Origin of the sequence: Oenococcus oeni (genome assembly GCF_020510245.1) — a bacterium.
Classification (GTDB): Bacteria; Bacillota; Bacilli; order Lactobacillales; family Lactobacillaceae; genus Oenococcus; species Oenococcus oeni.
Map to the genome: position 1 here is coordinate 288,357 of NZ_CP084701.1, position 115,343 is coordinate 403,699.

Consider the following 115,343-nt stretch of genomic DNA (forward strand, 5'->3'; position numbering starts at 1 on the left):
AAAAAATTCGTGTTAGATACGCCCCTAGTCCGACGGGGCATTTACATATTGGTAATGCTCGGACAGCAATCTTCAACTGGCTTTTTGCCCGTCATTATAATGGCCAGTTTATAATTCGAATCGAAGACACCGACTTGGCTCGGAATGTTAAAGACGGCGAAAAAAGTCAGCTTGATAATTTGCAGTGGCTCGGCATCGACTGGGATGAAGGACCGGATAAGGCCAATTCAAAATATGCTCCCTATCGACAAACCGAGCGGGCCGCTCAGGGGGTTTATCAAAAATATATCGACGAACTTCTAGCTTCGGGAAAAGCCTATAAATCATATAAAACCGAAGCAACTCTGAAAGAAGAACGGGAGGCTCAGGCTCAGGCTCATCAGGCTCCTCATTACGTTTATGAATATGCCGGAATGACGAAGGAACAAATTAAGGATGCTCAAGCAAAAGACGAAGCGGTTGGTCTAAAATCAGTGGTGCGTTTTCGCGTACCAGAAAATCATGATTATCAGTGGCAAGATCTGGTTAAAGGTGAAGTTAAGATTAATTCGAAAGAAATTGGCGGCGATTGGGTAATTCAAAAGGCCGATGGAATGCCAACTTATAATTTTGCCGTCGTAATTGATGATCATTTAATGGAAATAACTCACGTTTTGCGTGGGGACGATCATGTCAGCAATACGCCCAAACAGTTAATGGTTTACGAGGCCTTCGGATGGAAAGCACCTGCCTTTGGGCATATGGCATTGATCATTAAAGCCGAAACGGGTAAGAAACTTTCCAAGCGCGACGAAGATACTTTACAGTTTATTGAACAATATCGGGAGTTGGGCTATCTGCCGGAAGCAATGTTTAATTTTATCGGCTTGCTTGGTTGGTCTCCGGTTGGAGAAAATGAGATTTTTACTCGCGAACAATTCAAAGAGATGTTTGACGAGAATCGGTTTACGAAGGCCAATGCCAAATTTGATGCTAAAAAATTGGCTTGGGTCAATAACCAGTGGATGCGTTCGGAAAAAGAAAAGGTTATGCCTCAATTGATTCATGAATTGGTTAAAGCTGGTTTAATTAATGACCAACAGGCTAAAAACGATGCTGATCATTTAGCTAAAATTATCGAAATTGCCGGAGTTGACGGGATCAAGGCAACCAGTGAAATAGCTCCCTTAGCTGAATATCCTTTTTTTAAATTACACGATATTTCCAAGGAAGATCGTCAATCTTGGTTGGAAACCGATGACGGCCAAAAGCTTGCCGCGGCTTTCACTGAAAAAATTAAAGCTTTGGCTGAAGATGAGTTTAAGGCTGATCATATTTTGCAGATTATCCGTGACTTGCAACACGATTTGCAAATCAAAGGGCGTCCTCTATGGAATCCAATCCGTTTAATTACAACTCACGAGGTTCAAGGACCGAATTTACCGGAAATTTTGGCAGTCATGGGCAAAGATTGGACAATTAAAAATATCCAGTTGACAGTCGCTGTTTGATAATTGGATGAGAGTTTTTCATCTCTTGAAAAAATTTCGATCGCTTTTGACAGATTGTTTTAATTAATGAATTCCTTTGTTGAGTGCTTTATAACCTATAATATTTTGGAAGGAGGAATTTATGCCAAAATATTTTTACCGCACTATTAATGATTTAAACGATTTAATTAAAGAAAATTTGGCCCGTTTACAATCGTATAATTTCGATTTGATTGTTGGCCTGCCAAGGCGGGGCATGATTCCCGCCACTTTGATCGGTTTGTTTTTAAATAAACCGGTCGTCAGCTTTAATGAATTAAATGCTAATTTGGCAAGCGAAAAAATTGGTTACCGCCTACAGGAAGAATCGGCTAAGTTTCCGAAATCTTATAGCAACATTTTATTGGTTGATGATTCAACCGATGAAGGGACTGTTTTTGAACAGGCCTTTTCCAAACTGGACGAAGCTACGGCAAAAAAAGTCACTACTCTTTCTGTCTATGCAACTGAAAAAGGCGGCGATCGAGTTGATTTGCATTTGGAAACCCTTGAAGAACCCAAACTTTATGAATGGAATATTTTGCATAAGAAAGCAGCTTTGGCTGATGCAGCGATGAGATTTGAGGGAATTATTGCGACTAATGCTATCACAGGTGCTTGGATTCCGGTCACTTTACCAAGCTATCCGGTCAAGATAATTTATTCCGGTCTGCGTGAAAGGCATCGGGAACAATTAGAGTCTTTCCTGCGGCAACATGGCGTTCAATTTGAGCAATTAAAGATGGAAGTTGTTTCTTCAAGGCAGTTGAAACAAATTGTGGCAGAGGAAAAGGTTGCTCTTGTTTATGAGAACGATATGTTTATTACGCGTGATTTAGTTGATACGATTGCTGTATACAACGTTTCCGGCAATTTCCTCGTGAATGCAAATACTAACGAAGAATTGGACTATGACGATTAGTTCTTATAAATATTTTCGTTTTTAGCGGGAGGCAAAGTCTATGAGCAAAACCGAGTGGATAGAAGATTTCAAAAGAATTAATGGACGCGATCCAAAACCACGAGAGTTTCGTAAGGCTTTGAATAAGGGCGAATTTACATTGGAAGAGAGCCTGGAAACCGATCCAATACAAGCAACTCCGCCTGTAGACAATCTCTCTCGAAAAGAGCTGCGGCAATTAAAAAAAGAAAGAAAGTTTTCCAGTCCGAAGAATGGGATTAGCTCGCTTGTTTTGGCTTTTTTCAGCCTTTTATTTACTTTATCGCCAATTCTTTTCATTTTGAATCCGGATATTCTTCTAAACTTTCAAAGTAAAGCAAATATTGAAAATCTCGCTTCACTTTTGATTGTCATGTTCTTCTTTGGCGTTCTGTTGCTTTTTGTGGCGATCGTTTTCGCGTTAACTAGTTTGTTTAAGGCACCGAGAAGTTTGGCAATTATTGCTTTTTTCTTTTCAATGATTAATTTGTTTTATGTTTATACGATAATTAATTTTGCTCAATCAGCAAGCGGCTATTTCAGCAATGCAGTCGATATTTTAGAAGACATTTTTAAATAATTAAAAAAACAAATAAAAACCTTCGTAATTAAAACAATTATATTGTTAGATCACGGAGGTTTTTAAATTATCAATTAATTTACTATGCTATTAGTCGGCTTTTTCCGGATGGCGTTGTAAGTAAACTACATGAGTATTGACATATTCTTCTAGACCGTGTTTACCGTCGGCACCACCGAGTCCGGATTCTTTCCAGCCGGCGTGGAAGCCCTGCATCGCTTCAAAATTGAAGCGGTTGATGTAAGTTTCACCATCCTCCAATTCGTTAGCAGCGGTTGCAGCAGCATCCATATTTTCGGTAAAGATCGAACTGGTCAAACCTAGTTTACTGTCGTTTGCCATATCGATGGCTTGATCCAATTTTTTAAAGGTTAGAATCGGCAGTACCGGGCCAAATATTTCTTCTTGGACAAGTTCGTCGGACTGCTTGACGTTTGTAACGACTGTAGCTGGATAGAAGTAGCCTTTCCCTTCAGGACGCTTGCCGCCACATTCGACTTTTGCGCCGGCTTTAACGGCCCTTTGAACCATTGCATCGACTTTTTCGACGGCAGCTTTGTTGATCAATGGTCCCATGCCGATATTTTCATGCTCAATCGGATCACCGATTGTTGTCGCGGCCATTTTGGCAACTAATTTCTTCGTGAATTCCTCGGCGATATCTTCTTGCACATAAACACGTTCACAGTTGTTACAAAGTTCTCCGTTATTATCAATTCTCGAATTAATAATCGAGTCGACGGCCAAATCGATATCGGCATCTTTGCAAACAATCGCTGGAGCTTTTCCACCTAACTCCAAACTAACCTTAGCCACGTGATTAGAAGCATCGGCCATAACCCTTTTTCCGGAATCAACCGACCCGGTTAAGGAAATAATACCAATTTTTTCGTTTTTGGACAATTCGCTGCCGACAACCGAGCCTGGGCCGGTAACGAAATTCAAAACACCTTTTGGCAATCCGACCTGGTTGGCTAACTTAGCAAATTCCAAGGCGATGTTTGGGGTATCGGAACTTGGTTTAATTACAATCGTATTTCCGGTTACAAGCGCTGGGGCAAATTTTCTGGCAATTAGAAAGAAGGGGAAGTTCCACGGCAGAATTCCAGCTGCAACTCCGATGGGCTGTTTTAATAGGGCAATGTTTTCGTTGGCGTTATCGGATTGAATTACTTCTCCTTCGTAAGTTCTTCCCTGAGCAGCCATGTAATCGATATAATCGGCTGAGAAAGTAACTTCTGTCATCGCCAACGAGAGAATTTTCCCTTCTTCTTCACTCAAAGTGCGGGCCAAGTAGTCAGCGTTTTTGCGAATTAGAGCAGCAATTCTAACTAGGTAAGAACCTCGTGTTGCAGCGGGGACTCGTTTCCAGTCTTTTTGTGCTGCATAGGCATCGTCAATCGCCTCTTTAACTTGTTTTAATGAAGCTGAAGGCACCTGCGAAATTGCTTCTTCGTTTGATGGGTTATAAACGGTTATTTTTTCTCCATTATCAGAATCAACCCATTCACCATTTATATACATTTGATATTGTTTTAGAGCCATAATAATTGCTTCCTTTTATTTAACAAAAGATTTCAATTTTATTTATCTGTAAGTTGGATCAGTCGCCGGGCTGATAATCTTTATCGATGACCAAGACCGGCTTGATTGTTTTACCGTTAACAGAATCAGCATCTGCTTCGTTTATCTGTTCGAATGGGTAGAACTTCTCTGTTTTATCAAACGGGAATTTACCCATTTTGTAGTATTCGATTAATCTTGGAATGTCGACTTGAGGAATTGAATCACCCATGTTGACGCCAATAACTTTCTTGTCCATGACACAAAGATCATTCCATGAACTGATATTGATTAATTTTGGTGTTACGGCAATCAAGGCGCTCGTTCCACCGGCACCCAAGGCTTTAATCGAGTCGGTCATAACAGACTGGACGCCGGTTGTGTCAACCGCGTAATCGACACCGCGGCCATTGGTTATTTTTTTAATGGCATCGACCACGTTCTCGTTTTTGCTGTTGACAACATCGGTTGCCCCGACTTCTTTGGCCAAATCCAAGCGGGACGGAACAATATCGACTGCAATTACTTTCGTACAGCCAACAATGATTCCGGCCATCATTGCAGCCAATCCGACCGCTCCGGTTCCAAAAACAGCCATTGTTGAACCAGGTTCCGGTTTTAAAGTATTCAAAACAGTTCCCGAACCGGTTACGTAACCACAGCCGAGCGGTCCAAGTTTACGCAGGTCGAGACTCTTATCGACTTTGATTGCATTTCTTTCGTGAACAGTTGTATGAGTCGTGAATGATGATTGATCAAACATATCACTTACGTGGTGGCCGTTCTCTTTAAAATGATCACTTCCATCGGGTTTGGTTCCACTCAAATTATATTTGGCATAGTCCAGGCACTGAGTCGGTATGCCCTTTAAACAATTGACGCAGGTGCCGTCTGAATAAAATGACATAACGACGTGATCACCTGGTTTAAATTGTGAAACCCGAGGACCGACTTTTTCGACAATTCCGGCACCTTCATGCCCAAGAATTGTCGGAAAAGTCCATCCGGCATCTCCTTTTCTTAATGCTTCATCGGAATGACAAATTCCACTTGCAACAACCTTTACCTGGAGTTCGTCATCGTCCATATCAGCCAATTCGACATCGTCTTTGATTTCAAATTTATCACCAACTTTGGGAATAACAGCAGCTTTAATTTTCATAATTTAACATCTCCATTTGTGTTGTTTGCTTAACACGCCTCAAAGATAGTTCAATGTGAATAAATTTACAAGGTCTTTTTAGGCAAAAAATGCAAGTTGAAAACTGTTTTTGAAAATTAAAAAGCAGGAGTAAGAACTCCTGCAAATCAGTAACTGTTTTTTTGAATAAATTTAATTACGAGTCGATTGAATTCATCGGCTGACTCCAGATGTGGAATATGACCGCAGCCTTTGAAAGTATAGGCCCTTGCAAAAGGGCTCAAACTTGCAGCAGCCTTTGAATGCTCCGACGACCATAAAGGGGAAGCCGAGCCGGCCAAAAATAAATGGGGAACAGTTTCATTTTTGATTTCTTCGCGCCAATCCTGGACCAGAGAGTCAAGCAACAAAGGTTGATTGAAATGAAAATCGAAAGGTTGATAGCTCCTATAGGCCTCTCCCAAGATTCTTTTTATTTCGCTACTGATTGGTAATCTGGTCAATTTGGTCGTTTCGATTAAAGCTGCATTTTTATAAAAATTTTCCCAACTGCTGTTAAACAAGCCGAAAACCCAGTCGTTTTCACTAATTGCTTTGGGAGATTGATCTTCGGTAACAACTGCTTTAACGTTTTGGCAACCGAAGAAAGATAGGTAGGCAAAAATTGTCGATGCCCCCATTGAATGGCCGATCAGAACGGGTTTTTTCAGCTTGAGATGATTGATTAATTCTGCTAGATCAAAACCGTGACGAGCTATCTGCATTCCATAGGGAACACTTTGGCTTTTTCCGTGGTTTCTTCGATCGTAAGTAATTACTTTAAAACCGGCTTTCACAAAATCATTGATTTGTGCCGCCCAAGTTGCTTCATTTCCCGAGTAGCCCTCGATAAATATCAAAGCCTGCCCATCTTCTTTTCCTTGAATATGGTATTTGATCCTAACTTTATCATTTGTTTGAAAATTAGCCATACAGCCAGTATAAAATAACTATCATTTTCAAGGAGATTGTGAATTAATTTATAATCAGATATTTTTATAGAAAAATTAAATTTGTAATAATATCAAAACTTTTACTAAAAAGAAAAGCCCTTTAAACAGCCTTTTTGAACCAATGTTCAATTTGCAGACTTTTTTTCAGTGTTAAAACAGAGTCGTTAATTAAAAGCGCTTACAGAAATTGTGGGCAACATTTCACAAATTAGAGGTTAGAAATGCAATTTATCAAATACTTTGGGAACGACGCCTACACGAATATCGCGATGGATACTTGGCTTTTATATAATTTAAAGCCCCAAGAAGCGGTCTTTTCTTTATGGCAGAACAAAAATGCTGTCATTGTAGGACGAAATCAAAATACCTTTGCCGAGGTAAATCAAGATTATATTGACGAGCATGATATCCAGGTGGTTCGTCGGGTTTCCGGTGGCGGAGCTGTTTACCATGACTTGGGAAATATTTGTTTTACCTTTTTTGTTCCGGTAGCGAGCAGTGCGGAAGTCGATTTTCATAAGTTCGTCAAACGAATGTACGACGCATTGCGTGAAGTCGGTATCGATGCACAGATTACCGGCCGAAACGATTTGACTGTCGACGGTAAAAAAGTCAGCGGTAACGCCCAACGTTATGCCGGCGGTTATTTAATGCATCATGGAACTTTGCTTTGGAATTCAAATGTCGAAACAATGGTTAGTTCATTAAATGTTGCCGACGAAAAATTTATTTCCAAGGCAGCGACTTCGGTTCGTTCACGAGTCGGTAATATCAAGGATTATGCTCCGGCCGGATTAAGTCTAGAGAAATTCTGGGAAGCCCTGCAGTACTATTTATCCGACGAAGGCAAGGATCGAGAATACGTTCTCAGCAGCGCGCAAAAACAGTCAATTATTGATTTACGAAATAAGCAGTTTGCTAGCTGGGATTGGAATTATGGCCGAAGCCCGGAGTTTGATTTCAATAATCATCGAAAATTTGATGCCGGCGCGATCGATGTACACGCAAATGTTGATAAAGGTTTGATCAAAGACATTGTTTTTACCGGCGATTTCCTGGGTGTGCGCGATTGGCGGGAGATCAAAGATCGATTTATTAATCAGCCGTTCAATGCAAATGTAATTTACGATATCTTACAAAAAAATGTCGATGGCCAATATTTTGGCGCAATTGATAATCGTGAATTGGCAGATATGTTCAATGCTAAAACTGAACAAAAATTATAGGAGGAACAAGATGTCAAATATCTCAAAAACAAATGATCAGATTTTGGATTTTGATTACCAGCTAAAAGCTCAAGATGATGCTTTTCCAACGTTAAAGGTTTTGGACAACGATGGTAAAATCGTTGACGAAAAAGCTTTGGAACGTGCTGATTTAAGCGATGATGATCTGATTAACATTTTTCATAATATGCTGCTTAACCGGCAACTGGATATTCGTTCAACTAAATTAGCAAGGCAGGGCAGGTTTGGTTTCTTTGCTCCGACCGCTGGACAGGAAGCGTCGCAAATGGCTTCGGCCTATGCTTTTCACGATGAAGACTGGCTCTTTCCGGGATACCGTGATATTCCCGAAATAGTTGCTAAAGGATGGCCGATCTGGAAGGCGATTCTATGGAGCCGCGGTCACGTCGTTGGGAATGAATATACGACCGATGATGGTAAAGAAGTTAATTCTTGGTTTCCACAAATTATTATTGGCGCGCAGTATGTGGAGGCAGCCGGTGTCGCTTTGGGATTAAAGAAGCGAAACAAAAAAGCTGTTTCTTATGCTTATACCGGCGATGGTGGCACTTCGCAAGGCGACTTTTACGAAGGAATGAATTTTGCGGCGGCTTATCATGCAAATGAAGTCTTCTTTGTTCAAAATAACGGTTTTGCTATTTCGACTCCACGCAAACTTCAAACTGCTGCTCCACATTTGGCGGCCAAAGGCTGGGCAGTCGGCGTTCCAAGTCTGGTAGTCGACGGACAGGACGCAATTGCTGTTTATCTTGCAGCCAAAGAAGCACGGGCTTGGGCAGTTTCTGGCAAAGGGCCGGTTTTGATTGAGACTCTGACAGACCGTTTCGAAGCTCATTCTACTGCCGGAGACGACCCCCTTCGTTACCGTACCAAAGAGGATATTGCTGATTGGTGGAAAAAGGATCCTTTGATTCGCATGCGCAAATATATTACGGACAAAGGACTTTGGGATGAAGACAAAGAGAATGATTATATTGCCCAGATTGATGCCCGAATCGATGAAGATATTAAAAAAGCCGATAACATCGACAAGCAAAAAATCAGTGACTACTTGAAGAATACTTTGGAAGTTCCTGGTTATGCAATGAAAGAGCAAATTGAAAAATTCGAAAGTGAGGGCAAGTAAAAATGGCTGTTAAAAGTTACATTGATGCCGTTAAAGAAGCTCAGGATCTCGCCTTGGAACATGATAAAAATGTTTTGATTCTTGGCGAAGATGTCGGCAAAAACGGTGGTGTTTTCCGAGCTACCGACGGCTTGCAAGACAAGTACGGCGAGGACCGTGTTTTTAACACTCCATTGGCTGAATCCGGGATCGGTGGTCTGGCGATTGGTTTGACCACTCAGGGCTATCGTCCAATCATGGAAATTCAATTTTATGGCTTTATATACGAAGTACTTGATTCTTTGGCCGGCCAAATGGCCCGCAATCGTTTCCGCTTTAACGGAACCCGCCAAATGCCGATTGTTGTTCGTGCACCTTATGGTGGCGGAACAAAGACACCGGAAATGCATTCCGATAATTTAGAGGGCCTGGTTGCCCAGACTCCAGGATTGAGAGTTGTAATGCCTTCTAATCCATCAGATGCCAAAGGTTTGCTTTTAAGTGCGATCGAATCAAATGATCCAGTTATTTTCCTTGAAAACCTGCACCTGTATCGTTCGATCAAAGGCGAAGTTGCCGAAGGATATTACACGACCCCATTGGATAAAGCAGCTGTCGTTCGGAAAGGAAAGGATATTTCCATTATTACTTATGGTGGAATGACACCGGTTGCTTTGAATGCCGCCGAAGAGTTGTCCAAACAAGGGATTGATGCCGAGATTATTGATTTGCGAACTGTTTCACCCCTTGATATTGAGACGATCGGCGAATCGGTCAAGAAAACCGGACGCGTGGTTGTTGCCCAAGAAGCACAACGAATGGCCGGAATTGGAGCCAGTGTGATGGCGGAAATTTCCGAAAGATTCATTTTAAGTTTGAAAGCACCGGTTGGTCGGGTTGCCGCTCCTGATTCCATTTATCCTTTTGCCCAGGCAGAAAACGATTGGATGGTTAATGCTGACGATATCATCGACAAAGTTAAGGAGATTGTAAATTATGACTGAAATCTTTAAAATGCCTGATATTGGCGAAGGAATGGCTGAGGGAGAAATTTCCGATTGGCTGGTTAAAGTCGGCGATCAGGTCAAAACCGACGATTCGGTTGCTGAAGTTCAAAACGACAAGCTTCTGCAGGAGATCCTTTCACCTTATTCTGGAAAAGTCACGAAGTTATTTGTTGAACCGGGAACAACAGTGAAAGTTGGCGAACCTCTGATTGAGTTTGATGGCGACGGTAGTGGTTCGGCCGCTGACGATGGCCAAAGGGGAAAAACAGAGGCCAAGGAAATAGAAGAACCCGCGGAAAGCGAAAAAAAGACAGCGGTTTCCAGCCAAGCATCTCCAGCAGCTCCAACTTCTGATTCTTCAAATAGCAGCGGAGCGGCAACAGCTTCCAACGGCAATATTTTGGCAATGCCGTCGGTTCGCCACTATGCTCACGAACATGGAATCGATTTATCCAGGTTACGGCCAGTGGGCATCACGGCCATATTACGATGTCCGATGTTGAGAACTTTTCTACTTCTTCTGCTGCCCCTGAGAAGGAACCAGAAAATCAGCCAAGCGAGGCAGAAACAACGACAAAACAAACGGCTTCGGAATCTGCCCCGACTAAAAAAGCCGCAGCTCCCGACCCACTTAAAGAAGGCCGGGTTTCGATGACACCGGTTCGTAAGGCGATTGCCAAAGCCATGTCGCTGCAAAATTCTACTATTCCTACAGTTACTAATTTTGATCAGACTGAAGTTTCAAAACTGGTTGCCCATCGCAAGCAATTCAAGCCGATAGCCGCTGATCAAAATATTCATTTGACTTATTTGGCATATGCGGCCAAAGCTTTGGCAGCTACGGCTAAGAAGTTTCCGGAAATCAATGCATCGCTTGATATGGACAAACAAGAAATTGTATACCATGATGATATTAATTTGGGAATTGCCGTGAATGCACCAAGCGGATTGTATGTACCGGTGATTGCCCATGCTGATCAAAAATCGATTATGGCAATTGCTCAAGAAATTGAGGATTTGGCAGCTGCTGTTCGTGATGGTTCTATTAAGCCCGATCAAATGCGTGGCGGAACAATCACGATTTCCAACATCGGTTCTGCACGTGGAACTTGGTTTACACCGATTATCAATGCTAAAGAAGTTGCGATTCTTGGTTTAGGATCGATTGTTAAAGAACCGATTATTTCAGACGACGGTACAATCGTTGCCGGTCAAATGATGAAACTCAGTTTGAGTTATGACCATCGTTTGATCGACGGCATGCTTGGTCAAACTTCAATGAACTATTTGAAGAGCCTGTTAGCTGATCCGGCTTACATGCTGATGGAGGTGTAATTATGGCAACTGGTGGTGTTGTTGGAGCTCAAGCGACTGATATTGATACTGTAGTAATCGGATCAGGCCCCGGTGGCTATGTCGCCGCTATCAGAGCGGCAGAGCTGGGTCAAAAGGTTACGATTATCGAAAGTACTTTTATCGGCGGTGTCTGTTTGAATGTTGGATGTATTCCCTCTAAAGCTTTGATTAATGTCGGCCATCATTATCATGATGCCGTCTCTGAACAACCTTTTGGTTTAAAAAGCAGCGGAACCGAACTTGATTGGAAAACTACTCAGGAATGGAAACAGAAGAAAGTTGTCAACCAATTAACCGGCGGTGTTGAAATGCTCTTAAAGAAGCATCGTGTCGATATTATTCATGGAGTTGCTTCTTTTGTCGATAATAAACAAATTAATGTCGTAAAGGGCGATGATCATGAGCTTTTTCAGTTTAATAATTGTATTCTAGCAACTGGATCGCGACCGATTGAAATTCCCGGTTTTGCTTTTGGCAAACGAATTGTTGATTCGACTGCTGCTTTGTCTCTACCGGAAATTCCTAAACACCTGATCGTGATCGGCGGCGGTGTGATCGGCTTTGAGCTTGGCAGTGTTTACCAAAATCTTGGCAGTAAGGTCACTGTTATCGAAGGACTCGATCATGTTCTGTCGGGTTTTGATAAAGAAATGATTCAACCGGTCTTGGATGATTTCAAGGCCCAGGGAGGCGAAATTTTCACCAGTGCCAAGGCAAAGTCCGCGTCTCAAACTGAAAAAGACGTTACGGTTACATTCGAAGCTGATGGCAAAGAGCAAACGGTAGACGGCGATTATCTTTTGGTTTCCGTAGGCCGTAGGCCGAATACCGATAATATCGGTTTGAACAATACAAATGTTAAATTGACCGATCGTGGATTGGTTGAAATTGACGACACAATGAAAACGAACGTTTCCCATATTTACGCAATTGGCGATATTACTGTTGGGCCGGCTTTGGCTCACAAAGCCAGTTTTCAAGGTAAAATTGCTGCAGCAGCGATTTCCGGCGATCAAAATGCCCATGGCCTTCATTACTCGTTGCCGGCCGTTGCTTATACAAATTACGAATTGGCAACAACTGGCGAAACTCCGGAGAGCGTTAAAGAAAAGAAACTCGATGCAAAAGCTTATAAGTTTCCTTTTGCAGCCAATGGCCGAGCTTTATCAATCAACGAGGGGAAAGGCTTCATTCGCTTGATTTCCGACAATCAGACCAAAGCTCTGATCGGATCGCAGATCGTCGGTCCTGGGGCCTCTGATTTGATTTCCGAATTATCTTTGGCAATCGAAAATGGTTTAACAACCGAAGATATTAGTTTGACGATTCATCCTCATCCGACACTCGGCGAAGCGATCATGGATGCATCGGAATTAGCTGATGGTTTGCCGATCCATATTTAAAATGATTTGATAACCAGGTTTTTAACCTGGTTTTTCTTTAGTGAAATTAGTTAAGATTAATTTATGGATAAAAGACGCGTTTTACCAGTTATCGGTGGTTATAATTTCAGAGATATCGGCGGCTATACTTCGGCCGATGGACGAAAAATAAAATGGGGAAAACTTTTTCGAACGGCCAACATGGCTTATCTTTCACAAGCAGACCTGCTTTATTTGCAAGAACGAAATGTTGATACAATTGTCGATTTTCGGACACCTATCGAAGTTGAAAAGGAACCTGATCGGGTTCCAAAAAATGTTGTCGATCTGAATATTCCGGCAATGGATCTGGATAGAACCGATTCGACCGCTGATTATGCTCAATTAAGCAGGGAGTATAAAGAAAAAATTCCGGTTATTTGAAAATGATTAATAATTATGAGCATTTAGTCGCGGATGAATTTTCCAATGTTGCCTATCGCAAGTTTTTCGATTTATTGTTGAGAAAAAAACAGACACTGGCTTTTCACTGCACGGCTGGCAAGGATCGAACAGGAGTTGCTTCAATGCTTTTCATGGAGGCGCTTGGAATCAGCGAAAACCAAATTAAACATGATTATTTAATTACTGATCGTTTGTCGACTAAAATTGTCGACGGCAAAGTGGACTATATGAAAAAGAAAGGTGCTAGTGCCGAAGAGATTGCCAATATTCGTTCGCTATGGACAGTTAATATCGACTATTTGCAAAGAGCAATCGATACCGTTAAATCCTTATCCGGCGATCCAATTACTTATTTGCATGACTATATACACTTAGAAGATAAAGATATTGACGCTCTTCGTGACAAATACCTTTTTGAAGAGAAAAAATAAGGAAATTATTATTCGAAGATTGTGAAACTAAAAACTTTTTTGAAAAAGATCTGAAAATATATTGACAAACGATTGTTTTTCCGTTAATCTTAGCCTTAATTTCGATGACAGGAATACAGACACAAAGCAATAAAAACTATTACTGGTTTACGCGTATACCCGCGTAACCAGTTTTGGTCGCGGGTTTATCCCGAGACCGCTAGATAGTTTTAAAGGCACTCTTGGGATAAAAGCAAGAGTGCTTTTTTGTTTGGAAAATCTAAGGAGAAGAGGAAAGAAGATGCCAGAAGTTAAAAAGAATTTAGACAAGAAAACCAATTCATTTGTTCAGGGAGCAAAACCGAGTCAAATCCTTTCTTTGAATAAAGAATTCAAAAAAATCGACAATATCGTCCTGCTCACAGTTGGCGAACCGGATTTTAATACGCCCGAACATATTAAAAAAGCGGCCATTGCCGATATTCAAGCAAACGACTCACACTATGGTCCGTCAAGTGGAACACCTGAACTGTTGCAAAGTGTTGCTGATTTTTTAAAGAATCATTATCACTTGAATTATGATCCGGCAACGGAAATTGTGAACACACTTGGAGTTACCGAGGGAATTTGCGATACGATGAAAACAATTCTTAATCCGGGTGACGAATTAATTGTTCCTGAGCCGACTTTTCCGGTCTATGCAGCAGCAGCCTCGGCTTTTGGCGGAAAAATAGTTCCGGTTTCAACCGAAGAGAGTGGTTTTATTTTAACAGCCGAAAAATTAAAACAGGTATTGTTGGCGCATCCCCAAGCTAAAGCAATTGTTTTGACGACTCCAGGCAATCCGACCGGAGTTGCTTATAACGAAAAACAGATTCAGGCACTTGTCAACGTTTTAAAGAATCATGATATTTTTGTTATTTCCGACGAGATATATTCTGAATTGACTTATGATCGTCCTCACAGTTCTTTTGCAGCAGCTTTGCTGGGGCAAACGATTCTCTTTAATGGTGTTTCCAAATCGCATGCAATGACCGGTTATCGTCTTGGAATTATTGCCGGACCGCAAGCGATAATTTCTCAAATTGCTGTTATTCACCAGTTGATAACAACTGCACTCCCTGATGTTGTTATGGCTGCAGCAACAGAAGCTTTTTCTGCCGGTGAAAATGATGCCGCTACCATGCGAGTTGAATATAAGAAACGTCGGGATTATTTAATCGATGCTTTCACAAAACTAGACATTTCTTTTGCCTATCCGGACGGCGCCTTTTATTTCTTTTTTAAGATTCCCGATTATCTTGAACAGGATGGTTTTAAACTGGCAAGACAAATCGCTGAAGAAGCGAAAGTCGGTTTGACACCGGGAGTTGCTTTTGGCCAAGCCGGTTATCTTCGACTTTCCTATGCTGCTTCGCTTGATCAAATTAAAATTGCCGTGAATCGTTTATCAGAATTCTTTTCCAAACAAAAACAGGCACAGGCAAAGATATATGAGAAGTCGACTACAAAATAGTTACATTAAAATTTATGGGGTTCAATGAGGTTTTTAAATGGAAAAAAGGGAAACAAACTTTGTTTTGAAAATATTAAATAGCTTAAGCATCGGTGTAATTATTGCTTTGGTTCCCGGAGCCGTTTTGGGTTCTCTAATGAAGGCTTTTGGAAATAATCCGCTTGCAATGGCCGTTGGCCAGATGACAAGCCCGTCGCAGTGCCTACTTGCTGTGATTGCTGCGATGGCTGCCGGCCGCGCTTTTAAATTTACGATGATTAATAGTGGCTCGATGGCTTTAGCCGCTTTTATGGGTTCCGGAAGCGCGGCGGTCGATTCAAAAGGAGGATTTTTAGTTAACGGGCCAGGCGATATCATCAATATTGGTATCACGCTTGTAATTTCTGTTTTGTTGATCAAAATAATTCAAAATCGGCTTGGGACATTAAAAGTCGTTTTATCGCCAATTCTTGTCCTTGGAATTGCTGGTGGCTTGGGACGCCTGCTTTTCCCTTATGTTCATTCGATTACGACGGCGATTGGCAGTGCGATTAACGATTTAACAGATTTACAGCCTTTAATCATGGGCCCGTTGATGGGGATCATCTTTGCGGTTTTGATTTTATCTCCAATTTCTTCGGTTGGAATTGCCCTTGCAATTGGTTTGAGCGGAATTGGGTCCGGTTCTGCTAATTTAGGAATTACAACTGCCAGCTTCACCCTGGCAGTTATGGGTGCTTCGGTTAATAGTCTCGGTGGAACCTTGAGTCATTTTATCGGGACGCCGAAAATTCAAATGGCCAATATGTTAAAAACTCCCAAGCTGTTTGTCCCAATTGGAATCGTTTCTGCTCTTGCCGGTCTCGAGGGTGCAATTTTGAATGTCGGTGGGACGCCTGCTTCGGCCGGTTTTGGTATTTCCGGTCTGATTGGTCCATTGGCAGCTTTTTCAACCGGCACAAACAATATTTTGTTATTGTTGCTGGAGTTCATTGTTATCCCACTTGCTTTGGCCTATTTAGCTTATTTGCTTTTTGTGAAAAAGCTTCATTTTATTCAACCGCTCGATTTAAAACTCCCCGAGGCTGAATAGAAATTAAAATTTCCTTTTTCATTTGAGTTAAAATTGCACATATGACGTTTTTTCGTTTGTGGAAAAAATTCAAATGGCTGTTCCTTGCTGCAATTATAATTGTTTTAACAGTGGCAGCGCATTTTGATTATTTCATATATAAAACGCCAATTGCCGAGATAACTAATGTAAAACAGGTATCTTCGGAAGCAACGAAAGACTATTATGGGAATGTCGATCACGATATAACGCAAAAACTGACCTTAAAATTTTTAAATACGGAGCGTCGTGGTCAAGAAATAAAAATCAGCAATGAATATTTTAAGTCTCAGGTAATTACGCAAAAATACCGTGTTGGTCAGCAAATTTTGCTGAGTCACAAAAAATGGTGGAGTATTATTGGCCAAAAACGCGATGCAATTTTGGTTTTCACCTTGGCTCTAACGCTTTCGCTCATCATCTTTTTTGCGAATAAATTGAGTTTCCAAATTATTCTTAGCCTGGGACTTAATTTTATTTTCTTCTTATTGGCAATCTTGTTTGATATCAATTTTGTATCAGTCCAGCCGGTAGTGGTTTTTGGTGTATTGACGATTATTTTCGCTTTTATTACTTCCTTTATGGTTCTTGGGAAAACAAAACAGTTCTTGATTGTTCTTTTATCAACGCTTTTGTCAACGGCCGCCGGAGTTGCAATTGGTGCATTGACGATAAATCTAAATGGTTCCAGTGGAGTTCATTTTGAATATATGGACTACATTACTCAATTTCCGATTCCGGTTTTTTATTCCGAACTCCTGATTGGTGTGCTCGGTGCCTCGATGGACGAAGCTTCAGACATCAGTGCGATGCTGCTGGGGATGCAACGCGAACGATCTGAACGAGCTTTTAAAGAATATTTTGTATCCGGTATGAATGTTGGCCGTGATATTGTTGGTTCATTAACCAATGTGCTGTTTATGGTATTTATCGCCAATACTTTGCCGATGGTTTTCCTGTATTTAAGAAACGGAAATACCTGGTCTTATACAATCGATATGGCAATGCTGCTCGGTTTGCTTTCGACGATTATTTCGGCAATTGCAATTGTTTTGACTGTTCCGATCACATCCTGGTTGGCAGCGACAATATTGACGAGAGGAAAGAAGGTTAAGGCATGAGCACTTTTCTTTGGCTGATTTTTATTTTATTTTCTCTACTGATTTTGGTTGCCCGCAAGCAGGGTTTGAAAGCTTTCTTTGGGCTTTTCATCAATTTATGCGCGATTTTTCTGTTGATAGTCCTTATTAATTGGCAATTCAATGTTTACTTGGTCACGATTTTAATCAGTTTCGGAATTTTAGCTGTTTCGATTTATCTTTCAGCTGATAACCAAAAGGTCACGAATTATGCTTTTACTTCGAGCTTAATTGTTTTGGCGATCGTTATCATTTTGATTATCCCGATTAATTGCATTGCTAATGTTCAAGGGTTTGCAACCGAGTCTTCGGAAGAATTGGAAGGACTTTTGCTCTCGGTTGGACTTAATTTCAGCAATATTGCCTTTATTGTTACGGTAATTGCAAGTCTCGGCGCCATAGCCGAAGCTAGCATGGCTATTTCAGCTGATTTAAACGAACTGATCGAAAGTACTCCAGAAATTACAACTGCCAGTCTTTACAAGCAGGGAATAATTATTGGCTCGCAGATTATTGGAACTGCTTTAAATACACTCTTCTTTGGTGTTCTTGGTGACAATTTGACGTTGGCTATGTTTTATATGCGCTTGAATTATACTTTTGCCCAATTAATCAACGACAAACTAGTGGTTGCGGCAATTCTCGACCTTTTGATCGCGATGATTGGAGTTTTATTGACGATCCCGGTCACGATTCTGATTGTTTCTCGAGGACACATTAAAAACGGAAGCTTAAATAAAAAAAACTCGAATTAGTTTTCGGGTTTTTATTTATTTAAAAGAAATTTCTCAACTGCATATGCGACGCCGTCTTCATCGTTGCTCTTGGTGACGAACTGGGCGATTGATTTAAGATCATCGATTCCATTTCCCATTGCCACTCCGACACCGGCTGCTTCGATCATTGACAAATCATTGCCCTGATCGCCGATTGCCATCACTTGGGAAATATCAATTCCTAATTTTTCTGCCAAGGTCCTGACGGCATTTCCTTTTGAAACTTTTTTATCAATGAATTCGATATAAACCGGTGAACTGGGCACGACATTAAAGCGATCGTAAACCCATGCGGGAAGTTCTTTTTTTACTCTGCTGATAATCTCCGGCTCATCGATAAACATGATTTTTGCGATTACGTCGGATTTTTTTAAGTCTTGCATTCTGACGTGACGAATTTTCGCGTTGGTCAATTTTTGTTCGTATTTTGTATATTTCGGGGCTGATAAATATGGTGTATAAATGCAGTCGGCCGTCTCGGCTTGAATTTTTACGCCAATTTTATTGGCGAGACTATAAATATCTTTATAATCTTTGATCGTCAGTGTTGCTTCGGAAATCATTCTTCCTGAAGTTGTTCGAATTGTGGCGCCATTGTAATTGATCGCATATTGATCATCTTTTTTGTCTATGCCTAGTTTGGCGTAGTATGGTTCGGTTCCCGGTAAAGGACGTCCGGAGGTAATCACGATCTTTGTGCCCATGGCAATCGCTTCTTTTAATGTGTCGATTGTGTGTTTGGTTAATTCGTTTCTGCTGTTCAATAAAGTTGCGTCAACATCAATTGCTACTAATTTTATACTCATACAACCATTTTAACCAAGAAAAATTTACAATGATGATATGGTGAAAGAAAAAACAATCCAAGAAAAAATAAAAGACTGGGAAGTCGCGGATCTTCCGGAGGATTTGCGACTGGAATTTGCTAATTCCAGTCAATCTCAACTAGAAGATGCTTTTTATCAGGATCTTAATTTTGGTACGGCCGGAATGCGTGGCTTGTTGGGCGTCGGTACCAATCGGATGAATATTTATACAGTTGCCCAAACAACCGAAGCTTTGGCCCGGCATATGGAAAAACAGGGAGAAAGCGCAAAACAGCGTGGCGTGGTGATTTCCGGTGATTCGAGAATCAATTCGGAATTATTTAAAAAAATATCTGCCGAAGTGCTAAGAGCGCACGGGATTACGGTTTATCTATTCAATGGCCCGCATCCGACTCCGGAATTGAGTTTTGCTGTAATGCATCTGCATACCTATGCCGGAATTATGATTACAGCCAGTCACAATAGCAAAGAATATAACGGTTACAAGTTATATGGAGAAGATGGTGGCCAGCTGCCGCCAAAACCTGCCGATGAAATCGTTAGAGAACGTCAGGAAGTTACGGATATTTTTCATATCAAAAAAGTTTCCGGCGGTATTAAAAAGATTGGTTCTGAAATCGATAAAGAATACCTGAATCAGGTTAAAACAATTCCGATTAATCGTGATTTGATTAAAAAATGGGGAGACAAATTAACGATTAGCTTCACGCCGCTGCACGGTGCTGGCGGTGATCTTGGCTCAAAAGCGCTTAAAGAGGCCGGTTTTAACAAAATATTGACTGTTAAAGAACAATTCAAACCGGACGGCACTTTTCCGACGGTTAAGTATCCAAATCCGGAATTCCATGAAGTCTTCAAAATTTCTGAAAGTTATGGAGCAGATGTTGAATTAGCAGTCGATCCCGATTCTGATCGAATGGGAGTCGGTTATCGAACAAAGGACGGTTCCTATAATTACCTGACTGGAAATCAAATTGCTGCTCTGATGGTTAATTATATTTTAACGGCCCAGCAGAAGGCCGGAACTTTGCCAAAAAATGGTGCGATTGTCACTTCGATTGTCTCTTCGAATTTGCCGGAACTAATTGCCAAATCGTTTAAAGTTAAACAATTCACTGTTTTAACCGGTTTTAAATACATTGCCGATAAAATTGTTGAATTTGACAAGAAACAGAATTACAGCTTTGAATTCGGTTTTGAAGAATCCTACGGTTTTTTGATTAAACCCTTTGTTCACGATAAAGATGCCATTCAGGCAATCACGCTGATGTCCGAATTGGCTGCTTATTATAAAGACCGCGGCATGACGATCGGTGATGGTTTGGACGAAATTCATGCTAAGTTTGGTGCCTTTGCCGAGGAAACCAAAGCGACTGAATTTCCTGGCGAGAAGGGCCAAGAAGAAATGACTGCCGTCATGACCAAGTTTAGAAATCGTGGACCAAAAGAAATCGGTAATTTAAAGATTAATCTCGTTGAAGATAACGATCTGCGGATTGCAAAAGATTTGAATACCGGAGCAACCAAAAAAATCTCGCTTCCAAGGGCCAATGTTATCAAATATTGGCTTGAAGACGGTTCATGGGTTGCTCTTCGACCATCCGGTACCGAACCAAAATTAAAAGTGTATATTGGAGCGAAAGGCGAAAATATGAGTTCGGCTAATAAACGTTTGGATTATCTTCAGACCGAACTTGAGAAACTTTTGAAAAAATAAAAATAGATATTAACAGTAAAAAAAGTCTCATATAAACGAGACTTTTTATTTGGAATAAATTATAGGATATTTGCTTTTGAAGTTGTTTTTGCTTGAAGAAATAAATAATAAAGCAGGTCTAAAAATGATTTAATCAAATTTTTAAAGTAAAAAAAGCATTTGCCACAGATTTTATAATGACTATAATTAATGAAAATATTCGGATAGATAGAGGAGAATTAATGGCGAAAAACGAAGCATTATTAATTATTGATTACACAAATGACTTTGTTTCTGATAAAGGAGCACTGACTTGTGGTAGGGCCGGACAGTTCTTAGCCGATCCAATCGTGACTTTGGCTGATAAAATCCATAAAAGCAATGGCTGGGTCATTTTACCAACGGATCTTCACAAAAAGGATGATCCGTATCACCCGGAAACAAAACTATTTCCGGCGCATAATTTAAAAAACAGTTGGGGAAGGCAGCTTTACGGTAAAGTAGCGTCTTGGTATCAAGAAAATAAAGATGATCAGAAAGTTTATATGTACGACAAAACACGCTACAGTGCTTTTGCCGGTACTGATCTCGACATACGTTTACGCGAACGCAATATCGATACTTTGCATTTGGCCGGTGTTTGCACAGATATTTGCGTTTTACATACTGCTGTCGATGCCTATGATTTGAATTATAGGATTGTTATCCACGAACAAACCGTTGCGACTCTCACTCAATCCGGACAAAATTGGGCTTTAAATCATTTTGAAAATGTTCTCGGCGCCAAGGCAATCGACTGATTAATAAAATCAAACTTTTTGCAAAAAATAACTCGAAATTGTTTTTATTTTATTTAAAGTTTGAAAAACAGAATATGTTTGACATACATTCGAAAGAATTCTCTATTTTTGAAAAAGCAAACGAGGCGATTGGGTCAAGACAATAAAATATATTTTTTATTCAAACGATAAAAAGCTTTTTTATTGCCTTTAATGTTATAAAATAAGTAGTCGTGAAAACGTTTGCAAGAAATTGCGACGAAAGGTGAATCGTGAAAGGAGTTTTATGGCAATTGTAGTTTCCGCTCTAAAAGAAGCTGCTGGTGAGAATCGTGTCGCATTGACCCCCGATGTTGTCGCCAAGCTGGTTAAGAGCAATTTTGATGTTGTTATCGAAAAAGGAGCCGGAGAAAAAGCATTTTATTCCGATGATGTTTATAAGAGTGCCGGCGCCAAGTTGTCAACCAGAACAGATGCTTTAAAAGCAGATATCGTGACGGTCGTCAACGAACCGTCGACGGCAACTTTAAACAAATTGACGAAAGGTCAAACAATTATTGGGATGTTGAATCCTTTGGGGGACAAAAAAGCAGTTGAAAGTTTAGCGAAGGCCGGAGTTACTTCTTTAGCTTTCGAACTGCTTCCACGAACGGTTTCCCGCGCCCAAAATTTGGATGCAAATTCATCGCAAAAATCGATTGCAGGATACAAAGCAGCTTTGTTGGCTGCTGATACTTATCCGCAATATTTTCCGATGATGATGACGGCGGCCGGAACGGCTCGTCCGGCTAAAGTACTTGTTATTGGCGCAGCTGTCGCTGGTTTGCAGGCAATCGGAACTGCTCATCGTTTGGGGGCGGTAGTTTCCGGCTACGATATCCGTGAGGATGCTCGCGGCCAGGTTGAATCCTTAGGAGCAACGGCTTTGATTTCCGGCGTTCAGGTGAAAGATGAAAATGGCTATGCTCGTGCTTTGACAACAGATGAGAAGAAAGCGCAGCAGACTGAACTGGAAGGCTTTATTGCTGAAAATAATGTCATTATCACTACAGCTCAAGTACCTGGTGGAAAGCCTCCGGTCGTGGTTTCCAAAAAAGCTGTAGATAATGCTAAAGCCGGAACAGTCTTCATCGATCTTGGTTCGTCAGCTCTCGGCGGTAATGTTGAAGGTTCCAAGCCTGGAGAGACAGTAGTAACTAAAAGCGGTGCTTTGATTGTGGGCGCCGGTGATTTGGCAAGTCGTTTGCCAAAATCTTCCTCTGACATGTATGCGAAAAACGTTCAAAATACAATTAATTACATTATCAAGGATGGAAAAATTTTGCTCGATTTGGACGATGATGTTCTAACTGATCTCGTTGCTACTTACAAAGGAGAGATTTCTTCCAACTTCTTACGGAGTCGATTTGGTTTGGAAAAACGTGTTGCTCAGAAAAAGACGGAAGATAAAAAGGAGGCTGAATAATGAGTGAAGAATTATATGCCAATTTAGCGATCTTTGTTTTGAGTTTGCTGGTCGGTTTTGAAGTTATGTCGAAGATCCCTTCTACCTTGCAAACGCCGATGATGTCGGGAGCAAATGCGATTCATGGAGTTGTTGTCGTGGGTGCTTTTGCGATTGCCGCCAAAGCTAATAATTGGCTTCTCTATATTCTGGTCTTCTTTGCTGCCTTATTTGCCGCAATCAATGTTTCCGGAGGCTATACAGTCACGGATCGTATGTTGGGCATGTTTGATCGCAAACCATCCGACAAAAAGGAGGCAGATAAATGAGTACTTTAGAAACGATCGCCTCTTTGGTTTATCTTGTTTCGGCATTTTGTTATGTGATCGGTGTTCACTTAATGCGTAGTCCAAAGACTGCTAAAAATGGTAACCGTCTATCATTCGTCGGAATGATTTTAGCCGTTATTATGATTCTGTTTCAATTAATCAGTTCCGGAAGGGTTCAAGCGACTGCATGGATTGTGTTGCTGGCTGGCCTGCTGCTTGGAATAATTTATGGTGTTATGCGGGCCAGAAAAGTTCCAATGACTGATGTCCCGCAACTTGTTTCTTTGTTTAATGCCGTTGGTGGCGGTGCTGCTGCTGTTATTGGTGTTTTTGATTATGTAACTGCATCCGGTCATTTAAGCCTTATTTTATCAATTCCGGTTGTTTTGGATGTAATCATTGGTGGAATTACTTTCTCCGGTTCTTTGATTGCAACTGGTAAACTTTCCGGAAAAGTTTCCGGGAAACCAATTAATTTCCCTGGTGCAAAAGTGATCAATATTTTGGTTGTAATTGCAATTGTAATTGCTGCCTTTCTGATGATTTCTGGTACGGAAAATCCTTGGTATCTTTTGTTGGCTTTGTTTGCCAGCCTGATTTTCGGTCTGTTGATGACTCTGCCGATTGGTGGTGCTGACATGCCGGTGGTTGTTTCTTTACTGAATGCTTTTACTGGTTTAGCAGTGGCTTTTGCCGGCTTTGTAATTGATAATCAGGTTTTGATTATTGCTGGTGCTTTAGTTGGTGCCGCCGGTACAATCTTGACCCTGCAAATGGCCGATGCAATGAACCGTTCGGTGGCGAATATTTTGGCTGGTGGTTTTGGAACCGGCGATTCGGAGTCTTCTTCGGCCTCCGATGGAGCCCCGGTTAAAGTTACAGAAACTTCGGCTGATGATATTGGCCTTCAGCTGGCTTATGCTCACAATGTGATGATTGTTCCCGGTTATGGGCTTGCTGCCGCCCAGGCACAACATGAAGTGGCCGAATTGGCAAAACTGTTGACTGATAATGGCATTAATGTTGACTATGCGATTCACCCGGTTGCTGGTCGTATGCCGGGACACATGAATGTTTTACTGGCTGATGTCAATGTTCCTTATGACCAGCTGAAACAGCTTGATGGTGCAAATTCAATGTTTACCAATACGGACGTTTCTTTGGTAATTGGTGCAAACGATGTTACCAATCCGTTGGCTCGCGAGTCCGGTAATCCAATTTCTGGAATGCCAATCCTCGATGTTGACAAGTCAAAATCGGTTGTTGTTATTAAGCGTTCAATGAGCACTGGTTACGCCGGCGTTCAAAATCCGTTATTCTCCTTGGATAACACAAAAATGTTCTTCGCCGATGCCAAGAAAGGTCTTCAGGACATTATCGCTTCGACAAAAGAATATATTAATCAATAATTGATTAATATAAATATTATTAAAATCGTCTTTTACTGAAGACGATTTTTTTATTGTTTCTGTGAGATTATTTTCCTTTAAGCCAAATAATGGAAAATGAGATAATAGGGGTATGAAATTAGAGACGCGTTTGCCTGGAAAATTTAAATTGCACAGTAATTATCAGCCGACTGGTGACCAGCCAACTGCTATTAATCAATTGATTGAAGGAGTTAACAAGGGTACCAAAGAACAAGTTTTGCTTGGAGCGACCGGAACCGGAAAAACTTTTACGATTTCGAATGTTATCGCGTCTGTTAACAAACCAACTTTGATTCTTTCTCATAATAAGACTTTGGCAGGCCAACTTTACGGCGAAATGAAAGAGTTTTTCCCGGAAAATGCTGTTGAGTATTTTGTTTCTTATTATGACTATTATCAACCGGAAGCCTATGTTCCATCATCCGATACTTACATTGAAAAAGATGCCAGTATTAACGATGAAATTGATAAGTTGCGTAATAGTGCCACCAGTAGTTTGCTCTCGCGAAACGACACAATTGTTGTTGCTTCGGTTTCCTCGATTTTTGGTTTGGGCGATCCGCATCAATATAAAGATCACGTGATCAGTTTACGGACCGGAGATGAATATGGCCGTAACAATTTAATGCGCCATTTGATAGATATCCAATATGTACGCAACGATATCGACTTTGCCCGAGGGACCTTTAGAGTTCGCGGGGATGTTGTTGAAATATTCCCTGCTTCCGAAGATGAGAAGGCAATCCGTGTAGAATTTTTCGGCGACGAAATTGATCGCATTCGGGAAATTAATCCTTTGACCGGCGAAATTTTATTGGAAGATGATTTTATTTCAATTTTCCCAGCCAAACATTTTATGACCAATGACAATATTCTTAAAAGCGCGACCGATGGTATTCGCCAGGAAATGGAAGAATGCGTTAAAAAATTCGAGCAGCAAGGAAAATTGTTGGAAGCACAGCGTCTAAAACAGCGAACCGAGTATGATATCGAAATGCTGTTGGAAATGGGTTATACCAATGGGATTGAGAATTATTCCCGCTGGATGGATGGTCGCAAACAAGGCGAACCCCCGTTTACTTTGCTTGATTTCTTTCCGAAGGATTTCCTGCTGGTTGTTGATGAAAGTCATGTGACAATGCCACAGGTCCGGGGGATGTATAACGGCGATCAAGCCCGTAAAAAAACCCTGGTCGACTATGGTTTTCGTTTGCCGTCCGCTTTGGATAACCGACCGTTAAAGTTATCCGAATTCGAACAACATGTAAATCAAGTCATTTATATGTCTGCAACACCGGGCGATTATGAATTATCTAGAGTAACTCCCGATAATATTGCCGAACAGATAATTAGGCCGACTGGACTGCTTGATCCGGAAATAGAAGTTCGTCCGATCCGAGGACAGATCGATGATTTGCTTGGCGAGATTAATGCCCGGGCTGCTAAAAACGAACGTGTTTTTATTACGACTTTGACGAAACGAATGTCTGAGGATTTGACAACTTATCTAAAGGAAAGCGGAGTTAAGGTTCAATATTTGCATAGTGATATTAAAACGCTTGAAAGGACTGAAGTTATTAGAAACTTGCGCCTGGGCAAGTTTGATGCTTTGGTTGGAATTAATCTGCTGCGTGAGGGATTGGATGTTCCTGAAGTCAGTTTGGTTGCCATTTTGGATGCCGATAAAGACGGTTTTCTTCGCAACGAACGATCATTAATCCAGACAATTGGTCGTGCCGCCCGTAATTCCAATGGACACGTTATTATGTATGCCGATGTTGTAACGGAAAATATGCAAAAAGCGATCGATGAAACGGCCCGTCGTCGTCGGATCCAAATTAAATATAATGAAGAGCACAATATAACACCGACGACAATCAAAAAAGAGATTCGCGGTTCGATTGCAATTTCCCACGAAGTTCAATCGGCCGATGAGTCTAAGCTTGATCTGACCAAAGTTGCTTTCGCTGACATGCCGATCAAAGATCAAAAAGAGATGGTTGGGAACCTGACCAAACAGATGAAAAGTGCTGCCAAGCGAATGGATTTCGAAGAAGCAGCTCAATTGCGTGATTCGATTCTGGAATTAAAAACTGAGATGAAGAAAAAATAGTTTTAATCTTAAACGATCGATAAGCTGATAAAATTATATTAGTTAGTTAACTTATTCACAACTAACAGAAAAAGAGGTAAGCCGATGTTTGATCGTTTAAAAGGCAAAGTTGCAATTGTTACAGGCGGAAATAGTGGTATTGGCAAAGCAATAGCGGCTGATTTTATCGCTGAAGGCGCAAAGGTTGTGATTACTGGTCGGAATCAGGAAAAAGGCCGGCAGACAGCCCTTGAAATCGCCGGCGACATCTTGTTTATTCAGCAGGATGTTAGTCAAGAGGCGGATTGGCAAAAGGTGATTAGCAAAACAATTGAAAAATTTGGTAAATTTGATATTTTAGTCAACAATGCCGGAGTTGGTGGGGTTGGAAAGCCCCTGGCAGAGATGTCTTTATCCGAATTTAATTGGACGCAATCGATTAATTTGTCGGGGAACTTTCTTGGAATTCATTTCGCTTTGAATAAAATGACCGAGCCCGGATCGATTATCGATGTATCTTCGGCGGCTGGCTTACGCGGTTTTCCCGGAGCTGCCGACTATTCGGCTTCCAAGGGCGGTACGCGTTTATTAACGAGAGCAGCCGCTCTGGAAGCACTTCAAATGGGCAAAAAGATTCGCGTAAATTCAATTCATCCTGGCTGGATCGATAGGGATATTGTTCCCAAGGACATGCGCGAGCAGGTGATTGCTATGACACCGATGCACCATTTAGGACAACCAAAAGATATTGCTAAATTGGCCACTTATCTTGCTTCTGATGAAAGCGAGTATACTACCGGATCCGAATTAGCTGCCGATGGTGGTTTAATGGCTTGATTTTTTTAATTCTCATAGCGCATATAAAACAAGGTTTTTAAAAAGGGAACTAATGTTCGCCTTTTTTGTATGCAAATGCCTTAAAATGTAATTTATGGCGAATAAATATATTTCCATTCGTGGGGCCCGCTCTCACAATTTAAAAAATATCGATGTTGATATTCCACGAGACAGTTTGACTGTCTTGACAGGCTTATCAGGATCAGGCAAATCGAGTTTGGCTTTCGATACTTTATATGCTGAAGGTCAACGCCGCTACGTCCAGAGCCTTTCGGCATATGCCAGGCAGTTTTTGGGACAGATGGAAAAACCGGATGTCGACTCGATCGAAGGCCTTTCGCCGGCGATTTCAATCGACCAAAAAACGACTAACAATAATCCACGTTCGACAGTTGGTACTGTCACCGAAATTAATGATTATCTGCGTTTACTATTTGCCCGAATCGGTAGACCGGACGCACCAAAAGACGGCACGATTGTTCTTTACACAGTCGATCAAATGGTTGAACGAACTTTGAAACTTGGCCAAGGATCAAGACTGCAAATATTTGCTCCAATTATTGAAAAACTGGCAGGAACTCATGAACAGTCTTTGAAAAATGCAAAAAAACTCGGTTACATTCGAGCAAGAATCGATGGCAAAATTGTTGAACTGGATAATCTTGATGATTTAAAACTCGATCGTGAAACAAAACATACGATCGAAATTATGATCGATCGAATTATTTTAAAAGACGGTATTCGTTCCCGCTTGTTTGATGCAATGGAAGCAGCAACCAGAATTGCCGATGGTCAGGTTGTTGTCGAACAGGTCGATGGTCCGAAAATGAAGTTTTCCGATCATTACTCCGGCGCTTTGAAAGATTTCCGGGTTGGACGATTGGAACCAAGACTTTTTTCTTTCAATGCGCCGACTGGAGCTTGCGAAACTTGTCAAGGTCTTGGTGTTTTACGTGAAGTCGACACCGATCTGGTTATTCCAGATGACAGCCTTACAATTCGTCAAGGAGCAGTTGCTCCTTGGAATCCGATTTCTTCTAATTACTATCCGGAAATGCTTTCTCAATTTGCCGAACAGAACGGGATTGATCAGGATACTCCTTGGCATAAGCTTCCAAAAAGACAGCGTAATTTGATTCTTAATGGTGCCGGAAAAAAGGTCTTTCACTTCCATTATGAAAATGACTTTGGTGGTGTTCGCGATACTGATACTGAATTTGAAGGTGTTTTGAATAATATCAAACGTCGTTTTACCGATTCCAATTCTGAATTTACGCGTGGAGTTATGAGCCAATACATGGATGAGATGAAATGCCCAGATTGTGGCGGTTATCGTCTTAATCTGGCAGCTTTATCAGTTAAAATCGATCACAAAAATATTGGTCAGGTAGCTGAAATGGCTGTGACCGACGAGTTGGCTTTTTTTAAAGCTTTGAAACTTGGTCCAAATGATCAAGAAATTGCGGCTCCGATTGTTAAAGAAATTTCTGATCGTCTAGGTTTTTTGGTATCTGTTGGTCTTGGATATCTTACTTTGAGCCGTTCGGCTGGAACTCTTTCTGGTGGAGAAAGTCAACGAATTCGTTTGGCAACTCAAATTGGATCGAATTTATCCGGAGTTCTCTATGTTCTTGATGAACCGTCGATTGGTCTTCACCAGCGTGATAACGATCGTTTATTGAATTCTTTAAAACAGATGCGCGATTTAGGTAACACTTTAGTTGTTGTCGAACACGATGAGGACACAATGCGGGCAGCTGATTATCTAATCGATATTGGGCCTGGTGCCGGCGATCAAGGCGGAAAAGTAATGGCAGCTGGGACGCCGAAACAGGTCGAACGAACAAAAAAATCAATTACCGGCCAATATTTGTCTGGGAAAAAGTTTATTCCGGTTCCAAAAGAACGGCGCCAAGGCAATGGCAAATTTGTTGAAATTTTTGGAGCTGCCGAAAATAATTTGAAAAAAATCAACGTTAAGTTTCCGCTCGGCAAATTTATTGCTGTAACTGGGGTTTCTGGTTCGGGAAAATCTACCTTGGTTAATTCAATATTAAAACGCGCCCTAAAACAGAAATTAAATGGTAACTCTGAGAAAGCCGGTGCTTATAAATCGATTAGTGGCTACGAAGAAATTGAAAAAGTTATCGATATCGACCAATCGCCGATTGGCCGTACCCCACGGTCGAATCCGGCTACTTATACCGGAGTTTTCGATGATATCCGAGGATTGTTCGCTCAAACAAATGAAGCGAAGATGCGCGGCTATGCGAAGGGTCGTTTTTCATTCAATGTTAAAGGCGGTCGTTGTGAAAATTGTCAGGGTGATGGAATTATCAAGATTGAAATGAATTTTCTTCCGGATGTCTATGTTACCTGTGAAGTTTGTGGTGGCACCCGCTATAATTCCGAAACGCTCGAAGTTACCTATAAAGGGAAAAATATTGCTCAGGTTCTTGATATGACAGTTGATGAGGCTTTGCCTTTCTTTTCAGCAATTCCTAAAATAGCCCGTAAATTAAAAACCATCCAAGATGTTGGTCTTGGCTATATTCAATTGGGCCAATCGGCAACAACTCTTTCCGGCGGAGAAGCCCAAAGAATGAAATTAGCCAGTGAATTGCATCGGATTCAGTCCGGAAAAAATTTTTATATTTTAGATGAACCGACAACCGGACTTCATACCGATGATATCAAGCGTCTTTTGAGTGTACTTCATCGATTGGTTGATGCCGGCAATACTGTGCTTGTAATTGAACATAACCTGGATGTTATCAAAACATCCGATTGGGTTATTGATCTTGGTCCCGAAGGGGGCGAGGCCGGCGGCATGGTTATCGCCACCGGTACGCCGGAACATATTGTCAATGTAAAGAAATCATATACAGGACAGTATCTGGCTCCGATTATGAAACGGGACGAAGCGCGAGAAGCGGCTTTGACAAGCCCTTAACTTTTGAAGCGTAGAATAGTATTTAGAATAGTTTTATTTTATTGCTGTAAATTTTTGGGTGGCGATTAAACTATTCGTTTGGTTTTAATTAATTTGATTTTACATTTTTAATTAACAGGAAAACGAAGGTTTATAAAATGAAGATTGCTATCATTGGTACAACGGGAATGGCCGGTCGTGCAGTTTATAAAGAAGCGCTTATACGCGGACATCAGGTGACGGGGTTCGTTCGTAATCCTGAAAGGGCCGTCAAGCTTTTAGGAAAGGGCAATTTTATCAAGAAGAGTATCTACCAAATTGCATCGGTTAACCTTGCTGATTTTGATGTTGTGATCAATGCTTTTGCTAATCATGAAAACCCAATTGAAAATTTTGATGCTTTGGCCCATTTATTAAGAGTTGCCCGTGGTTTGAAAACCCGTTTTATTTTCTTGCTGGGTGCTGCTTCCTTGGAAAGACAGGATGGCAAGATGCTTCTGGACTCTCTTTCTGAGCTTCCTAACAATGAGGCATGGATTCGTGAGCCGAGATATGGCGTCGATGAACTATATGTTTTGTAACATGATAATGAAGGTGTCAATTGGACAGCGATTTCTCCGCAACAGGATTTTTTAAATGGTCCAAAGTCGGAATATATTACCGGACGTAATAATTTGATTTATGCTGCTGACGGAAAGTCTCATATAAGCACTGGAAATATGGCTACGGCAATTCTTAACGAGATCGAGGAGCCCCGTTTTATTAATCAACGATTTACAGTTGGTGATAAATAACGCTTGACAAGTCATGATTGTCCTGCTTTAATTAATCCCAGTGCGAAATTTTAGAAAACAATCATTCGGATTTTTTTGAACGCAATCATTGCCCATTCGTTGGGTAATGGTTGCGTTTTTTCTTAATTAGCACAATTTTTTGGGAGGAATAATAAATCATGGAAGAGAAACGATCAAATGGAGCGATTTATGATGTTTATGAACGCCCGCCGTTTCCGATGTTATTCGGTTTAAGTTTGCAGCATCTATTCAGTATGTTTGGTGCTACGGTTTTAGTGCCCCTTGTTGTTGGATTAAATCCTGGTGTTGCGATTTTCTCTTCCGGGGTCGGCACGCTTTTACATATGTTGATTACCCGAGGCAAAATACCAGCTTATATGGGTTCTAGTTTTGCTTTTGTTATTCCAATGACAAGCCTAATGAAGTCCTTTGGTTATCCAGCGGTTGCCCAGGGTGTCTTCTCAGTTGGAATTATTTATCTGATTGTTGCTTTGATTGTTGCTAAGGCAGGGTCAGCCTGGATTGATAAGATCTTTCCACCGGCTGTCGTTGGCCCAATCGTTATGGTGATTGGTCTTTCGTTAGCTGGTTCGGCAGCGACTAATGCAACGATTAATTCTGCCACGAATAAATATGAAATTAAAATTTTTATTGTCGCTTTATTAACTTTGGCGGCAACAATTTTCTATAACATGTACTTCAAGGGTTTTCTTGGCATGATCCCGGTTTTGCTTGGCATTATTACCGGATATATTTTTGCGATTATTTTCGGCCTGGTTGATTTTCAATCGGTTGCCCAGGCTCACTGGTTCGCTTTGCCGAACTTTAATTCTTTATTTGCAAGCAAAAAACTTTATCCTTCGGCAATCCTTGATATGGCCCCCTTGGCTTTGGTCACAATTTCCGAACACTTGGGGCATATTATGGTTTTGAATAAAATTACTGGTCGTAATTTTTTCAGGGATCCTGGTCTTAATAAAACTTTAGCCGGAGATGGAACTGCTTCGATTGCCGCATCTTTGGTTGGCGGGCCTTCGGTTACTTCTTATGGCGAAAATATTGGTGTTATGCAGATGAGTAAGGTCTACTCGGTTTGGGTAATTGGTGGTGCGGCCGTACTCGCTGTCCTCTTAAGTTTTGTCGGCAAACTGTCTGCTTTGATTCAAACAATTCCCGGTGCTGTAATCGGTGGAGTTGGCTTCATGCTCTATGGTGTAATCGCAGCAGCTGGTCTACAGATTATTGTTGATAACAAAGTCGATTATTCAAAGAAACGCAACTTGATGATTGCAGCCCCAATTTTGGTTATTGGGATTGGAAATTTTGATCTTCAGTTGGGCAATCTGGAATTCACCGGAGTTGCGATGGCGACAGTGATCGGTATTGTATTGAACCTGGTTCTGCCGAAAGTTGCTGCATCTGAGAAATAAAGACTTGAAAAAAAGAATCCATTTACTTGGGTTCTTTTTTTGATGATGATAAAAACTGTAATTTGGTCTTTTTAGGCAACTGATTATAGACACACTTATATGATCCTTTCAATAATCCCTGTAATTCGATTAAAGAAATTTTTCCTTGAGCTTTGTCCAAGACAATTGAATTCCAATGTTTTTTATTAACATGGAAACCAGGAATTATAAAGGGATAAATTTCACGCAACTCAAGGTTGGTCGAAGGAAGATTTTTAAAAGTCAAATATTTTTGGTTCATTAAAGCGAAAAAGTGGCCAGCCAGGTCAAAATATAAAAGCTGCCAATCGTTACGCCAATAAATCTTTGCATTCGGCAGGCTTTTTCCAAAATCGATTATTTCTTTTTTAAATTCAAAGTCCAAATTTGGTTTTTAAAAAATAGGTTGAAAAGATAAAAAGCTTCAACTTATTTACACTTTCTTTTTTATATTTGATTTGATGATTTTACGCTTGTATATAATTGTTTTAATTGAAGTAACTAGTTAAACTTTTTGTGACATCATTTGCAACTTTTTGTTGATAGGATGATTTTTGAATATAACTAAAGTCATAATCGCTGTCCATAAAGCCCATTTCTACAAGAATAGCCGGTCTTTTGTTATCTCTGAGGACTTCAAAATTTCCAAAGGAAACACCGCGGTTATACAAAGGCAAATTATTGAATTGTTTATCTATCGTTGAAGCAAAACTGTTGGCGTTGTGATGATATTTAAACACTTCATAACCTTCGGCTGCATTTTGTTCGCCGGCTGAATTAAAATGAAAGCTAATATAGATATTGGCTTTAACCCGATTCGATAAAGCTGGTCGAGAAGCTAGAGCAACGGTTTTATTCGTATGCCTTGTCATTATTACGTGAACGTTTTTTGCCTTCAGTAATTTGTAAACCTTTAAAGCAGTTCTTAAAGTATATGTTTTTTCCATCGCTCCATTGCTTGCCTGAGTTCCGGAATCAACTCCTCCATGCCCTGGATCGAGAACAATCGTTGCCTCGGCTAAACGTCCAGCATTTTTGGCGTTATAATTTTTCTTTTGAATCAGCCAGGAGGCAACCCAACCTTTTTGCGAACCGATCTCAACTTGCCACCAATCGGTATTGTTGTTTTTCTTCAATACTTTTATTTTTTGATCTTTTTTTAAACGTTCGATTATTTTTGATTTTGGCGAGGGCGAAGCATCTAGATTTATTGATTTAGCCTTAATTACAGGTTCGGAAAAATATTCATTCAGTTTATAGGCGAAAATGCCAATGATTCCCAACAATAGCAGGCCGATGATTCCAAAAAAAATTTGCTTTTGATTAAATTTAACGGATATTTTTTTCATCTTTTCTTTCCATGATATGAATGAAACAAATCATTGTTTCCAAGTAATTTTTATATCCCCAGAATTAACTCAATTCATTTTGACATCCCAAAACGATACATAAACATATTATTCCAATTGAAACTATTTTTCAGTTTTTTGAAAAAAGTTGTTTCTTTTTGGAAAATATATAGTTCAGTAAAATCTTTTTCCTGTACTTATGAAAATAAAAATGGACTTATTCATAGTGTCTTATTAATCGGAAAAGATTCGATGGTCTCCGCTGCGGAAGTATTTTTTATATTTTTTCCGAAATTTTTCATTATTTACGAGTACTTTCATTAAGTTTATTAAGTTGTCAATCTTTTCCTAGACCAATGTCAGCTTAATTGACATAAAAACTGAAACTCTTAAAAAAGAAGGACTAAAATTCATGCATGTATTAAGGAGAGAATCGGTTGAGTAATTTTATTCAATTGATAAGAAAGGGAGAAGAATGTCAATTGCAGCAGTTAGAATCGATGGCCGTTTATTGCATGGGCAAGTAGCTAATATGTGGACCGGAGTTATCAAACCTAGCAGAATTATGGTTGTCGACAACTCTACGGCGAATTCAGATATTGAAAAGGCCGCTATTAAATTGGCCCGGCCTGCCGGAGTTAATTTAAGTATTTTAAATGAGGATCGGGCAATCGATCATATTATAAATGGACGTTACGATAGTCAAAGAGTATTTGTTTTAGTTCGTAGACCCAAGGTTTTATTGGATATGATTGATGGCGGCGTCCAGATTAAGGAAGTTAATGTCGGTAATATGTCTCAAGCTGATGGGACCAAGCCTTTGACAAAATCAATTAATATTCTTCAGTCTGATGTCGACGCGTTTAATCTTTTACATAAAAAAGGAATCAAAATGACAGTTCAGATGGTACCAAGCGATCCGGCTGTTGATTTGATGCAGTTATTAAAGAAATTTGCTTCGGTTTGATTAAAAAGAGGGGATTAAATTATGAGCGGAAACATCTTGCTTTGGCAGGTTATTGTATTAACTTTTTATTCTATGTATCAGATTATTGATGATCTGACTTTTATTTCTTCATTGGCGCAGCCGGTTTGGGCCGGTTTAATCACGGGTGCCGTAATGGGCGATGTAACCAAGGGACTAATTATCGGAGGAAGTCTTCAACTAACGGTCCTCGGAGTTGGGACCTTTGGTGGAGCTTCTAAAATAGACGCGAATTCAGGGACGATTTTAGCAACGGCTTTTTCGATCAGTTCGGGCATGAATGCTCAAACTGCTGTTGCCGCAATTGGTGTTCCGGTTGCTTCTTTGATGATTGAAACGGATGTCTTGGGCAGATTTACGAACACTTACTTTCAGCATCGTATAGATCGGACAATTGAGGAAGAAAATTATCACGCTTTTGAACGGAACTATTTATATGGTGCAATTCCGTGGGCTCTATCACGTGGTATTCCTGTTTTTATTGCTTTGCAGTTTGGTGGCGGTCTTGTTACGGAAATTGTTAAGGTTCTCGATACGAAAATGGTTTGGTTGAGCAATGGTCTTGCCACAGCCGGAGCTTTGCTTCCGGCGGTCGGATTTGCAATTTTACTGCGCTATTTGCCGGTTAAAAAACATTTTGCATATTTGATTTTAGGCTTTACCTTAACTGCTCTCTTAACTACGGTCTTTACGAATGTTCAGACCTTGGGAACTTCAATGGCAAAAGTTTCGAACAGTTTTTCGAATAATTTTACTGCACTTCCAATGGTTGCCATTTCTCTGATTGGTTTTTCATTTGCCTTGAATGCTTATAAACGCGATGTCGGTAACTTACCGTCTTCCACAGATTCACAGCAGAATGGACCTTCACAACCAGAGCAGAGTGAGCAAAAAAATACTAAAGATGAGGATGGAGAAATCGATGGCGACGAAGACTAAATACGAATTAACGAAAAAAGATTTTCGACAAATGAATCGCCGCAATATTTTTTTGAATCAGTTGGGCTGGAATTATGAAAAAATGCAGGGTTCTGGATATCTGTTTATTGTCCTTCCCCAGCTCAGAAAAATTTATGGGGATCATACGCCTGAACTCAAACAGGCAATGAGAATGCAAAACCAGTTTTTTAATACGAATCCCTATTTGAACACTACTATTCAAGGTCTCGATGTCGCACTTGAAGAAAAACAGGGCATTTCTTCATTGGAAACAGTCTCGGGTTTGAAAAATGGTTTAATGGGTCCGGTTGCGGCAATTGGAGATACGATTTTTGCTTCTCTGATTCCTGCTATTATTGGTGCAATTGCCGCTAATATGGCTGTCCAGGGAAACCCTGCAGGAGCATTTTTGTGGTTGGCGGTGAATATCGCAATTATGTATTTTCGTTGGATTCAGTTGGAATTCGCTTATAAAGGTGGCGTAACTCTTGTTACCAAGCTTCAGGGCGAGATGAACGCTTTGACTAACGCGGCGACTTTGCTTGGCGTTTATGTTGTAGGTGCTTTGATTGCAAGTCTTGTAAATATTGATGTCCCATTTGTTGCCCATATTGGCAAAATGACGGTTAATCTTCAGAATGAATTCGACACGATTATGCCGAAAATGATTCCTGGATTGGCTGTTGGTCTTATTTATTGGATACTGGGACGCAAACGAATGACTTCAACGAAAGCGATTTTTATCGTGATTATTGTCGCAGTTGTTTTTTCCGCTCTAGGAGTTTTAGGCAAAGGTGCTTGATTTAATAGAATGAATATGGAGCGAAAATGAAGTTAATATTAGTAAGTCATGGACCTTTATCATCGGCAATTTTGGAAAGTGCCGAAATGATTGTCGGCAAGATTAAAGGAGCTGTTGCTTTGAGTTTGACGCCGAATATGAGCCCAAGTGAGCTGCAACAAAAAATCGAAGCGGAAATTAAGAAAATACCGGATAACGAACAGATTGTCGTTGCTCTTGATTTATTGGGAGGAACACCGGCGAACGTTACGACTAGGATATTGGCTGCCTATCCACGAATAAATGTTCTGACGGGGATGAATCTCCCAATGGCAATCGAATTTGCCAATCAACAGCTTTTGGGAGGCAAATTGAATTTCTCCCAATTGCTTTCGATGGGGCAAGGCGGTATTGTCGATATCAAACAGCAACTGCAGAGCTCCGATGAGGATGAGGATGAAGTTTAACAAAAAAAGCCGTTCGTTAAGACCAGCTTTTTTGTTATGTGATTTTATATTGATTCGGGGTGTCCATAGAACAAAGCAATTGCCATCAGTCTGTAACTGAGCCAGCGCCGGTTTTCCCGAGTCGGGTAAACACGATTTGTTAAGCAGACAAAAGCACTTTGATTAACCAAGTTCAAAGCAATCGAGGTTCCGGTAAAGCCCGTATGCCATAAGCTTTGACCGGCTGGAGTCATCCAACAACGCCAGCCAAGTGTTCGACCGCTTGTAACGGAATTTTCTAATATTGGAAAGACGGCTTCTGGGAGAATTTGTTGGTCGTTATAATAACCTTTATGTAAATACATTTGTGCAAAGCGGGTTAGATCGGTTAGAGTCGAAAACAACCCGGCATGTCCGCTGACGCCATCCAATAAGTGGGATTTTTCATCGTGGACCTCGCCCCGAATGATTCCACCTCTTTTGATCTGCTTTTCGGTTGGAACAAAGATTTTACGATCGGCTCTTGGATTATAGGAAGTATTTGTCATTCCGATAGGCTGGAAAATGTGTTCCTCCAAGCTTTTTGATAAATCTCCATCGATTTTCTGAATAACCCAACCCAATAAAATGAAATTCAGGTCTGAATAAATCGTTTTTGTATCGGCCGGGCAAAGTTGAGGCATTTCTTTGACTGCTTTGATTAAGGCCTCTCGACTAAAATCCCAGACATTCTTGATGTCGGCACGCAAACCGCTTCTATGCAACAAAAGCTGTTTGATCGTAATTTTGGGTTTGTCTACGCCATTTATGAATTTTCCGACCGGATCTTCTAAATCCAGTTTTCCTTCTGAAAGTAGTTGCAGAATTCTGGTTGTGGTTCCGACGACTTTTGTCAGCGATGCCAGGTCATACTGCATGTTAGCTTCTAAGGCGATTGCATCCTGATTTTTTCCTTGAAAACCAAGGTAATGATATTCGCTTTGATCAGCTGCTATCAATGAGTATGAGATACCGTAAACGGCTTTATTGTTAATTGCACCGCGCATTAATTCTGATATTGCCTGACTGTTTTCAATCATAATTTTTGCTTCCTTTGTTGATTACAACTGCTGTCCTGTCGAAGTTATTCAAGAGGGGCATTTCTTAAATTCGACTGGTTTCCATTGTTACAATCGATTGCTGCTATTAAGCCAATACAAATCATCATAGGATTTTTTGGTTTGGTTATCAATTCACTTACCCGATTAATCTCTTTTTCGCCTTTTTCGTTTCATAAATAATGGAGATGTTTTGCTGCTAATAAACAGCTTTGATTCAGCAACTTCTTTTTTTGCTATGATTAAAAAATGAGAAACAGCTTGAAACAGCAAATTTTTGATGTTGTTACCGGCAGTCTCATTAGTACTTTGGGTTCTGCTTTATTCGAGTTTGGCGTTGGGCTCTATTTATTAAAAAAGACTGGTTCCTCGGCTCAGTATGCCCTGGTTTTAATGATTGGTCCGATCGTGATGCTTGCATTACTGCCAATTTCCGGTAGTATTATCGATCGTTTCGATCACGCAAAAATAATTCGCTTTAGCCAAATAATCAACGTAATTTCTTTGCTCCTTTTTTCTATTTTCTATTTTCTTGCTGTCAAATTTTTCTTATTGGAAATTTTAATTTTGGTGATCATCTTGCGGGCAACCGGATTATTTATCAGTAATACTCTGAATTCTTCTTTGCGAGATTTAATTCCACTTGAAAGTCTGCATCGAGTTAATTCTTTAAATCAGACCGGAGCATCGATTGCCAACATTCTTAGTCCGGCATTAGGAGCAGTACTATTCAGCTTGCTGCCCTTTGAAATGTTTGCCTTAGTTCAGTTTGTGACCGAATTTTTGGCGATGCTCTTATTTCTTCGTTTAAATTTCAGTTTTGTAGAAAACAAAACAATTATCAAAGTGAAACATGATCAACATATCTGGAAAGATTTCACTGCCGGATTAAAATATGTTCGTCTTGAACACTTACCGCGTTTAGCAACTTTATCAAACGCGGTGACAAACTTTTTCATTGCCAGTATCAATGTCGGTATGGCTTTTACAGAAGTTACTTTTCTCCATATGACCAACGCACAATTTGGTTTCACTGAAATGTCTTTTGGTGTCGGTATGTTGTTGGCTGGACTTTTTTTATCTGCACGCTCGCAGTTCCGTTTTCCGGCTCGCGCTTCGATGTTAGCTGCGGTTATTTTAGGTTTAACTTTAATTCCTTTTGGTATTCCGGAATGGTTTCATACCAGTCGTCTAATTAATGTTGGTTTATTTGCTTTTTATAATTTTATTGCTGGCGTTCTGGTTGTTATCAAACAGACTCCGATTCTGTCATTGCTGCAAACTGAGGTTCCTACTACCATGCAAGGACGTGTATTTACTTTGCAAACAACTTTGGGAGCTCTTTTAAGTCCATTGGGAGCAGCTGCCTATGGAATTTTATTTGGAGTATTTACACCTGCACCAATCTATACAGTTACCGGTTTGTTAATGGCGGGATTATTGGTGTGGTTGATGTTCCGTTATCAGGATGTTATGAATATAACGACAAAATAAAAGCATCCGCATTGTTTTTGGACTATATTTAAAAAAGCAATTTGAGATTGAGGAATATATTTATACATGCAAAAAGTTTTGGAAAAATTATTGCAACAGAAAAAATCAGTTTCAACACTCAACAGATAGATTTTATGCTTCAAAATATTGGTAACACTAATAGCCATTTAAGAGATGATTTAATTTACAATCTATTCGCTCGTGGTTTCGATGAAGATACTTTTACCTTTGTACAAAAACAATTAACAACAAATGAATTAATAGAATCCGGGAACTTATTTAAAGCAATCAAGCTTGGTCAAAACGATTCCGTATTTTTAAGAAGTTTTACAGCGCTTGCTCTAGCTGAAATTATTAGCGCTGATGGCAAAAAAATTTCCTATCTGATAAAGATAGGAACAAGTTGTTTTCCATGTCGATTGTTTATTTATCTTCCGAGAAAGATTTTAGAGGATTTGTTTCAGGAAAAGGTTGGGCACATACCGTTGCTCACGGGAGCGATTTTTTGGCAGCTTCAATAAGAAATCCTCTTTTTCCTCTGGATATGGTTGATAAATCGTTTAAAGTATTTTTTTATATCTTAAATCAATTGGAAACTGCTTTTGTCGATAATGAGGAACAAAGAATTTCTTTTGCTTTGATATCTGCTCTGGAAAGTAATAAAATCATTGAAACAGAATTTGTCGATTATTTATTGAAACTGAATGAAAGCCGCTGGACATCTTTCTCATTCAGTAACCAAAGAAGTTGTTACCAAATGAATGTCTGGATTTGTATTTTACAGAACGTTTATTTCATGCTTAACCAAAAATTCTTTCTTACGAGAAAAACTATTAACAAACTTATTCAAAATTATTATAAGAAGGAAGGTTATGCTTTCTCGGACTAATTTGGATAATCAGGTGTTTCATAAAAGCAGAAAGCATTAAAAAAATGATCGAATAAATAGTGAAATTAAATTAGATCCCTTTGCAATTTCCTATTAGATTTTTGATTTACCAACCAATTTTTCCCGTGTCTTTTGGTACTTCGACTTTATTTTGTTCAACAGCTGTAAATGCATCATCAAGCACCTGCAGCGCCTTATCCAACTGTTTGTGGGATATGACCAAGGGCGGTTGAAACCTTAAAATATTTCCTGCAAGGGTAATAATGACGACACCATGTGCAAAGGCATAGTAGATAACTTTTGTTGCTGCGTCATTCTCTGCTTCTTTAGTTTTAGGATCTTTAACTAATTCAATTCCACCGTTTAGTCCCCACATGCGAACGTCGCCGATTATCGGGTGATGTCTTTGCATCTCAAGAAAACGTTGTTTTGCATATTCTCCGTCTTTAGCTGACTTTTCAACTAGATGATCGTCTCGAATAACATTCAAGGTGGCTAGTGATGCAGCAGCGCATACCGGATTGCCAGAAGTAGTAAAGATATGGGCCGGTGCGTCAAGGCTCTGCATGATATCTTTTTTACCGACAACAGCGCTAAGCGGCATTCCCGAAGCCAGTGATTTTCCGACCGACATTAAGTCCGGTTCAATATCTTTATATTGTTGAATTCCCCACATTTTGCCCGTTCGGCCAAGCCCTTGGTTAACCTCGTCAACAGCAAATAAAATGCCATTATCATGACAGAATTTATAAACCAGTTGCATATATTCTTCCGGAGCCTTAACAATTCCACCATCGCCTTGGATTGGTTCAACTAAGACACAGGCGGTTTCATCGGCAGGCAAAAATGATTCGAATGGTGCCTTGAAAGCATTGAAGTAACGTATAGCAACGTCGTGCTCAGTCTCACCTGCGTAACGACGATAAAGATCCGGATAGGGAACGTGGACAACGCCTGGAAGCATTGGACCGATTTTTCGAGTCATGTTCAAACTGGTTCCTGACAGGCTTTGCGAACCATAGGTTGAACCATGGTAGGATCCCATATAAGAAACAATATATTGGCGGCTGGTGTACGCACGAGAAAATTTTATAATTGCATCGTTGGCATCAGAACCGGAATTACCAAAACTGACCATTTTGGGTGAATTGCCAGGAGCGAGTTCGGCTAAACGTTTTGATAATTCAATTCCTGGTACGTGGTGAAAATAAGCCGGCGTATAATGAATCAACTTTTGTGCCTGCCTGCTTATTGCCTTGACAACCCGTTCGTTTGTATGCCCGACATTAATTGCTGAAGCGCTTGCCAAAAGATCGATATATTCGTTGCCATCGACATCGATCAGCGTTGCCCCATGAGCATGGTCGATCACCAGGTCATAGTAATTGATCCGTGCCGAACGTGCATAATAATTGTTTTCTTCGTCGATTAATCGAGATGCCTTCTCTAAATTATTCATGAAAATTCATTACCTCCTTGTTATATGTATGAAAAAACATTGGTGTTTCAAGCCTTTCTAATGTGATCTGTGAAAAGCTGCGAGGATACCAATGTTTTGCGAATTTATATTCTAAATGAGCGATAAAAAACTGTTTTTAACTTCAGATCATACCTCGTTAAAATTAATTTGATTTTTCTGTTTTTTTGCTACTGCCTGCGGTGGAATGTTTTATCCCGTAGCCGAAATAGACAATCATGCCAAAGATAAACCAACCAAGGGCATAAATCTTCGCTTGGATATCAAGACCCCAAAAAATAGCCAGAGCACCTAAAAATCCAAGTGCGGGTAATACTGGATAAAAAGGCATTTTGAAACTTGGTTCCGGAATATCTTTTCCTTCGCGGGGACGAAGCACATAAATTCCAATTGAAACGAACATAAAAGCGATTAATGTTCCAGCAGAAATTAATTGAGCCAAAAAAGTGAAAGGAAAGAATGCACCCAAGGCAATACCAATAACTGTCAGTATGATTAAAGCGTGGCTGGGCAGATTATTGCTCAATTTGCCCAATGTTTTCGGAAGCAAACCGTCACGACCAAATGAATAAAGAAGTCGAGAACCGGCAAGCATCATTCCGATAAGGGCTGTAAACATACCAATAACTGCGACGGCTTGAACAATGGTTGCGATGATTTCGTGGCCGCTTTGACGAAGAGCCCAGCCTACCGGTTCAGCATTGTTTGCATAATCCGAATAACGGAACATACCGACCAAAACCAGAGCAACGGAAATGAAAAGAAAAACAGCTATAAATAAAGATCCTAGAATTCCACGGGGCATCGTTTTTTGTGGATTCTTAGCTTCTGCGGAATTCGCGGCAATTGAGTCGAAACCAATGTATGCCAGGAAAATTTCTGAGACGCCGGCATAAATTCCTTGCCAACCACCGAATGCCGAGCCGTCTGTATTGGCATGATATTTTGGAATAAACGGTACATAATTCTGACCTTTAATTGCTGTCACACCGACAAAAATAAATACTAAAATAGCAATAACCTTCAAAATAACGAGCGTGTTTTCGACACGGGCGGTTTGCGATGCGCCGCGAGAAAGCAAAGTAGCTACCAATAGAATGATAATAATCGCAAATAAATCCATTAAGCCGCCGTTGGATCCTGTTGAAGCGATTGATAAAGTTGTAGGCAGTTTGAAGCCTAATGGCGAAATCAAGCCCTGAAAGTTTGCAGATAGTCCGGATGCAACGAATGCTACGGCAATGAAGTATTCGGCCAGCAATGCCCAACCGGCAATCCAGCCCCAGAACTCGCCAAAAACTACGTTAATCCATGAATAAGCCGAACCCGCAAAGGGCATTGCGGCGGCCATTTCAGCGTAGGCAAAAGCAACTATGCCGGCGACAATTGCTGCACATAAAAAGGAAAGGGAAACTGCCGGGCCGGCGTGTTGGGCTGCGACGACCCCCGGTAAAGTAAAAATTGATGTGGAGACAATTGTTCCAACGCCCAACGCTAGGAAGTCCTTCGTAGTAAGACTTCTAATTAGATGCGAATCTTTATCCTGATAGACAAGCGGATCCTCTTTACGGAACATTTTCTGAAAAATACTGCTCATTGGTAATCAACTCCTATAATTAGGCTAAACGTTTTTTTCAACGATTAACAATTTTGATTGCCTAAGGATAACAAATTATTTATTGAAAATAAAGGTCAAATTGAATTATTTCTAAAATGTATTATATGGAGCTACATCAGCTTCGTGTAAATCAAATTGAATGGCGCTACTCTTTAAGCAACTGATTAAATTTATAAATTGTAAAAACGAAAAATTTAATGTTTATCAGAGGAATGCAAATGATATTAACTTTCGATTGTTATGGCACATTGCTGGACACATCCAGCATTAATGAATGTATAAGTAATATTTGTTATGAAAATAATGTAAATTCTCAACTTGCTATAAATGCATTTTTTAGTTATGAAGACCGCTTAATGTATTCTGATGAAATTATTCCTTATGAAAAACTAATCAGGAAGAATTTACAATTTGTGGATATGGATTTGGATACCGATGATTTATTTTTGAGTAATTATAAGGCAATTCTTCAAGCTTACTATGACTTAAAAACCTTTTCCGGAAGTTACTTCCGTTCTAGAAGACTTGAAAAAAGCTGGGCATTCTTTATATTTAATGTCAAATTCGTCTAGTCAAATTATGCAATACAATCTTCAAACAATGAACAAGGATTTTGATGATGTTTTTACGGCTGATGATACTGGTTGCTATAAACCACAACTTGAATTTTTCAGTTTTGTTCAACGAAAGCTTAATTTGAATAATAACAATCATCTTCACATTGCAAAAGGCTTCTGGTGGGATATTGTTCCCTGCGCAAAAATTGGTTGGAAAAAGATTTGGATAAATAGAAATCGTATTAATGGCTTAAAGGAATATCAACCGTATAAAGAATTTAATGATTTAAGAGCTCTTCCCACATATCTAAAGACAATCCAGTCGATTGAGGACAAAAATATCCAAGATCATCATCAAAAACCGGAGTGAGATGTCTTGTGAATAATTATCGAATTTTTCTGTTCCTTGTCCATTATTAAGTTCCTTAAATTAAATAGAGTTTATATTTCTAATTTTTGTATCGGAACTAATCTAATAGACTACAATTAAAAATCAATAAATAAAATGTCAAAATTAAGTCTATTACAATATCTATTAGCTAACTTGTACGGAATAGTGATTATTGTTTTTTGGTGTTTTATTTACTACTTTTGCTCTTCGATTAAATGACGAGCGACAGCAAAAACACAGATATCTGAAAGTCGCTCTCTGCATGTTTGTTGGCCTATTGTTTACGGTTGTGGGGCTTATATTACTAGTCTCCTTGTTCTTTTTATATTTTCTTCATACCTCTATCGATCCGGTAGATTAAGTAATATGCCAAACCGATTAACAAATAGATCAAAGAATATACAAAGGTGCTCATCCAGTTATCCGAACTGCCACCACTAGTATCGATAAGGATAAAGGGAACTAAATCCAAAGTGGCATGAAGAACTATTGGAAAGTAGATTGAATGAGTGACTAAGTATAAAGTGCCCAGCGTAAAACCGATAAAACTAACTTGAATGACCTGATTAATTGTGTTGAATAAGCTTTGTTCAAATAAATGGACTAAATGCATCGTCCCAAACAGCAGCGACGTAACAATCAAAGGAACAATCGTTGTTTTGCTAATGGATAACAAACGGGCCAAAAATCAAACCACGAAACAAATATTCTGCGGAAATACCGGTTGTTATCGCTGTTAAAAAATAAATAATCAGATTGCTGGGCAGGACATAGTTTTCAAACACAGAGAAAACTCCATATAGAAGATATAAATAAGCTGGCAGTAATAAGAGAAGATTTCGATAAAGATTTTTAGTTGAATGAAAGATTGGCTGTTTAAAAACGAATCTATTGATTGCAATAAAAACAAATAAACAAAAGAGTTCTAATGCGATAGTTGAAAACGAATCGTATTGGTAGGGAACAATTCCTTTGTCCATTACAAAAATATAAACCAACAGAATTGCAAGTTCGATTAGTATTAAAGATAAAATTTGCCAAAAGTTTTGCTTAACCCTAGCCATATTACTCTCCACCAAATCATGATAAGACCATATTCCTAATGAATATTTCAGCTAAATATCTCAACAAAAATATATCTGAAACTTACCACTTATGCCTAGTCCTTATTCAAATTAACAATATATTCTCAAAACTACCTATAAAATTCCTAAAATGAGAAGATATTGTGAATTTATTATTTTTTAAAATGTCTTGTATAGAATTAAAGTATTTTAGATGGAAGGTAAGGAAAAGAACAAATTAATTTAATAGAAGACTTTAAAATATCGTCGAAGAAAACAATAAAGAAGTATCTTTTGAGATATCTGATTCACCTAATCAAGTTGATTGCGAAATTGGTTGGTATTTTATCCAACACCATTATCAAGTCCTGTTTCTTCTACCAGATTTTTTGGGGAACTTTTTAAGAGAATATTGTAAAGAGTATTTCAAGTTCCTTTTTGCGGCTTAGTTTAAGTCGACTAAATTTGTCGTTTATAAAACTTTCAAGATTACATACTATCTTCTAATGTTAATTCCAAAGATAATATTATTTAGAAATTTCAATAAACTTTCCGATTCTTTGAATGCAATAGATAAGTCAAAATCATTTTTGTTAAGTACTATTAAGGAGAAATATATGACGCTTAAGTATGTTGAATCTTGGAAGATATTTTTTTTACATAATGATAATCTTCATAACACTATCGCGGCATTGGAAAACGATATAGAAATTACAAGCGACCGTAGAGAATATGAACTTGCAAGAGAGCTGCTGGACCTTCTATCGGACTTTAATATTCCAAGCGATGAACTACTTTTGAGATTTAAGTTTTCTTTCTTTAAAAATCTCTTTTTTAAAAAACAAGCCGAAGCCGTTAAACTGAATAATCAATTGATTGAGACTTTAAGGTTAATGAATTCTAATCAATTGGCTTCGGCCTATGATGAATACATGTCGACTTTTTATCAGAATAAACTTTCTTAAATTATTTCATTTTAGCGAATTTTTGTTTGTGAATTTGTCATTTCTTACATGCCTTTTAAATCCACAATATCTTTGTGAAAAATGTAGAAAGATTGGAATAGCAACCTTTATCTGTTTAACAAATATACATAAAATGTTACGTTGAAGTTGGATCTTATAGAGGAAAAGAGGTTGTTTTCAATGGATGGAAAAGTTGCTGTATTAACTGGAACTAAGAAAATCGAAGTTAAAAAACTCCCTGTTCCAGAGATAAATGATGATGAAATGCTGGTCAAAGTAGAAGGTTGTGGCGTCTGTGGTACGGATGTTTTTGAGTACAAGAGCGATCCATTTAACTATATTCCGGTTAACCTTGGTCACGAAGGTACCGGCGAAATCGTCAAAATGGGAAAGAACGTCAAAAATGATTGGACTGGTAAGACCCTGAAAATCGGGGACAAGATTGTTTGTGGTCCTGCTGCTAATGGAGATATTTATGGTTTGATGGGTGGCGAAAAACATTATTTCAATGGTTGGCTTGCCAATTACATGGTTATTAATCCAAATAGCGTTGTCTTCAATGTCAGCGATATGCCGTTGGATTTACGGATTTTAATTGAACCGGCGGCCGTTTCTTGTCACGCTGTTGCAAAATCCAAGGAAATCTACACCTTTAAGCACAGTTCCTCGGTAGTTGTTCAAGGTGTTGGCCCAATTGGTTTGATGGTTATCGCACAAATGAAGACTTTGGGTGTTCGCCACATTATTGCTGTTGATGGTAATGCTAGTCGACTAGAATTGGCTAAAAAGATTGGTGCAACTGCGACGGTTAACATCGATGATGGAGATTCAGTTGCTGCTGTTAAGGAGCTAACCGATGGCAAAGGTGCCAATTTTGTTTTCCAATGTACTGGCTCTACGAAAGGTGCCAGCACGGCTTGGAAATTCTTGACCGATCACGGTGGTATTTGTGAAGTTGGCTTCTTTGTCGATAATGGCGAAGCTACTTATAACCCACACTTTGATGTTTGCATGCCAGAAACCAAGATCACTGGTTCATGGGCTTATGTTCCAGAAGACTGGGTGGAAGCAACAGAGTTCTTGCGCGAGACCAAGGATGAAGGTCTTGATATGACTCAATTGATCACGAATGTTTATCCGCTTGACCAAATGAATGAAGCCATGGCTAAGAATATGAGTGGCACCGGCGTTAAGATCGTTTACAAGAATAACCAATAAACAATATATTTAAATTATTTGATATTAATAAAACCGGTTTAGAAGTCATTTATTGACTGACTAAACTGGTTTTTCCATACTTAATAATGATTTCTGCTGGATATTTAAAAAAATAAAACGTCGGTTGCTCTCTTTATCGTCTTTTTATTAATTCTTATTTAGCTAGTGGCCAAAGAGATTAAAAAGCTGTAAGATTAATAGTTTTTGGTCTACTGTTTTAAAAAATGAATACTTATACAATTTTATTCATATATTTTAGTGATAAAAGTTGAGATTAAAAGTTGGGGATCGTCTAATCCTTTTTCCGGTTCAACATGTCCAGAATTAGTCAATTCAATCAGCCCGTGAATAAATGCAAGTACAGTAGCGGAATCAATCGTGTTTGGAATGAACTTGCGGAGTATTTCTAACGGCTGCGTCGCTATAGCATGTAAGTTCTGATATTCGGAAGTTGTCCATTTCTTTTGAAACATCAAATCGTATAAAGAAGGGTGCTTGGTGCCGAAATTATAATAGTAATTCAGTAAATTGATTAATTGTTCTTTTGAATTATCCCGGACTGTCTTAGACATATGCTCGGAGAGTTTAACAAATGATTGAATAGCAATGGTAACCAGTAAGTCGTCTTTGTTTTTGAAATGTCGGTATACTGCTCCTCGGGATAATCCAATTTGTGCCCCAAGGTCGCGCATGTTAACAAAATTGATACCTTTGTTTTCAATAATGCTTATTGTCGTTTCTATGATTTTATCACGGGTATTTTTTGCCATAATCTTCAACTCCAATCAGACCATATGAAAATGTTATCTAAAAAGGTTGACATTGTCAACTTAATAAGATAAGCTTCTCTTTGTTGACGGTGTCAACATTAATAAACTTGAGGAGCAAAAAAATGACGAAAATTGTGTTAATTACTGGAGCAAACAAAGGTATCGGCTTTGAAACCGCAAAACAAATTGGTAAGAACGGTTGGACGCTTTTGATTAGCACTCGAAACGAAGAGCGTGGTAAAAATGCTGTTCATCAATTGCAACAAGACGGAATCACTGCAGAGTGGCTACAAATTGATCTCAATGACATTGCTAGCATCCATAAAGCTGCAAGATATGTAGAGGAACGTTATCCAAAACTTGATGGGCTTATCAATAACGCCGGTATTTCCGGCGATATGCAAAAAAATCCTTTAGAACTTAAATCTTCTGAATTAGAGCAATTAGCGAAGGTTAATTTTCTTGGCAATTTCGAAATGATTAAGTCATTTACACCAATTTTATCCAGAAATCATGGCAGAATATTGAATGTAACAATTCCTGCCACGCCGATTGGCTCTTTTAATCCCTTAGGGTATTTGGCTAGTAAAGCTTCTCTAAACTCGATGATTAAATCATTTGCTATGTATTATAAAAAGCACGAAATTCCTGTTGAAATTTTTGGTGTTTTGCCCGGTGGAATATCTACTGACCTTAACCAACATCAGAGTGGTTTACTAATACGGACAGTTCAAGAGGGCGGAGAGTCAATTGCTAAGGTAATGATGGACAGGCATAATCATCAAGGAAAGCTCCTCATGCGTATGGGGCTTACCCAGTTGGCGCGTAATTTTGTTTTTAGAAGACACGATTAATTGAAAGCAATAAAAAAGACCATTATATAGGTCTCATTTATTTGGTAAATATTATAAATTGGATTTTCTTAATGCTTTAGAGAGTCTTTATCGACTAGTGCTGCTATGTTTTTTCTGTGCAAAATGGCGAATGTCTTTCCGTTTTTAATGATCAAAACCAGGTTGTTGATGAAGTCGCAAGATCTTTAGAAAAGTTTGGACGTTCCATCTCGGTAAACAAATCCAGAGTTTCTTTAGATAATTTTTTCTCCAAAGCCAGCTTTCTTAATTGTTGTTTTAAATCCTTAATAACCACTTGGTCGCGCTCTCCTAACAGCCAAATTCAAAATTTGTTTTTCATCTGCTTTATTTGGACGGATACTTTCTAATTTTCTTTGGAGATTTTGCTTTTTATCTGATGATTTCATTTACAGTAATCTTCTTTCGACTATTTATTTTATTGCTTTAACTATATCCGTTGTTGCATATAATATATCTCACAAAATAGCAATCGACAAATTAACTGTTGAGAATTTTAAATAAATCTTTTTTATAAAAGCAATCTGGTTAAGTTTTGTAAACGATATATTTTATCGTCCATGAAAAAAAGACAGCATTGGGTCATTCTGTTCTTTTAATCTAAAATGTATGCAGGTAATCGTTTTAACAAATGCAAAGATCATAATAAAAACCAGACCAAATGAAGACTTAAAACATAATGTTAAGGGCTGACAAATCAGAGTAAATATTTTTGCGAAGGATCTTATGAATCAAGAAACTGAATTTTTTTACGTAATGTTAATCATCATGAAATTATATGGCAGAAAATTAAACAGGAGCCAAATAGTATACACGTGTACCGCGCTCAAAATGGAAAATTGGAGGCGATTATGGCATATAGCAATAATCCTGTTCATCCACATGCTCAAGGCTTTTCGGCCTATGTTCCAAACTACAGTGTCCACATTTATCAATCTATTTTGAAAGACGTGGTCACAATTGCTCAAAGAAATAATTGCGATCGAATTGCTACCTTGCAGTATCTCCCCTTGACGGCTTTTGAGAGGTGGTTATTAAATAATCAATTTTCTTGTTGGCGAGAGACCGTAATGCCGTCTGTTTTATTAGATAAGATACAACTAGCAGAATTATCAATTAAACAAGGGCAGCATTTACTTACTCTTCGTCAAATAAAACAATCTGATTATTGGTGGAAAACCTTAATTAAAAAAAGTCATGAAGATTATGTTGCTAGTCATTTAGTGAACCCTATGATAAAAATGGCTGATTCTAATTGGGCAGCTAATACTAATGATGCGCTGATGGACATACCTGTTGCTTTAGTTACTGGAGATCAAATTCTTTCTTACACATATTCATTTGAGGATCTTCCCAATGTTTTGACATTTTCTTGGTTTGGTGGAACCTCTACAGCAAATTTATGGATTCTTCAGGCCGAACAAATCCAATGGGCAATAGAACATCATTTTAAAAAACTAAGCGGTGAGTTCGATAATAGCGATCCTTTGGCTTGGTCGACATATCGCCATTGGCCATTTGAACCAGCTCCTGTTTTGACTACACTTGGTCGTAAGTTCACAATTGAAAAGAATTAATTATCTAGTGCTGGAAGCTGATTCCTAAAGTCCGATGACTCGATATATATTTTTTTGTATTTAATTTAATCGATTCACTTTAAAGGCGAGTGACAAGCTCAAAATTTGATCGCCGAGATCTCACGAGTGATCTATCTGAGAGCGGATTTTTTTATTTGATCGATATTTGAACTCGGGCCATTAATGAGGTTATCCAATTCATACTCTAACAATATTTTTTGTGCTTTCTCTGTTTTTTCGATATTTAGGGCCTTGTGATTAATTAATCGTTTGTTTTTGACAACATAAATACGTTTGGAAACTTTATTTGTGAAAACCTGGTCGTGGGATATCAATAAAACCCTATTCGGATAATTAATTAAAAAGTCAGTTAATGCATGTATGGCTTGTAAGTCAAGATAATTAGTAGGCTCGTCCAGCATTAAGAAGTTATAATCGCCAAATAAAATTATTGGCTGGCAGAAATTAATCATGACTGACTATCAATATTGAAGCGCGGCTGTGTGTAATCTGATTTATTAACCAATTTTGATTTTCTTGATCCAAATTAGCCGTTGGTTCATCCAGCAAAAGAATATCAGGATGCTGGTCGAAGGCCTCGTTCAGTTCGCACTTAACTTTCTCGCCACCGCTTTCGCTTGTAAAACCTTCGCCTTGAGCAACATAAGCAATCGTTCTATGGATTTTTATTTGCGATGATTCAGTTTTAGAAATTAAAGCCTTCAAAAATGACGTTTTTCCAGTTTCATTAGGACCGATAATTGCCAGCTTTTCACCTGGTTTTACAACCAGATGGGAAATAACGAAAAGAGGGTCAGCTGCGTTTGGAAGCTTAAACTTTAAATTGTCGACTTGTATCCTAAACATTGCAATAAGCTTAGCAATTAATAATAAACCAACTTTTATGTGGCGAAGGATTGATAATTAAAAAATCGAGAGTTGCTTTATATCGGAAAAAAACGCCAGTGGCAAACATAGTAACCATTAGATCCAAAATTAGAAAAACGATCTGTATTAACGATAAAGACCAGCCGATTATTTTTGAAAGCCCATCTTTATTTTTCATAATTTTCTATATAATATCCTCAGATTTATAAATGTTAATCGTTTGTCATGATTTTATAATCATGCTATCATATTTACATTAAAAAAAGAAAGGGGAAAATTATGATTGATACGTTCGTATCAATTTTGATTGTTTTGAAGTAAATAGTCTTATTAATTCTAATATTGTTCTATAAAAAAATTAGGTAAAAACGTATAAAAGGATGTTGATAATGAAAAAATATTCTAATCGTCTTTTCTTAACTGGGCTGCTTTTGCTGGTGATAGGTGTGATTTTAGATCTAATAATGATTTTCGGAGGTAAAATGATACCTCATTCTCTTACCACCACGCTTGCAATTGGAGCTCAATTAATTAGTTTAATCTCTGTTTATATACTATTTAAGTTTTCATAGATAGTCATTTCTTTGTGATACTTTTTAGACCGACTAAAAAATGAACGGATAGGCCCTGGTATTTGTTGCGGAGGTCTTTTGCGATTACCTTGTTAATAAGGCAGCGCTCACAGAAACATGATTTTAAGTAATTTTAGTGTGCCTGTATTGATAGCGAAATACTGACAATATGACTGACTTATCTTGTGCATCCAACAAATAATGTTAAGTTTATTGCTATGCCAAGGATCAATGACTAGTTCAAGATGTGAAACTTTAGCCAGCAATTCATAGATTTGCTACAATCTGGACAAGAAAATAACTGCTTTAGCTTTGCCGAACTAGTGGTTATTTTTTTGATTATTTTTAACGATCGCAACAATCAACGCAATTAAGTTAATGACCAAAAGATTAACTCCGATCGTTAGTGGTAAAGCGTCTGAAACCGACAGTTAGGCTTCTTTTATAATATTTAAAGAACTTTCGCATCGGCGTTTCGAGAAAATCTATTTTACGGAATTTAAACCCAAGGTTATCGAGATAATCAAAAATTAATTCAGTCAAAAGATGGATCAATCAGCTATGAAGAAGAGGATAGTTAGTTTGTTTAAAAAGGATCATCCAGAATTGTATTGAACGTAATAAAAAAGCGTAAGATAAATCAAAAATAATAGTTCTGCACGTTTTTATTTTGAATTATTACTTTGTCACAAATTTGCCACACATATTAGATTAAAGCTTGATATGAAAGCATTAAAAATGCGCAAGGAGGGAATCGAACCCTCATCTCAGGAACCGGAATCCTACGTGATGATCCATTACACTACTCGCGCGAACATTACTATTATACTAGACTATTTGCTTGTTTGTAATTCTTATTTGTTTGGCTGTAATTAATTTGTTAAATTTTTGTCAAGCTGGAAAAAGCGCGTGAAACTATTCATTGGTCAAGCTTTGTCAGTAGCCCGTGGTATACTGATCTAGGACAATATCCAAATATTCATAAGAGGAGAAAATTTTCCATGACTGTAAAGATTGGTATTAATGGATTCGGACGAATCGGCCGTTTGGCTTTCCGCCGGATCATGGAATTGCAAGATAAAGCTTCAGATATTGAAGTCGTTGCTATCAATGATTTAACTACACCTTCAATGCTTGCTTACTTGCTTAAGTACGATACCACTCATGGCACTTTGAACGCCGATGTTTCAGCAAATGATGATACTTCTACTTTGACGGTTAACGGCAAAGACTATCATATCTATTCTGAAAAAGACGCTCGTAACCTTCCTTGGGTTAAGAACGATGGTGTTGAATATGTACTTGAGTGTACTGGATTCTATACTTCAAAAGAAAAGGCACAGGCTCATATCGATGCTGGTGCAAAGCGGGTATTAATTTCTGCACCTGCCGGCAAGATTCCTACAATTGTTTATGGTGTTAACCAAGATACTTTGACATCATCCGACACAATTGTTTCTGCTGGTTCTTGCACTACTCAATCATTGGCTCCAATGGCTCGTTTGTTACAAGACAAGTTTGGTATTGAAGTTGGAACAATGACTACTATCCACGCTTACACATCGACTCAAATGATTCTTGATGGACCTCGTAGCTCAAAGAAGCGGACTAACCGTACCGCTGCTTCAAACACAATCCCTCACAGCACTGGTGCTGCCAAGGCGATCGGCTTGGTTGTTCCAGAAGTTGATGGCAAGTTGAATGGTCATGCTCAGCGTGTTGCTGTTGTTGATGGTTCCGTAACTGAATTGACAACTATTTTGTCAAAGAAGGTTACTCCTGAAGAGGTTAATGATGCCTTTAAGGAATACACCAAGGGTAATGAAAGCTTTGGTTGGAACGAAGATGAAATTGTTTCATCTGATATTATTAACGATACTCATGGAGCTGTTTACGACCCAACTCAATTGGAAGTTATTACTGCTGGCGACAAACAATTAGTCAAGACTGTTTCTTGGTACGATAACGAATACGGATTCACTTCAAACATGGTTCGTACTTTGCTTCACTTTGCTAAGTTGGAGTAACTGCTTATTATATAAAATAAAGTCCTCTTGCGAGGGCTTTTTTATTTTGTTGGAATACCAGGATTTTTTATAGGCGGGCAATCTGATATACTGACATATGTAATGGAACATATTATTTTAACTGCATTAATCGTTTTGGGGATCATTATTGTAATAAGTATTATGATGCAGCCAAGTAAGCAACAGGATGCCTTAAGTGCTCTTTCGGGAGGCGCTAGCGATCTTTTCCAGGCGCAGAAATCTCGTGGTTTTGAGTCGGTGATGAAGAGAGCGACAGCAGTAATGGGCGTAATTTGGTTGCTATTAGGCCTCTTGCTTATGATTCTTCAAAATAGATGAAAATTAAAAAAGCAAGAAACAAAACCTATAGGACTGAGATGAAAGATTCGCTTCTATAGGTTTTTATTTACAAATTTATCGATCGGATTTTTTAATCTCGGAGGAGCTATGCTTCTCTTTTTTTCTAAAGACGATAAATTTGCTGATTAGGTAATTTAGGGTAATGACAACAATTTGTGCGATCAGCTTTACCGTTAGAGAGTACATCCCCAATAATTGGATTCCGATCCATAAAATCAATTGTTCGGCAATCAAAGTAAAACCACGACCAACGAAAAAACGCGCCATTTCGATTGCTTCGGATAGAAATTTCTCATGATGGCTGTTAAAAACATATGATCGATTTGTGTAATAGCTAAATATTGTCGCCGCTATCCAGGCAACAATATTAGCTGTAGCCCAATCCATTGGCGTTAATTGTTCTAAAAGAGCGAAAACCAAGAAGCTGATGAAGAAAGCCGAAACGCCAAAAATTATATAGTTGACAACGCTTCTTTTTCGTTGATAATATCGTTTTGCCTTTTCGAGCATAAATATAATTATAGCTATCCTTAAGACTTAGCTATAATAAGAAACGTGCAAAAGAAGCGGGGTAGAACAAAAAAGAATTTTCTGGATTATATTTTCTTTATTTTGCTTGCTTTTGGTCTTGTCTGGACTTTTACGCTTTGGACGACTGCTAAAGCTCCAGCCAGAAAATCGGCAGCGGCCTCTTCTGCTAAAAATATTAGTCAAAAAATAACTGATAAGCAGGATAAAGCCAAAAAGAAAAGTTCTGACAAAAAGGCTCATTCAAGTAGCTCTGCTAATTCTGTCAGTTCGATTAGCTCTAGTAATTCTCAAGCGAGCAAGGCCAATTTAAAGAAATACGCTTTAGGGACAACACTCAGTTCCGACCAGCCCTATACGGATTATTCTTATTTAAAGTCTCAAAACATCAGATTTGTTTATTTTCGTTCAACAACCGGTAACAGCAGTTTTGACAATCTTTTTCTGACATCGATCAAGTCGGCAAAGGATGCCGGTCTTTCGGTTGGCTCAATGACTATCTATGATCCCTCGATTACTGCTTACTCGGCTTATCTGTATTTTGTTAGAAAAGTCGGCAAAAAGGTCGGCAACCTTCCAATTGCTGTCTATGTCACCGACGACTCGATTACCGATGATAATTCAATTACGAATCTGCTTGGGTTGCTGCAGGATCTAAAGGAATACTATCCGAATAATTCTGTCATCGTTCGTTGCGATAAGACGGTTTACGATGAAGTTCATGCTAAATTAGCCAGTTTGAATTTAAAATATTGGTTGATTGAAAACAATCTGGATGGGTTGGGTTCAGAGAATCAATTTGTCCAGTATAATGCTAATGGGAAGGTTGGATCAGGAATGCGTTCCTTCCGCCTGCCTTTATCTGTTTTTGATGGTAGCAAAGCTGATTTAAAAAAATTATCTGAAGGAATTGAGAAATGATAAAACTTGGATTGGTTGGTACTCATTGGATTACGGCGCAGTTTGCTCAAGCTGTGCTCGAAACCGGAAAATACGAAATATCAGCTATTTATTCTCGTAACAAGGAAAATGCTAAAAAATTTTCCGTAAAAATTCAACAGAACAAAGCTTCACTCTACGATAATTTCGACGATTTCATTGATTCTGGAATTCAGGTTGTTTACCTGGCTTCTCCTAATTCTTTTCATTTTGAACATGCACAAATTGCAATCAAACACGATGCTGATGTAATTGTTGAAAAACCTTCTTTTTCGAATCCTGATCAATTCAGGACGATTATTGATTTATTGAAACTTCATCCAAAAATCCGCTTGTTTGAAGCAGCCAGAAATTATCATGATCCGAATTTTAAAGTTGTACAATCGACGGTCAAAAATCTTGATTTGTTGCAAGGAGCAAATCTGGTTTACGCTCACTATTCGAGTAGGTATGATGAATATTTAGCGAAACCCGATAATCCACCAAATGTTTTTACAAGGGATTTCTCTGGTGGAGCACTTTATGATTTAGGTGTTTATCCGCTTTATGATGCACTTGGTTGGTTTGGCTATCCTGAAAAAATTGACTACAAAGCACAATTATTAAAGAATGGGATTGATGCTTTTGGTTGGATTAATCTGAAATATAGTGGATTTTCTGTTGGCATTTTTATTTCCAAAGTATTTACTTCAACTGCTCCAACTGAAATATTTGGTCTCAAACATACGATTGAAATTGACAGTCCTTCGGAACTAAATCAAATCGCTGTAATTAATGGTCATGATAAACAGTTTGTTGCTGATGGCAGTGGCCGAAACCCACTTTTTAATGAGGCTGATGATTTTGCTAGAGTTTTAAATGATCGTTTTAGTGAGAAAAATCAGTCCGAATACGAGAAGTGGCTTAAGACTGCTACTCAAATTAATCAATTGCTTTTTGATTTAAGAAAAAGTGCTGGAATTGATTTTCCTGCTGATAATCAATAATTTTTTTGGCCTAATAGTTTAACAGGATAAAACACGGACCTCCTAAGTCTAAGCTCCCGGTTCGAGTCCGGGTTGGGCCATTGTATTAAAACTGTCATTTTTTGAGATGACAGTTTTTTATTTTATTTCGTCTTGTGGCATATTGATTTGGTTGGAAGCTAAAAAAATCAGAAATTTTAATAGAAAACAGACGAAAACCTAGTAGCAAAAATCGGTAATTTTCGTGTGCGAAATTGTGTATAACGTTTAAAATTAAATTAGTTCATGAATATATGGGCTAACTTTTAGAGAGAAAGTTAAATATATAGAGAAGGTAATAAATGAAGAGAAGAATTGTTCATAATTTTGTGATTACATTCGTCACTGTATTTTTATTGTTGGGTTTTGGAGCTTTAAACAATTGTCAGCCCACTAGCGGGACGGTGTTCGCTAAAGAACAAGCAGTCAAAGTGATTAAACTGCATATCACCGGGAAGCATACTAGAAAATTCACTGTGGTTACTAACTCTGCTGGTAAAGCCACTGTTTCTGGTCGAATTCAGGGTGATAAAAGAGTATTTTTCAAACAGTACAAAGGCGGCTATAAAAAGTTTAGCGTTAGGGCCAATAAAAAAGGCCATTTCAAAAAAGTTATCAAGCTACAAAAAGCTGTCAATAAAGTTGCCTACGCTATTGACTCTAATAAAGTTAATAAATTAATTAAAAAGCATCCTAGGAAATATGTAAGTAAAACAATCGTTCACCTTACAATCAAATGTAGTTCGGCTTCTCAAGCATCACAAAAGGCTGCTTCTCAAGCATCTTCATCGGCTAAAGCCGCGTCGATTGCTTCGTCTAAGGCTTCATCAGAGGCGGCTGAGTCTTCTTCTAGAGCGGCGGTTATTTCGTCTTCACAGGCAGCTGCTCGTGCTGCAGCTTCATCCAGTGCTGCCGCTGCGCAAGCAGCAGCTCAGAGGTCCGCTTCTCAGGCCGCTTCTCAGCGTAATGCTCAGGCTAATCAGGCTGCTGCGAATAATACCGGCGAACAAGAATACGTTGATGCCAATGGGAATGGTCTGATTAAAGGATCTGTCGATCATATTTATCATGTTCCAGGCAGCACTTATTATAATCGCACCAAGAATGTTGTCCAATGGTTTAAGACTGTTTCCGATGCTGTGAAAGCCGGTTATAGAGCGCCCCTGAGATAAGGGCCAAGGATCATCCGATTGTTAATTAAAAAATTGAGCAATAGCAATATACAGACAAGATAATTCCGCTTGATCTGATTGCTTTATGTCAAGTTCTATAGTCAGGATCGCTCGATTAAGTAGGCACGGTATAAAAGTTAAAGTAAATTATTTGTTTTCAATTAAAAGTATCATAATTTTTTACAAGGTACTTTTAATAAGTACCGACCGCCAAAATCTTTTAGTTCATATTTAAATAATCATTCACATAGTAGCTTTCAAACTATATAAATAAAAGTCGGCCTTTAATCGGACCGGCTTTTTTTAATTTTTTAAAAGTTTTCTGTTCACTTGGTTAACCAACCTGAATGATTTTGTTTTTGATTTGTTCATCCCAGGCTGCACTTAATGCTTGCCCCAACTTCTTGATACCGACTTCGATATTTGCCAGCGATTCACCTGTGAAATTGATTCTGGCACCATTTTTAATATTTCCGGAAGGATAAAGATTAGTTGACGATGTAATTAGAACGCCAGATTTTGATAGCTGCTGCTGATTGACAAATTTATCCATATTGAAGTTTTTTGGCATTGTCAGCCAGATAAAGAATCCACCTTGAGGATTAGTAAATTGAGCGATACTTGGCATATTTTTCCGCATAGCCGACAGCATGGCATCTTTCTTTTGGCGATAACAGTTGCAGATCAAAGCGATATGATTCTCCAAGCTGTTGTCGTCCAGGTAAGTATTGACAATCGACATTGTTAAATTACTCGATTCAATATCGGCTCCGCTTTTTAGGCCAATCAGGGCTTTAAAGAGTTTATCTTCGGCCGTCAACCATCCTAGACGCAATCCAGGAGCGAGGATCTTTGAAAAACTGCTAACGTAGATGACTCTTCCTTCGCTGTCCAAAGACTTAATCGTTGGCAAATTTTGACCACTATAACGTAAATCACGGTAAGTACCGTCTTCGAGGATTACAACATTATATTTGTTTGCCAGTTCGATTATTTGCCGGCGTTTTTCCAACGACATTACCGCGCCGGTCGGATTTTGAAAATCCGGAACTGTATAAATCATCTTTACGGCATGCGTTTTTAAAGTATCTTCCAGGAAATTAACGTCCATACCGTCTTCTTTGATCGGTATTTCGTAAAAAGTCGGTTCATAGGCTTGAAAGGCCGCCAAGGCACCAATATAGGTCGGTCCCTCAACTACTAAACCATCGTCTTTGTTTAACATCAAGCGAGCCGTCAAATCGATTCCCTGTTGAGCCCCTTGAGTCAACATTACATGGTCATTGTCGGTTTTGATTTTGTCGTGCCAGGCCATTTTTTTTACTAATTTTTGTCGCAATTCCGGTAATCCGACACTGGTATTATATTGGAGCAGTTTCAATTGGTTTTTTTCAAAAACCTCTTTTGCAGCCTGCCCCCAATTCCTGTTCCGGAAAAAGTTTGTGGTCGGGATAACCGGCCGAAAAAACAATCTGATTTTCCTTTTTTGCGGCAAAAAGTTTGTCTAATCCGCTATTTGACGTTCTTTCTATTCTGCTTGCCAAACGATTCATATTTTTTCACCTCGATAAGAATAAAAGTATTTGAATTTTACTTCTTTATACTTTTCTCTTTTAATGTTATGCTCGGATCATAGATAAGTAAAATTCAACTTTTTCATATATTGATGAATTTTATTCACCTAAAATTTTAAAAGGGATGTTTATGGTTAATTTTTCTTACCGGGTTTTTGCGGCAGTTGTCGAAAAAAAGACTTTTTTTCATGCAGCCGAATCATTAAACGTAACTCCCAGTGCTGTCAGTCATTCAATTAGCCAATTGGAAAACGAATTGGGTTTCCCTTTGTTTTTAAGAAACCATAGCGGAGTTGAATTAACCAACGACGGGAAAACGGTTCTGCCGGTGATTCAAGCTATTTTAAATACTGAGGAAGAACTTTATCAGGTTTCTGCCAGTATAAAGGGATTGAATAGCGGAAGAATTCGGATTGGAGCCTTTAGCAGTGTTTGCATCAATTGGCTGCCGACAATTATCAGGCGCTTTAAAAATCAATATCCACAAGTCGAGGTGACTGTTTTCCAGGGGAATTTCAATCAGATTGCCGATGGTGTTTCAAACGGATCGATTGATATTGGTTTTAGTTCTTTGCCGGTCGACGATAAACTTTTAGTCGAACCCTTGATTAAAGATCGAATATACTGTGTTGCGCCATCTGATTTTGTTCCAAAAGACAAGATGAATGTAACAAACCAGGACATCGGCCGTCGTCGTTTTATTCTCCAACAAATAGATTATGATCGCGATACTAAAAAAGCTCTCGATCAGTATAACGTCACGCCGAATTCGTTAACTTATTCAATTGACGATCAGTCAATTCTATCGATGGTCGAAAGTGGTTTGGGTTTGGGAATACTACCGGAATTAGCCTTAAAAAAGTTATCCGGTAATGTTCATATTTATCCTTTCGATAAAAATTTCGCCCGGACAATTTGCTTAGTAACCAATAAAAACCTCGCTCAGGCACCGTCGACAAAAAGAATGCTTAAAGAGATAAATTCTTTTCTCCGGAGTAACTACAAGAACCAATTTTTAGGTTGATTTTTGTTTTTTCTTGAGGATACATATAATTAATTTAATTTGATGAAATCTACGATAAGAGCTTTGTGAATTTTTGTATATAATTAAGAACGGAGTCTAAATGGAGGAAAAGAATGAAAATTTATGCTTATGGAATTCGAGATGATGAAAAGCCATCGTTAAAGGAATGGGGGACAGCACATCCTGAGGTTGAGGTTGCTTTCACTCAAGAACTATTAACACCTGAAACTGCTAAAAATGCAGCCGGAGCAGATGGTGTTGTTGTCTATCAACAACTCCCGTATACTCGCGAAACTTTACAGGCCCTGGCTGATCAGGGAATTCACCAAATGAGCCTGCGTAATGTTGGAATCGATAACATTGATCTTAAAGCTGCCAAGGAACTTGGTTTTAAGATTTCCAACGTTGCTGCATATTCTCCAAATGCCATTGCTGAACATGCTGCTATTCAATTAGCGCGGATTTTGCGCCGCAGTAAAGAACTTGATGCAAAAGTTGCAAAACGCGATTTGCGCTGGGCACCGACAATTGGACGTGAAGTCCGCATGCAAACAGTTGGTGTTGTCGGCACTGGACGGATTGGCCGTGTCCTGATCCAAATTTTGCAGGGCTTCGGGGCAAAAATTGTTGCCTACGATATTTTTAAAAACCCAGATATTGATAAACAGGGTCTTTACGTTGATAGTTTAAACGAACTTTATGCCAAGTCGGACGTTATTTCTTTGCACGTTCCATCTGTTAAAGAAAATATTCATATGATTAATAAAGATTCAATTGCCAAGATGAAGGACGGTGTTGTTTTGGTCAACGTTGCTCGTGGAGATTTGGTTGATACCGATGCTGTCGTTGCCGCTCTTGATTCAGGCAAAGTTTCCGGTATGGTAATGGACGTTTATGAAAATGAGATTGGTATCTTTAACGAAGACTGGGAAGGCAAAAAGTTCCCTGATGCTCGTTTGGATGATTTGATCGATCGGCCGAATGTTCTTGTTACCCCCCATACAGCTTTCTATACTACCAAGGCTGTTTTGGAAATGGTTCATCAAAGTTTTGATGCTGCTGTTGCAATCGCCAATGGCCAAGAGACAAGAAATCTCGTTAAATTCTAAAATATCAAAAGTTTAAAATGTTTTTTAGGGTCTGCAGAATACACGCAGGCCTTTTTTGTTATCGAAATCGAGCTGTCTTCTATAATAGAGCTTAGCAGGTTGCCCAATTATCGACTTGTGTCCTTATTCGTTCCTTGCTTGGAGTTTTTATTTTAGTTTTCTTGAAGCTGGTAAATTTATGATAGATAAACAAATTTTCAAAATTGAAGGCGTTAAAAATATTTTATCCTGGCTTGTGTTATTGACGTTCCTTCAAGCTGTGAGTATTCTCTTTCAGGCTTTTTTTCTGTCCAAGTCGATAGTTATACTTTGGCATCAATCGGCTTTTTCTTCGGCTGTTCCATATATCTTCGGTTTTGCAATTTCTTTACTATGCCGACATTTTTTCTCGCTTATTAAAGAAGGATCGGCAAATTCCTTTTCAGTCACAGCCAGTGAGGGCTTAAGAGACCAATTACTTGGCAAGTATTTATCCTTTGGTGATCAAACGATTTTTAAAACTGGTACGGGGCATGCGGTCAGTTTGTTACATGCCGGAATTGATAATGTTCAAAATTATTTTCAATTGATATTTATTAAAATAATCGATTTAAGCATTATTCCCTGGTTACTATTAATTTATATGTTTTTCCTCCGCTGGCAGGAAGCTTTATTTTTGCTGCTTATTTTCCCAGTCATAATTTTTTTCTTTGTGATTCTAGGCCTGGCAGCACAAAAAAGGGCTGATAACGAGTATCGAAATTTCACAGTCTTAAATAATCGTTTTGCCGATACGCTTCGTGGAATGCAAACTTTGAAACAACTTGGTCTTAGTAGAATTTTCACGAAAAGAATTTACGAAACTTCGGAAAGATATCGTAAATCGACAATGCGAAGTTTGACGATTGCAATGACTTCAACCTTTTCTTTGGATTTTTTCACAACTCTTTCGATCGCTGTGATCGCTGTTTTTCTTGGTTTTTCATTGATGGAAGGGAAGATGTCTCTTTTCCCGGCTTTGACTTTGTTGGTACTTGCTCCGGAGTATTTCTTACCCTTGCGGACTTTTTCCGAAGATTATCATGCGACTTTGGATGGGAAAAATGCTTTTACCGAGGTTCTATCAGTTATTAATCAGAAAAAGACAAGCGAAATTTCCGCTTTAAAAGTTCCGGCAATTGATTCCGAAACAGTTCTTTCTGTCCATAATTTTTCCTTTCAATATCCAGACGGTCAGCAGCCGGCGGCTCTAAAAGATATCAACTTTTTGGTTCGCGGTTTTGCCAAAGTCGCTGTGGTTGGTTTATCGGGTTCCGGTAAAACTACTCTCCTAAGTTCGTTGGCAGGTATTAATAGTGGACGGGGCGACATTTCGATTAACCGGAATAAATTTCTTAACTTTCAAAATACTTCTTGGCAAAAACAAATTATCTATATTCCCCAAAAACCTTATATTTTTCACACAAGTCTCAGAGAAAACATTGCTTTTTATCAACCGGATGCTCCTAAGGAACAAGTTGTTAAGGCAGCTAAAGCAGCCGGTATTTACGAATTAGCTAGCGGCCTTTTTAACGGTTTCGACACTATGATTGGTGAAAGTGAACAATCTCTTTCTGGAGGCCAAGCACAAAGAATTGCTCTTGCCCGGGCCTTTTTGGCAAGCGACCGTCACATTCTTTTGTTCGACGAACCAACCGCCCATCTGGATATTCAGACTGAATACGATCTGAAACAAACGATGCTGCCGCTTTTGGAAAATCACTTGGTATTTTTCGCAACTCATCGTTTGCATTGGCTGAAACAAATGGATTATGTACTTGTTATGGACAATGGACACATAATCGAGCAGGGCAGGCCAAGGGAGTTATTAGAAGATTTTGATGGAAAACTGAACGAATTACGGAAGGAACTGACTGATGAGAAATAAATCCGATCAATGGGTAAGGCCGTTTTTAAAAGAAAACCGAATTGGTATTTTTTGGACGGTTCTCTTTAGTTTTTTGATGATTTTTTCTTCGATGGCACTGATGTTTACTTCGGGCTACTTAATTACCCGTGCGGCCCAACATCCTTCGAATATCATGCTGATATATGTGCCGATTGTTTTGACGAGAGCTTTTGGAATCGGCCGGCCGACTTTTAAATATGCACAAAGATTAACGAGCCATAATTGGGTTTTAAAAATCGTATCCCTGACTCGCAAAAAATTGTTCAAAACAGTTGATGCTAATTCGACTATCGTCGCCGGCAGTCATTCAACCGGCGAAGTCATCTCTCTGCTTTCAAATGATATCGATCAGTTGCAGAATCTTTATTTACGAACGATTTTTCCAATCGCCAGTGGAATTCTTTTATATGTTTTTGTGACTTTATTTACGGCAGCTTTTAGTTTGGCTTTTTGCCTATTTTGGTTTATCGCTTTAATGATTATTGCGATCTGTTTTCCGTATTTTTCTTGGCAAATGAACCGGGATAGGATCATCCAACAAAAGAAGTTAGCCGATAAAAGTATTGATTTGGCAACCGATGCCGTTTTGGGAGCCTTCGACTGGCAACTCTCCGGACAACAGCGAAAATTCACTGATCGAAAAAGTGAATTGTCCAAGCAGTTGGCAAAAGTAAAGTCGGGCGGTCGGCGTTTTGGTTGGGTCCGTGATTTTTTGATTGAATGCCTTTTAATGGCGACGGTAGTAGTTACTTTGCTTTGGAGCTACCAGCAGTTTTTCGGACATACAGTTGGAATCGATCTGATTGCGGCTTTTGTTTTGGCAATTTTTCCTATGTCGGAGGCTTTAACTGATCTTAATCGAGGTGCCAGCGAAGCTACTTACTACAAGGATAGTATCGAGCGTTTAAACAGCCTTGGCCCAATTAAAAAGCAGACGATCAGTCAATTGCAGGAGAATCTACATCCGGATATTAAAATCGATAATTTATCTTTTGCTTATGATTCCAAAAAAGAGGTTTTAAAAGGAATTAATATGAATATCCCTTTTGGAAGTAAGGTTGCCATTCTTGGTCGTTCCGGAGTCGGCAAATCAACGCTCTTAAAATTAATTACCGGTGATTTAAAAAGTGATCGTGGAAGTTTGGAAATTTCCGGCGTTGAAAAATCGCAAATTAAGAATTCCCAAAATCAAATTTTTTCTATTCTTGATCAAAATCCCTATCTTTTTGATATGACTATTGCTAATAATTTGCGTTTGGTCGATCCAAAAGCAGACAACGATCGTTTGATGGAAGTCTTAAAAGAAGTTGGTTTGGGAAAATTATTGGCAAACCTGCCGGATGGTTTGGATACTCCGATGAGAGAAGCGGGCAGCCGTTTCTCCGGTGGCGAGCAACAACGCCTTTCATTAGCAAGAATTTTATTAAGGGATACGCCGATTGTAATTTTAGATGAACCAACCGTGAGCCTCGATCCTTTAACCGAACGACAAGTTATGCAGACTATTTTTCGCGTTTTGAAAAATAAAAGCCTGATTTGGGTGACCCATCATTTAATTGGTTTGGAAAATGTTGACAGATTATATTTTATTGAAAATGGAAAGACAAAATTCTCGGGAACTCCGGTACAATCAAAACAGGATCCGTTTTTAAAAAAACTTTGGCAACTTGACGAAATTTAATTTAAATAAAATAAAAAATAAAATAAAGACTCTCGATTTTACCGGTTCTGCTAATCTTTTGAATCTAATGACGGTATCATTGGTCTTTTTACTGACTTTTTCTCTCACTTATTATTTCATCAGCGAAAGTTCGATAAACGATCAAATTGATATGGCTAATCACGAAAATACATTGATTGCCGAACAAAAATTCATTGATAAGGTCGCTCCCTATATCCAAAAACGGCAAAAGAAGGATGGCATTCTTGCTTCGATTACGATTGCACAAATGATTCTTGAATCGGATTGGGGCAAAAGCAGTTTAGCTTCTAAATACCATAATTATTTTGGTGTGAAAAGCACTTCTGATGACGCAAAGAAAACTGTCAAAATCGATACGCAAGAATATGTTAACGGCCAGTGGGTAACTGTTAAAGGCACTTTTGCTGTTTACAAAAATTGGCAGGAATCTGTTTATCAGCATAACCGTCTCTTTTTAAAGGGAACAACTTGGACTAAAAAGCAATATAAAGATGTTATCAATGCAAAAAATTATACCGATGGGACCAAAGCTTTAGTGAAAAACGCTTATGCGACCGATCCGGATTATGCAAAGAAAATTATTCGACTTGTCGAACGCTATCACTTGGATATTTACGATTAATCAGTCCCGCCCTGCTTCCATTAAAATTCTTTGAGCGATCGATTCATCAATAATGATATCGGTTAGCAAACGACCTCTTAAAGCGCCCAGCATGGCTCGCGCTTTAAACTTGCTGTTTGTAAACGCTATTCGGCGGGGAACTGAAAGAATTGATTTTATATTCGAGCCGAAGACCTTGTCATCGGACAAATTTAAGAATTGCCCATCGATATTATAGGGTCTCCCATAGAGCATGCCAGCCACATTTTTGAAATTGACACCTGGAAAAATGATCGATTTATTTTCGTTCCAAGCGGGAATTGATTCAATCGAACTGAGTGTTCCGATTCCACAAAAAATCAAATCCAGTTTTTTAATTAGATTTCCTGCCCGATTAAAAGACGGTTCTTTTTTCAGCAGTTCACGTGCTTGATTGTTAACAATATAAAGCGGACCAGCGATTGTCACGAATTGCGCGCTATATTTCGCAGCAGCCTTTTCAACCATCCTTCCCGATCCGGCAGCCGATTTATACTTCATATTTTCACCAATAAACTGAGTAAAAACCAAGTCCTCTTTGACTTTGGCTGAAAAGGCGTCGATTACTCGATAAACCGTATCACCCCACGCCATACCGACTACTTGACTGTTTTCAATTAAAGATTGAATATGTTTTGCGGCAAAAGCAATTACATTTTCATTTTTTAAAGAAGGGTTCTCGCTGTCTTTAATTATGAAAATATTTTTTATGGTAAACAACTGTCGAAATTTTTTCTCTAATTCGAAATTTCTCTCTTGCGGAGCATTGATGGTTATTTTAACCAAGCCCTGCTCTAAAGCGTCGTCAAGATATCGACTGATTAGGTAGCGACTCAATTTATATTTTTCCGATATCTCGCCGATACTTAATTTTGTCAAATAATAGTCATGAGAAATATTTGCAATCTTTTCGAGGTAGGTTATGTCGTCATTTGTTTTCATACATATATTTTATGCTTTTTAAAAATTAAAAATATTTTGTATATTTAAAAATAATCATCTAATTGATTTAAAATATTTAAAAATAATAGCTTTTTATTTACAAAATTTAAAAAATGCTTTAAAATTATTCTTTGAATAAAAGAGGTTTTATGGCGCTTAACAATACAGAGTTAGATGAAATTTTAGCAATTCACTCAAAAAATGTTGGCGTACTTGATGTCAAAGCCGACATGGATGTTGAATCGCGGCAGGATTTAGGCAAAGCTTATACTCCCGGAGTAGCAGCGCTCTCAAAAATTATTGAGAAAAATCCTGGTTTGAAGGATAAATATACTATTTCCGGAAAATTGGTGGCGGTCGTAACTGATGGGTCGGCTGTCCTTGGTTTGGGAAACATCGGTACGGCTGCCGGTTTACCGATTGTTGAAGGAAAATCTTTGCTTTATAAAGACTTGGCTAATGTAAACGCGATTCCTGTAGCAATCGACCAGGTCCCAGTCGACGAATTCGTGCAAACAGTCAAAAATTTTTCAAATACCTTCGCTGGAATCCATTTGGAAGATATTGCCGCTCCCCGCTGTTTTGAAATTGAAGAGAAACTTAAGCAAACTTTGGATATACCGGTCTATCATGATGATCAGGAAGGCACGGCGATTGTTGTTCTTGCTGGTTTGATTAACGCTGCCAAAGTTGTTGGCAAAAATCTTAAGGATTTGAGAATCGTTATCAATGGAATCGGAGCGGCAGGAGTTGCAACGGCTCGTTTGTTATTTTCTATTGGTATAAAAAAACTGACTTTGGTCGATATTCATGGAGTTGTTAAAGCTGATGATTCAGATTACAACAAATATCAAAGAAAATTAGCCAAGGATATTAATTTAAATATTTCCGGTCAAACACTTGATAACGTGATTGATCAACAGGATGTTTTTATAGGTTTATCCGATGCCGATGTATTATCAGCTGATCAGGTCAAAAGAATGTCCTCCAAACCGATTGTATTTGCTTTGGCAAATCCGTTACCGGAAATCAATCCCGAAATTGCACAGACCGCCGGGGCTCAAGTTATCGCAACTGGTTCGGCCCAGTATCTCAATCAAGTTAATAATGTTTTGGTTTTTCCAGGCCTTTATAAGGGCTTGCTAACGTATGGAATCAAACAAGTTGATTACAAAATTGAAGAGGTTGTTGCCAAGGCTTTGGCATCGATGGTTGAAAATCCTACCAGTGATAAGATTGTGCCCGGTGTCTTCGAAGCTGGGGTTGTAGTGACTGTTGCCAATGCTTTAAAAACATTTGCCGGTTAATTTGGCCATTGCTCCATTGCTATTAGGGTGAGAGGACCTTTTAGCAATTAATTCAAGTCATCTCAGGATTGCTATAATTGGCAGGAGGAAGAAATATGGGTGTTTTTTGGACATCGATTCAGAGTGTTCTCTCAATCGTTATCATCATTGCAATTGGCTACGCCTGCCGGGGGGCAGGCTGGTTTGGCGAAGGCTTTCAAAGTGCTTTATCAAAACTGATTATGAATGTTGCTTTGCCGGCTTCAATTTTCATGGCGATGCTTTCGCGTTTTAAACCAAAGCAACTTGCTACTTTATCGACCGGGTTAATTTATGTAATTCTTTCGGTTGCAATTGGTTATTTGATCTCTTGGGGCTTAACTCGTTTATTTAAAGTTCCCAAAGGTCGTCGTGGTTTGATGATGGTTGCTATCAACGGCGCAAATACTGTATTTATCGGATTACCTTTGAATACCGCCTTATTTGGAGATACGTCAATTCCGTATTTGCTTGTTTACTACATTGTCAACACAATTGTTGTTTGGACTTTTGGTGTTTGGGTTATAGCTGGTGACGATCCGACTGTCAGCGGAAAAACCAAGGCCAAGTTCGATTTGCGTCATTTGCTGCCTGTTCCGCTGTGGGGCTTTATTGTTGCTTTACCTTTTATCTTTTTCTTTACAAAAGCCGCTAATTATATTGCGAACGGAACTGGCTTTATCACAACTACACTTTCCGGACTGGGCGGTTTGGTTACGCCTTTGTCATTGATTTATATCGGAATTATGTTAAAGAAGTTTGGCTTGTCTTCAATGAGGATTGATGCTCACTCTTTGCTGGCTTTATTGGGACGTTTTGTTCTGTCGCCAATCGTTATGGGAATTATCATTTTTGCCGGATTGCATTCTGGTATTCAAATGGTACCGATTTTTCAGAAGACTTTGATTATTCAATCAGCAACACCGGCTTTGGCTGTTTTGCCGATTTTGGCTGATACTTATCATTCCGATGTTAAATATGCCACGAATATTGTCGTTATGACATCGACTTTATTTATCATTGTTGTACCGATCATAATGAGTATCATCAACTTTATTTGATGCTGCATGGGAGGCAATATGCAAATCAAAAATTTATCATTAAAAAACAAAAAGGATTTGCAAATTTGGAAGGAATTTTTAACCGAACATGGTATCAGCAATTTTAGTTCGGCGGAAGTTTTCAAGATAGACGAAACAATTGCTTTGTTTGAAGACCAGCGAATAGTGGCTACCGGTTCTTTAGCCGGAAATGTTTTAAAATACATTGCCGTTGAAAGCGAAGGCTCCGGTTCGGAATTTAATAGTGTTATTTCTCAATTAACCAATTTGGCTGCCGGAAAAGGTATATTCCACCTCTTTGTTTTCACGAAAGCGAAATATTCCAAATCGTTTCAGTTTATCGGTTTCAAAGAGCTGGCTAAATCAGATAACGCCGCCTTACTGGAAAGCGGAGATTATTTGATTGGTGACTATCTAGCCGAACTTCCGCGGGTCGCCAACCAAGAAGAAAAGAAAATTGCCGGAATTGTTATGAATGCCAATCCCTTTACCAAAGGTCATCGCTATTTAGTTGAAAAAGCTGCTTCGGAAAATGATTACGTGTATGTTTTTGTTGTCAGCACCGATGCTTCTTTGTTTAACAGCAAAGAACGTTTGCAACTGGTTAAAGAGGGAACCGCTGATTTAAAAAATGTTTTCGTTGTTTCCGGCGGTGATTATATGGTTAGCTATGCTACTTTTCCTGCATATTTTCTGACCTCTGATCAAACGGTGATTGAATATCAAACAACCCTCGATGCTTTGATATTCAAAAATCAAATTGCGCCTGTTTTAAATATTCAGACCCGTTTTCTTGGGGAAGAACCTTTTTCGAAAACAACCGGAATTTATAATCGGATTCTTGAAAAAGTTTTACCGCCGAGTGTGTCGGTTAAAATTATTCCGCGGGCAAAAACCCAATCCGAAACGATTATCACTGCGACCGAGGTCCGACAGCTAATTGCTAAAAATAATTTAGTCCCGTTAAAACAGTTCCTACCTTTTACAACGATTAAATACGTGGAAGAACATAAAACCGAACTGCAATCGAGAATTAAGAAAGGAATCAATATCAATGGAAATTAAAAAAACTGCATTAGCAGGAACAACTGAATCGTCTGATATTCAAATTACTTTGAGCAAAGGTAATGATGGCATTGATGTCGATTTAACTTCTGATGTAAAAAAACAATTTGGCGATCAGATTGTCAAGGTTATTACCGATACTTTAAACAAGTTTCAAATCACCAATGCGAAAGTCAGAGCTGTCGACAAAGGCGCACTCGATTGTGTTATAAAGGCAAGAACTATTACAGCGGCTTCCCGAGCCTTGAATCAGGAAGATCAAATTAATTGGGAGGTGCTTTGATGGCTGCAGCTGATGAACGTTTACGCCGCACGATGATGTTTGTTCCGGGCAATAATCCGGCAATGTTAAAGGACGCCGGAATTTACGGAGCTGACTCGATTATGTTCGACCTGGAAGATGCCGTTTCTTTGAGCGAAAAAGATGCAGCAAGAATTCTTGTCTTCAATGCTTTGACAACTCAGGACTATGGTGATGCTGAATTGGTCGTTCGTGTTAACGGACTTGATACGCCTTTTTTCAAAAATGATGTTTATGCGATGGTTAAAGCCGGCGTCGATGTTATTCGTTTGCCTAAGACAGAATCAGCTGAGATGATGCGGCAACTGGAATCGGTAATTGAAGAGGCGGAAAAAAAGTTTTCGATTGAAGTCGGTACAACGCATATGATGGCAGCAATCGAATCTGCCAAAGGAGTTTTAAATGCTCCGGAAATTGCAGCCGCTTCTGATCGAATGATTGGAATTGCTCTTTCTGCCGAAGACTATACGACAGATATGAAAACTCATCGTTATCCGGATGGAGCTGAATTGGAGTTTGCTCGCAACATGGTTTTGCACGCGGCGCGTGCAGCTGGAATTGCAGCTTTTGATACGGTCTTTACAAACATGAATGATACTGAAGGCTTTATTAGCGAGACCCAGTATATTCATCAACTTGGATTTGATGGAAAATCCTTGGTTAATCCACGACAAATTCCACTTGTCAATCAAGTTTACGCACCAAGTGAATCCGAAATAGAAAAAGCCGAAGACGTTATCAATGCGATTGAAGAAGCCAAGGCAAAAGGTTCAGGAGTTATTTCTTTGAATGGACAAATGGTCGATCGCCCGGTAGTCTTACGGGCCCAGCGAGTTATGAAATTAGCTAAGGCCAGTCACTTAATTGATCAGGAGGGTAATTACATTGAAAAATAGAGTTGGTCGTGAAATACCTGATGATATTTTAAAAGACAAAAATTATAAAGCATTCGAGACGACTGAGATTGGTCATCCTGATAAACAACGGATTGCGCCGATTGTAACGGTTACAAATGGTGACAACAAAGTTGTTAATTCAATTAAAGAAATTGTCGAGAAACTCGTTAAAGATGGCATGACGATTTCTTTTCATCACCATTTGCGTGAGGGCGATCAGATTTTTAACGATGTGATGCAGGCAATTATCGATCTTGGAATTAAAGACCTGACCCTTGCTCCTTCTTCATTGACTAATGTCATGAATGACATGGTTGTTAAGGCGATTAAAAGCGGAACAATTACCAATATAACTTCTTCGGGAATGCGTGGTTCTTTAGGGGACGCTGTTTCTCACGGACTTTTGAAAAATCCGGTTGTTTTTCGTTCACACGGTAATCGCGCGCGGGCAATTGAAGAAGGAAAAATTAAGATAGATGTGGCTTTTCTCGGAGTACCAAATTCCGATGAAGTTGGAAATGCCAATGGAATGGAAGGGGATGCTGCTTTTGGTTCTCTCGGATATGCTTTGATGGATGCCCAATACGCTAGAAGAGTCGTTCTTTTAACTGATAATCTTGTTCCTTATCCAAATACACCGGCTTCGATAAAACAGACTCAGGTTGATTATGTTGTTAAAGTTGCTAAAGTTGGCGATCCAGACAGAATCGGTTCCGGTGCTACCCGTTTTACCAAGGATCCAAAAGAACTTAAAATTGCTCAAATGGTCAACGAGGTTATTACTCATTCTCCTTATTTCAAAGATGGATTCTCCTTTCAAACTGGATCCGGCGGAGCTGCTTTAGCTGTCACTCGTTATCTTCGCCAAGCAATGCTGGATAATAAAATTAAGGCCAGTTTCGCTTTAGGCGGAATCACTAAACCAACAGTTGATTTGTTGGAAGAAGGTCTTGTCAACAAAATTATGGATGTTCAGGATTTCGATAAAGGGGCTGCCGATTCGATGAAAAACAACCGCAAGCAGCAGGAAATCGACGCATCTTGGTACGCTGATCCGGATAATAAGGCTGCAATGGTTGACCAATTGGATGTTGTAATTTTGTCGGCCTTGGAAATCGATACTAAATTCAACGTTAATGTTATGACCGGTTCCGATGGCGTTATTCGTGGCGCGATTGGTGGCCACCAGGATGCAGCAACTGCTAAATTGACAATTATTTCGGCGCCACTGGTTCGTGGAAGAATTGCGACAGTTGTTCCGGATGTGACAACAATAGTAACTCCGGGGGACTCGATTGATGTTCTGGTCACTGAAGTTGGAATTGCGATTAATCCAAAACGCCATGATTTGCTGGAAACTTTGTCAAACATTCCTGGTGTTCCGGTTTATACGATTGAAGAGTTGCAACAAAAAGCCCAACAAATCGTCGGCAAACCGAAAGCCTTGGAATTTACCGATAAAACAGTTGCTTTGATCGAGTATCGTGACGGCAGCTTGATTGATGTCGTTAAGCAGGTCAAAGATTGATTTGTTAAAACACGAGTTGCAAAACCCGTGTTTTTAATTGGAATAAAATATGATTATGGAAAATATCTTTTCAAGTGGAGAAAAGCAGCAAATAGCCGATGTCTTAGCTAATAAAGACGATCGGGCTGCTCTGCAAAAACAAATTTTAGAAAAACATCCCGAAGACTGTTTATTGGCCGTTAAATTGAATATTCCGGGACCGATTAAGAATAATAGCCGGTTAAAAAGTTTATTTGAAAAAGGAATCGACCAATTGGAAAAAGAATTAAAATTGTCCAATTTTAAAATTATTGCTGTAAAAAGCTGGGACAAAGGGACTGGATGCGAGAATTTTTATTTAATTAAAAACACAGCCGCCAATGTAAAGAAAACAGCTGTCTCATTCGAGGATAAAAACGATCTTGGCCGTTTATTCGATGCTGATGTTTTGACGAATAAGAAAGGAATAATTTCCTCGCTTTCTCGCAAACAGCTAAAACAAAACGGCAGAAAATGCTTGATTTGTCAACGCTCGGCTAAAGAATGCGCTCGTTCCCGCCGTCACACCATCAAAGAACTCCAAGACAGAATTTCGGAAATTTACGAAGAAAGCTTTCAATGATTGAAAATTATCTACAAGCCGCATTAAAGGCCCTTATATATGAGGTCTCGGTTTTTCCGAAACCGGGCTTGGTTGATCCTTTGGACAATTCAACTCATCCCGACATGACGGTTTTTACTTTTATTGATTCTTCCTTTAGCCTGGAAAAATATTTTTTAGAAGTCTCTAAAACAGCAGCTCAATTCCGTGGAAAAGATTTGAGAGATTTATTTTATCAAATTCGTCCCTTGGGTATTCAAGCCGAAAAAGATATGTATACCGCTACCAAAGGGGTCAATACCCATAAAGGGGCCATTTTTTCGCTTGGAATCGTGCTTGCCGCCAGTGTTTATTCCAAGTCTCTAAAAACGGAAAATATTTTGACTGTTGTTAAGAAAATGATGAAGGGAATTGTCACTCGCGATCTGGAAAATAAAAAGAATTTTCAAACAGCTGGAGAAATTCAATTTGAAAAATATCGGCTAACTGGTATCCGTGGACAGGCCGAAGCTGGTTTTCCGATTGTTAGTTGTTTTGCGCTGCCTTTTTTTAACAAAAGAAAAGGATCTCTAAACGACAGACTACTTGACACGCTTTTATTGATTGCCCGGCATAATCCAGACAGCAACTTGATCAAACGAGCCGGAAATCCTGATGTGATCGAAAAAGTCAACTCGCAGATTGATGAATATTTTGATCTGGGAGGCAGCCAAAGCCAGGCAGGGAGGAAGCAACTTGAGAAAATCAATAATTACTTTAATCGATTCAATCTCAGTTTGGGTGGAGCGGCCGACATGCTTATTTTGACAATTTATTTTGCATTAATTGAGAAAAATATCTAAAAATTCAATGTTAGAATAGCTTGAGTGAATGATTTATTAACAGGTTTAAATGATAAACAAAAAGAAGCAGTTCTGACTACTGAAGGACCGCTATTAATTATGGCCGGGGCCGGCTCTGGCAAGACGCGTGTTCTGACTCATCGGGTGGCTTATTTAGTCAAAGAAAAGCACGTTGATCCCTGGTCGATTCTAGCGATTACTTTTACAAATAAAGCAGCCCGCGAAATGAAAGAGAGAATCGCCGGCTTGGTTGACGAAGAAGATGCGCGGTCTATTTGGGTGTCGACTTTTCATGCTTTGTCGGCTCGTATTTTGCGGCGCGATGTTGATAAAATCGGTTTTACGACCAGCTTTTCGATTCTTGATTCAAGTGGTCAGAGAACTTTAATGAAGCACGTACTAAACGATTTGAATTACGATTCAAATCAATACGATCCAAAATCGATTCTAGCCTCTATTTCTAATTTTAAAAATGCGCTTCAAACACCTAACGACGCAAAAACGGCCGCTAAGACGCCTTTTGACGAGGCAGTTTCCGAATCATATGATCTTTATGAACGCCGTTTGACCCAATCGCAATCAATGGATTTTGATGATTTGATTATGCGGACAATTCAGCTTTTCAAACAAGCTCCGGATGTTCTTCATTATTATCAGCATAAGTTTAAATATATTCACGTCGACGAGTATCAGGATACGAATGGCGCTCAATACAAACTGGTTGAAATGTTAGCGGCTGGCGACTTTGGATCTCGTAATTTAGCCGTTGTCGGTGATTCTGATCAGAGTATTTATGGTTGGCGTGGTGCCGATATGAATAATATCCTTAATTTCGAAAAGGATTTTCCTGGTGCAAAAACGGTTTTGTTGGAACAGAATTATCGTTCTACGAAACACATTTTAATGGCTGCCAATCAGGTTATCCAAAATAATATCGAACGCAAACCAAAGAACCTTTGGACTAATAATCAGGATGGAAATTTAATTCATTATTACCGTGCCCAATCCGAATCCGACGAGGCTCATTATGTATTAACTAAAATTCAGGCAGGCGTTAAAAAAGGACGCAGCCTAAATGATTTTGCGATTTTATTCCGGACAAACGCCCAGTCGCGTATTTTCGAACAGGTTTTTAATTCGAATAAGATTCAATACACAATGGTTGGCGGAACGCGTTTCTTTGAGAGAAAGGAAATTCAGGATATCGTTGCTTATTTGCAGCTAACCGCAAACCTTGATAACGACACTGCCTTTGAACGAATTGTTAATGAACCAAAACGTTCGATTGGAAGCAGTTCGATTGAAAAATTGCGCTCTTTTGCTGCTAAGAAGGGCCTTTCTTTGATGAAATCGATCGTTGTTTTGGATGACGAGAGCCGACTTTCAAAAAAAGCCCAGAGCAATTTTCGCAAATTTGCCCAAATGATTCAGGTTTTTTCCGACCAATCGCATTTTCTTTCTCTAACTGAGCTGGCAAATGAGATCTTTGACCAAACCGGTATTCGCGAGCAATACGTAAAAAAAGATGATTTGGAGTCTCAATCAAGAGTCGAAAACCTTGATGAGTTCTTATCACAAACCAAACAATTCGATCAGGATTATGACGAAGAAGCATCTGAAACAAATAATCCCTTAGTTGATTTCCTCGGTCAAACTGCTTTGGTCAGCGATCTGGACTCCTATGATGAAAGCGCCGGACAGGTTACTTTAATGACGGTTCACGCTGCCAAAGGTCTCGAGTTCCCGGTTGTCTTTATTGTTGGGCTCGAAGAAGGAATTTTCCCATCGGCCCGAGCAATGATGGAACGCGACGGCTTAGAAGAGGAACGCCGATTGGCATACGTAGCTATTACGCGTGCGCAGGAAGAATTGTATTTAACGAACGCTTTTGGTCGTCTATTATATGGGAGGGCTCAATCGAATAAACCATCAATGTTTCTTGATGAAATCGATGATTCCTTACTTGACAAAGAAAATCCTTCTTCGAGCCGAACGCAGACTTTATCCGATTACGATCGGCCGATGCCTTTTGATCGCAAATCCGAAACATCAAACCGCAAATATGATCAGGCTTTTGCTAAAACCTATCATGGCAACGGGGCTGAGAAAAAGGATTGGCAACTTGGTGATCAGGTTAAACACAAGACTTTTGGTATTGGAAGAATTGTTGCGATTGATAATGAAGGCAGTGATAAACTTTTAAAAATTGCCTTTGCTTCAAAAGGAATTAAGCAATTAATGGCTTCTTTTGCCCCGATTGAGAAAATATAATTATGAATCCAGCAGACCAGTTCACACCAATTGAAGATTTAACGTTCACACAAGCTCAGGCGGAAATCAGAGATCTTTCGGATGAATTAACCAAATGGGGACGCGAGTATTACGAAGAGGATAATCCAAGTGTCGAGGATTACGTTTATGACGCCCATTACGCCCGTCTGGTTGCTTTGGAAAAGGCTTATCCGAGTTTGGCCATGCCTGATTCGCCTACTCAACATGTTGCAGCTGGAAATCAGACGAAGAATGATTCCCGTGGTTTACAAAAGGTCGTTCACCCGGTTCCGATGCTGTCTTTGGGGGATGTTTTTTCGATTCAGGAATTGCTTGACTGGGACCTTGTGACAACGAAAAATGCCGGATCTCAACAGAAGTATAATCTTGAACTGAAAATTGATGGTTTGGCAATTTCTTTGAGATATGAAAACGGAAGACTTATTCAAGCTTCGACGCGTGGGGATGGTTCTATCGGCGAAAATGTGACCGATAACGTTAAAACGATTACCGAGATCCCAAAAGTATTAAATGAGCCGCTAACGATTGAGGTTCGCGGAGAAATTTACATGCGTAAAGAAGCTTTTGCTGATTTGAATCGGCAGCGCGACGAAGAAGGAAAAACAATTTTTGCCAATCCAAGAAATGCAGCCGCCGGCAGCCTGCGTCAATTAGACCCAAAAATTACTGCCAAAAGGCATCTTTCCTCCTTTATTTATTACACGGCACAAAATGATGTTTTGGGCGTCAACACCCAGTCGGATGTTTTGGAACGTTTCCGACAGTTGGGTTTTCCAGTTAATTCCAGTAATAAAGTAATCGATAGGATGACCGAAGTTAAAGATTATATCGATGAATACACGATTAAAAGAGACAACTTGCCTTATGGAATCGACGGAGTCGTTGTTAAAGTAAATGATCTTGATGTGGAAAACGAGTTGGGCAATACAGTCAAAATACCACGTTGGTCGATTGCTTATAAATTTCCTCCGGAAGAAGCTTTGACAGTTGTTCGCGACATCACTTGGACGGTCGGTCGAACCGGAGTTGTCACGCCAACAGCTATTATGGACCCTGTCTTTCTTGCTGGTACGAAAGTTAAAAGGGCAAGTTTGCATAATCCTGATTATTTGCAGGAAAAGGATGTTCGAATCGGCGACACGGTAACTTTACATAAAGCCGGTGATATTATCCCGGAAGTTGGGCAGGTCATCTTAAAAAAGCGGCCTGCTGATGCTCAAGCTTATCCAATTCCGGTTTACTGCCCTTCTTGTAAATCCAAACTTGTCCATGTCCAGGGCGAAGTGGCTCTTCGCTGCATTAATCCTGAATGTCCAGCCCAAATTAAAGAAGGATTGATTCACTTTGCTTCAAGAAATGCGATGAATATTGATGGATTAGGTCCTCGGGTTGTCGAACAGCTTTTATCCAAAAATCTGATTAGGAAAATTTCTGATTTATATGCCTTAACAGAAAGTCAATTAACGACTTTGGATAAATTTGCCGATTTATCATCAAAAAATTTGATTCAGGCAATTGATCGTTCACGCCAAAATTCAGTTGAACGTTTAATAACGGCCTTGGGCATTCGCGGGGTTGGTGCTAAGGCTGCCAAAGTGCTCGCGGCGCATTTTAAGAATCTTCGTAATCTACAAAATGCCGGAGCAGAGGAGATTGCCGAAATTGACGGTGTTGGTCAGGTAATGGCCGATGCAATTAGACAGTATTTCAATAGCGAATCGGTTGCCAGCTTAATTAACGAATTGGAAAATTTTCAAGTAAATTTTGATTATTTGACGACAAGTACGGTTGACGAAAAAAATTACTTTTTCAATAAAAGAATCGTTTTAACCGGCAAACTTATTCATTGGACACGACCACAAATGCAGGCTTGGCTTGAAGAACATGGCGCCAATGTTTCTTCATCCGTTTCTTCAAAAACAGATCTTTTAATTGCAGGAAGCGATGTAGGTAGTAAACTAGAAAGAGCGAATAAATTAGGAATAAAAGTGATTAACGAACAGGATTTCATTAATTTAAGCAATGCTAAAAAATAGGCGTAGATTAACAATTACACAGTTTTTAATTCTTCTCTTCGTACTTCTTGTAGTAGTCGTCGGAGTATTGTATTTCTTTAATAACAATCAGAACTCGACGAGCAGCAGCAGCTCCAGCAGCAGCGCTATTCAAGTCATTAATGCCAATAATAATCAGGGGGAGTATAAAACCGTCGTCAAAAACGGCAGTTACGTAACTTCGGCTGCCAGAGGAATCGCTGTTACGACCGAAGATGGGCTTAACGCTCAGTCGTTCGAACAGGCAATCAATGAACTTTCAAAAAAGTTTTTCTCGACAAAGAAATACATTTTCCAAGAGGGCCAGTATCTTTCCGCTACAACTCTTAATGATTGGCTGGATCGCTATTCGAGCAGCAATAAGCTCGGTTTGAATCCGGTTAATAATGGCAAGACCGACAATAGTCGAAATCCGGAATATCTTCAATCAATCGAAGAAAACGACTTTATGACCGAAGGCAGCGGTTCCAATCTTAATCTTGCCGGTATGACAATCGGAATCGCTATGAATCGGACTGATAGTTATACAAAAACTACAGGCGGAACAACATATACTCAAAGCATTTCCAAAGCAGAGATGGTCGCTCAAGGAAAAACGATAGCTAGCAAAGTACTGGCGCGTTTGCGGGCCAATAAAAAAATTGGCAATAATGTTCCTATTTTGATCGTGATGTATCAAAATGCTTCCAGCTCTTCTTTGGTTGGTGGCGTTCCCTACGCTTACTATATGTCAAAGTCCGGCAGCAAAATCAGCACATGGCATAATCTTGATTACCAGAATCTTATCTTCCCTGAGCAAAGTACAACGACCGGCAGCGTCGGCAGTCAAGACAATACTAATTTTGTTAATTTTGAAGACGATATCGAAGGATTTTTCCCAACTATTTCTTCGGCCACTGCTCAAGCCCGTTACGAGGATAAAACTTTAACAGGAATGAAAATTACCGTTAATACCAGTTTTTACTCGGTTTCTGAAATTAAAGCATTTTCAACTTATATTTCTGAGGTTGGGCCGAAATACTTTACTAAAGATATTCCGATCACGATTTCTGTTTATGCTTCGAACCAATTATTAGCTGTCTTGAGTCGCAGCAGCGGAAGTAACTTTAAGGTTACTTACTTGTACAGTTATTGATATACAGTCTTTTTCGGGTTATAATTAAATTAACTTGATTTACTGAAGTAAATGAGTTGGTGTTTGCCAGCTCATTTTTTATGGGTCAAGTAAAAAAAGATAATGAATTTAAAACAAATTGATACAATCAAAGAAAAAATTCAGCCGATCCTTTCGGAAAAGCATCTTTTGCTTTGGGATCTTTCTTTCTTTGGCGGTAGTCCGGCTGTCTTGACTATTTTAATTGACGGGCAGGATCACCAGGCAATTCGAATGAACCAAATTTCCGAGGTAACTTCTTTGATCAGTGACGCACTTGATAAGGTCGAACCGGATCCGTTTCCAGATCGATACAATCTTGATATTTCATCACCGGGAATCGATCGTTCGATTAAAACTGATGAGCATCTTGATTGGGCACTTGGCCAGCCGATCAAGTTGAATTTGTTTGAAAAAATCGATGGCAGCAAATCAGCCGAAGGTATTTTAAAATCCTTTTCTGATTTGGAGATTAGCTTGGAAGTTTCACCAGCGGAAGTTAAGAATTTTCCAAGAGAAAAAATCTCAAAAATTTCGTTAAATCAGGAGGCATAGATATGGCATCAGATTACAGAAGAGAGTTGTTTTCTGCGTTACAGGCATTACAAGCTGAGAAAGGCATCAGCCAGGAAGATGCAATTACGTCTTTAAAAGATACTTTAGTGACTGCTTATAAGAAGAATTTTGAAGGGGAAACCAATGTCGAAGTTGATGTCGATCCTGAAAAACAGGAGTTTAATCTTTTACAAATTAAAGAGGTCATTCCTGATGGAGATATGATTGACCCCTATTCGGAAATTTATTTGAAAGATGCACGAGAGATTAATTCTGCATACGAAGCCGGTGATCAGATCAAATTCGAAATTAATCCGCGTGATTTTGGCCGTTTGGCTGCTCAATCAGGGAAAAATAAATCTACTCAAACAATTCGTGAAAAAGAAAAGGAGGCAATTCACGCTCGTTACGAAGGTTTCGAGCATGAAATTGTGTCTGCGAGGGTTGCTCGTGAAGACCAACGCTTTTTGTGGGTTACCATGCCTGATGGTCAAGAGGCGGCCATGGGAGACAAGGATCGTATACCTGGCGAAACCTACAAGACCGGTGATCCAATCAAAGTTTTGATTAATCGGGTCGAGGATTCTGCTACTCGCGGTCCACAGATCTACGTTTCTCGAACGAGTCCGGAATTAGTTAAACGTTTATTCGAACAGGAAGTTCCGGAAGTTTACGATGGCACTGTCGTGATTGAATCAATTGCCCGGGAAGCCGGTGATCGTTCGAAAGTGGCAGTTCGGACAACCGATTCCAACCTTGACCCCATTGGTACTCTGGTTGGGACTCGTGGTTCGCGTGTTCAGGCTGTTGTTAATGAATTGCATGGCGAGAACATGGATATTGTTGAATGGGTCGAAGACGAAGCACAGTATATCGCCAATGCTTTGAATCCGGCCGAGGTCGTCGACGTAATTTTCAGTCCGGATAACGATAATGAAGTTACTGTTATTGTGCCTGATTATCAGTTGAGTTTGGCTATTGGAAAACGTGGTCAGAATGCACGTTTGGCTGCCAAGCTAACTAAGTTTAAAATTGATATTAAATCAGAAACACAGGCGGAAAACGACCCACAGCTTCAGGCTATTCTCGAAGAATCCGCTAAATATGCAGAGGAAGAAGATCAATCGGACGAAACCGACGAAACGGATGAGGCTTTGGAAGACGAGACCGAATACGCCGACGCCAATGAATATTTTTCTGAAGGCGCTGATCAATCCGATGCATCAGAAGAGGAGAAAACTTCCGAGTCCGCTGAAGAAAGTAGTTCAGCCGAAGAAGATTCTTCAAAAGCAAAGGCTAAAATGACTGAAGCCGAAGTTAAAGAGGCTCAGGACGAATTTGCCGCTGCCCTAAAGAATGTTGATTTCGATGCTATTTTGGAAGAAAAAGAGGGCGACGACAACAAAAAGAGCGACGATAAATAATTATTTATGGCAAAAAAGAAGCGACAATTTAAAGCACGTAAAATACCGATGCGTAAAGATATAGTCAGTGGCCAAATGTTCCCAAAAAAGGATTTGATTCGAATTGTAAAGACCCCGTCTGGAGAATTAGAGTTGGATCCAACCGGTCGAGCAAATGGCCGCGGCGCCTATGTCAGCGTTGATGTTACACTAGCTAAGAAGGCAAAAATAGAGAAGTCTCTCGATTCTACCTTTGAAATGACTGTTGCCGATGTTTTTTATGATAAATTAATTGATTTTGTCAAGCACCAACAAGACAGGAAGGAACTTTTCAGCCACGAACAAATTATCAAAGCAGAAAATTCTTAATTATTTTGGCTTGGCAAAACGCGCTGGTTTCCTTGTCAGTGGACAGACAGTAGTCGAAAGGGCCATCAGAAAGCAAAAAATTTCGATGGTAATTATTGCTAATGATGCTAGCGAAAATACAAAAAAGGATTTTGAAGACTTAATCCGGGAAAGAATTACCATAGTTAATCAATTTTCAAGTACAGAGATCAGCCAAGCAATTGGGCAGACAAGAAAAATTCTTGGAATTAGTGATCCGGGAATTACAAAACAAATCAAAGAGTTATTAAAGGAGGTGACTTTATGACTGAAGAAGAAAAGAAACGGCGTCCGTTGGTACATCACATTAGAAAGCAATCGGCTTCTAAATCGGAATTGCCAGCCTCTCAAAGAAGGCATGCAGCTGGTCTTTCGAGCCGTGCTCAAGGAGAAAGGCATGGTGAAAAGACGCCAACTAATAACCAGGATTCTCGTCAACGCAGGCGAGTAAGTTTTGATTCCAATACAGGTCGTCCTGCACCCAAAGACCACAAACCGATTCATGCAGGAAGCGCAAGCGCGCCTGCTGGGTCCTCTTTGAATCAACCCCGGAAAACAACAAGCCAACGTCAACGGACGAATTCGAGAACCAGTAAAACAACTGTTGAACCGCTTCGCCGTGCTCACCCACATAATCCGTTACCAAATCAGCATCCGGTAACCAATCAAAGGAATAACCGTCGAAACAATAATCGTACGGCTGGCGGGCAGTCCTCGAATAATAGGAACAATAACAATCACAAAACAAATGCATCGCAAAATGGTACAGGACGTTTTGGTGGCGCATTAGCATCCGGGAATAATTCTGCTCGTAATAATACTCGTCGTCGCAATCAAACAACGACAGCTCCAGGTACTCATTTTGTTAGTGGCCCGGCTCGTGGTATCCGTCGCAAGTCGGGACCCAAAGGGTCCAAGAAAGCTCAGCGTATTGCAGCAGCAGCAGTTTCCAAGAATCGTCAAAACGAACGTAAGGAACAGCCGTTACCAAAGGTTCTGGAATATCGTTTGGGCATGAATGTTCAGGATATTGCCAAAATTATTCACCGTGATGTTACTGAAATTCTTAAGAAACTCTTCTTACTTGGCGTAGTTGTAAACCAAAATCAGAGTTTGGATGCCGACACGATTGAGTTACTAGCTGCTGATTATAATATTGAAGCAAAGCAAAAAGAAGAAGTCGATGTTTCTGATATTGATCGTTTCTTTGATAAGACCGACAATGATATCGATCAGAGCAAATTAGTATCGCGTGCCCCGATTGTTACCATTATGGGTCACGTTGATCATGGTAAGACAACTCTTTTGGATTATTTGCGTCACACTCATGTAACGGAAGGCGAAGCAGGTGGAATCACTCAACGTATTGGGGCTTATCAGGCTCGTTTGCATGATCGTCTGATTACTTTCCTTGATACACCTGGCCATGAAGCCTTTACAGAAATGCGTGCTCGTGGTGCGAACGTTACCGACATTACTATATTGGTTGTTGCAGCTGATGATGGAATTATGCCGCAAACAATCGAAGCTATTCATCATGCTCAGGCAGCGAAAACACCGATTATTGTCGCAATTAACAAGATTGATATTCCAGGTGTCGATCCGAATAACGTTATCAACGAACTCATGAAATATGATCTTGTTCCAGAAGAGTATGGCGGCAGTACGATTGAAGTACCGATTTCTGCTAAAACAGGTCAAAATGTTGATAAACTTTTGGAGATGATTTTACTTCAAGCTGATATGATGGACCTAAAATCAGACCCAACGGCCAAGTCTCGCGGATCTGTTATCGAAGCCCGTTTGGACAAGGGCCGTGGAGCTGTTGCGACATTGCTGATTCAGCAAGGAACACTGAAGACTGGCGATCCGATTGTCGTTGGAAATACTTTTGGTCGTGTTCGGACAATGAATGATGCATCTCACAAAAAACTTGATTCCGCTTTGCCAGCGACTCCGGTTGAAATTACCGGTTTGAATGAAGTTCCGCAGGCCGGTGATCATTTCGTTGTCATGGATTCTGAAAAAGATGCTCGCGAGGCTGGAGAGTCTAGAGCTAAGAAGGCAATGGAAGAAGAACGTAATAATGGGGCTGTTGTGACATTGGACACACTTTTCTCAACAATGGCCAAGCGGGATATGAAGACAGTTTCCTTAATCGTTAAAGCTGATGTTCAAGGATCGGTTGAAGCTCTCTCTGCATCTCTAAAGAAAATCAAGGTTGAAGGCGTTCGAGTTGACATACTCCATGCAGCCGTTGGTGCGATTAATGAGTCTGATATTAACCTTGCCGAAGCTTCTGGCGCGATTATTATCGGCTTTAATGTTCGTCCGGTTGGCCAAGCTAAGACTGATGCCGAGCAAAAACATGTCGATGTCCGACTTTATAACGTTATTTACGATGCCATTAATGAAGTCGAAGCAGCCATGAAGGGCCAACTGGAACCTGTTTATAAGGAGAAGACTCTGGGAACTGTTTCAGTACGTGAATTATTCCATTTCTCCAAAATTGGAACAATTGCCGGTGGCTTGGTTACCGATGGTATTATTACCAGTGATTCGAAAGTTCGTCTTGTTCGCGACGGCGTTGTTGTTTATGATGGACAACTGGGTTCTTTGAAACACGGAAAAGATGATGTCAAAGAGGTCAAGAAGGGCTTTGAACTTGGTTTGACAATCGCCAATTATAACGATGAAAAAGTCGGCGATGTCATTGAAGCTTATACGATGGAAGAGGTTAAGGCAAATGCCTAAACATGCTAAATCTGCACGTTTGCTACGCGTCGAAGGTACAATTCAACGTGAAATCAGTGAAATCCTCGTTAAAGAAGTTTCTGATCCCAGATTGAAGGATGTCACCATCACCGGTATTGACATGACACCTGATTTTTCAATTGCTTATGTTTACTGGACAATTTATTCCGATTTGGCAAGTTCCGGTGAAAAGGCCGACGCTGGTCTCCAAGCTGCTAAAGGTTTAATTAAACGCCAGCTGGCTAGGAAAATGACTACTTTTAAGATTCCTGACTTGATTTTCAAACGCGATACAGCGATCGAATATGGTGATCATATTGAACAACTTATTGCTAAATTAAATCATGAAAGCAAATAAAAACCTGTGTTTCTCACTGAAACGCAGGTTTTTTGTTTACCCAAATTTATTGTTAAATTATTGTCCGCCGGTATTATTGTTTGTTGTAGTCGTGTCTGTGGTGGGAGCTGTAGGTTGAACCGAAGATGACGAATAAGTTGTGGCGGGCGTTGTATAAGTTTGCTGTGTCGACGAACTATAAGTCGCTGTTGAATCATCGGTTTCTGTGGAACTATCATCGCCTATGACGAACCCGTTAGTAACTTTACTAGCATATAGTGGACCCGATTTAGCTTTTTTCAGGCCAAGGAATTTTCTAATTTTATTAGTGACACGTTGTTTTTCTTTACTGGCAACCACTTGGTAGGAAATTCCAGAATATTCATAATCAGTGCCTTGTACTGAATCGGATTTAATATTTTTCAGGGCCTTTCTGTAATTAGAAGCCAAGGTAACCATATCGTTGAAAGTCAAATCTGTTTTTCCCTGTTTGGAAATTGAATTCAAGAATTTTTTGTTAACAATTTGTGGAATTAAGGCGGTTGCTTTCTTTGCAATGGCTTCAAAGACCAAGCGTTGACGTAAAGTACGGCCGTAGTCTCCTAGCGGATCGTTATAACGCATTCTTGTGAAAGCCAGGGCAGCAGCCCCGTTCATGATGTTGGAAGTTTTTGTCAAAGTACTTCCATTTTTATAATACTTGTACTTCGTTGACCCTTTTGTGAAGGTGTATAAATTATTTCCATAATCATGAGCAGTATCTTCCGAAAAAGTGAAAGTTAAAGGAGATTTCACAGAAATCCCTCCAGCTTTATTGGTAATTTGTTCAAGCGCCTCCATGTTGACGATTCCATAAAAATCAATCGGAACGTTCAACCATTTTTCAACCGTTTTAATGGATGTTTCTGGATGGCCTTTTCCGTTTGCCGGATATTCATAGGCTGCGTTTATTTTTTGAGGGAAAGTATACTCATAGCCGGGAATCGAGACCATTGAATCACGTGGAATCGACATGAGCAGAGTTTTCTTGGTTTTTGGATTGATTATGACAAGGATCATCGAATCGGTTCTTCCGACCCAATTTCGACCTAATTCACCGGTATCGGTTCCCATGAGAAGTATTGAAACCGGTTTTCCTTTGCTTAAGACTGAATCGACATTACGTTCTTTCTTTATATTAGTTGAAACGAAAGTATTGGAATCGATCGCTCCTTTAATATTGTAATAGGCCACAAAAAAAATTACCCCGACTCCAACGAATAACAAACCGAAGACGGTAAGCACTATATTTCTGATTAAATGTTTGCTTTTACGGCCGGGACGACGTTCTTTTCCTGCTTTTGGTGATCTAAATTTTCGCATATAGTAACATTCTATCCAAAGTACTAATTTAATACATTAAAAAATATAGCTTTGTTACAATAGATTTTGAATTATGATAGTTGATCGGGATAAGGCGCGAAAACCGCTTATTTATATTTTTGCAGGGCTTTTTTTATTTGTAATCATTTTATCTTGGCTGTATTCGCCTTTACTTAATTTATTGGATGAATTTTTTACCGAGTTTCTTTCGGGCCGTAATAACGGCTTTCTTAAGGTTTTTTTCTGGATTGGAGCCAATTTGAGCCGACCTATTTTCAGTTTTTTGGTGACCCTTTTTTGTGCTTTCCTTCTATGGGGAAACAATTTTAAAATTCCGGCAGCTTGGTTTCTTTTTACGATGCTCGGTTCAATGCTGGCTGATTCGCTTTTGACTTTGTTGCTGCAGTTTCCGGCTCCCAGCGATAAGCCGGCATCGATCGGCCGGAGTTTTCCAAGTCTGGCTGTTTTGATGACTTTTTTGTTGATTCAATTTTTCTTTGTTATCGTTGTACCAGAGTTTAATAAACGGGCTAAAAAAGTTAAAAACAAAACGATCATTTTCATGATTCTTTGGCTGATATTGGTTTGTTTTGCTGTAATTGCTTGTCAATATAATACGATTATTGATGTTTTTTCTGCGCTTATATTTGGTTATGCCTGGTTCATGTTTTCCGAAGAGTTTTATTTTAGCTATGCACGAATATTTGTGAAATTAAATATTTTCAGGGGCAGTTGGATTTAAAAGGATGGAGTTGTCAAGTCGGATCAATTAGTTTTTTAAATATACTGAAAAATGTTTGACATTAGATTGGTATATTGTCAAATTAGATAAAGTAAAAAAGACAAGGGGATAATATAATTAATGATCGTTTTATCAGGAACAATTGGAGCTGGGAAAACCAGTTTAACGAATTTGCTTTCAAAACATTTAGGTAGCAAAGCGATTTATGAAAGTGTGAGTGACAACCCGATTCTGCCGCTTTTCTATGACGATCCTAAAAAGTACGCTTTTCTTTTGCAAATATATTTTCTGAATAAACGCCTGCAAAATATTAAAAATGCCCAAGAGAATAAATTGGACGTGATCGATCGTTCAATTTTCGAAGATGCTCTATTATTCCAATTGAACGCTGATCTTGGTCGTTCGACTCAGACTGAAGTCGATATTTATAAATCACTTTTAAGCAATATGATGGAAAAACTTGATGAGTTGCCATCAAAGGATCCTGATCTTTTGATTCATGTGCGGGTTTCTTTTGACAACATGCTGAGCAGGATTGAAAAACGCGGTCGTGATTTTGAACAGATTTCCGTTCATCCGGATCTGTACAAATACTATCAGGAACTTAATCGCCGTTATGCTGTTTGGTATGCCGCTTATGATCGCGGACCAAAAATGGAAATCGACGGTGATAAATATGATTTTGTTGAATCTAAAGACGCCGCTCAAGAGGTTCTGAACCAAATTGATGAAAGACTTTTTGATTTGGGAATCCTTGTCGGCTAATTTATCTTCAGGTTAATTTTCATTTAATATTTGTTTAAGCACACTTTAATTTTCAGAGAATAATCTGCAATGTAAAGGAGATTTCATGGATTATATCAAGCGTGCTTTTTTGTATCTTCGCCGAAAAATTGGGCGGAGTTTATTATTGACTCTGGTTATTACAGCGATTATGACTTTTGTTTTAGCTGGACTGATTATTCAAAATGCTGCTTTGACAGCTGTCAATAATAGCAAAGATTCAGTCGGTACAACAGTGGCCTTGTCCGCTAATCGACAAAAACTATTCAAGCAAAACCAAGGCTCAACTGGAACTTCGGGATTTAAGAGCACCAATCAGGCAATTATTACTCAAAAAACGGCTAATAAATTAGGTTCTTTGAGTAATGTTGCTGCTTATCAGATTACTGCCACAGCGAGCGTTAACGCTTCTTCTTTCACAGCAGTGAAAACCAGCAGTTCATCCAGCAGTAAGGGTGGTTTTTCTGGTATGCAAAGCACCGAAAGTGGTGATATTAGTATTTCCGGTGTTTCAACAACTGCGGCCGATTCAAACTTTAAGAACAAAAATTATGTAATTATCAAAGGCCGCGGAATCAAAGTATCTGATAAAAACACAAATAACGTTGTAATTGAAAAAACTCTTGCTTCGAATAACAAAATCAAGGTTGGCAAAACGATTAAGATTAAAAATTCGGATGGGGATGTCAAGACATTGAAAGTCGTTGGAATTTATCAGGCAAAAACCTCCAGTTCGGCCAGCTTGGCAACTACTGATCCGTCGAATACGATTTATTCCAGTTACACACTTGCTTCGAGTCTAGCTGGCGATGGCGGTAAAGTTTCTGCTGTTACTTATACTTTGACTGATTCCAGTAAGGAGAAAGCTTTTGTTAAAAAAGCCAAGAAATTAATTTCCAGCAAACTGCAATTAACAACTTCCGACGAAATTTATGAGCTTTTATCCAGTTCGGTCAAGTCGATTGAGAGTATTGCCTCAAAGATTGTTTGGATTGTTGCGATTGCTGGGATTGCTATTCTGAGTCTGATTTTGATTTTAATGATTCGTGAGCGTAAACATGAAATTGGTGTTCTGATGTCTCTTGGCGAGGCAAAGGGAAAAATAATCGGACAGATTTTCATCGAAACAATTTCAATTTTGATTATTTCTCTGTTTTTCGCCGGCATTTTCGGTAATTTATTCGGTAATGTAATCGGAAAACAATTGGTTAATCAGCAAACAACATCGACACAAAGTCTGAGCAGCGGAGCCGGTGCCCCGGGTGGTGGTGGCGCACCAGGCCAGGGAAATACAACCGGCAAAGGAACGACGCAGAAAACCGGTCGGCCTACTGCCGGCGGTACCAGCCAATTGAGTTCAACTCTGACGGGAAGTTCTCAACTTAATAAACTTTCAACTCATTTAACGATTGGTACTTTACTAAAGTTGGGAGCATTTGGATTAGTAATCGTCGGCATTGCGACTTTACTCGGTTCTATACCGATTTTGAGCTTAAAACCAAAAAGAATTCTAATTTCGGAATAAGGGAGCAATTATGACACTAGCAGTTCAAAAATTAACTCATTATTTTAATCATCCGGATGACTACTTATATAAGGATGTTAGTTTGAAGTTTGAATCATCGAAGTTTTATGCAATTGTCGGTGAATCGGGTTCCGGGAAAACAACTTTTGTGAGTTTTCTAGCCGGGCTTGATTCGCCGGTTGCCGGAACGATTAATTTCAACGGCAAGGACATCAGAAAAATCGGTTTGACCAAATATCGTAACCAAGATGTGACAATTATTTTTCAAGCCTATAATTTAATGACCTATATGTCAGCCTTGGAGAATGTTATGTCGGCTTTATCAATTACAAATTCCAAGCATGCCGGCGATAAACAATATGCGACTGATTTGCTGGCTTCAGTCGGTATCGATGGTGATTTGATAAATAAAAACGTTCAAAAATTATCCGGTGGCCAGCAACAGCGTGTTGCCATCATTCGTGCTTTGGCTGTTGATGCGCCGGTTGTTGTTGCCGATGAGCCAACCGGTAATTTAGATTCGCAAAATACGAAAGAAATTACGCAAATTTTTAAAAAAGTTGCTCATGATTCCAAGAAAACCGTAATCGTAATTACTCATGACCAAAAAGTAGCTAGCATGGCCGATGTTAAAATAGTTTTGGATGATCGCAAATTTACAGTTAAAAAACCTAGAAAGAGAGTTTCTAAATTAAGAAAAATAAGCTGATTTACCGGCTTTTTCTTCTTTGCCGAATGTATAATCGAATGTATGCTAGATATTAAATATTTACGGAATAATCGAGATGAAGCCAACCAACGTTTGATTGATCGCAATGTTGAAGATGGCGTGTTAGATAAATTATTAGCCGACGACGAGAAGCGTCGTTCTCTGATTCGCAAAGCCGAACAGTTGAAGGCGAAACGGAATCAGGTTTCCGATCAAATTGGGGCTGCCAAACGGGCTAAAGACAATTCAGCTGCTCAAAAAGCAATTAGTGATATGCAGACCGTTGCAGGTCAAATTAAAGATTTGGATAAGCAATTATCGGCAATTGAAGAGTCTGTTCATACCCAAGCTGCTCATCTGCCTAATTTGGCTGATCCGCGGGTGCCGGTTGGTCCGGACGATTCATATAATGTTGAACAAAGAAAGTGGCAACCAACCGATCTTCAGGGCCGTCCGGCCGCTTTTTCGAAAACACCAACATGGTTGAAAGCCCATTTTGAAATTGGCGAAGATCTTGGTATTTTGGATTTTCAACGAGGCGTAAAAGTATCCGGAGCGCGTTTTTTGTATTATGTCGGCGCCGGCGCCCGCTTGGAACGAGCTGTTTATAATTTCATGCTTGATGAACATCGCCGCGAAGGTTACACAGAATTGTTGACTCCGTACATGGTTACCAACGAATCGATGTATGCAACCGGCCAGTTTCCGAAATTTGTTGACGATGCCTACGAGGTTGGCAAAAATCAGTCGATGACAATGATTCCGACCGCTGAAGTCGCCTTGGTTAATTGGCGTCGCGATGAAGTTTTGGATGAATCGGAATTGCCCTTATATATCACTGCCTTGTCGCCGGCATTTCGTCAGGAAGCCGGGGCTGCCGGGAAAGATACGCGTGGTTTGATTCGCCTGCATCAGTTTAATAAAGTCGAAATGGTTAAATTTACCAAGCCAGAGGATTCATATAACGAATTGGAAAAAATGACTGTCGATGCAGAAAATATTTTGCAAAAACTGGAATTACCTTACCATGTAATTCGCCTTTCGACTGGGGACATGGGTTTTGGTTCTGCAATGACTTACGATTTGGAAGTTTGGTTTCCGACCCAGGATAAATATCGTGAAATTTCTTCTGTTTCTAATGATGAAGATTTTCAAGCGCGCCGTGGACACATTCAATATCGTGATTCAAAGACAGGCAAACTTCGTTTTGTTCATACTCTAAACGGTTCCGGTCTGGCTGTTGGCAGAACAGTTGCGGCTATTTTGGAGAATTATCAAAATGAAGATGGGACAATTACAATTCCCGAAGTTCTTCGTCCTTATTTCGGCGAAGACAAGATTAGCAAAGAAAATGCCAGGTAATTTCCAGTATTTTCAAACGTTTTTACTAAAATTATTTCCCTGAATTCTTTTATCTTTGTTTTATCTCTCTTTTATTTTCTTTTAATCTGTCAATTGAATAATTAAAACTGTTCCAAAGGACAAGTTGTTAAAAACAAATCCCGACGAACAACTCTCCAATAATAAAATATCCCTTCCAAATAAATTAAAAACTCTCTTCATAATAATTAATCCCAAAAAACGCCACCCCAAAGGCGTTTTTATTTTTGCCTAAAATCCTATTAAATCATCACTTTTATAGTATTTAAAATATGTTTAATTATTAAGTGATAAAAGTAGAGCATGAATGCTTATGAATTTTTGAATTTAGGCCAGTCGAAAAAGCCGAGAAGATCCGGCCTAACTATGATGCTTGATAAAGGTTTAGGAAGCAGATCGCTCGATGATCTTCTAAATACATCTGCTGATTATATTGATTTTGCCAAATTTGGTTGGGGCACTTCGGCCGTAATTAATCGGGACTTGATAATTAATAAAACGAGTCGATATCAAGCTGCTGGAATTATGCCTTATCCTGGCGGAACTTTGCTTGAAGTTTCTGTGTTGAAGGGCAAAGTGGATCGATTTTTAAAGGAAAGCCGTGAATTGGGATTTACGGCAATTGAAGTTAGTGATGGATCAACTGAAATTACCAAAGAAGAAAGAGCGAAAATAATTAAAAAATCAAGGGAAGCCGGTTTTTATGTTATCTCCGAAGTTGGCAAGAAAAATCCGATTTTGGATCACGATTTATCTATTTCGGAAAGATTGGAACTAATTAAATCTGATTTGGCATACGGTTCAAACTATGTTCTCATTGAAGCCAGGGAGGCTGGAAAAGATATCGGAATCTATGATGCCGATGGAAATATTATTGAAGATGAATTGGAACAACTTTCCAGTCTTGGAATATCCAAATTGATCTTTGAAGCGCCACTTAAAAAACAACAAGCCGAATTGATTTTAAAATTCGGCAGTCAGATAAATCTAGGCAATATTGCTTCAGATGAAGTTGTTTCTCTGGAAACTCTGCGGCAGGGATTACGGGGAGATACAATCATCCTGCTTCATTAGAAAATTGACTATTTTGAAAGAAAGATTCCCGTTTCATTTTAACTGGCAAATCATATTTCACGAATGCAAAAAAGTGTGCTCATTCAACTGATATTCATAAATTTATTTATAAAAAAAGCCCGGAAACGAGCTTTTTAATTTATATAATGCCGACTAGAGGATTCGAACCTCCGACCCCTTCATTACTAGTGAAGTGCTCTAGCCAACTGAGCTAAGTCGGCAATTAACCAACCAAAATAGTGTAACAAATTTATTAGTAACTAGCAATTATGCTTGGTTAATTTTATTAATATTAAAAGCCTTGGGGGATGTCCTAATCGTTGACTCGTTGAACAGAATCGTCCACCAAAGCACTTTCTTGGCGATTGTTTTTAAGACTGTAAAGCAAAAGGCCAACACAGGCGCCGACTATCGAGGGAAGGAGCCAGCCGAGTCCCAAAGAAGCCAAGGGAATAAATTGATGGTAGCAACTGACCAAATTACTGATTACCGGTAGATTAGTTACTGGTAAATTAGCAAAACTATCCAATAAGGCAGCTGGAGCGACAAAAAGAAGTACGAACCTGTAAACGATTTTCGAGCGATGAAAAAAATTTGAAAAAAGCGAGAGGAAGATAAGAGCCAGCGCCAAAGGATACATCAACATCAAAACCGGTGTTGCCCAGGCGATGATATTCGTTAATCCAACATTGGCTGTTAAAAATGATCCAAAAGCAATTATACGCAGCCAGTTTAGATAACTGACTTTTGGAAAAGTTCGATGCATGTCTTGTGAAAAAGAAGCAAAGAGCCCCATCGCTGTTGTAAAAACTGCCAAAGTAACAACTAAGCCGGTAAACAGCGTTCCGAAGTTTCCGGCGTAGTGTCCAACGATTTGTGAAAAGGCAGTTGCGCCGTTTGGAGCCATTTTTAAAAGACCAAGGCTGCTAGTGCACAAAAATATAAGCGACAAATATAGTAAAACTTCAGCTAATATGCTTAATAGACCTGATTTAGCAATCATTTTAGGAACACGTTCTTTTGAATACCCGAGGCCTTCTACTGCATAGACAACCGTTACTGCCAAAGCTAAAAGGGCGATTCCATCCATCGTATTGTATCCATCCAAAAAACCTTGAAAAAAGGCGTTGTTTTGATAAGCCGGCTGAACAGCCTGCTTTAGACTTCCCATTGGCAAAACAAACGAAAGAATCACAATCGAAACGATCAAAACAAGGAACAAGGGATTCAAGTATTTAGCAATCCAAGCGACGACATTGGATTCTTTGATACTTAGATAGTATGCAAGGGCAAAGAAAATTGCCGAGAAAACCAACATACCGATTGTTTGATATTTTGCAGGCAAAAATGGCGATACTCCCATCGAGAAAGCAGTTGCTGCTGTTCTTGGGGTTCCGAAAAAAGGCCCAATCGTCAAGTGAAGCATTACAAGAAAAAGTGTTCCAAACCAAGGAGCGGCCGGTTTGGCGATATCATAAACTCCACGGCTGTGGGTCACGGCGATGGCTAATATTGCTAGGAAAGGCACCAGAGTTCCGGTTAAAAGAAATCCTAACGCGGCTGTTAGCCAGTGGCTTCCGGCCATTTGGCCGAGTTGTACCGGAAAAATCAAGTTTCCGGCTCCAAAGAACATCCCAAATATTAGAGATGCAACTAAAACGGTATTATTCCGTTTTCCTTTTTTTAACATTTTTATTTTCCCTTCTTTTTCAGCTATAAAAAAATCGACCGTTGCGATTTCCGCAGCAGGTCGATTTCTCAAGGAATATAACCACTCAGCTGCTCATCATTTTAAGATTAATGATGAGCAATACAAATCTAGCTCATCATTATTAAATAATAATGACCAAGCTAATGACGATTTGTGAAACTAGAGTTTTGTTCTGATACATTAAATACCAATTCCTTTCAATGCTTTAGAGCTATTAAAACAAGCTTTTTCCTTTTTGTCAAGAAAAATAAAAAAACATTCTCTTTTTGGAATGTTTTTACTTTGAAGATGAAATTTTAGTGCGGATGACAGGGATCGAACCTGCATGAGTTTCCTCACAGGAACCTAAATCCTGCGCGTCTGCCAGTTCCGCCACATCCGCAGAACTAATCCATTTTATCATGCAGCTGAGTAATATAGCAATAAAAAACACCGAATAAAATTCGGTGTCAGGGATTTCTTTTATAGAGAAAGTTTTTATCCATTTGGAAGGGATAGTTAATTTTTATGAAGATTGTTCTCAAGGATTCTGCTTAATCCCTTAGAACAAGACTTATTATCAAAATTGAATATTAAAGGAAATTAAAAAGGAAATTAAATGAAAATTAAAATTAAGTTTTCAAGATAACGAATTAATATTTGCATTTATCAGACAAATCGGATAGAATTTAACAGTTACATGTAAGGAGGACGCTATGGCAAAAGATGCTATTACTGGCGCGCGTACTCGTTTTGGTAATCAACGTTCACACGCTTTGAATGCCAATCGTCGTTCGTGGAAGCCGAATTTGCAAAAAGTGACCGTTAAAATCAATGGCGACGCTGCCAAAACCGTTTATCTGACTGCTCGTACTTTACGTGCAGGCTTGAAGAACGGTTCGATCGAACGAGTATAAGTTAGCCGCCCTGAGCGGCTTTTTTATATTTGTGATTCCAAGGTTCAAGACATAAATACTGTTAGAATTTAGTCAGAGGTAAAATCATGAGTTTGAAGATGAAGACTAAGATTGGTCAAGTAAACATTGGTGATGATGTTATTTCAACAATCGTTGGAACAGCAGCTTCTGAGTCTTTTGGTGTTGTTGGTATGGCATCCAAATCTTTTAAAGATGGTGTTAATCATGTACTCCAGCGCCCTAATTATGGTCGTGGAATTCTTGTGTCGGAAGAAAACGATCAACTGACGATTGATGTACATATTATTGTTGAATATGGAGCAAAATTATCGGAAGTTTCCAAGGCGGTTCAAAAGCAGGTCCGTTATTCTTTGGAGAAAAATTTGGGTGTTTTAATCAATCAAGTGAATGTAACTATCGAAGGCATCCGCGCTTAAGGAGATCAAATGGAATTAATTACGAGTGTCGAATTTGGTAGGATGATCAATGCTGCTGCCCAAATTTTGACGAAAAATGCACAACATATCAATAAGTTAAATGTTTTCCCGGTTCCTGATGGAGATACAGGCACTAATATGAGTTTGACGATGCAGTCGGGGGCTCAGTATGAACGAGATTCAACCGAAACCTCGATCGCTGCTTTGTCAGCAGCAATGTCTAAAGGCCTTTTAATGGGGGCCCGCGGGAATTCCGGTGTCATTTTGTCGCAAATTATGCGTGGGTTTACGAAATTTGTTGCTAATTTTGATACTTTGGATGCCAAACAGTTTGCCAATGCTTTAAAAGCCGGAGCCGAATCGGCCTATAAGTCTGTTATGAAACCAACCGAGGGAACCATTTTGACAGTTATTCGCGAATCTGCGGCTGCTGCCGGCGATGCGGCCGATCAATCAGATGATTTAGTCGATGTTGCGAAAGCTACATGGGATGCTTCAAAGGAGGCTTTGGCAAAGACTCCTGATTTATTACCGGTTCTTAAAGAAGTCGGCGTAGTCGATTCTGGCGGCCAGGGGCTTGTCTTTGTTTTCCAATCCTGGTACGAGGTTCTTTCTGGAAAAACTACTCAAGAAGATTTGAGTACCCCTCCCGATATGGCTCAATTTGATGAAAAAACAGATGAATTCGATGCACAGGTCTCTTTGGACCCCAAAGACATTAAATATGGCTATTGCACAACGATTCTTTTTGAGACCGGTAAAGGATCAACCTATGATCGCGAATGGAATTATGATAAATTCTATAGTTATTTATCGAAGAAAGGTGATTCTCTTCTGGTTATCGCCGATGACGGTTTGGTCAAGACTCATGTTCACACGGAAGATCCCGGTGCAATTTTAACCGAAGCAACTCATTATGGCTCGATCAAGTGGGTCAAGATAGACAACATGCGCGATCAGCAACAGGCAGTAATTGATCGAGTTGCCAAAGAACAGGCCAGTCAGCCTAAAAAACCAATAGAAACGGCTGTTATCACGGTTGCTTCCGGTCATGGAGTTTCGGAACTTTTCAAATCGATGGGTGTCACCGACGTAATAACCGGCGGCCAGACAATGAATCCTTCAACAAAAGATTTGTTAAACGCAATTACATCTAGCAAAGCGAAAAATGCGATTATTATTCCTAATAATGCCAATATATTTATGGCTGCCAGTCAAGCTGCCGATATGTCGAAAATTCCGGTTGAAATTGTTAAATCAAAAACAATTCAGCAAGGTTTAACTGCAATGTTGGGCTTTAATCCAGATGCAGATGTAAAAGAAAACGCAAGCGAAATGACGGCTCAGCTCTCAACTGTTAAATCAGCCGAAGTCACCAAAGCAGTTCGTGATACTAGTATTGACGGCAAAAGTATCAAACGTGGCGAATATATCGGAATCGTTGACGGCAAAATTCAGGCCAATGGCCGCCGTTTGAGAGACGTAGCGATTAATTCCGTGAAGGCGATGCTTGATGACGATTCAGAAATCGTAACAATAATTTATGGTAGCCAATCAAATCAAAAAGAGTCCGAGCAACTGACCAAGGCAATTTCCAAACTTGATAACAATTTGGAAACGGAAATTCACGAAGGCGACCAGCCCTTATATCCTTTCTTGATTTCGGTCGAATAACTTTTAAAAATAGGATGGATTTTTCATCCTATTTTATTTTGTGCTAAAAGTATTTCCGATTGTTTTTAGTTAAATAACCAATCATAAATTTAAGTAATATAATCTTTCTGTGAGTCTTTTTGATTCAATTACAGAACTTTCCGGCGTTGGACAAAAACGGGCTGAAATTCTAAAACAGCTGGGAATTTTAAATATCGAAGATCTTTTGACTTATTATCCTTTTCGTTATGATGATTTGGAGTCCCGTCTTCCGAGCCAAACTGATGATGGCCAAAAGGTAACTTTTAAGGGAATGGTTAGTTCCCAGCCGACCATTTCTAGATTTGGTTACAAAAAATCAAGAATTGCTTTTCGACTTTTGATCGGGCATGATAATATTTCAGTCTCTTTTTTTAATCAGCCTTGGTTAAAAGAACAGATTGAAATTGGAAAGGAAATGGCGATCTTCGGGACTTATGATGCTGTTCATGAAGCTTTAAAGGGCCAGAGAATCATTCACGCCGAGAATGATTCATTAGCGGCAATTTACCCATCAAATCAGGCGATTCATCAAAAAACGATTCAACAATTGATTGAAAATGCCTATGCTAAATATGCCGATCAAATTAATGATATTATTCCAAGAAGATTGATGTTGGCTTATCGCTTGCTATCACGAAAAAAACAGATTCACGATATGCATTTTCCCGATTCGGCTGAGAATGCCAAGCTGGCACGTCGTTCGGCTGCTTTCGAAGAGTTTTTTATTTTCCAGATGCGTTTACAGTTAATGAGAATTTCTGCTGGAAAAAACCGTGGCAGGGAAATTGAATACAATTCAGAAATTCTCAATGACTTTATTGCAAAACTTCCTTATTCCCTAACTGATGCGCAAAAAAAAGTTATTCAGGAAATTTTATTGGATTTAAAACGGCCGATTCATATGAATCGTTTGTTGCAGGGGGATGTTGGTTCCGGCAAGACGGTCGTAGCCGCTATTGCGATGTTGGCTTGTTATAGTGCCGGTCTTCAGGCAGCGATTATGGTACCAACGGAAATTCTTGCTCAACAACACGCTATTAATCTCAGCAATTTATATCAATCGGCCGGACTCAATCTTAGGATTGAATTGTTGACCTCGGGTCTCAAGGCGGCAGCTCGGCGGCAGATTTTAGCAGATCTGGAAAGTGGCGAGATCGATATTGCCGTTGGCACTCATGCTCTGATTCAAGCGGATGTTCATTTTTATAATTTGGGTTTGGCCGTCATTGACGAGCAGCATCGGTTTGGCGTCAAGCAGCGAGCAAGATTACGGGAACAAGGACAAAATCCAGATATCTTGGCCATGACGGCAACTCCGATTCCACGTACATTAGCGATTACCGCTTATGGTGAAATGGATGTTTCAACAATTGATCAATTGCCTAACGGGCGCCGTCCAATTATCACTAAATGGGTTAAAAGCAATCAATTTGATAATGTTTTTGATTGGGTGAAAACACAATTAGCCGCTGGGGCTCAAGTTTATGTTGTTACCCCATTGATTGAAGAATCGGAGACTTTGGATGTTCAGAATGCCGTTTTAATTTATGACCGTTTAAAAGAAGAATTAAAACCTTATCGGATCGGTCTACTTCATGGGCGGTTGACGAATGATGAAAAGCAGCAGGTGATTAACGATTTTTCAACCAACCGAGTGCAGGTACTGGTTACGACGACCGTGATTGAAGTTGGTGTCGATATCAAGAATGCCACGATTATGGTAATCCTGGATGCCGACCGTTTCGGCATTGCTCAGTTGCACCAGTTGCGGGGACGGGTTGGTCGCGGCAAGAAACAGTCTTATGCTATTCTTGTTTCCGATCCCAAAACCCAATATGGAATCGACCGAATGGAGGCAATTGTTTCTACGAACGATGGTTTTGCTTTGGCGGAAAAGGATTTGAAGCTGCGGGGGCCGGGCGATGTAATTGGAATAAAACAAGCTGGGATGCCGGAATTTAATGTTGGCGATCCAATCCATGATTTAAAAATGATGGAAACAGCTCAACAATCGGCGATCGAAATTACGAGCCAGTCTAACTGGGATGCTGACAAAGAAAACGCTGAACTGGTAAAATATTTGTCGTTAACGATGTATCGATATAAGGACTTTGATTAATGGATAAAACATATACAATTGCTATTGATGCAATGGGCGGCGATAATGCGCCGGAAGAGATCGTGAAAGGGGCCTTGCTGGCCCGGGACAAATACAAGAATTTGCATTTGAATCTATACGGTGACAAAGGAAAGATTCTTGAACTGATTGGCGAGACCAAACAGGACAGAATTAAGATCATTAACACAACCGAGATGATTGAAATGGGTGAAGAACCCGTTAAGGCTGTACGCAAGAAAAAGGATTCTTCAATGGTTGTTGCCACTAATGCTGTCAAAGGTGGAAGCGCCGATGCCTTATTTTCGGCCGGAAATACCGGAGCACTTTTAGCCAGTGGCATTTTTATTGTCGGCCGAATATCAGGAATTGAACGTCCCGGACTGTTAACGGTGTTGCCGTCGGTCGATGACCCCAAACGCCAATGGGTTTTTATGGACGTGGGCGCTAATGCCGAGGTCAAACCAAGTTACCTTTATCAATTTGCGGTGCTTGGTAATTTCTATGCAACGCACGTTTTAAAAAAGCCGAATCCGGAAGTTAAATTATTGAATAACGGAACTGAAGAGGATAAAGGCGATAAAATTCATATTCAAGCCTATCAACTTTTAAAGAACGGCAAGCAACTTAATTTCACTGGAAATATTGAAAGCCGGGAATTATTAAATGGCCATGCCGATGTGGTTGTTGCCGATGGTTTTTCCGGAAATGCTGCTTTAAAAGCGATTGAAGGAACAGCTTTAACAATGTTTGCCGGTTTAAGAAAGATTCTTGTGAATGGTAGTTTGAAGACGAAAATCGGCGCCGCTTTGGTTAAACCGGCCCTAAAAGAATTTTCTTCGGTGCTGGACTATAATAACGCAGGTGGAGCCGTAATCGCCGGTGTCAAGGCACCAGTTGTCAAGACGCACGGATCAGCAAAAGCAAAGACTGTTTCCAATACAATTGGTCAAATCAAGATAATGCTGGAGTCGAATTTGGTTCCCGATATTACTAAATATGTTGATGAAAACAAAGATCAATTCAAGATTATTTTGGAGGAGAAATGAATAAAGATGAAATTGCTGCTCAACTAGCAGATGAAGTTTCTAAACGCTTTGGTTTATCAAAATCAAAAATTACCCCGGATTTGGATTTTACAAAGGATGTCAACGCCGATTCAATCGATTTTGTTGAATTGGTGATGGAATTAGAAGATAAATATGATATTGAAATTTCCGATGACGATGCTGCCAAGCTGATTACTTTCCAATCGACTGTCGACTATCTCTATGATCATGCGAGTAAAAAAGCTTCATGAGAAACACTCGAGAACCTTTTCAATCTTTAAAAATCATCACGGTCGTTTTGGATTTTCTTGGAATTCTTAGCGGATTATTTTATGGGTTAATTACCCTAGGTAGTAATTATCTGACTTCAGCCGAGATAGCGGATTTTGGAAAAAATAATTTGCAAGCCGCACTTTTGATCTGGGGTGTTTTATTAATGACGGTCCCTGGCTCGATAATGCTGATTCTGCATATTATCGGTTTGATAAATTTTCGCCGGGTCGATTATCCTCTAACAGGTCACATTCTTGGAATAATTGCTGCGGTTTTTTCGATTGTTGCCATCCTCTTTTGGTTAACGCCTTTTCTTTATTTGCTGGCCGGAATCTTTCTTCTGGTAGCCCGCAAAAAGGGTCCTTTAATTAAGAATGAAGGTGATTCTAAGGATAATTATGTCGGCGCCGGGAAAATAACAGCAGCTGATTTGTATCCCGATCGAACCGAAGAATTACCAAATATGGATAATACAGTTGTCGAAATCAGAGCCTATCTTGATTCAAAAGGAATCAAGTATAAAAAGTCTTCTAGAAAAAGCGATCTATTAAAATTAATAAAATGAAAATGCCCGTCTGTCTTTGTCTGATGGGCATTTTGATATAATTGAAGGGTTAATGAATAATATTCAAAAAGGTATAAAAGAAGATTTTGGAATTGAATTTGCTAATCAGGATTTATTGCTTGAGGCTTTTACTCAGGGCAATTATTTAAATGAACATCCTGAAGAAAAGGGTCGCGACTATCAGCGACTGGAGTTTTTAGGCGATTCTGTTATGCAATTGATTGTGGCCGACTATTTATTTACTCGCTATCCTGCTTGGGAAGAAGGCCAGTTGACAGAAATGCGAATTGCGATGGTACAAAGCAAGTCTTTCTCTCATTTTGCCAGATTGGCCGGTTTTAACCGTTATATTCGTTTGGGAAAAGGTGAGGAACTTTCCGGAGCTCGTAATCGCGATAGTCTCTTGGAAGATATTTGGGAAGCATTTATCGGTGCTTTATATAAGGATCAAGGCGCTAAAGCGGTTTTTACTTTTTTAAATAAGGCCTTTTTTCCAGCGATCGATGAAGGTTTTTTTGAAGAATTTATTGATTACAAATCCAAATTACAGGAATTGCTTCAAAAGGCCGGCTCGGTTGATATTGAATATAAAGTTGAAAATGAAGATCTTTCCGACCCCCAAAAACCGCATTTTGAAGTAACTGTCTTCGTAAACGATAAAGCAATTGGTTCCGGTTCCGGACGCTCAATAAAAATCGCCGAAAAGCGGGCTGCTAAAAAAGCCTATCAGGATGTGACGCCCAGATGAAATTAAAGTCATTGGAAATTAATGGTTTTAAGTCCTTTGCTGATAAGACAGTCATTGATTTTATGCCTGGCATGACTGGAATCGTTGGACCAAACGGTTCTGGAAAATCAAATATTATTGAGGCGATTCGTTGGGTAATGGGTGAACAATCGGCTAAGGGTTTGCGTGGCAATACAATGGCTGATGTTATTTTTGGCGGCTCAAAAAAACGACCAGCCTTAGGCCGGGCTTCGGTTTCGATGACAATTGATAATTCTGACCACTACCTGCATTCAGCTTTTGACGAAGTACAAATTTCCCGCCGTTTGTATCGCAATGGGGATGCTGAATATCTAATCAATGGAGTTAAGTCCCGTTTAAAAGATATTACCGATCTTTTTGTCGATACTGGATTGGGTCGTGAATCTTTTTCGATTATTAATCAGGGCAAAGTTGAAGCTATTTTTAACGCTAAAGCCGAAGATCGCCGAGCAATTATCGAGGATGTTGCCGGTGTTTTTAAATACAAACAAAATAAAAACAAAAGTCAAAATCAATTACTTCAGACTCAGGAAAATTTGGATCGTTTACTTGATATTATCAAAGAAATTTCCGATCGTTTGCAACCCCTTGAAAAGCAGGCCGACGAAGCTGAAGAATTTTTATCTTTGCGTAAACAATTCGATCGGTTGAAACTTGTTAAAATCGCCCGCGTTAAAAAAGATTTGTCTGCAAAAGAGTTGACTACGCAAAGCGAAATAACTGCTTTGACCAAAAAAATCGAGCAGGTTGAAAAAAAATTAGGTGATAAAACTTCCAAAGAAGACCTAATCGACAGCCAGTCAAACGAACTTGAAAGCAAGTTAAACAACTTAAACCATTTGGTTGAGGAGTTAACGCAAAAATATGAGCATGCTTTGGGAGAAAATAATTTACAGAAACAAAAGCGCGATTCGCTAGAACATAATCGCGATCTTTTAAATAGTGAACAGACGAAATTAAAACAGCAATTACAGGAACTAGCTGATAAGACCAATCGTTTAAAGCAACAAATCGAAGAGGAGAAAAAATCCCAAGAAAAAGCCGAGCAACAGGTTAAAGAAATCACTGACAAATTAGCAAAAAGCGGTCAACTCAGTGAACAGGATAAGTTGGCAAATTTACGAAATAATTATGTTCAATCAATGCAGGATGCTGCTTCTCTTTCCAATCAATTAATTAATCTGGACAAAGAAAAATTGCGTTACGATGCCCGAAAAAAAAGTTTGTCGACTCTTTCCCAGCAGTTGAAGGAAAAACTTTCTGAAAAGCGAGCCGCTTTGAATAAAATCGAAAATTCCGAATCTGCTTCAAAGGACAGCAAAGATCTTGAGGAACAATCAGCACATTTTTCCAAGCAGTTAAATCAAAAAAAAGCCGAACTCTCCGCTTTGGAGAAGCAACACAGCGATTTGCTTGCTAGTTACAATCAGATTCGAATCAGGTCCGAATCATTACAAAATGCAAATGCTAATTTGGATTTATTTGTTGGGGTCAGAAATTTATTGGCCAATCGTCAGAGCTTTCCCGGCCTTTTTGGAACAGTTGCCGAATTAATTAAAGTCGACGCCCAATACGCTCTTGCAATCGAAACGGCTCTGGGAGCCGGACTGCAGAATATTGTTGTCGATAGTCAGTCAACGGCCAAAAAGGCGATTGAATTTTTGACCTCCCGGCGGCTTGGTCGAGTAACTTTTTTGCCGATCGAAGTGATTAAGGCGCGCTATCTACCGGCTAATATTAGGTCTCAACTTGATCAGGAAAAAGATTTTATTGGAATTGGCGCCGCCTTAATTAGAAGCGAAAAAAAATATTCCAATATTATTGAAAATCTGCTTGGTACAACTTTGATAGCTGCTAATTTGAATGCTGCCTTTAGAATTTCAAAGTTATTAAATCAGCGTTATCGGGTAGTGACTATTGATGGCCATATCGTGAATGCTGGTGGTTCGATTACCGGAGGAGCCAATCGCCATCAAAGTGGCCTGCTTTCGAAAAGGGCCGAATTGGATCAGTTAAACAAACAACTTGACGATTTAAAAAAAGAGGGACAGAAGGTTAATCAACTTATCGATGATTCTCAAAAAGAGATTGCTGTTGATGAAAACAAGTTTATTGAATTAAGAAACTCGATTGTTGCTAAAAAGGAATCGTTGCAGCTTCAAGTCGGCGGCAAAAAAATTGCCGAAGATGCTTTAAACCAGGCAGAAAAACAATTTCAATCCAATCAACTTGAAATTAACCAACTGGAAGATGAATTTTCTTCTATTCCAAAAACAAGAGAAAAGTTAGCTGCCCAAGTTGAATCACTGCAGGAAAAGAATGATCAGCTTTCCAGCGAAATTAATACTTTGGAAGTTAGTCTGCTTGATGCACGTTCTTCGGCGAAGCAACAAAACAGCCGTTTGTTAACTTCACGGGAAAATTTGGCGGCAATAAAAGTTCAAATCCAAGCTGATTCCAAGCAAGCCGGAGAATTATCTGATCAAAAAAATCGTCTCGGTAATGAGCTATCCGATAATCAAAAACAAATCGATTTGTTAAACAATCAACTGGAAGTTCTTGATAATACTTTAAAGAACACAGGAAATGCCGAACAAATCTCTGATAATTTAAAGTCGGTTAATCTAAATCGCGACCAATTTGTTGAAAAAAAACAGAAATTGAATCAAGAAGAAAACAGCTTAAAAGTAGAGATTAACCAACTCCAATTGGAGCTGCGCCAATTGTTGGATCGCAAAAATCGTTTTGATACAAAATTAGCAACTGTTAAAAGCCGTCTGGATGAAAATTTACAGGATTTAAAGGATATTGGAGAACCGGATATTTCCAAACTTGATTTATTGGAAAAAGAAGATTTCCAAAGTATTTTCAGTCGCTTAAATGCTTTAAAGAGCGAGTTGGCAAAACATAACGCTGTTAACTTGGCAGCAATCGACGAATTAAAAAGAGTCAAAGAGCGTTATGATTTTCTAACCGGTCAGCGTGATGACTTAATCACTGCTTCAGAAAATCTAAAAGTTGCCATGCAGGAAATGGATCATGAAGTCGTTACGCGTTTTAAGAAGACTTTTGATGCGGTTGCCGAACAATTTAAAAGAACTTTTTCCGAACTTTTTGCCGGTGGCCAGGCTAGCCTTGAGCTAACAGATCCAAAAGATTTATTAACAAGCGGAATTGAAATTCGTGTTCAGCCGCCTGGAAAAAAACTTCAACGTTTGTCACTGTTGTCAGGCGGAGAAAAAGCTTTAACAGCGATTGCTTTATTATTGGCGATTTTATTGGTTCATCCGGTTCCCTTTGCGATTCTGGATGAAACCGAAGCTGCTCTTGATGAATCGAATGTTGATAATTTTGGCCGTTTCCTTCGCGATTTTGGCGAGAATACACAATTTATCGTAATTACTCATCGCAAAGGAACGATGCGCTATGCTAATGTTCTATATGGAGTCACGATGCAGGAGCCTGGTGTTTCAACAATGGTTTCGGTTGATTTGGAGAAAGCCGGTACCGCCTTGGAGGATGTGAAATGAGTTTATTTGATCGTTTGCGCGGACGAAAAAAGGATGAAGAAAATGAAAAGAAATCCTTTTTCAATCGAGTTAAGGATACTTTTGCGCCTTTACCTTTAGACAGCGAAGAGGACCAGCCTGAAAATAAATTGTCGCTGGAAGAAACAAAGAAACCTTCTGCCAACAAGAAAAAGGTTTCGGAATCCGAAGAGCAGGTCCAATATAAAGAAGATCTTGAAGCGAATTCTTATGAAGAGGGATTGACGAAGACCCGTTCCAGTTTCTCTGAAAAATTTAAAATGCTGATGGCCAATTTTCGGGCTGTCGATGAGGATTTTTTTGAAGAACTCGAAGAAACTTTGATTGCCGCCGATGTCGGTTTCGAAATGGCTTTAAAGATTTCAAACGAATTGCAGGATGAGGTTCGGCTTAAAAATGCAAGCAGCAAAAAAGATGTTCAAAATACGATCATTGAAAAATTAGTCAACGTTTATGATCAGGCCGGCAATGGTGAAAACAATGAAATGCTGTTCGCCGAAGCAGGCCAACCATCCGTTTTTCTTTTTGTTGGTGTTAATGGGGTTGGTAAAACAACCACAATCGGCAAAATGGCCAGTTTTTATAAAAAACAGGGCAAAAAGGTTTTGTTGGCGGCCGCCGATACTTTTCGGGCCGGAGCAACCGAACAATTAGTCGAATGGGCCCACCGCGATCAGGTTGATGTCGTGACTGGAAAAGAGAAATCCGATCCTGCCTCGGTTGTTTTCGACGGGGTAAAAAAATCGATTGATGGTCACTATGATATTTTGTTTGTCGATACTGCCGGACGCTTGCAAAACAATGATAACTTGATGCGCGAGTTGGAAAAAATGAAGAAAATCATCACTCGTCAATTACCGAATGCTCCACAAGAAGTCCTTCTGGTTTTGGATGCGACAACCGGTCAGAATGCCTTGCAGCAGGCCCGCCTATTTAAAGATTCGACCGACGTTACCGGATTGGTTTTAACCAAATTGGACGGTACCGCAAAAGGTGGAATTGTTTTAGCAATAAGACAAGAACTTCATTTACCGGTTAAATGGGTTGGCTTGGGCGAAAAAGTCGACGACTTGGAGCCTTTTAATGCTGACGAATTTGTCTATGGATTATTCAAGGATTTGATTTAATTGGAATTAGCTGAAAAACAATTATCAACGGAACTATTCGCTTTTTACGGCCCACTTATATCAAAAAAACAACAAAATGATTTGCAAGCTCTTCTTGTTGACGACCTTGGGGTGTCTGAAATTGCCGAAAACGAAGGTATTAGCCGTCAGGCGGTTTCTGATCGGATCAGACATGCTTTAGACAGTCTTAATGAGTTTGAATCTAAACTGCATTTAAGAGAAAATTATCTTGAACGAAGAAAAATTGAAGATCAGTTAGAAATTAAATTTGATCGAAAATTGTTACATAAATTAATTGATTTGGAAGAAAAATAATGGCATTTGAAAATCTTACATCCAGAATCCAAACAGCAATGAAGACTTTGTCCGGAAAGGGCAAAGTTTCCGAAACCGATCTCGATGAGACCTTGCGAGAAATTCGCTTGGCTTTGCTTGAGGCCGATGTTAATTTAAAAACGGCCAGAAATTTCATCAAGCAGGTCAGAGATAAAGCTCTTGGAGCTAAAGTTCTTGAAGGTTTGAACCCTTCCGAACAAGTTGTTAAAATCGTTAACGACCAGTTAACCGCGATGATGGGCGAAAAGGCCGTTCCGTTGAATAAATCATCGAAAATTCCAACGGTTATCATGATGGCTGGTCTGCAAGGTGCTGGTAAAACCACGACTGTTGCTAAACTAGCTAATCGTTTAAAAGACGAAAATCATGCTCGTCCGCTTTTGATTGCTGCCGATGTTTACCGTCCGGCCGCGATTGAACAATTAAAAAGTCTTGGCGATCAGCTTTCGATTCCTGTTTTTGATGAAGGCGTCGGCGAGAATCCTCGTAAAATTGTTGAAGACGGTTTGAAGCAGGCTCGTGAAAATAAAAATGACTACGTTTTTATTGATACCGCCGGTCGTTTACAAATCGATCAGGTTTTGATGCAGGAACTAAAAGACATTGAAAAGATGGCCGAGCCTGATGAGATTCTTTTAACTGTTGATGCAATGACCGGTCAAAACGCTACTGAGACGGCTCGTGGATTCAATGATGCTTTGGGAATTACCGGAGTTGTTTTGACAAAACTTGATGGTGATACACGTGGCGGTGCAGCTCTATCGATTCGTGAGGTTACCGGCAAGCCAATTAAATTTGTTGGTGAAGGCGAGAAAGTAACCGACCTTGATGTCTTTTATCCGGATCGTATGGCAAGCCGGATTCTTGGAATGGGTGATGTTCTTTCACTGATTGAAAAAACACAAAAGGATTTTGACGAAAAACAAGCTTCGGAGCAGTTGCAGAAACTCCAGGAAAATACTTTTGATTTCAACGATTTTCTTGAACAGCTTAAGCAGATCCAAAATATGGGTCCGATGGAAGATATGCTGAAGATGATTCCCGGCATGGCGAATAATCCTGCTATGGCACAAGCTCAAATCGGTCCGAAAGATTTCAGCCATATGGAAGCAATTGTCTATTCAATGACTCCAGGTGAGCGTGTTGATCCGGAGTTGTTGACTCCTGCTCGTCGTCGTCGAATTGCGGCTGGCTCTGGTCGCCCGGTTGTCGATGTGAACAGGTTGATTAAACAATTTAAGCAAATGCGTCAGATGATGTATAAATTTACCAACGGCAAGGGTGGCTTGCCGGCTGGCATGGAAGATATGCTCGGCGGAATGGATCCCAGTGCGATGGGGGTCGATCCATCGCAGCTTGGCGATCTCAATGCTGGTGGCTTTCCTGGACTTGGCGGATCCGGAAAAGGCGGCCTGGGTGGCAAAGTTGCAGATTTTGCCATGAAAAGAGCCTTTAAGAAGATTAAAAAAGCTAAAAAAAAGCGAAATAAAAGGCATAAATGAATACAAAAATTCTAGAAACTTTAGAGTTCGACGAAATTAAGAATCGACTTGATTCTTTTTTAGTGACTGCTAAAGGGAAAGAAAAATTAAATAGTTTAATACCAGCTGATAATAAAGAAGATGTCGCTATTTTATTGGATCAAACAAGCGATGCCTTGTTAATCGACCGTCGGCGTGGTGGCCTGCCGATCAGGAAAACCAACGACCTTACGGAAATTTTCAAGAGATTAAAATTGAAAGCCGTTTTAGGCACGAGCGAGCTGGCTGATCTTAAATCTTCCCTTCAATCAGGCCAGGAGATTAGCGATTTTATTGCGACGATCAAGGATGAAATTTGGTCTGAAAATCTCCGACAAATTCTTTTTATTATTAATAGATTAACCGATTTCTCGGTCCTGGCAAAACGTCTTGCCCTTACGGTTGATGATCAGGGAACGGTTCTTGATACAGCTTCGGAAGAATTGGCTCATATTAGAAAAAATATTTCGACGACACAAAATAACGTTCGTACTTTACTTGTCAAGATGACAAAGGGTCATGATGCAAAATATTTGTCCGAACCGATTATTTCAACCCGTGATGGAATTTTGGTTCTACCGGTAAAATCGGAAAATCGTAAACATTTTGGTGGGGTTGTTCATGACCAAAGCCAATCCGGACTTACTTTATACATTGAACCGCAAGCGACAGTTGATCTAAATAATCACCTTCACGAGCTGGAAATGGCACAGATTCGAGAAATCAATTCGATTTTGATTGATATTTCTCAACAATTGTTTCCATTTTATGAACAATTAAAGTTGAACGATGATCTGATCGGTGAATTGGATCTGATTCAGGCCAAGGCAAAACTTGCAAATTCGATGAATGCGATTAAACCACATTTAAATGACGAGAAAGTGATTGATTTAAAAAATGCCCGTCATCCCCTGTTGGCCAGCGATTCTGTCGCCAACGATATTCAATTGGGCAGAGATCATATCTCTTTAATTATTACCGGTCCTAATACGGGCGGTAAAACAGTTCTTATTAAAACTCTTGGATTAGAGCTCTTAATGGCTCAGACCGGGATTTTTATCACTGCCGGCAGTGATTCTTCGATTTATGTTTTTAACAATATTTTTGCAGACATTGGCGATGAACAGAGTCTTGAACAGTCGCTTTCAACTTTTTCATCGCATATGGAAAATATTAAAAATATTTTGCAACAAGCTGACCGAAATTCACTGGTTCTTCTAGATGAATTGGGAGCTGGAACTGATCCCGGCGAGGGAGCGGCTTTAGCGATGGCAATTGTCGAGAGCCTCTCTAAACGAACAATTCTTAATTTAATAACGACTCACTATCCGGAATTGAAAGTTTTTGCCGATCAGAAGGATTTTGCAATCAACGCCAGCATGGAATTCGATCCGCGAACTTTTAGTCCAACCTATCGTCTTTTGCTTGGTGTCCCAGGGCAATCGAATGCGATTGCTATTTCGCGGCGATTGGGCTTCAATGAAGATATTTTACGTTTGGCCGAATCCTATGTCGATCCTCAAAATCAAGAACTGAATAATTTGATTAAGGGTCTTGTTGCTCAAAGACGAGATTTGTCCAAGGAAGAAAATGAACTCAGGAATCAGCTTTCAAGAGCAGAGCAAGAAAGAAAGCAGCTTAATCAGCAGCTAAACGAATTCGAGCAAAATAAAGCCAAGGAGATAATGGATGCCAAGAACAAGGCCAACCATATCGTTTCTTCTGTTCGTCAGGAATCGAAGCAGCTTTTGGATCAAATTCGTCGCGAACGATTAAAGGCAGGTTCTTCCACTGGCAAAAACGAGCAACAACTGAAAAAAATTGCCGACCAAATCGACGATCTCCATCAGGATACTTCTCTTGAAAAGAATCGCGTTCTAAAAAGAGCCAAATCAGCCAAGCAATTTAGAGTTGGTGAAGAGGTGATGGTTAGTTCCTATCATCAAAGCGGAACTATTATAGATAAAATTTCCAATCATGAGTGGCAGGTCCAACTTGGTATTTTGAAGATGAACGTTGATGAAAACGATCTGGAAAAGTTATCGACCGATCAGGAAAAGAAAATTAACGAACCGGTTCATCGCGTTAAAAATACCAGGGTCTTTAAAACAGCTTCAAAGAATATTTCTGGTCATATAGATTTGCGCGGAGAACGTTACGAACAAGCGATGATCGATTTGGATCGTTATATCGATCAAGCTATGCTGAATAATATCGATACAATCGAAATCATTCATGGAAAAGGCACGGGAGCTCTTCGCAAAGGCGTTACACAGATGCTTCGTTCCGATCGACGCATCAAACATTATCAATTCGCCAATCCCAATGGAGCCGGGGATGGAGCAACAATCGTCGAACTCAGTTAGTTGCTGGCGGCAAGTAGCTCGCTAACACATTTTTTGATTGCCGGGGCATCCGATTCATCGGGCGCGAGTTGAATTTTAACTGGGCTGGTTGCTAAATTAGCACCGGTTTTTTTAATTTGTTCGGCAAAGGTATCAACGGCTTTGCAGTAATCCTTGCCGTAAAATTTATCTCCGGAACCAAGAATTGCACAAATTTTGTCTGTCCAATCGATTTCCTGCATATCATCAAAGAAATCCAAAGATTCGTCAGGAATGGATCCGTTGTCATAGGTATAGCAGACCAGCACAATAATATCCGAATCCTCCAAATCGAAAATATCAGTGTCGTCGAATTCGTGAATTTCCGGTGTTTGACCTCTTTTTTTGAATTCATTTGCGACTGCATTGGCAAGCAGTTCGTTGTTTCCTGTAATTGTGGCGTAAATTATATCGACTTTCACAGACTCTATTTTAGTCGAAAATTTTTTTGCAAGCGCTTTCAAATTATGCTATATTATCAATAGGCAATGAGTTACCAGCTTCAGTAATGAGGAAGTGATGTAGCAATTTGTGACCATGAAATTATATAGATTCTTTTCGAAATATGTTTTTCGACCAAATAATACATTGCTGGTCATAAGAGTTGCGAAATTCAAATAATAGCTCACTGCTAGTAGACAATCTTTGTATATATCTGACCTGCCAAATTCGGTAGGTTTTTTATTTTCCTTGAAATCGATCTTGGTGCTTTCCGACTGTTTTTTTGGCTTTGCAAAGACTTGGATTCGAGTTATACTTATAAACATCGAGACCAGAAGCCGTAGTAGTTTGTCAAAGAGAATCGGGTTGGTGAGAACCGATACAAATGAGTGCGAAACTGACTAGCTCTAATAAATCATAAACAGAATACCAAAGAGGCCATTACTTTTAATGGTGAAGTTGGGTGGTACCACGTTGTAAAAACGTCCCTCGTTAGTTTTAGCGAAGGGCGTTTTTGTTTTCGAGGAATTATGGCAGATTTAATAAAGATCACAATGCCGGACGACACGGAAAAAGAAGTTGAACAAAATACGAAACCAATAGAAATCGCTGAATCGATTAGTCCTTCTTTGGCTAAGAAATCGGTTGTCGCTAAAATTGATGATCATTTTGTCGGCATGAATGAAGGAATTCGTTTTAGCGGCAAATTTAGGCTCGTTACCAAAGGAGAAGATGAGGCACTGAAAGTTCTGCGCCATTCGACAACTCATCTTTTAGCACAGGCTTTGCGCCGTTTACATCCTAAGATTCATTTTGGCGTAGGCGTGGCGATTGCAAACGGTTTTTACTATGATACAGATGATTCTGATGAATCGGAAAAGCAGGTCGCAGCCGATGAATTTCCGAAAATTGAAGCGGAAATGAAGAAATTGGTTCAGGCAAATATCCCAATTCAGCATCAGATTGTCAGCCGTAAGGAAGCTCTGAAAATTTTTGCCGAAGATCCCTATAAAATTGCTCTAATTAATGATTTTCCAGCAGACCAGGAAATAACAATTGTAAAACAAGGCGATTATACGGATCTTGATCGTGGTGGCTTAGTACCTTCGACCGGTTGGATCAAGCATTTTGCTCTGACTTCTGTTGCCGGTGCTTACTGGCGTGGTATGTCCGATAACCAAATGATGCAAAGAATTTACGGCCTGTCAGAATGGAATCCTGAGAATCTTGAAGCACAAAAGAAAGCTCTTGAAGAAAGAAAAGAACGCGATCATCGAACGATTGGCAAACAAATGGAGCTTTTCTTTACGAACCCGGAAATTGGTGCCGGATTACCGGTTTGGTTGCCGAATGGCGCAGCAATCCGGCGGACAATTGAAGATTATCTGGTTGAAAAGGAACGCCAAAACAGTTATATGAATGTTTATACCCCGGTTGTTTCCAATCTTGATTTGTATAAACGCTCGGGTCACTGGGATCATTATCGCGACGATATGTTTCCAGCTATGACGGCCGATGATGGCGAACAGTTGGAACTTCGGCCGATGAACTGTCCTTCGCATATTGAAATTTTCGAACATGAGCCGCGTTCTTACCGTGATTTGCCTTATCGAATAGCTGAATTCGGTCAAATGCATCGTTGGGAGAAATCTGGAGCTTTGACAGGCCTCTCCAGGGTCCGCGAAATGACCTTAAACGATGGTCATACTGTTGTAGCCCCTGAACAGGTCGAACCGGAATTCAAAGGAATTCTCCAGTTGATTCGTGATGTTTATCATGATTTTGGTTTTACGGATCAGGATTACCGTTTTCGTCTTTCTTATCGCGATCCGAAAAATACAAAGAAATATTATGATGACGATGCAATGTGGGAACACGCTCAAGCTGCTTTGAAACGTGCCATGGATGATATGGGGCTCGATTATTTCGAAGCCGAAGGAGAGGCGGCTTTCTATGGACCAAAGCTCGATATTCAGTTCAAAACAGCTCTTGGAAACGAAGAGACGATGTCGACGATCCAGTTGGATTTCTTATTGCCGGAACGCTTTGATATGAAATACACCGGCGAGGATGGCAAAGATCATCGTCCGGTTTTGATTCACCGCGGCGTGGTCGGCACAATGGAACGCTTCGTGGCTTTCTTGATTGAAAAATACAAGGGTCAGTTCCCGACTTGGTTGGCTCCGGTACAGGCTGTTGTTATCCCGGTTAATTATGGTGCCCATGGCGATTATGCACGGAATATATATAGTAAATTGATGAAAGACGGTCGCCGAATTAAGTTGGATAATCGTGATGAAAAGCTCGGATATTTAATTCGCGATGCTCAGGTAAATTTGAAGACACCGTATATTTTGGTTGTTGGCGATCAGGAATTGCGTGATAATAGTGTTACTGTTCGTTTCCGTGGAAGCGATCAAACCAAAGAAATGAAAATCGATGAATTCGAAGAAATGATTAATGATGATGTTGCCAATTATTCCAAAGGCAGCGAAAAAGTTCGGGAGATGTTAAATAAATGACAGAAATTTCATTAGAACAAATTAAAGATTTTAATCAAGGCCTTAAAAGTTTTCCGGCCGCTGACACGATTCGTCGTGCAGTCACCAGCAACGGAATAGATAAGGCGACTCTTGATTCAAAGGCAGCTGTTGATTCGCAAGCAGT

At 39.5% G+C, this 115,343-nt stretch carries 103 protein-coding genes, 4 tRNA genes and 3 pseudogenes (2 of these 110 cut by a window edge); 85 read left to right on the plus strand and 25 right to left on the minus strand.

Going from position 1 to position 115,343, the window contains the following annotated elements:
• The 3 genes from gltX to J3U91_RS01485 form a co-directional block, all read left to right on the plus strand.
• Window positions 1-1,490 carry the 3' portion of a glutamate--tRNA ligase gene (gene gltX, locus J3U91_RS01475; RefSeq protein ID WP_002818144.1) on the plus strand. The gene continues 7 nt to the left of window position 1, outside the view, so the window shows 1,490 of its 1,497 coding nt (coding positions 8-1,497); the start codon falls outside the window, past its left edge; its stop codon occupies window positions 1,488-1,490.
• Between the two features lie 121 nt (window positions 1,491-1,611).
• Complete coding sequence (locus tag J3U91_RS01480; RefSeq protein ID WP_002817894.1) at window positions 1,612-2,430, plus strand: phosphoribosyltransferase; 819 nt, start codon at window positions 1,612-1,614, stop codon at window positions 2,428-2,430.
• Window positions 2,431-2,470: 40 nt separating this feature from the next.
• The gene (locus tag J3U91_RS01485) at window positions 2,471-3,028 is read left to right on the plus strand and encodes a hypothetical protein (protein WP_002818145.1); all 558 of its coding nucleotides are present in this window, start codon (window positions 2,471-2,473) and stop codon (window positions 3,026-3,028) included.
• A 90-nt stretch (window positions 3,029-3,118) separates the two neighbouring features.
• On the opposite strand, the gene aldA is transcribed toward J3U91_RS01485, so the two are convergent.
• The 3 genes from aldA to J3U91_RS01500 form a co-directional block, all read right to left on the minus strand.
• Window positions 3,119-4,573: an aldehyde dehydrogenase gene (gene aldA / locus J3U91_RS01490; RefSeq protein ID WP_002818147.1), complete on the minus strand. Its 1,455-nt coding sequence runs from the start codon at window positions 4,571-4,573 to the stop codon at window positions 3,119-3,121.
• 58 nt (window positions 4,574-4,631) lie between these two features.
• Window positions 4,632-5,753 (minus strand): NAD(P)-dependent alcohol dehydrogenase, encoded by a 1,122-nt coding sequence (locus tag J3U91_RS01495; RefSeq protein ID WP_002818148.1) that lies wholly within the window; start codon window positions 5,751-5,753, stop codon window positions 4,632-4,634.
• Window positions 5,754-5,899: 146 nt separating this feature from the next.
• Window positions 5,900-6,703 (minus strand): alpha/beta fold hydrolase, encoded by an 804-nt coding sequence (locus J3U91_RS01500; protein WP_002818149.1) that lies wholly within the window; start codon window positions 6,701-6,703, stop codon window positions 5,900-5,902.
• 242 nt (window positions 6,704-6,945) lie between these two features.
• On the opposite strand from J3U91_RS01500, the gene J3U91_RS01505 reads away from it, so the two are divergent.
• The 11 genes and pseudogenes from J3U91_RS01505 to J3U91_RS01550 all read left to right on the plus strand — a co-directional run bounded on the left by J3U91_RS01505 (window position 6,946) and on the right by J3U91_RS01550 (window position 18,175).
• Window positions 6,946-7,950: a lipoate--protein ligase gene (locus J3U91_RS01505; protein WP_002818150.1), complete on the plus strand. Its 1,005-nt coding sequence runs from the start codon at window positions 6,946-6,948 to the stop codon at window positions 7,948-7,950.
• Window positions 7,951-7,960: 10 nt separating this feature from the next.
• Window positions 7,961-9,097: a thiamine pyrophosphate-dependent dehydrogenase E1 component subunit alpha gene (locus J3U91_RS01510; RefSeq protein WP_002818153.1), complete on the plus strand. Its 1,137-nt coding sequence runs from the start codon at window positions 7,961-7,963 to the stop codon at window positions 9,095-9,097.
• Window positions 9,098-9,099: 2 nt separating this feature from the next.
• On the plus strand, window positions 9,100-10,080 hold the full coding sequence (locus tag J3U91_RS01515) for an alpha-ketoacid dehydrogenase subunit beta (RefSeq protein ID WP_002818154.1): 981 nt from the start codon (window positions 9,100-9,102) through the stop codon (window positions 10,078-10,080).
• Window positions 10,073-11,418 (plus strand): annotated as a pseudogene (locus J3U91_RS01520) (2-oxo acid dehydrogenase subunit E2). Before J3U91_RS01515 ends, J3U91_RS01520 begins: the two are co-directional and overlap by 8 nt.
• Window positions 11,419-11,420: 2 nt before the next feature.
• Entirely contained in the window at window positions 11,421-12,842 is a 1,422-nt protein-coding gene (gene lpdA, locus J3U91_RS01525) for a dihydrolipoyl dehydrogenase (protein ID WP_002818157.1), read from the plus strand.
• A gap of 63 nt (window positions 12,843-12,905) precedes the next feature.
• Window positions 12,906-13,244 (plus strand): tyrosine-protein phosphatase, encoded by a 339-nt coding sequence (locus J3U91_RS09840; protein ID WP_002818158.1) that lies wholly within the window; start codon window positions 12,906-12,908, stop codon window positions 13,242-13,244.
• Between the two features lie 2 nt (window positions 13,245-13,246).
• On the plus strand, window positions 13,247-13,696 hold the full coding sequence (locus tag J3U91_RS09845; protein WP_002818159.1) for a tyrosine-protein phosphatase: 450 nt from the start codon (window positions 13,247-13,249) through the stop codon (window positions 13,694-13,696).
• Window positions 13,697-13,976: 280 nt separating this feature from the next.
• Entirely contained in the window at window positions 13,977-15,191 is a 1,215-nt protein-coding gene (locus tag J3U91_RS01535) for an aminotransferase class I/II-fold pyridoxal phosphate-dependent enzyme (RefSeq protein ID WP_002818160.1), read from the plus strand.
• Window positions 15,192-15,228: 37 nt separating this feature from the next.
• Window positions 15,229-16,263, plus strand: coding sequence for a PTS sugar transporter subunit IIC (locus tag J3U91_RS01540; protein ID WP_002818161.1), 1,035 nt, complete (start codon window positions 15,229-15,231; stop codon window positions 16,261-16,263).
• A gap of 41 nt (window positions 16,264-16,304) precedes the next feature.
• Complete coding sequence (locus tag J3U91_RS01545; RefSeq protein ID WP_002818162.1) at window positions 16,305-17,402, plus strand: YibE/F family protein; 1,098 nt, start codon at window positions 16,305-16,307, stop codon at window positions 17,400-17,402.
• Entirely contained in the window at window positions 17,399-18,175 is a 777-nt protein-coding gene (locus J3U91_RS01550) for a YibE/F family protein (protein ID WP_002818164.1), read from the plus strand. The genes J3U91_RS01545 and J3U91_RS01550 overlap by 4 nt, the downstream gene beginning before the upstream one ends.
• An 11-nt stretch (window positions 18,176-18,186) precedes the next feature.
• On the opposite strand, the gene J3U91_RS01555 is transcribed toward J3U91_RS01550, so the two are convergent.
• Entirely contained in the window at window positions 18,187-19,002 is an 816-nt protein-coding gene (locus tag J3U91_RS01555; protein WP_002818165.1) for a Cof-type HAD-IIB family hydrolase, read from the minus strand.
• A 37-nt stretch (window positions 19,003-19,039) separates the two neighbouring features.
• Between J3U91_RS01555 and J3U91_RS01560 the strand changes: the two genes are divergently transcribed.
• From J3U91_RS01560 to J3U91_RS01605, 10 genes are all read left to right on the plus strand, one after another.
• On the plus strand, window positions 19,040-20,740 hold the full coding sequence (locus tag J3U91_RS01560; protein WP_002818166.1) for a phospho-sugar mutase: 1,701 nt from the start codon (window positions 19,040-19,042) through the stop codon (window positions 20,738-20,740).
• Between the two features lie 221 nt (window positions 20,741-20,961).
• Window positions 20,962-21,519 (plus strand): cysteine hydrolase family protein, encoded by a 558-nt coding sequence (locus tag J3U91_RS01565; protein WP_002818167.1) that lies wholly within the window; start codon window positions 20,962-20,964, stop codon window positions 21,517-21,519.
• A 265-nt stretch (window positions 21,520-21,784) separates the two neighbouring features.
• A complete protein-coding gene (locus J3U91_RS01570; protein ID WP_002818168.1) occupies window positions 21,785-22,963 on the plus strand; it encodes an NAD(P) transhydrogenase subunit alpha in 1,179 nt (392 codons plus the stop codon).
• Window positions 22,963-23,271 (plus strand): NAD(P) transhydrogenase subunit alpha part 2, encoded by a 309-nt coding sequence (locus J3U91_RS01575; protein WP_002818169.1) that lies wholly within the window; start codon window positions 22,963-22,965, stop codon window positions 23,269-23,271. The genes J3U91_RS01570 and J3U91_RS01575 overlap by 1 nt, the downstream gene beginning before the upstream one ends.
• Window positions 23,268-24,680 carry an NAD(P)(+) transhydrogenase (Re/Si-specific) subunit beta gene (locus J3U91_RS01580; protein WP_002818171.1) on the plus strand — a complete coding sequence of 471 codons (1,413 nt, stop codon included), beginning with the start codon at window positions 23,268-23,270 and terminating at the stop codon, window positions 24,678-24,680. The genes J3U91_RS01575 and J3U91_RS01580 overlap by 4 nt, the downstream gene beginning before the upstream one ends.
• A gap of 112 nt (window positions 24,681-24,792) precedes the next feature.
• Window positions 24,793-26,814, plus strand: a complete 2,022-nt coding sequence (uvrB, locus tag J3U91_RS01585; protein ID WP_002818172.1) for an excinuclease ABC subunit UvrB — start codon at window positions 24,793-24,795, stop codon at window positions 26,812-26,814.
• An 84-nt stretch (window positions 26,815-26,898) separates the two neighbouring features.
• Entirely contained in the window at window positions 26,899-27,630 is a 732-nt protein-coding gene (locus J3U91_RS01590; RefSeq protein WP_002818173.1) for an SDR family NAD(P)-dependent oxidoreductase, read from the plus strand.
• 94 nt (window positions 27,631-27,724) lie between these two features.
• Window positions 27,725-30,583: an excinuclease ABC subunit UvrA gene (gene uvrA / locus J3U91_RS01595; RefSeq protein WP_002818174.1), complete on the plus strand. Its 2,859-nt coding sequence runs from the start codon at window positions 27,725-27,727 to the stop codon at window positions 30,581-30,583.
• Between the two features lie 137 nt (window positions 30,584-30,720).
• Window positions 30,721-31,143, plus strand: a complete 423-nt coding sequence (locus tag J3U91_RS01600; protein ID WP_002818175.1) for an NAD(P)H-binding protein — start codon at window positions 30,721-30,723, stop codon at window positions 31,141-31,143.
• Between the two features lie 371 nt (window positions 31,144-31,514).
• Window positions 31,515-32,786 (plus strand): solute carrier family 23 protein, encoded by a 1,272-nt coding sequence (locus J3U91_RS01605; protein ID WP_002817869.1) that lies wholly within the window; start codon window positions 31,515-31,517, stop codon window positions 32,784-32,786.
• A 22-nt stretch (window positions 32,787-32,808) separates the two neighbouring features.
• Here J3U91_RS01605 and J3U91_RS01610 read toward each other — a convergent pair whose 3' ends face one another.
• Together J3U91_RS01610 and J3U91_RS01615 are read right to left on the minus strand one after the other, a co-directional pair.
• Window positions 32,809-33,189 carry an MmcQ/YjbR family DNA-binding protein gene (locus J3U91_RS01610; RefSeq protein ID WP_002817868.1) on the minus strand — a complete coding sequence of 127 codons (381 nt, stop codon included), beginning with the start codon at window positions 33,187-33,189 and terminating at the stop codon, window positions 32,809-32,811.
• Window positions 33,190-33,292: 103 nt separating this feature from the next.
• Window positions 33,293-34,153 carry an N-acetylmuramoyl-L-alanine amidase family protein gene (locus tag J3U91_RS01615; protein ID WP_002818179.1) on the minus strand — a complete coding sequence of 287 codons (861 nt, stop codon included), beginning with the start codon at window positions 34,151-34,153 and terminating at the stop codon, window positions 33,293-33,295.
• A 475-nt stretch (window positions 34,154-34,628) separates the two neighbouring features.
• Between J3U91_RS01615 and J3U91_RS01620 the strand changes: the two genes are divergently transcribed.
• From J3U91_RS01620 to J3U91_RS01635, 4 genes are read left to right on the plus strand one after another with little or no spacing between them, the layout of a single operon-like run.
• Window positions 34,629-35,120, plus strand: a complete 492-nt coding sequence (locus tag J3U91_RS01620) for a PTS sugar transporter subunit IIB (RefSeq protein WP_002818181.1) — start codon at window positions 34,629-34,631, stop codon at window positions 35,118-35,120.
• Window positions 35,121-35,141: 21 nt separating this feature from the next.
• Window positions 35,142-36,077 (plus strand): PTS mannose/fructose/sorbose/N-acetylgalactosamine transporter subunit IIC, encoded by a 936-nt coding sequence (locus J3U91_RS01625; protein WP_002818183.1) that lies wholly within the window; start codon window positions 35,142-35,144, stop codon window positions 36,075-36,077.
• Window positions 36,061-36,879 (plus strand): PTS system mannose/fructose/sorbose family transporter subunit IID, encoded by an 819-nt coding sequence (locus J3U91_RS01630; RefSeq protein WP_002818184.1) that lies wholly within the window; start codon window positions 36,061-36,063, stop codon window positions 36,877-36,879. Before J3U91_RS01625 ends, J3U91_RS01630 begins: the two co-directional genes overlap by 17 nt.
• A 26-nt stretch (window positions 36,880-36,905) precedes the next feature.
• Entirely contained in the window at window positions 36,906-37,325 is a 420-nt protein-coding gene (locus J3U91_RS01635) for a PTS sugar transporter subunit IIA (RefSeq protein ID WP_002818185.1), read from the plus strand.
• 44 nt (window positions 37,326-37,369) lie between these two features.
• Here J3U91_RS01635 and J3U91_RS01640 read toward each other — a convergent pair whose 3' ends face one another.
• Complete coding sequence (locus tag J3U91_RS01640) at window positions 37,370-38,383, minus strand: serine hydrolase domain-containing protein (protein ID WP_002817863.1); 1,014 nt, start codon at window positions 38,381-38,383, stop codon at window positions 37,370-37,372.
• A 279-nt stretch (window positions 38,384-38,662) separates the two neighbouring features.
• Between J3U91_RS01640 and J3U91_RS01645 the strand changes: the two genes are divergently transcribed.
• Together J3U91_RS01645 and J3U91_RS01650 are read left to right on the plus strand one after the other, a co-directional pair.
• On the plus strand, window positions 38,663-39,895 hold the full coding sequence (locus J3U91_RS01645; RefSeq protein WP_002818186.1) for an MFS transporter: 1,233 nt from the start codon (window positions 38,663-38,665) through the stop codon (window positions 39,893-39,895).
• A gap of 134 nt (window positions 39,896-40,029) precedes the next feature.
• A pseudogene (locus tag J3U91_RS01650) lies at window positions 40,030-40,784 on the plus strand (DUF2785 domain-containing protein).
• Between the two features lie 106 nt (window positions 40,785-40,890).
• Here the strand turns inward: J3U91_RS01650 and J3U91_RS01655 are convergent.
• Window positions 40,891-42,243 carry an aspartate aminotransferase family protein gene (locus J3U91_RS01655; RefSeq protein WP_002817861.1) on the minus strand — a complete coding sequence of 451 codons (1,353 nt, stop codon included), beginning with the start codon at window positions 42,241-42,243 and terminating at the stop codon, window positions 40,891-40,893.
• Window positions 42,244-42,406: 163 nt separating this feature from the next.
• Window positions 42,407-43,858: an APC family permease gene (locus J3U91_RS01660; RefSeq protein ID WP_002818190.1), complete on the minus strand. Its 1,452-nt coding sequence runs from the start codon at window positions 43,856-43,858 to the stop codon at window positions 42,407-42,409.
• A 239-nt stretch (window positions 43,859-44,097) separates the two neighbouring features.
• Between J3U91_RS01660 and J3U91_RS01665 the strand changes: the two genes are divergently transcribed.
• Both J3U91_RS01665 and J3U91_RS01670 read left to right on the plus strand, forming a co-directional pair.
• Complete coding sequence (locus J3U91_RS01665; protein WP_226489965.1) at window positions 44,098-44,451, plus strand: HAD family hydrolase; 354 nt, start codon at window positions 44,098-44,100, stop codon at window positions 44,449-44,451.
• On the plus strand, window positions 44,405-44,806 hold the full coding sequence (locus J3U91_RS01670) for an HAD family hydrolase (RefSeq protein ID WP_080485119.1): 402 nt from the start codon (window positions 44,405-44,407) through the stop codon (window positions 44,804-44,806). The genes J3U91_RS01665 and J3U91_RS01670 overlap by 47 nt, the downstream gene beginning before the upstream one ends.
• A 343-nt stretch (window positions 44,807-45,149) precedes the next feature.
• Here the strand turns inward: J3U91_RS01670 and J3U91_RS01675 are convergent, their stop codons facing one another.
• Both J3U91_RS01675 and J3U91_RS01680 read right to left on the minus strand, forming a co-directional pair.
• Window positions 45,150-45,512 (minus strand): CPBP family intramembrane glutamic endopeptidase, encoded by a 363-nt coding sequence (locus tag J3U91_RS01675; protein ID WP_002818193.1) that lies wholly within the window; start codon window positions 45,510-45,512, stop codon window positions 45,150-45,152.
• Entirely contained in the window at window positions 45,490-45,891 is a 402-nt protein-coding gene (locus tag J3U91_RS01680) for a hypothetical protein (protein WP_002818194.1), read from the minus strand. Before J3U91_RS01680 ends, J3U91_RS01675 begins: the two co-directional genes overlap by 23 nt.
• A gap of 617 nt (window positions 45,892-46,508) precedes the next feature.
• Here J3U91_RS01680 and J3U91_RS01685 point away from each other — a divergent pair.
• Together J3U91_RS01685 and J3U91_RS01690 are read left to right on the plus strand one after the other, a co-directional pair.
• Window positions 46,509-46,856, plus strand: coding sequence for an Rgg family transcriptional regulator (locus J3U91_RS01685; RefSeq protein WP_002818195.1), 348 nt, complete (start codon window positions 46,509-46,511; stop codon window positions 46,854-46,856).
• 180 nt (window positions 46,857-47,036) lie between these two features.
• Window positions 47,037-48,074: a zinc-dependent alcohol dehydrogenase gene (locus J3U91_RS01690; RefSeq protein ID WP_002818196.1), complete on the plus strand. Its 1,038-nt coding sequence runs from the start codon at window positions 47,037-47,039 to the stop codon at window positions 48,072-48,074.
• Window positions 48,075-48,316: 242 nt separating this feature from the next.
• On the opposite strand, the gene J3U91_RS01695 is transcribed toward J3U91_RS01690, so the two are convergent.
• Complete coding sequence (locus J3U91_RS01695; protein ID WP_002818197.1) at window positions 48,317-48,844, minus strand: TetR/AcrR family transcriptional regulator; 528 nt, start codon at window positions 48,842-48,844, stop codon at window positions 48,317-48,319.
• 122 nt (window positions 48,845-48,966) lie between these two features.
• On the opposite strand from J3U91_RS01695, the gene J3U91_RS01700 reads away from it, so the two are divergent.
• Window positions 48,967-49,698, plus strand: coding sequence for an SDR family NAD(P)-dependent oxidoreductase (locus J3U91_RS01700; protein WP_002818198.1), 732 nt, complete (start codon window positions 48,967-48,969; stop codon window positions 49,696-49,698).
• 151 nt (window positions 49,699-49,849) lie between these two features.
• Here J3U91_RS01700 and J3U91_RS01705 read toward each other — a convergent pair whose 3' ends face one another.
• Together J3U91_RS01705 and J3U91_RS09850 are read right to left on the minus strand one after the other, a co-directional pair.
• Window positions 49,850-49,993 carry a hypothetical protein gene (locus J3U91_RS01705; protein ID WP_002818199.1) on the minus strand — a complete coding sequence of 48 codons (144 nt, stop codon included), beginning with the start codon at window positions 49,991-49,993 and terminating at the stop codon, window positions 49,850-49,852.
• Window positions 49,983-50,105 (minus strand): hypothetical protein, encoded by a 123-nt coding sequence (locus J3U91_RS09850; RefSeq protein WP_002818200.1) that lies wholly within the window; start codon window positions 50,103-50,105, stop codon window positions 49,983-49,985. The genes J3U91_RS01705 and J3U91_RS09850 overlap by 11 nt, the downstream gene beginning before the upstream one ends.
• A gap of 462 nt (window positions 50,106-50,567) precedes the next feature.
• Here J3U91_RS09850 and J3U91_RS01710 point away from each other — a divergent pair, with 462 nt between their 5' ends.
• Window positions 50,568-51,293, plus strand: a complete 726-nt coding sequence (locus tag J3U91_RS01710) for a hypothetical protein (RefSeq protein WP_002817856.1) — start codon at window positions 50,568-50,570, stop codon at window positions 51,291-51,293.
• A 465-nt stretch (window positions 51,294-51,758) separates the two neighbouring features.
• Here J3U91_RS01710 and J3U91_RS01715 read toward each other — a convergent pair whose 3' ends face one another.
• The 3 genes from J3U91_RS01715 to J3U91_RS01730 all read right to left on the minus strand — a co-directional run bounded on the left by J3U91_RS01715 (window position 51,759) and on the right by J3U91_RS01730 (window position 53,565).
• The gene (locus J3U91_RS01715; protein ID WP_002818203.1) at window positions 51,759-52,160 is read right to left on the minus strand and encodes an AAA family ATPase; all 402 of its coding nucleotides are present in this window, start codon (window positions 52,158-52,160) and stop codon (window positions 51,759-51,761) included.
• A 10-nt stretch (window positions 52,161-52,170) separates the two neighbouring features.
• Window positions 52,171-52,359 (minus strand): hypothetical protein, encoded by a 189-nt coding sequence (locus tag J3U91_RS01720; protein WP_002818204.1) that lies wholly within the window; start codon window positions 52,357-52,359, stop codon window positions 52,171-52,173.
• Between the two features lie 1,133 nt (window positions 52,360-53,492).
• Window positions 53,493-53,565, minus strand: a tRNA-Arg gene (locus J3U91_RS01730).
• A 189-nt stretch (window positions 53,566-53,754) separates the two neighbouring features.
• On the opposite strand from J3U91_RS01730, the gene gap reads away from it, so the two are divergent.
• Complete coding sequence (gene gap, locus J3U91_RS01735; RefSeq protein ID WP_002818206.1) at window positions 53,755-54,780, plus strand: type I glyceraldehyde-3-phosphate dehydrogenase; 1,026 nt, start codon at window positions 53,755-53,757, stop codon at window positions 54,778-54,780.
• Window positions 54,781-54,882: 102 nt separating this feature from the next.
• On the plus strand, window positions 54,883-55,119 hold the full coding sequence (secG, locus tag J3U91_RS01740) for a preprotein translocase subunit SecG (protein ID WP_002817855.1): 237 nt from the start codon (window positions 54,883-54,885) through the stop codon (window positions 55,117-55,119).
• A 75-nt stretch (window positions 55,120-55,194) separates the two neighbouring features.
• Here secG and J3U91_RS01745 read toward each other — a convergent pair whose 3' ends face one another.
• Window positions 55,195-55,650, minus strand: coding sequence for a GtrA family protein (locus tag J3U91_RS01745; protein WP_002818207.1), 456 nt, complete (start codon window positions 55,648-55,650; stop codon window positions 55,195-55,197).
• A gap of 45 nt (window positions 55,651-55,695) precedes the next feature.
• On the opposite strand from J3U91_RS01745, the gene J3U91_RS01750 reads away from it, so the two are divergent.
• The 4 genes from J3U91_RS01750 (at window position 55,696) to J3U91_RS01765 (ending at window position 58,783) form a co-directional block, all read left to right on the plus strand.
• Window positions 55,696-56,589, plus strand: a complete 894-nt coding sequence (locus J3U91_RS01750) for a GH25 family lysozyme (RefSeq protein WP_002818208.1) — start codon at window positions 55,696-55,698, stop codon at window positions 56,587-56,589.
• Window positions 56,586-57,593, plus strand: a complete 1,008-nt coding sequence (locus J3U91_RS01755; protein WP_002818209.1) for a Gfo/Idh/MocA family protein — start codon at window positions 56,586-56,588, stop codon at window positions 57,591-57,593. The genes J3U91_RS01750 and J3U91_RS01755 overlap by 4 nt, the downstream gene beginning before the upstream one ends.
• A 7-nt stretch (window positions 57,594-57,600) precedes the next feature.
• A tRNA-Arg gene (locus J3U91_RS01760) sits at window positions 57,601-57,673 on the plus strand.
• A gap of 240 nt (window positions 57,674-57,913) precedes the next feature.
• On the plus strand, window positions 57,914-58,783 hold the full coding sequence (locus J3U91_RS01765) for a sunset domain-containing protein (RefSeq protein ID WP_002818210.1): 870 nt from the start codon (window positions 57,914-57,916) through the stop codon (window positions 58,781-58,783).
• A gap of 334 nt (window positions 58,784-59,117) precedes the next feature.
• Here the strand turns inward: J3U91_RS01765 and J3U91_RS01770 are convergent.
• Window positions 59,118-60,336 (minus strand): annotated as a pseudogene (locus J3U91_RS01770) (aminotransferase-like domain-containing protein).
• 151 nt (window positions 60,337-60,487) lie between these two features.
• Between J3U91_RS01770 and J3U91_RS01775 the strand changes: the two are divergent.
• The 5 genes from J3U91_RS01775 (at window position 60,488) to J3U91_RS01795 (ending at window position 66,741) form a co-directional block, all read left to right on the plus strand.
• Entirely contained in the window at window positions 60,488-61,381 is an 894-nt protein-coding gene (locus J3U91_RS01775; protein WP_002818213.1) for a LysR family transcriptional regulator, read from the plus strand.
• A 113-nt stretch (window positions 61,382-61,494) separates the two neighbouring features.
• A complete protein-coding gene (locus J3U91_RS01780) occupies window positions 61,495-62,490 on the plus strand; it encodes a D-2-hydroxyacid dehydrogenase (protein WP_002818214.1) in 996 nt (331 codons plus the stop codon).
• Between the two features lie 178 nt (window positions 62,491-62,668).
• Entirely contained in the window at window positions 62,669-64,396 is a 1,728-nt protein-coding gene (gene cydD, locus J3U91_RS01785; RefSeq protein WP_002818215.1) for a thiol reductant ABC exporter subunit CydD, read from the plus strand.
• A complete protein-coding gene (gene cydC, locus J3U91_RS01790) occupies window positions 64,386-66,098 on the plus strand; it encodes a thiol reductant ABC exporter subunit CydC (protein WP_002818216.1) in 1,713 nt (570 codons plus the stop codon). Before cydD ends, cydC begins: the two co-directional genes overlap by 11 nt.
• Window positions 66,085-66,741: a glycoside hydrolase family 73 protein gene (locus J3U91_RS01795; protein WP_002818217.1), complete on the plus strand. Its 657-nt coding sequence runs from the start codon at window positions 66,085-66,087 to the stop codon at window positions 66,739-66,741. Before cydC ends, J3U91_RS01795 begins: the two co-directional genes overlap by 14 nt.
• On the opposite strand, the gene J3U91_RS01800 is transcribed toward J3U91_RS01795, so the two are convergent.
• Window positions 66,742-67,701 (minus strand): sugar-binding transcriptional regulator, encoded by a 960-nt coding sequence (locus J3U91_RS01800; protein ID WP_002818218.1) that lies wholly within the window; start codon window positions 67,699-67,701, stop codon window positions 66,742-66,744.
• 149 nt (window positions 67,702-67,850) lie between these two features.
• Between J3U91_RS01800 and J3U91_RS01805 the strand changes: the two genes are divergently transcribed.
• The 17 genes from J3U91_RS01805 (at window position 67,851) to rbfA (ending at window position 86,255) form a co-directional block, all read left to right on the plus strand.
• The gene (locus tag J3U91_RS01805) at window positions 67,851-69,008 is read left to right on the plus strand and encodes an NAD(P)-dependent malic enzyme (protein ID WP_002818219.1); all 1,158 of its coding nucleotides are present in this window, start codon (window positions 67,851-67,853) and stop codon (window positions 69,006-69,008) included.
• A gap of 95 nt (window positions 69,009-69,103) precedes the next feature.
• The gene (locus tag J3U91_RS01810; RefSeq protein WP_002818220.1) at window positions 69,104-70,087 is read left to right on the plus strand and encodes an AEC family transporter; all 984 of its coding nucleotides are present in this window, start codon (window positions 69,104-69,106) and stop codon (window positions 70,085-70,087) included.
• An 18-nt stretch (window positions 70,088-70,105) separates the two neighbouring features.
• Window positions 70,106-71,152, plus strand: coding sequence for a [citrate (pro-3S)-lyase] ligase (citC, locus tag J3U91_RS01815; RefSeq protein ID WP_002818221.1), 1,047 nt, complete (start codon window positions 70,106-70,108; stop codon window positions 71,150-71,152).
• Window positions 71,142-71,435, plus strand: a complete 294-nt coding sequence (gene citD / locus J3U91_RS01820; RefSeq protein WP_002817844.1) for a citrate lyase acyl carrier protein — start codon at window positions 71,142-71,144, stop codon at window positions 71,433-71,435. The genes citC and citD overlap by 11 nt, the downstream gene beginning before the upstream one ends.
• Window positions 71,435-72,349, plus strand: coding sequence for a citrate (pro-3S)-lyase subunit beta (gene citE / locus J3U91_RS01825; RefSeq protein WP_002818222.1), 915 nt, complete (start codon window positions 71,435-71,437; stop codon window positions 72,347-72,349). The genes citD and citE overlap by 1 nt, the downstream gene beginning before the upstream one ends.
• Window positions 72,339-73,877 carry a citrate lyase subunit alpha gene (gene citF, locus J3U91_RS01830; RefSeq protein ID WP_002818223.1) on the plus strand — a complete coding sequence of 513 codons (1,539 nt, stop codon included), beginning with the start codon at window positions 72,339-72,341 and terminating at the stop codon, window positions 73,875-73,877. The genes citE and citF overlap by 11 nt, the downstream gene beginning before the upstream one ends.
• 49 nt (window positions 73,878-73,926) lie before the next feature.
• Window positions 73,927-74,478, plus strand: coding sequence for a citrate lyase holo-[acyl-carrier protein] synthase (gene citX / locus J3U91_RS01835; RefSeq protein ID WP_002818224.1), 552 nt, complete (start codon window positions 73,927-73,929; stop codon window positions 74,476-74,478).
• Window positions 74,475-75,299 carry a triphosphoribosyl-dephospho-CoA synthase gene (locus J3U91_RS01840; RefSeq protein ID WP_002818225.1) on the plus strand — a complete coding sequence of 275 codons (825 nt, stop codon included), beginning with the start codon at window positions 74,475-74,477 and terminating at the stop codon, window positions 75,297-75,299. Before citX ends, J3U91_RS01840 begins: the two co-directional genes overlap by 4 nt.
• Window positions 75,300-75,323: 24 nt before the next feature.
• The gene (gene pcrA / locus J3U91_RS01845; RefSeq protein WP_002818226.1) at window positions 75,324-77,570 is read left to right on the plus strand and encodes a DNA helicase PcrA; all 2,247 of its coding nucleotides are present in this window, start codon (window positions 75,324-75,326) and stop codon (window positions 77,568-77,570) included.
• A gap of 2 nt (window positions 77,571-77,572) precedes the next feature.
• Window positions 77,573-79,627 carry an NAD-dependent DNA ligase LigA gene (gene ligA, locus J3U91_RS01850; RefSeq protein WP_002818227.1) on the plus strand — a complete coding sequence of 685 codons (2,055 nt, stop codon included), beginning with the start codon at window positions 77,573-77,575 and terminating at the stop codon, window positions 79,625-79,627.
• Window positions 79,614-80,780 (plus strand): CamS family sex pheromone protein, encoded by a 1,167-nt coding sequence (locus J3U91_RS01855; protein ID WP_080003789.1) that lies wholly within the window; start codon window positions 79,614-79,616, stop codon window positions 80,778-80,780. The genes ligA and J3U91_RS01855 overlap by 14 nt, the downstream gene beginning before the upstream one ends.
• Window positions 80,781-80,882: 102 nt before the next feature.
• Window positions 80,883-81,353, plus strand: coding sequence for a ribosome maturation factor RimP (locus J3U91_RS01860; RefSeq protein WP_002817836.1), 471 nt, complete (start codon window positions 80,883-80,885; stop codon window positions 81,351-81,353).
• Between the two features lie 2 nt (window positions 81,354-81,355).
• The gene (gene nusA, locus J3U91_RS01865) at window positions 81,356-82,777 is read left to right on the plus strand and encodes a transcription termination factor NusA (protein ID WP_002818229.1); all 1,422 of its coding nucleotides are present in this window, start codon (window positions 81,356-81,358) and stop codon (window positions 82,775-82,777) included.
• 6 nt (window positions 82,778-82,783) lie between these two features.
• Window positions 82,784-83,125 (plus strand): RNase P modulator RnpM, encoded by a 342-nt coding sequence (gene rnpM, locus J3U91_RS01870; protein WP_002817834.1) that lies wholly within the window; start codon window positions 82,784-82,786, stop codon window positions 83,123-83,125.
• A gap of 10 nt (window positions 83,126-83,135) precedes the next feature.
• The gene (locus J3U91_RS01875) at window positions 83,136-83,411 is read left to right on the plus strand and encodes a L7Ae/L30e/S12e/Gadd45 family ribosomal protein (RefSeq protein ID WP_002818230.1); all 276 of its coding nucleotides are present in this window, start codon (window positions 83,136-83,138) and stop codon (window positions 83,409-83,411) included.
• Entirely contained in the window at window positions 83,408-85,897 is a 2,490-nt protein-coding gene (infB, locus tag J3U91_RS01880; protein WP_002818231.1) for a translation initiation factor IF-2, read from the plus strand. Before J3U91_RS01875 ends, infB begins: the two co-directional genes overlap by 4 nt.
• Window positions 85,890-86,255 (plus strand): 30S ribosome-binding factor RbfA, encoded by a 366-nt coding sequence (gene rbfA / locus J3U91_RS01885; RefSeq protein WP_002818232.1) that lies wholly within the window; start codon window positions 85,890-85,892, stop codon window positions 86,253-86,255. The genes infB and rbfA overlap by 8 nt, the downstream gene beginning before the upstream one ends.
• Window positions 86,256-86,312: 57 nt before the next feature.
• Here rbfA and J3U91_RS01890 read toward each other — a convergent pair whose 3' ends face one another.
• The gene (locus J3U91_RS01890; protein WP_002818234.1) at window positions 86,313-87,596 is read right to left on the minus strand and encodes an LCP family protein; all 1,284 of its coding nucleotides are present in this window, start codon (window positions 87,594-87,596) and stop codon (window positions 86,313-86,315) included.
• Window positions 87,597-87,669: 73 nt separating this feature from the next.
• Between J3U91_RS01890 and J3U91_RS01895 the strand changes: the two genes are divergently transcribed.
• The 6 genes from J3U91_RS01895 to comA all read left to right on the plus strand — a co-directional run bounded on the left by J3U91_RS01895 (window position 87,670) and on the right by comA (window position 93,809).
• Window positions 87,670-88,338, plus strand: a complete 669-nt coding sequence (locus J3U91_RS01895; protein WP_002818236.1) for a phosphatase PAP2 family protein — start codon at window positions 87,670-87,672, stop codon at window positions 88,336-88,338.
• Window positions 88,339-88,458: 120 nt separating this feature from the next.
• Window positions 88,459-89,103, plus strand: coding sequence for a deoxynucleoside kinase (locus J3U91_RS01900; RefSeq protein WP_002818238.1), 645 nt, complete (start codon window positions 88,459-88,461; stop codon window positions 89,101-89,103).
• 85 nt (window positions 89,104-89,188) lie between these two features.
• Window positions 89,189-90,646, plus strand: a complete 1,458-nt coding sequence (locus J3U91_RS01905; protein ID WP_002817826.1) for an ABC transporter permease — start codon at window positions 89,189-89,191, stop codon at window positions 90,644-90,646.
• A gap of 10 nt (window positions 90,647-90,656) precedes the next feature.
• Window positions 90,657-91,355, plus strand: a complete 699-nt coding sequence (locus J3U91_RS01910) for an ABC transporter ATP-binding protein (RefSeq protein ID WP_002817825.1) — start codon at window positions 90,657-90,659, stop codon at window positions 91,353-91,355.
• Between the two features lie 42 nt (window positions 91,356-91,397).
• On the plus strand, window positions 91,398-92,717 hold the full coding sequence (serS, locus tag J3U91_RS01915; protein ID WP_002818240.1) for a serine--tRNA ligase: 1,320 nt from the start codon (window positions 91,398-91,400) through the stop codon (window positions 92,715-92,717).
• A 321-nt stretch (window positions 92,718-93,038) separates the two neighbouring features.
• On the plus strand, window positions 93,039-93,809 hold the full coding sequence (gene comA, locus J3U91_RS01920) for a phosphosulfolactate synthase (RefSeq protein ID WP_002818242.1): 771 nt from the start codon (window positions 93,039-93,041) through the stop codon (window positions 93,807-93,809).
• Window positions 93,810-93,956: 147 nt separating this feature from the next.
• Here comA and J3U91_RS01925 read toward each other — a convergent pair.
• The 3 genes from J3U91_RS01925 to J3U91_RS01935 form a co-directional block, all read right to left on the minus strand.
• Window positions 93,957-94,030: transfer RNA gene (locus J3U91_RS01925), tRNA-Thr, on the minus strand.
• A gap of 92 nt (window positions 94,031-94,122) precedes the next feature.
• Entirely contained in the window at window positions 94,123-95,571 is a 1,449-nt protein-coding gene (brnQ, locus tag J3U91_RS01930) for a branched-chain amino acid transport system II carrier protein (RefSeq protein ID WP_002818243.1), read from the minus strand.
• A gap of 249 nt (window positions 95,572-95,820) precedes the next feature.
• Window positions 95,821-95,902: transfer RNA gene (locus J3U91_RS01935), tRNA-Leu, on the minus strand.
• Window positions 95,903-96,215: 313 nt separating this feature from the next.
• Between J3U91_RS01935 and rpmB the strand changes: the two genes are divergently transcribed.
• From rpmB to J3U91_RS02000, 13 genes are all read left to right on the plus strand, one after another.
• Window positions 96,216-96,416 (plus strand): 50S ribosomal protein L28, encoded by a 201-nt coding sequence (rpmB, locus tag J3U91_RS01940; RefSeq protein WP_002817821.1) that lies wholly within the window; start codon window positions 96,216-96,218, stop codon window positions 96,414-96,416.
• An 86-nt stretch (window positions 96,417-96,502) separates the two neighbouring features.
• Entirely contained in the window at window positions 96,503-96,853 is a 351-nt protein-coding gene (locus tag J3U91_RS01945) for an Asp23/Gls24 family envelope stress response protein (protein ID WP_002818245.1), read from the plus strand.
• A gap of 9 nt (window positions 96,854-96,862) precedes the next feature.
• Complete coding sequence (locus J3U91_RS01950) at window positions 96,863-98,527, plus strand: DAK2 domain-containing protein (protein WP_002817819.1); 1,665 nt, start codon at window positions 96,863-96,865, stop codon at window positions 98,525-98,527.
• 109 nt (window positions 98,528-98,636) lie between these two features.
• Window positions 98,637-100,667, plus strand: a complete 2,031-nt coding sequence (gene recG / locus J3U91_RS01955; RefSeq protein ID WP_002818246.1) for an ATP-dependent DNA helicase RecG — start codon at window positions 98,637-98,639, stop codon at window positions 100,665-100,667.
• Window positions 100,667-101,713, plus strand: coding sequence for a phosphate acyltransferase PlsX (plsX, locus tag J3U91_RS01960; protein WP_002818247.1), 1,047 nt, complete (start codon window positions 100,667-100,669; stop codon window positions 101,711-101,713). Before recG ends, plsX begins: the two co-directional genes overlap by 1 nt.
• The gene (acpP, locus tag J3U91_RS01965; protein WP_002817817.1) at window positions 101,710-101,964 is read left to right on the plus strand and encodes an acyl carrier protein; all 255 of its coding nucleotides are present in this window, start codon (window positions 101,710-101,712) and stop codon (window positions 101,962-101,964) included. The genes plsX and acpP overlap by 4 nt, the downstream gene beginning before the upstream one ends.
• The gene (locus tag J3U91_RS01970) at window positions 101,961-102,551 is read left to right on the plus strand and encodes a hypothetical protein (protein WP_002818248.1); all 591 of its coding nucleotides are present in this window, start codon (window positions 101,961-101,963) and stop codon (window positions 102,549-102,551) included. The genes acpP and J3U91_RS01970 overlap by 4 nt, the downstream gene beginning before the upstream one ends.
• Before the next feature lie 52 nt (window positions 102,552-102,603).
• Window positions 102,604-103,299, plus strand: a complete 696-nt coding sequence (gene rnc, locus J3U91_RS01975; RefSeq protein ID WP_002818249.1) for a ribonuclease III — start codon at window positions 102,604-102,606, stop codon at window positions 103,297-103,299.
• Complete coding sequence (gene smc, locus J3U91_RS01980; protein WP_002818251.1) at window positions 103,296-106,850, plus strand: chromosome segregation protein SMC; 3,555 nt, start codon at window positions 103,296-103,298, stop codon at window positions 106,848-106,850. Before rnc ends, smc begins: the two co-directional genes overlap by 4 nt.
• The gene (gene ftsY / locus J3U91_RS01985) at window positions 106,847-107,995 is read left to right on the plus strand and encodes a signal recognition particle-docking protein FtsY (protein ID WP_002820259.1); all 1,149 of its coding nucleotides are present in this window, start codon (window positions 106,847-106,849) and stop codon (window positions 107,993-107,995) included. The genes smc and ftsY overlap by 4 nt, the downstream gene beginning before the upstream one ends.
• Window positions 107,996-108,310 (plus strand): hypothetical protein, encoded by a 315-nt coding sequence (locus J3U91_RS01990; RefSeq protein ID WP_002817812.1) that lies wholly within the window; start codon window positions 107,996-107,998, stop codon window positions 108,308-108,310.
• Window positions 108,310-109,833 (plus strand): signal recognition particle protein, encoded by a 1,524-nt coding sequence (gene ffh, locus J3U91_RS01995; protein WP_002818267.1) that lies wholly within the window; start codon window positions 108,310-108,312, stop codon window positions 109,831-109,833. Before J3U91_RS01990 ends, ffh begins: the two co-directional genes overlap by 1 nt.
• Entirely contained in the window at window positions 109,830-112,217 is a 2,388-nt protein-coding gene (locus J3U91_RS02000) for an endonuclease MutS2 (RefSeq protein ID WP_002818269.1), read from the plus strand. The genes ffh and J3U91_RS02000 overlap by 4 nt, the downstream gene beginning before the upstream one ends.
• On the opposite strand, the gene J3U91_RS02005 is transcribed toward J3U91_RS02000, so the two are convergent.
• Window positions 112,214-112,699 (minus strand): flavodoxin domain-containing protein, encoded by a 486-nt coding sequence (locus J3U91_RS02005; RefSeq protein WP_002818271.1) that lies wholly within the window; start codon window positions 112,697-112,699, stop codon window positions 112,214-112,216. The genes J3U91_RS02000 and J3U91_RS02005 overlap by 4 nt on opposite strands.
• A gap of 507 nt (window positions 112,700-113,206) precedes the next feature.
• On the opposite strand from J3U91_RS02005, the gene thrS reads away from it, so the two are divergent.
• Together thrS and J3U91_RS02015 are read left to right on the plus strand one after the other, a co-directional pair.
• The gene (gene thrS, locus J3U91_RS02010; RefSeq protein WP_002818272.1) at window positions 113,207-115,198 is read left to right on the plus strand and encodes a threonine--tRNA ligase; all 1,992 of its coding nucleotides are present in this window, start codon (window positions 113,207-113,209) and stop codon (window positions 115,196-115,198) included.
• Window positions 115,195-115,343, plus strand: the start of a protein-coding gene (locus tag J3U91_RS02015; protein ID WP_002816527.1) for a C1 family peptidase. Its footprint extends 1,192 nt past the window's final position; 149 of the gene's 1,341 nt are visible here — the first part of the coding sequence; the start codon lies at window positions 115,195-115,197; the stop codon falls past the right edge of the window. Before thrS ends, J3U91_RS02015 begins: the two co-directional genes overlap by 4 nt.

Excerpts from the sequence above, each read along its gene's own strand:
- J3U91_RS01510 (WP_002818153.1), top strand. The coding sequence starts at position 7,961 with ATGTCAAATATCTCAAAAACAAATGATCAGATTTTGGATTTTGATTAC.
- J3U91_RS01950 (WP_002817819.1), top strand. The coding sequence starts at position 96,863 with ATGGAATTAATTACGAGTGTCGAATTTGGTAGGATGATCAATGCTGCT.
- J3U91_RS01565 (WP_002818167.1), top strand. The coding sequence starts at position 20,962 with ATGGCGAAAAACGAAGCATTATTAATTATTGATTACACAAATGACTTT.
- J3U91_RS01905 (WP_002817826.1), top strand. The coding sequence starts at position 89,189 with ATGGATTATATCAAGCGTGCTTTTTTGTATCTTCGCCGAAAAATTGGG.
- J3U91_RS02000 (WP_002818269.1), top strand. The coding sequence starts at position 109,830 with ATGAATACAAAAATTCTAGAAACTTTAGAGTTCGACGAAATTAAGAAT.
- J3U91_RS01775 (WP_002818213.1), top strand. The coding sequence starts at position 60,488 with ATGGTTAATTTTTCTTACCGGGTTTTTGCGGCAGTTGTCGAAAAAAAG.
- rnpM (WP_002817834.1), top strand. The coding sequence starts at position 82,784 with ATGGCAAAAAAGAAGCGACAATTTAAAGCACGTAAAATACCGATGCGT.
- J3U91_RS01665 (WP_226489965.1), top strand. The coding sequence starts at position 44,098 with ATGATATTAACTTTCGATTGTTATGGCACATTGCTGGACACATCCAGC.
- plsX (WP_002818247.1), top strand. The coding sequence starts at position 100,667 with ATGGATAAAACATATACAATTGCTATTGATGCAATGGGCGGCGATAAT.
- J3U91_RS01600 (WP_002818175.1), top strand. The coding sequence starts at position 30,721 with ATGAAGATTGCTATCATTGGTACAACGGGAATGGCCGGTCGTGCAGTT.
- J3U91_RS01515 (WP_002818154.1), top strand. The coding sequence starts at position 9,100 with ATGGCTGTTAAAAGTTACATTGATGCCGTTAAAGAAGCTCAGGATCTC.
- acpP (WP_002817817.1), top strand. The coding sequence starts at position 101,710 with ATGAATAAAGATGAAATTGCTGCTCAACTAGCAGATGAAGTTTCTAAA.
- citC (WP_002818221.1), top strand. The coding sequence starts at position 70,106 with ATGCAAATCAAAAATTTATCATTAAAAAACAAAAAGGATTTGCAAATT.
- J3U91_RS01710 (WP_002817856.1), top strand. The coding sequence starts at position 50,568 with ATGGCATATAGCAATAATCCTGTTCATCCACATGCTCAAGGCTTTTCG.
- J3U91_RS01555 (WP_002818165.1), bottom strand. The coding sequence starts at position 19,002 with ATGAGTATAAAATTAGTAGCAATTGATGTTGACGCAACTTTATTGAAC.
- citE (WP_002818222.1), top strand. The coding sequence starts at position 71,435 with ATGGCTGCAGCTGATGAACGTTTACGCCGCACGATGATGTTTGTTCCG.
- J3U91_RS01495 (WP_002818148.1), bottom strand. The coding sequence starts at position 5,753 with ATGAAAATTAAAGCTGCTGTTATTCCCAAAGTTGGTGATAAATTTGAA.
- J3U91_RS01810 (WP_002818220.1), top strand. The coding sequence starts at position 69,104 with ATGGGTGTTTTTTGGACATCGATTCAGAGTGTTCTCTCAATCGTTATC.
- J3U91_RS01765 (WP_002818210.1), top strand. The coding sequence starts at position 57,914 with ATGAAGAGAAGAATTGTTCATAATTTTGTGATTACATTCGTCACTGTA.
- J3U91_RS09845 (WP_002818159.1), top strand. The coding sequence starts at position 13,247 with ATGATTAATAATTATGAGCATTTAGTCGCGGATGAATTTTCCAATGTT.
- J3U91_RS01615 (WP_002818179.1), bottom strand. The coding sequence starts at position 34,153 with ATGAAAAAAATATCCGTTAAATTTAATCAAAAGCAAATTTTTTTTGGA.
- secG (WP_002817855.1), top strand. The coding sequence starts at position 54,883 with ATGGAACATATTATTTTAACTGCATTAATCGTTTTGGGGATCATTATT.
- rnc (WP_002818249.1), top strand. The coding sequence starts at position 102,604 with ATGAATAATATTCAAAAAGGTATAAAAGAAGATTTTGGAATTGAATTT.
- nusA (WP_002818229.1), top strand. The coding sequence starts at position 81,356 with ATGGCATCAGATTACAGAAGAGAGTTGTTTTCTGCGTTACAGGCATTA.
- J3U91_RS01840 (WP_002818225.1), top strand. The coding sequence starts at position 74,475 with ATGATTGAAAATTATCTACAAGCCGCATTAAAGGCCCTTATATATGAG.
- J3U91_RS01655 (WP_002817861.1), bottom strand. The coding sequence starts at position 42,243 with ATGAATAATTTAGAGAAGGCATCTCGATTAATCGACGAAGAAAACAAT.
- J3U91_RS01910 (WP_002817825.1), top strand. The coding sequence starts at position 90,657 with ATGACACTAGCAGTTCAAAAATTAACTCATTATTTTAATCATCCGGAT.
- J3U91_RS01485 (WP_002818145.1), top strand. The coding sequence starts at position 2,471 with ATGAGCAAAACCGAGTGGATAGAAGATTTCAAAAGAATTAATGGACGC.
- J3U91_RS01945 (WP_002818245.1), top strand. The coding sequence starts at position 96,503 with ATGAGTTTGAAGATGAAGACTAAGATTGGTCAAGTAAACATTGGTGAT.
- J3U91_RS01695 (WP_002818197.1), bottom strand. The coding sequence starts at position 48,844 with ATGGCAAAAAATACCCGTGATAAAATCATAGAAACGACAATAAGCATT.
- ftsY (WP_002820259.1), top strand. The coding sequence starts at position 106,847 with ATGAGTTTATTTGATCGTTTGCGCGGACGAAAAAAGGATGAAGAAAAT.
- J3U91_RS01715 (WP_002818203.1), bottom strand. The coding sequence starts at position 52,160 with ATGTTTAGGATACAAGTCGACAATTTAAAGTTTAAGCTTCCAAACGCA.
- J3U91_RS01690 (WP_002818196.1), top strand. The coding sequence starts at position 47,037 with ATGGATGGAAAAGTTGCTGTATTAACTGGAACTAAGAAAATCGAAGTT.
- J3U91_RS01805 (WP_002818219.1), top strand. The coding sequence starts at position 67,851 with ATGGCGCTTAACAATACAGAGTTAGATGAAATTTTAGCAATTCACTCA.
- infB (WP_002818231.1), top strand. The coding sequence starts at position 83,408 with ATGACTGAAGAAGAAAAGAAACGGCGTCCGTTGGTACATCACATTAGA.
- J3U91_RS01545 (WP_002818162.1), top strand. The coding sequence starts at position 16,305 with ATGACGTTTTTTCGTTTGTGGAAAAAATTCAAATGGCTGTTCCTTGCT.
- J3U91_RS01620 (WP_002818181.1), top strand. The coding sequence starts at position 34,629 with ATGTCAATTGCAGCAGTTAGAATCGATGGCCGTTTATTGCATGGGCAA.
- comA (WP_002818242.1), top strand. The coding sequence starts at position 93,039 with ATGAATGCTTATGAATTTTTGAATTTAGGCCAGTCGAAAAAGCCGAGA.
- J3U91_RS01895 (WP_002818236.1), top strand. The coding sequence starts at position 87,670 with ATGATAGTTGATCGGGATAAGGCGCGAAAACCGCTTATTTATATTTTT.
- citD (WP_002817844.1), top strand. The coding sequence starts at position 71,142 with ATGGAAATTAAAAAAACTGCATTAGCAGGAACAACTGAATCGTCTGAT.
- J3U91_RS01625 (WP_002818183.1), top strand. The coding sequence starts at position 35,142 with ATGAGCGGAAACATCTTGCTTTGGCAGGTTATTGTATTAACTTTTTAT.
- J3U91_RS01685 (WP_002818195.1), top strand. The coding sequence starts at position 46,509 with ATGACGCTTAAGTATGTTGAATCTTGGAAGATATTTTTTTTACATAAT.
- J3U91_RS09840 (WP_002818158.1), top strand. The coding sequence starts at position 12,906 with ATGGATAAAAGACGCGTTTTACCAGTTATCGGTGGTTATAATTTCAGA.
- J3U91_RS01700 (WP_002818198.1), top strand. The coding sequence starts at position 48,967 with ATGACGAAAATTGTGTTAATTACTGGAGCAAACAAAGGTATCGGCTTT.
- J3U91_RS09850 (WP_002818200.1), bottom strand. The coding sequence starts at position 50,105 with ATGAAATCATCAGATAAAAAGCAAAATCTCCAAAGAAAATTAGAAAGT.
- J3U91_RS01635 (WP_002818185.1), top strand. The coding sequence starts at position 36,906 with ATGAAGTTAATATTAGTAAGTCATGGACCTTTATCATCGGCAATTTTG.
- ffh (WP_002818267.1), top strand. The coding sequence starts at position 108,310 with ATGGCATTTGAAAATCTTACATCCAGAATCCAAACAGCAATGAAGACT.
- uvrB (WP_002818172.1), top strand. The coding sequence starts at position 24,793 with ATGAAATTAGAGACGCGTTTGCCTGGAAAATTTAAATTGCACAGTAAT.
- J3U91_RS01580 (WP_002818171.1), top strand. The coding sequence starts at position 23,268 with ATGAGTACTTTAGAAACGATCGCCTCTTTGGTTTATCTTGTTTCGGCA.
- J3U91_RS01505 (WP_002818150.1), top strand. The coding sequence starts at position 6,946 with ATGCAATTTATCAAATACTTTGGGAACGACGCCTACACGAATATCGCG.
- J3U91_RS01550 (WP_002818164.1), top strand. The coding sequence starts at position 17,399 with ATGAGCACTTTTCTTTGGCTGATTTTTATTTTATTTTCTCTACTGATT.
- J3U91_RS01680 (WP_002818194.1), bottom strand. The coding sequence starts at position 45,891 with ATGGCTAGGGTTAAGCAAAACTTTTGGCAAATTTTATCTTTAATACTA.
- J3U91_RS01540 (WP_002818161.1), top strand. The coding sequence starts at position 15,229 with ATGGAAAAAAGGGAAACAAACTTTGTTTTGAAAATATTAAATAGCTTA.
- smc (WP_002818251.1), top strand. The coding sequence starts at position 103,296 with ATGAAATTAAAGTCATTGGAAATTAATGGTTTTAAGTCCTTTGCTGAT.
- J3U91_RS01890 (WP_002818234.1), bottom strand. The coding sequence starts at position 87,596 with ATGCGAAAATTTAGATCACCAAAAGCAGGAAAAGAACGTCGTCCCGGC.
- J3U91_RS01745 (WP_002818207.1), bottom strand. The coding sequence starts at position 55,650 with ATGCTCGAAAAGGCAAAACGATATTATCAACGAAAAAGAAGCGTTGTC.
- J3U91_RS01535 (WP_002818160.1), top strand. The coding sequence starts at position 13,977 with ATGCCAGAAGTTAAAAAGAATTTAGACAAGAAAACCAATTCATTTGTT.
- J3U91_RS01660 (WP_002818190.1), bottom strand. The coding sequence starts at position 43,858 with ATGAGCAGTATTTTTCAGAAAATGTTCCGTAAAGAGGATCCGCTTGTC.
- cydC (WP_002818216.1), top strand. The coding sequence starts at position 64,386 with ATGAGAAATAAATCCGATCAATGGGTAAGGCCGTTTTTAAAAGAAAAC.
- J3U91_RS01480 (WP_002817894.1), top strand. The coding sequence starts at position 1,612 with ATGCCAAAATATTTTTACCGCACTATTAATGATTTAAACGATTTAATT.
- serS (WP_002818240.1), top strand. The coding sequence starts at position 91,398 with ATGCTAGATATTAAATATTTACGGAATAATCGAGATGAAGCCAACCAA.
- J3U91_RS01720 (WP_002818204.1), bottom strand. The coding sequence starts at position 52,359 with ATGAAAAATAAAGATGGGCTTTCAAAAATAATCGGCTGGTCTTTATCG.
- J3U91_RS01900 (WP_002818238.1), top strand. The coding sequence starts at position 88,459 with ATGATCGTTTTATCAGGAACAATTGGAGCTGGGAAAACCAGTTTAACG.
- J3U91_RS01500 (WP_002818149.1), bottom strand. The coding sequence starts at position 6,703 with ATGGCTAATTTTCAAACAAATGATAAAGTTAGGATCAAATACCATATT.
- gap (WP_002818206.1), top strand. The coding sequence starts at position 53,755 with ATGACTGTAAAGATTGGTATTAATGGATTCGGACGAATCGGCCGTTTG.
- J3U91_RS01605 (WP_002817869.1), top strand. The coding sequence starts at position 31,515 with ATGGAAGAGAAACGATCAAATGGAGCGATTTATGATGTTTATGAACGC.
- lpdA (WP_002818157.1), top strand. The coding sequence starts at position 11,421 with ATGGCAACTGGTGGTGTTGTTGGAGCTCAAGCGACTGATATTGATACT.
- J3U91_RS01800 (WP_002818218.1), bottom strand. The coding sequence starts at position 67,701 with ATGAAAACAAATGACGACATAACCTACCTCGAAAAGATTGCAAATATT.
- ligA (WP_002818227.1), top strand. The coding sequence starts at position 77,573 with ATGAATCCAGCAGACCAGTTCACACCAATTGAAGATTTAACGTTCACA.
- J3U91_RS01560 (WP_002818166.1), top strand. The coding sequence starts at position 19,040 with ATGGTGAAAGAAAAAACAATCCAAGAAAAAATAAAAGACTGGGAAGTC.
- J3U91_RS01640 (WP_002817863.1), bottom strand. The coding sequence starts at position 38,383 with ATGATTGAAAACAGTCAGGCAATATCAGAATTAATGCGCGGTGCAATT.
- J3U91_RS01855 (WP_080003789.1), top strand. The coding sequence starts at position 79,614 with ATGCTAAAAAATAGGCGTAGATTAACAATTACACAGTTTTTAATTCTT.
- J3U91_RS01590 (WP_002818173.1), top strand. The coding sequence starts at position 26,899 with ATGTTTGATCGTTTAAAAGGCAAAGTTGCAATTGTTACAGGCGGAAAT.
- thrS (WP_002818272.1), top strand. The coding sequence starts at position 113,207 with ATGGCAGATTTAATAAAGATCACAATGCCGGACGACACGGAAAAAGAA.
- uvrA (WP_002818174.1), top strand. The coding sequence starts at position 27,725 with ATGGCGAATAAATATATTTCCATTCGTGGGGCCCGCTCTCACAATTTA.
- J3U91_RS01970 (WP_002818248.1), top strand. The coding sequence starts at position 101,961 with ATGAGAAACACTCGAGAACCTTTTCAATCTTTAAAAATCATCACGGTC.
- rbfA (WP_002818232.1), top strand. The coding sequence starts at position 85,890 with ATGCCTAAACATGCTAAATCTGCACGTTTGCTACGCGTCGAAGGTACA.
- cydD (WP_002818215.1), top strand. The coding sequence starts at position 62,669 with ATGATAGATAAACAAATTTTCAAAATTGAAGGCGTTAAAAATATTTTA.
- citX (WP_002818224.1), top strand. The coding sequence starts at position 73,927 with ATGATTATGGAAAATATCTTTTCAAGTGGAGAAAAGCAGCAAATAGCC.
- J3U91_RS01860 (WP_002817836.1), top strand. The coding sequence starts at position 80,883 with ATGAATTTAAAACAAATTGATACAATCAAAGAAAAAATTCAGCCGATC.
- aldA (WP_002818147.1), bottom strand. The coding sequence starts at position 4,573 with ATGGCTCTAAAACAATATCAAATGTATATAAATGGTGAATGGGTTGAT.
- J3U91_RS01630 (WP_002818184.1), top strand. The coding sequence starts at position 36,061 with ATGGCGACGAAGACTAAATACGAATTAACGAAAAAAGATTTTCGACAA.
- J3U91_RS01575 (WP_002818169.1), top strand. The coding sequence starts at position 22,963 with ATGAGTGAAGAATTATATGCCAATTTAGCGATCTTTGTTTTGAGTTTG.
- J3U91_RS01755 (WP_002818209.1), top strand. The coding sequence starts at position 56,586 with ATGATAAAACTTGGATTGGTTGGTACTCATTGGATTACGGCGCAGTTT.
- rpmB (WP_002817821.1), top strand. The coding sequence starts at position 96,216 with ATGGCAAAAGATGCTATTACTGGCGCGCGTACTCGTTTTGGTAATCAA.
- J3U91_RS01570 (WP_002818168.1), top strand. The coding sequence starts at position 21,785 with ATGGCAATTGTAGTTTCCGCTCTAAAAGAAGCTGCTGGTGAGAATCGT.
- J3U91_RS01780 (WP_002818214.1), top strand. The coding sequence starts at position 61,495 with ATGAAAATTTATGCTTATGGAATTCGAGATGATGAAAAGCCATCGTTA.